The organism is Tardiphaga robiniae, from assembly GCF_001618955.1.
GTDB classification, from domain to species: domain Bacteria; phylum Pseudomonadota; class Alphaproteobacteria; order Rhizobiales; family Xanthobacteraceae; genus Tardiphaga; species Tardiphaga robiniae_A.
The window spans coordinates 1-111287 of sequence record NZ_LVYV01000008.1 but is presented as its reverse complement, the minus strand read 5'-3'; the positions used below and the strand labels follow the sequence as shown (position 1 = coordinate 111287).

Annotated in this window: 115 protein-coding genes and 3 tRNA genes; 49 read left to right on the top strand and 69 right to left on the bottom strand. The window is 61.2% G+C overall.

Translation table 11 applies throughout. The features are described 5' to 3' along the window. Positions 1–430: 430 nt before the first annotated feature. Positions 431–592 carry a hypothetical protein gene (locus tag A4A58_RS30780; RefSeq protein ID WP_158005672.1) on the top strand — a complete coding sequence of 54 codons (162 nt, stop codon included), beginning with the start codon at positions 431–433 and terminating at the stop codon, positions 590–592. Positions 593–773: 181 nt separating this feature from the next. On the opposite strand, the gene A4A58_RS11660 is transcribed toward A4A58_RS30780, so the two are convergent. The 4 genes from A4A58_RS11660 to A4A58_RS11645 form a co-directional block, all read right to left on the bottom strand. Further along, on the bottom strand, positions 774–12302 hold the full coding sequence (locus tag A4A58_RS11660) for a filamentous haemagglutinin family protein (RefSeq protein WP_081421829.1): 11529 nt from the start codon (positions 12300–12302) through the stop codon (positions 774–776). Positions 12303–12452: 150 nt separating this feature from the next. Beyond that, positions 12453–13460, bottom strand: a complete 1008-nt coding sequence (locus tag A4A58_RS11655; RefSeq protein ID WP_081421828.1) for a FecR family protein — start codon at positions 13458–13460, stop codon at positions 12453–12455. 95 nt (positions 13461–13555) lie between these two features. Continuing rightward, on the bottom strand, positions 13556–14068 hold the full coding sequence (locus A4A58_RS11650; RefSeq protein ID WP_068732072.1) for an RNA polymerase sigma factor: 513 nt from the start codon (positions 14066–14068) through the stop codon (positions 13556–13558). Continuing rightward, entirely contained in the window at positions 14065–14811 is a 747-nt protein-coding gene (locus A4A58_RS11645; RefSeq protein ID WP_139069839.1) for an STN domain-containing protein, read from the bottom strand. The genes A4A58_RS11650 and A4A58_RS11645 overlap by 4 nt, the downstream gene beginning before the upstream one ends. A gap of 763 nt (positions 14812–15574) precedes the next feature. Between A4A58_RS11645 and A4A58_RS11635 the strand changes: the two genes are divergently transcribed. The 3 genes from A4A58_RS11635 to A4A58_RS31475 all read left to right on the top strand — a co-directional run bounded on the left by A4A58_RS11635 (position 15575) and on the right by A4A58_RS31475 (position 16999). After that, positions 15575–15760, top strand: coding sequence for a hypothetical protein (locus A4A58_RS11635; protein WP_068732066.1), 186 nt, complete (start codon positions 15575–15577; stop codon positions 15758–15760). After that, a complete protein-coding gene (locus A4A58_RS31480) occupies positions 15757–16203 on the top strand; it encodes a hypothetical protein (RefSeq protein WP_244499741.1) in 447 nt (148 codons plus the stop codon). The genes A4A58_RS11635 and A4A58_RS31480 overlap by 4 nt, the downstream gene beginning before the upstream one ends. Before the next feature lie 73 nt (positions 16204–16276). Beyond that, the gene (locus A4A58_RS31475) at positions 16277–16999 is read left to right on the top strand and encodes a hypothetical protein (RefSeq protein ID WP_244499740.1); all 723 of its coding nucleotides are present in this window, start codon (positions 16277–16279) and stop codon (positions 16997–16999) included. Between the two features lie 72 nt (positions 17000–17071). Here the strand turns inward: A4A58_RS31475 and A4A58_RS11625 are convergent. From A4A58_RS11625 to A4A58_RS11600, 5 genes are all read right to left on the bottom strand, one after another. Beyond that, positions 17072–17145: transfer RNA gene (locus A4A58_RS11625), tRNA-Gly, on the bottom strand. 1245 nt (positions 17146–18390) lie between these two features. Beyond that, on the bottom strand, positions 18391–19185 hold the full coding sequence (locus A4A58_RS11615; protein WP_081421827.1) for a MetQ/NlpA family ABC transporter substrate-binding protein: 795 nt from the start codon (positions 19183–19185) through the stop codon (positions 18391–18393). A 46-nt stretch (positions 19186–19231) separates the two neighbouring features. Further along, positions 19232–19897 (bottom strand): methionine ABC transporter permease, encoded by a 666-nt coding sequence (locus A4A58_RS11610; protein ID WP_068732062.1) that lies wholly within the window; start codon positions 19895–19897, stop codon positions 19232–19234. Next, positions 19887–21008: a methionine ABC transporter ATP-binding protein gene (locus A4A58_RS11605; RefSeq protein WP_081421826.1), complete on the bottom strand. Its 1122-nt coding sequence runs from the start codon at positions 21006–21008 to the stop codon at positions 19887–19889. Before A4A58_RS11605 ends, A4A58_RS11610 begins: the two co-directional genes overlap by 11 nt. A gap of 207 nt (positions 21009–21215) precedes the next feature. Beyond that, on the bottom strand, positions 21216–22178 hold the full coding sequence (locus A4A58_RS11600) for an aliphatic sulfonate ABC transporter substrate-binding protein (RefSeq protein WP_068732060.1): 963 nt from the start codon (positions 22176–22178) through the stop codon (positions 21216–21218). Between the two features lie 423 nt (positions 22179–22601). Between A4A58_RS11600 and A4A58_RS11595 the strand changes: the two genes are divergently transcribed. From A4A58_RS11595 to A4A58_RS11585, 3 genes are all read left to right on the top strand, one after another. Continuing rightward, positions 22602–23510 (top strand): aliphatic sulfonate ABC transporter substrate-binding protein, encoded by a 909-nt coding sequence (locus A4A58_RS11595; RefSeq protein WP_068732124.1) that lies wholly within the window; start codon positions 22602–22604, stop codon positions 23508–23510. Positions 23511–23543: 33 nt separating this feature from the next. Then, a complete protein-coding gene (locus A4A58_RS11590) occupies positions 23544–24359 on the top strand; it encodes a MetQ/NlpA family ABC transporter substrate-binding protein (RefSeq protein ID WP_068732058.1) in 816 nt (271 codons plus the stop codon). Between the two features lie 122 nt (positions 24360–24481). Next, complete coding sequence (locus A4A58_RS11585) at positions 24482–25156, top strand: peptidoglycan recognition protein family protein (RefSeq protein ID WP_068732056.1); 675 nt, start codon at positions 24482–24484, stop codon at positions 25154–25156. A 3-nt stretch (positions 25157–25159) separates the two neighbouring features. On the opposite strand, the gene A4A58_RS11580 is transcribed toward A4A58_RS11585, so the two are convergent. After that, the gene (locus tag A4A58_RS11580) at positions 25160–25981 is read right to left on the bottom strand and encodes an aspartate dehydrogenase (protein ID WP_068732122.1); all 822 of its coding nucleotides are present in this window, start codon (positions 25979–25981) and stop codon (positions 25160–25162) included. Between the two features lie 314 nt (positions 25982–26295). Between A4A58_RS11580 and A4A58_RS11575 the strand changes: the two genes are divergently transcribed. Both A4A58_RS11575 and A4A58_RS11570 read left to right on the top strand, forming a co-directional pair. Then, complete coding sequence (locus A4A58_RS11575) at positions 26296–27132, top strand: siderophore-interacting protein (protein ID WP_068732054.1); 837 nt, start codon at positions 26296–26298, stop codon at positions 27130–27132. Between the two features lie 31 nt (positions 27133–27163). Continuing rightward, a complete protein-coding gene (locus A4A58_RS11570) occupies positions 27164–28642 on the top strand; it encodes a GH1 family beta-glucosidase (protein ID WP_068732052.1) in 1479 nt (492 codons plus the stop codon). Positions 28643–28806: 164 nt separating this feature from the next. Here the strand turns inward: A4A58_RS11570 and A4A58_RS11565 are convergent, their stop codons facing one another. Genes A4A58_RS11565 through A4A58_RS11545 form a run of 5 tightly spaced genes read right to left on the bottom strand, consistent with a single transcriptional unit; the run spans position 28807 to position 33365 of the window. Further along, positions 28807–29652: a phosphodiesterase gene (locus A4A58_RS11565; protein WP_068732050.1), complete on the bottom strand. Its 846-nt coding sequence runs from the start codon at positions 29650–29652 to the stop codon at positions 28807–28809. Then, positions 29652–30713: an ABC transporter ATP-binding protein gene (locus A4A58_RS11560; protein WP_068732048.1), complete on the bottom strand. Its 1062-nt coding sequence runs from the start codon at positions 30711–30713 to the stop codon at positions 29652–29654. The genes A4A58_RS11565 and A4A58_RS11560 overlap by 1 nt, the downstream gene beginning before the upstream one ends. Next, on the bottom strand, positions 30710–31495 hold the full coding sequence (locus tag A4A58_RS11555) for an ABC transporter permease (RefSeq protein WP_068732046.1): 786 nt from the start codon (positions 31493–31495) through the stop codon (positions 30710–30712). Before A4A58_RS11555 ends, A4A58_RS11560 begins: the two co-directional genes overlap by 4 nt. Before the next feature lie 4 nt (positions 31496–31499). After that, positions 31500–32315 carry an ABC transporter permease gene (locus tag A4A58_RS11550; RefSeq protein WP_068732044.1) on the bottom strand — a complete coding sequence of 272 codons (816 nt, stop codon included), beginning with the start codon at positions 32313–32315 and terminating at the stop codon, positions 31500–31502. A 42-nt stretch (positions 32316–32357) separates the two neighbouring features. Further along, the gene (locus A4A58_RS11545; protein ID WP_068732120.1) at positions 32358–33365 is read right to left on the bottom strand and encodes an ABC transporter substrate-binding protein; all 1008 of its coding nucleotides are present in this window, start codon (positions 33363–33365) and stop codon (positions 32358–32360) included. Between the two features lie 210 nt (positions 33366–33575). On the opposite strand from A4A58_RS11545, the gene A4A58_RS11540 reads away from it, so the two are divergent. Then, positions 33576–33989, top strand: coding sequence for a hypothetical protein (locus A4A58_RS11540; protein WP_068732042.1), 414 nt, complete (start codon positions 33576–33578; stop codon positions 33987–33989). Positions 33990–33998: 9 nt separating this feature from the next. On the opposite strand, the gene A4A58_RS11535 is transcribed toward A4A58_RS11540, so the two are convergent. Further along, entirely contained in the window at positions 33999–34322 is a 324-nt protein-coding gene (locus A4A58_RS11535) for a GrlR family regulatory protein (protein ID WP_068732040.1), read from the bottom strand. A 117-nt stretch (positions 34323–34439) separates the two neighbouring features. Continuing rightward, positions 34440–34688 carry a hypothetical protein gene (locus tag A4A58_RS11530; protein ID WP_068732038.1) on the bottom strand — a complete coding sequence of 83 codons (249 nt, stop codon included), beginning with the start codon at positions 34686–34688 and terminating at the stop codon, positions 34440–34442. A 219-nt stretch (positions 34689–34907) separates the two neighbouring features. Here A4A58_RS11530 and A4A58_RS11525 point away from each other — a divergent pair, with 219 nt between their 5' ends. Continuing rightward, entirely contained in the window at positions 34908–36053 is a 1146-nt protein-coding gene (locus tag A4A58_RS11525) for a GGDEF domain-containing protein (RefSeq protein WP_068732036.1), read from the top strand. Then, entirely contained in the window at positions 35980–36399 is a 420-nt protein-coding gene (locus A4A58_RS11520; RefSeq protein ID WP_139069838.1) for a hypothetical protein, read from the top strand. The genes A4A58_RS11525 and A4A58_RS11520 overlap by 74 nt, the downstream gene beginning before the upstream one ends. Before the next feature lie 8 nt (positions 36400–36407). On the opposite strand, the gene A4A58_RS11515 is transcribed toward A4A58_RS11520, so the two are convergent. Genes A4A58_RS11515 through argE form a run of 4 tightly spaced genes read right to left on the bottom strand, consistent with a single transcriptional unit; the run spans position 36408 to position 39684 of the window. After that, the gene (locus tag A4A58_RS11515; RefSeq protein ID WP_068732118.1) at positions 36408–37016 is read right to left on the bottom strand and encodes a glutathione S-transferase family protein; all 609 of its coding nucleotides are present in this window, start codon (positions 37014–37016) and stop codon (positions 36408–36410) included. Between the two features lie 8 nt (positions 37017–37024). After that, positions 37025–37450 (bottom strand): GlcG/HbpS family heme-binding protein, encoded by a 426-nt coding sequence (locus tag A4A58_RS11510; protein WP_068732032.1) that lies wholly within the window; start codon positions 37448–37450, stop codon positions 37025–37027. Between the two features lie 51 nt (positions 37451–37501). After that, entirely contained in the window at positions 37502–38509 is a 1008-nt protein-coding gene (locus A4A58_RS11505) for an NAD(P)H-quinone oxidoreductase (protein WP_433993620.1), read from the bottom strand. Next, positions 38506–39684, bottom strand: coding sequence for an acetylornithine deacetylase (argE, locus tag A4A58_RS11500; RefSeq protein ID WP_081421825.1), 1179 nt, complete (start codon positions 39682–39684; stop codon positions 38506–38508). Before argE ends, A4A58_RS11505 begins: the two co-directional genes overlap by 4 nt. A 39-nt stretch (positions 39685–39723) precedes the next feature. Between argE and A4A58_RS11495 the strand changes: the two genes are divergently transcribed. Next, on the top strand, positions 39724–40377 hold the full coding sequence (locus tag A4A58_RS11495; protein WP_068732028.1) for a DUF1028 domain-containing protein: 654 nt from the start codon (positions 39724–39726) through the stop codon (positions 40375–40377). An 11-nt stretch (positions 40378–40388) separates the two neighbouring features. Here the strand turns inward: A4A58_RS11495 and A4A58_RS11490 are convergent, their stop codons facing one another. The 7 genes from A4A58_RS11490 to A4A58_RS11460 form a co-directional block, all read right to left on the bottom strand. Next, positions 40389–41537, bottom strand: a complete 1149-nt coding sequence (locus A4A58_RS11490; protein WP_081421824.1) for an ABC transporter ATP-binding protein — start codon at positions 41535–41537, stop codon at positions 40389–40391. Then, complete coding sequence (locus A4A58_RS11485; protein WP_068732026.1) at positions 41521–42336, bottom strand: ABC transporter permease; 816 nt, start codon at positions 42334–42336, stop codon at positions 41521–41523. Before A4A58_RS11485 ends, A4A58_RS11490 begins: the two co-directional genes overlap by 17 nt. After that, positions 42333–43187, bottom strand: coding sequence for an ABC transporter permease (locus tag A4A58_RS11480; RefSeq protein ID WP_068732024.1), 855 nt, complete (start codon positions 43185–43187; stop codon positions 42333–42335). Before A4A58_RS11480 ends, A4A58_RS11485 begins: the two co-directional genes overlap by 4 nt. Positions 43188–43265: 78 nt before the next feature. Continuing rightward, a complete protein-coding gene (locus A4A58_RS11475; protein ID WP_081421823.1) occupies positions 43266–44303 on the bottom strand; it encodes an ABC transporter substrate-binding protein in 1038 nt (345 codons plus the stop codon). Between the two features lie 176 nt (positions 44304–44479). Beyond that, on the bottom strand, positions 44480–44890 hold the full coding sequence (locus A4A58_RS11470; protein WP_068732022.1) for a RidA family protein: 411 nt from the start codon (positions 44888–44890) through the stop codon (positions 44480–44482). Between the two features lie 11 nt (positions 44891–44901). Further along, positions 44902–45405, bottom strand: a complete 504-nt coding sequence (locus tag A4A58_RS11465) for a flavin reductase family protein (RefSeq protein WP_244499739.1) — start codon at positions 45403–45405, stop codon at positions 44902–44904. Beyond that, on the bottom strand, positions 45402–46862 hold the full coding sequence (locus A4A58_RS11460; protein WP_068732020.1) for a 4-hydroxyphenylacetate 3-hydroxylase family protein: 1461 nt from the start codon (positions 46860–46862) through the stop codon (positions 45402–45404). Before A4A58_RS11460 ends, A4A58_RS11465 begins: the two co-directional genes overlap by 4 nt. Before the next feature lie 91 nt (positions 46863–46953). On the opposite strand from A4A58_RS11460, the gene A4A58_RS11455 reads away from it, so the two are divergent. Continuing rightward, positions 46954–47901 (top strand): LysR family transcriptional regulator, encoded by a 948-nt coding sequence (locus A4A58_RS11455; RefSeq protein WP_068732018.1) that lies wholly within the window; start codon positions 46954–46956, stop codon positions 47899–47901. On the opposite strand, the gene A4A58_RS11450 is transcribed toward A4A58_RS11455, so the two are convergent. The 8 genes from A4A58_RS11450 to soxY all read right to left on the bottom strand — a co-directional run bounded on the left by A4A58_RS11450 (position 47869) and on the right by soxY (position 55176). Then, positions 47869–48798, bottom strand: coding sequence for a 2-hydroxyacid dehydrogenase (locus tag A4A58_RS11450; RefSeq protein ID WP_068732016.1), 930 nt, complete (start codon positions 48796–48798; stop codon positions 47869–47871). The genes A4A58_RS11455 and A4A58_RS11450 overlap by 33 nt on opposite strands. Continuing rightward, the gene (locus A4A58_RS11445) at positions 48795–49250 is read right to left on the bottom strand and encodes a type II 3-dehydroquinate dehydratase (protein WP_068732014.1); all 456 of its coding nucleotides are present in this window, start codon (positions 49248–49250) and stop codon (positions 48795–48797) included. The genes A4A58_RS11450 and A4A58_RS11445 overlap by 4 nt, the downstream gene beginning before the upstream one ends. An 831-nt stretch (positions 49251–50081) precedes the next feature. Next, positions 50082–50471: a c-type cytochrome gene (locus tag A4A58_RS11440; protein WP_068732012.1), complete on the bottom strand. Its 390-nt coding sequence runs from the start codon at positions 50469–50471 to the stop codon at positions 50082–50084. 71 nt (positions 50472–50542) lie between these two features. Then, positions 50543–51244, bottom strand: a complete 702-nt coding sequence (locus A4A58_RS11435; RefSeq protein ID WP_068732010.1) for a c-type cytochrome — start codon at positions 51242–51244, stop codon at positions 50543–50545. Further along, positions 51228–52508, bottom strand: a complete 1281-nt coding sequence (soxC, locus tag A4A58_RS11430; protein WP_068732008.1) for a sulfite dehydrogenase — start codon at positions 52506–52508, stop codon at positions 51228–51230. The genes A4A58_RS11435 and soxC overlap by 17 nt, the downstream gene beginning before the upstream one ends. A gap of 40 nt (positions 52509–52548) precedes the next feature. Then, the gene (gene soxB, locus A4A58_RS11425) at positions 52549–54246 is read right to left on the bottom strand and encodes a thiosulfohydrolase SoxB (RefSeq protein ID WP_068732006.1); all 1698 of its coding nucleotides are present in this window, start codon (positions 54244–54246) and stop codon (positions 52549–52551) included. Positions 54247–54333: 87 nt separating this feature from the next. Continuing rightward, positions 54334–54663 (bottom strand): thiosulfate oxidation carrier complex protein SoxZ, encoded by a 330-nt coding sequence (gene soxZ / locus A4A58_RS11420; RefSeq protein ID WP_068732004.1) that lies wholly within the window; start codon positions 54661–54663, stop codon positions 54334–54336. A gap of 48 nt (positions 54664–54711) precedes the next feature. Then, positions 54712–55176: a thiosulfate oxidation carrier protein SoxY gene (soxY, locus tag A4A58_RS11415; protein WP_068732003.1), complete on the bottom strand. Its 465-nt coding sequence runs from the start codon at positions 55174–55176 to the stop codon at positions 54712–54714. A 166-nt stretch (positions 55177–55342) separates the two neighbouring features. Here soxY and soxA point away from each other — a divergent pair, with 166 nt between their 5' ends. From soxA to A4A58_RS11400, 3 genes are read left to right on the top strand one after another with little or no spacing between them, the layout of a single operon-like run. After that, positions 55343–56167 (top strand): sulfur oxidation c-type cytochrome SoxA, encoded by an 825-nt coding sequence (soxA, locus tag A4A58_RS11410; protein WP_068732001.1) that lies wholly within the window; start codon positions 55343–55345, stop codon positions 56165–56167. An 11-nt stretch (positions 56168–56178) separates the two neighbouring features. After that, positions 56179–56805, top strand: a complete 627-nt coding sequence (gene soxX / locus A4A58_RS11405) for a sulfur oxidation c-type cytochrome SoxX (protein WP_068731999.1) — start codon at positions 56179–56181, stop codon at positions 56803–56805. A gap of 22 nt (positions 56806–56827) precedes the next feature. Continuing rightward, on the top strand, positions 56828–57328 hold the full coding sequence (locus tag A4A58_RS11400; RefSeq protein ID WP_068731997.1) for a GlcG/HbpS family heme-binding protein: 501 nt from the start codon (positions 56828–56830) through the stop codon (positions 57326–57328). An 8-nt stretch (positions 57329–57336) separates the two neighbouring features. Here A4A58_RS11400 and A4A58_RS11395 read toward each other — a convergent pair whose 3' ends face one another. After that, entirely contained in the window at positions 57337–57933 is a 597-nt protein-coding gene (locus A4A58_RS11395) for a SoxW family protein (RefSeq protein WP_068731996.1), read from the bottom strand. A gap of 20 nt (positions 57934–57953) precedes the next feature. Next, positions 57954–58697, bottom strand: a complete 744-nt coding sequence (locus A4A58_RS11390; protein WP_068732108.1) for a cytochrome c biogenesis CcdA family protein — start codon at positions 58695–58697, stop codon at positions 57954–57956. A 49-nt stretch (positions 58698–58746) separates the two neighbouring features. Here A4A58_RS11390 and A4A58_RS11385 point away from each other — a divergent pair, with 49 nt between their 5' ends. The 3 genes from A4A58_RS11385 (at position 58747) to A4A58_RS11375 (ending at position 60737) form a co-directional block, all read left to right on the top strand. After that, entirely contained in the window at positions 58747–59145 is a 399-nt protein-coding gene (locus A4A58_RS11385) for a thioredoxin fold domain-containing protein (protein WP_068731994.1), read from the top strand. Positions 59146–59180: 35 nt separating this feature from the next. Then, positions 59181–59558, top strand: coding sequence for an ArsR/SmtB family transcription factor (locus tag A4A58_RS11380; RefSeq protein WP_068731992.1), 378 nt, complete (start codon positions 59181–59183; stop codon positions 59556–59558). A 69-nt stretch (positions 59559–59627) separates the two neighbouring features. Beyond that, a complete protein-coding gene (locus A4A58_RS11375) occupies positions 59628–60737 on the top strand; it encodes a YeeE/YedE family protein (protein ID WP_068731990.1) in 1110 nt (369 codons plus the stop codon). Between the two features lie 108 nt (positions 60738–60845). Here the strand turns inward: A4A58_RS11375 and A4A58_RS11370 are convergent, their stop codons facing one another. The 3 genes from A4A58_RS11370 to A4A58_RS11360 all read right to left on the bottom strand — a co-directional run bounded on the left by A4A58_RS11370 (position 60846) and on the right by A4A58_RS11360 (position 62940). Continuing rightward, positions 60846–61298, bottom strand: coding sequence for a DsrE family protein (locus A4A58_RS11370; RefSeq protein WP_068731987.1), 453 nt, complete (start codon positions 61296–61298; stop codon positions 60846–60848). 30 nt (positions 61299–61328) lie between these two features. Next, positions 61329–61757, bottom strand: a complete 429-nt coding sequence (locus tag A4A58_RS11365) for a hypothetical protein (protein ID WP_086937028.1) — start codon at positions 61755–61757, stop codon at positions 61329–61331. A 133-nt stretch (positions 61758–61890) separates the two neighbouring features. Then, positions 61891–62940: a YeeE/YedE family protein gene (locus tag A4A58_RS11360; protein WP_068731983.1), complete on the bottom strand. Its 1050-nt coding sequence runs from the start codon at positions 62938–62940 to the stop codon at positions 61891–61893. Positions 62941–63412: 472 nt separating this feature from the next. Between A4A58_RS11360 and A4A58_RS11355 the strand changes: the two genes are divergently transcribed. The 5 genes from A4A58_RS11355 to A4A58_RS11330 all read left to right on the top strand — a co-directional run bounded on the left by A4A58_RS11355 (position 63413) and on the right by A4A58_RS11330 (position 68119). Continuing rightward, positions 63413–63778, top strand: a complete 366-nt coding sequence (locus A4A58_RS11355; protein WP_068731981.1) for a hypothetical protein — start codon at positions 63413–63415, stop codon at positions 63776–63778. 407 nt (positions 63779–64185) lie between these two features. Further along, positions 64186–64527, top strand: a complete 342-nt coding sequence (locus A4A58_RS11345) for a DUF952 domain-containing protein (RefSeq protein ID WP_068732106.1) — start codon at positions 64186–64188, stop codon at positions 64525–64527. A 133-nt stretch (positions 64528–64660) separates the two neighbouring features. Then, a complete protein-coding gene (locus A4A58_RS11340) occupies positions 64661–66121 on the top strand; it encodes a hypothetical protein (RefSeq protein ID WP_068731977.1) in 1461 nt (486 codons plus the stop codon). A 476-nt stretch (positions 66122–66597) separates the two neighbouring features. Next, positions 66598–67038 carry a hypothetical protein gene (locus tag A4A58_RS30270; protein ID WP_139069837.1) on the top strand — a complete coding sequence of 147 codons (441 nt, stop codon included), beginning with the start codon at positions 66598–66600 and terminating at the stop codon, positions 67036–67038. An 817-nt stretch (positions 67039–67855) separates the two neighbouring features. Continuing rightward, positions 67856–68119 (top strand): PepSY domain-containing protein, encoded by a 264-nt coding sequence (locus A4A58_RS11330; RefSeq protein ID WP_068731974.1) that lies wholly within the window; start codon positions 67856–67858, stop codon positions 68117–68119. 52 nt (positions 68120–68171) lie between these two features. Here the strand turns inward: A4A58_RS11330 and A4A58_RS11325 are convergent. Next, positions 68172–68257: transfer RNA gene (locus A4A58_RS11325), tRNA-Tyr, on the bottom strand. Between the two features lie 237 nt (positions 68258–68494). On the opposite strand from A4A58_RS11325, the gene rlmB reads away from it, so the two are divergent. Then, positions 68495–69361, top strand: coding sequence for a 23S rRNA (guanosine(2251)-2'-O)-methyltransferase RlmB (gene rlmB / locus A4A58_RS11320; RefSeq protein WP_068731972.1), 867 nt, complete (start codon positions 68495–68497; stop codon positions 69359–69361). Between the two features lie 63 nt (positions 69362–69424). Here rlmB and A4A58_RS11315 read toward each other — a convergent pair whose 3' ends face one another. Then, complete coding sequence (locus A4A58_RS11315; RefSeq protein WP_068731969.1) at positions 69425–70087, bottom strand: hypothetical protein; 663 nt, start codon at positions 70085–70087, stop codon at positions 69425–69427. Positions 70088–70137: 50 nt separating this feature from the next. Beyond that, on the bottom strand, positions 70138–70563 hold the full coding sequence (locus A4A58_RS11310) for a hypothetical protein (RefSeq protein WP_068732104.1): 426 nt from the start codon (positions 70561–70563) through the stop codon (positions 70138–70140). 287 nt (positions 70564–70850) lie between these two features. Between A4A58_RS11310 and A4A58_RS11305 the strand changes: the two genes are divergently transcribed. Next, entirely contained in the window at positions 70851–71114 is a 264-nt protein-coding gene (locus A4A58_RS11305; RefSeq protein WP_068731967.1) for a hypothetical protein, read from the top strand. A 230-nt stretch (positions 71115–71344) separates the two neighbouring features. On the opposite strand, the gene A4A58_RS30265 is transcribed toward A4A58_RS11305, so the two are convergent. Further along, positions 71345–71566, bottom strand: a complete 222-nt coding sequence (locus A4A58_RS30265) for a hypothetical protein (protein WP_139069836.1) — start codon at positions 71564–71566, stop codon at positions 71345–71347. A gap of 468 nt (positions 71567–72034) precedes the next feature. On the opposite strand from A4A58_RS30265, the gene A4A58_RS11295 reads away from it, so the two are divergent. Beyond that, positions 72035–72346, top strand: a complete 312-nt coding sequence (locus A4A58_RS11295) for a hypothetical protein (protein ID WP_068731962.1) — start codon at positions 72035–72037, stop codon at positions 72344–72346. Between the two features lie 61 nt (positions 72347–72407). On the opposite strand, the gene A4A58_RS11290 is transcribed toward A4A58_RS11295, so the two are convergent. The 4 genes from A4A58_RS11290 to A4A58_RS11275 form a co-directional block, all read right to left on the bottom strand. Then, positions 72408–72482: transfer RNA gene (locus tag A4A58_RS11290), tRNA-Thr, on the bottom strand. Between the two features lie 1395 nt (positions 72483–73877). Further along, positions 73878–74597 (bottom strand): outer membrane protein, encoded by a 720-nt coding sequence (locus A4A58_RS11285; protein ID WP_068731961.1) that lies wholly within the window; start codon positions 74595–74597, stop codon positions 73878–73880. Between the two features lie 311 nt (positions 74598–74908). Continuing rightward, positions 74909–75340 (bottom strand): hypothetical protein, encoded by a 432-nt coding sequence (locus A4A58_RS11280; protein WP_244499738.1) that lies wholly within the window; start codon positions 75338–75340, stop codon positions 74909–74911. 221 nt (positions 75341–75561) lie between these two features. Beyond that, positions 75562–75849, bottom strand: coding sequence for a His-rich protein BRANT (locus A4A58_RS11275; RefSeq protein ID WP_081421834.1), 288 nt, complete (start codon positions 75847–75849; stop codon positions 75562–75564). 293 nt (positions 75850–76142) lie between these two features. On the opposite strand from A4A58_RS11275, the gene A4A58_RS11270 reads away from it, so the two are divergent. Both A4A58_RS11270 and A4A58_RS11265 read left to right on the top strand, forming a co-directional pair. Further along, positions 76143–76703: a tetratricopeptide repeat protein gene (locus tag A4A58_RS11270; RefSeq protein WP_068731957.1), complete on the top strand. Its 561-nt coding sequence runs from the start codon at positions 76143–76145 to the stop codon at positions 76701–76703. A 192-nt stretch (positions 76704–76895) separates the two neighbouring features. Then, positions 76896–77675, top strand: coding sequence for an NAD kinase (locus A4A58_RS11265; RefSeq protein ID WP_068731955.1), 780 nt, complete (start codon positions 76896–76898; stop codon positions 77673–77675). 28 nt (positions 77676–77703) lie between these two features. Here A4A58_RS11265 and A4A58_RS11260 read toward each other — a convergent pair whose 3' ends face one another. Both A4A58_RS11260 and A4A58_RS11255 read right to left on the bottom strand, forming a co-directional pair. Beyond that, positions 77704–77988, bottom strand: a complete 285-nt coding sequence (locus A4A58_RS11260) for a hypothetical protein (protein WP_139069835.1) — start codon at positions 77986–77988, stop codon at positions 77704–77706. A gap of 93 nt (positions 77989–78081) precedes the next feature. Then, the gene (locus A4A58_RS11255; RefSeq protein WP_244499737.1) at positions 78082–80970 is read right to left on the bottom strand and encodes a type ISP restriction/modification enzyme; all 2889 of its coding nucleotides are present in this window, start codon (positions 80968–80970) and stop codon (positions 78082–78084) included. A gap of 54 nt (positions 80971–81024) precedes the next feature. On the opposite strand from A4A58_RS11255, the gene A4A58_RS31470 reads away from it, so the two are divergent. From A4A58_RS31470 to A4A58_RS11245, 3 genes are all read left to right on the top strand, one after another. Continuing rightward, entirely contained in the window at positions 81025–81387 is a 363-nt protein-coding gene (locus A4A58_RS31470; RefSeq protein ID WP_244499736.1) for a hypothetical protein, read from the top strand. A 298-nt stretch (positions 81388–81685) separates the two neighbouring features. Beyond that, on the top strand, positions 81686–82231 hold the full coding sequence (locus A4A58_RS11250; protein ID WP_068731951.1) for a response regulator: 546 nt from the start codon (positions 81686–81688) through the stop codon (positions 82229–82231). 22 nt (positions 82232–82253) lie between these two features. Then, positions 82254–82835: an Hpt domain-containing protein gene (locus A4A58_RS11245; protein WP_068731949.1), complete on the top strand. Its 582-nt coding sequence runs from the start codon at positions 82254–82256 to the stop codon at positions 82833–82835. Positions 82836–82983: 148 nt separating this feature from the next. Here A4A58_RS11245 and A4A58_RS11240 read toward each other — a convergent pair whose 3' ends face one another. Beyond that, entirely contained in the window at positions 82984–84156 is a 1173-nt protein-coding gene (locus tag A4A58_RS11240) for a DUF2336 domain-containing protein (protein ID WP_068731948.1), read from the bottom strand. 300 nt (positions 84157–84456) lie between these two features. Beyond that, on the bottom strand, positions 84457–85446 hold the full coding sequence (locus A4A58_RS11235) for a transglycosylase SLT domain-containing protein (RefSeq protein WP_068731946.1): 990 nt from the start codon (positions 85444–85446) through the stop codon (positions 84457–84459). A gap of 228 nt (positions 85447–85674) precedes the next feature. On the opposite strand from A4A58_RS11235, the gene A4A58_RS11230 reads away from it, so the two are divergent. Further along, positions 85675–86361, top strand: a complete 687-nt coding sequence (locus A4A58_RS11230) for a hypothetical protein (protein ID WP_068732102.1) — start codon at positions 85675–85677, stop codon at positions 86359–86361. Positions 86362–86379: 18 nt separating this feature from the next. Here A4A58_RS11230 and hisI read toward each other — a convergent pair whose 3' ends face one another. Together hisI and folE are read right to left on the bottom strand one after the other, a co-directional pair. Continuing rightward, positions 86380–86820 (bottom strand): phosphoribosyl-AMP cyclohydrolase, encoded by a 441-nt coding sequence (gene hisI / locus A4A58_RS11225; protein WP_068731944.1) that lies wholly within the window; start codon positions 86818–86820, stop codon positions 86380–86382. Between the two features lie 87 nt (positions 86821–86907). Beyond that, the gene (gene folE, locus A4A58_RS11220) at positions 86908–87630 is read right to left on the bottom strand and encodes a GTP cyclohydrolase I FolE (RefSeq protein WP_068731942.1); all 723 of its coding nucleotides are present in this window, start codon (positions 87628–87630) and stop codon (positions 86908–86910) included. A 263-nt stretch (positions 87631–87893) separates the two neighbouring features. On the opposite strand from folE, the gene A4A58_RS11215 reads away from it, so the two are divergent. Continuing rightward, positions 87894–88358: an iron-sulfur cluster assembly scaffold protein gene (locus A4A58_RS11215; protein ID WP_068731940.1), complete on the top strand. Its 465-nt coding sequence runs from the start codon at positions 87894–87896 to the stop codon at positions 88356–88358. Between the two features lie 11 nt (positions 88359–88369). Here the strand turns inward: A4A58_RS11215 and A4A58_RS11210 are convergent, their stop codons facing one another. Beyond that, on the bottom strand, positions 88370–89308 hold the full coding sequence (locus A4A58_RS11210) for a hypothetical protein (protein WP_068731939.1): 939 nt from the start codon (positions 89306–89308) through the stop codon (positions 88370–88372). A gap of 238 nt (positions 89309–89546) precedes the next feature. Between A4A58_RS11210 and yidD the strand changes: the two genes are divergently transcribed. After that, positions 89547–89885, top strand: a complete 339-nt coding sequence (gene yidD, locus A4A58_RS11205) for a membrane protein insertion efficiency factor YidD (RefSeq protein WP_068731937.1) — start codon at positions 89547–89549, stop codon at positions 89883–89885. Here yidD and A4A58_RS11200 read toward each other — a convergent pair. Next, a complete protein-coding gene (locus tag A4A58_RS11200; protein ID WP_244499734.1) occupies positions 89882–90409 on the bottom strand; it encodes a DUF3574 domain-containing protein in 528 nt (175 codons plus the stop codon). The two genes, yidD and A4A58_RS11200, sit on opposite strands and share 4 nt — an antisense overlap. 45 nt (positions 90410–90454) lie before the next feature. On the opposite strand from A4A58_RS11200, the gene A4A58_RS11195 reads away from it, so the two are divergent. After that, positions 90455–90781 (top strand): GrlR family regulatory protein, encoded by a 327-nt coding sequence (locus tag A4A58_RS11195; RefSeq protein ID WP_068732098.1) that lies wholly within the window; start codon positions 90455–90457, stop codon positions 90779–90781. Here A4A58_RS11195 and A4A58_RS11190 read toward each other — a convergent pair. From A4A58_RS11190 to A4A58_RS11180, 3 genes are all read right to left on the bottom strand, one after another. After that, complete coding sequence (locus tag A4A58_RS11190; RefSeq protein WP_068731935.1) at positions 90778–91902, bottom strand: MFS transporter; 1125 nt, start codon at positions 91900–91902, stop codon at positions 90778–90780. The two genes, A4A58_RS11195 and A4A58_RS11190, sit on opposite strands and share 4 nt — an antisense overlap. A 108-nt stretch (positions 91903–92010) precedes the next feature. After that, the gene (locus A4A58_RS11185; protein ID WP_139069834.1) at positions 92011–92715 is read right to left on the bottom strand and encodes a hypothetical protein; all 705 of its coding nucleotides are present in this window, start codon (positions 92713–92715) and stop codon (positions 92011–92013) included. An 8-nt stretch (positions 92716–92723) separates the two neighbouring features. Then, a complete protein-coding gene (locus A4A58_RS11180; RefSeq protein ID WP_068731931.1) occupies positions 92724–93320 on the bottom strand; it encodes an ATP-dependent Clp protease proteolytic subunit in 597 nt (198 codons plus the stop codon). A 195-nt stretch (positions 93321–93515) separates the two neighbouring features. Here A4A58_RS11180 and thrS point away from each other — a divergent pair, with 195 nt between their 5' ends. The 3 genes from thrS to A4A58_RS11165 all read left to right on the top strand — a co-directional run bounded on the left by thrS (position 93516) and on the right by A4A58_RS11165 (position 96457). After that, positions 93516–95549 (top strand): threonine--tRNA ligase, encoded by a 2034-nt coding sequence (gene thrS, locus A4A58_RS11175; RefSeq protein WP_068731929.1) that lies wholly within the window; start codon positions 93516–93518, stop codon positions 95547–95549. Positions 95550–95553: 4 nt separating this feature from the next. Next, the gene (locus A4A58_RS11170) at positions 95554–95766 is read left to right on the top strand and encodes a hypothetical protein (RefSeq protein WP_068731927.1); all 213 of its coding nucleotides are present in this window, start codon (positions 95554–95556) and stop codon (positions 95764–95766) included. 124 nt (positions 95767–95890) lie between these two features. Next, complete coding sequence (locus tag A4A58_RS11165; RefSeq protein WP_068731925.1) at positions 95891–96457, top strand: nitroreductase family protein; 567 nt, start codon at positions 95891–95893, stop codon at positions 96455–96457. A 7-nt stretch (positions 96458–96464) separates the two neighbouring features. On the opposite strand, the gene A4A58_RS11160 is transcribed toward A4A58_RS11165, so the two are convergent. Next, positions 96465–98933, bottom strand: coding sequence for a putative bifunctional diguanylate cyclase/phosphodiesterase (locus tag A4A58_RS11160; RefSeq protein WP_068731923.1), 2469 nt, complete (start codon positions 98931–98933; stop codon positions 96465–96467). A gap of 239 nt (positions 98934–99172) precedes the next feature. Next, entirely contained in the window at positions 99173–100234 is a 1062-nt protein-coding gene (locus A4A58_RS11155; RefSeq protein WP_068732097.1) for a hypothetical protein, read from the bottom strand. Positions 100235–100464: 230 nt separating this feature from the next. Between A4A58_RS11155 and A4A58_RS11150 the strand changes: the two genes are divergently transcribed. After that, a complete protein-coding gene (locus A4A58_RS11150) occupies positions 100465–101517 on the top strand; it encodes a patatin-like phospholipase family protein (protein WP_068731921.1) in 1053 nt (350 codons plus the stop codon). A gap of 11 nt (positions 101518–101528) precedes the next feature. Here A4A58_RS11150 and A4A58_RS11145 read toward each other — a convergent pair whose 3' ends face one another. Continuing rightward, positions 101529–101957 (bottom strand): CBS domain-containing protein, encoded by a 429-nt coding sequence (locus A4A58_RS11145; RefSeq protein ID WP_068731919.1) that lies wholly within the window; start codon positions 101955–101957, stop codon positions 101529–101531. A gap of 239 nt (positions 101958–102196) precedes the next feature. After that, a complete protein-coding gene (locus A4A58_RS11140; protein WP_244499733.1) occupies positions 102197–102979 on the bottom strand; it encodes a rhomboid family intramembrane serine protease in 783 nt (260 codons plus the stop codon). A gap of 579 nt (positions 102980–103558) precedes the next feature. Here A4A58_RS11140 and A4A58_RS11135 point away from each other — a divergent pair. From A4A58_RS11135 to A4A58_RS11120, 4 genes are all read left to right on the top strand, one after another. Continuing rightward, on the top strand, positions 103559–104116 hold the full coding sequence (locus A4A58_RS11135; protein WP_068731915.1) for a PAS domain-containing protein: 558 nt from the start codon (positions 103559–103561) through the stop codon (positions 104114–104116). Between the two features lie 149 nt (positions 104117–104265). Continuing rightward, positions 104266–104880, top strand: a complete 615-nt coding sequence (locus tag A4A58_RS11130) for a PilZ domain-containing protein (protein ID WP_068731912.1) — start codon at positions 104266–104268, stop codon at positions 104878–104880. A 331-nt stretch (positions 104881–105211) separates the two neighbouring features. Next, positions 105212–105835: a transglutaminase-like cysteine peptidase gene (locus A4A58_RS11125; protein WP_068731911.1), complete on the top strand. Its 624-nt coding sequence runs from the start codon at positions 105212–105214 to the stop codon at positions 105833–105835. Between the two features lie 289 nt (positions 105836–106124). Next, positions 106125–106937 (top strand): dienelactone hydrolase family protein, encoded by an 813-nt coding sequence (locus A4A58_RS11120; protein WP_086937024.1) that lies wholly within the window; start codon positions 106125–106127, stop codon positions 106935–106937. A gap of 45 nt (positions 106938–106982) precedes the next feature. Here the strand turns inward: A4A58_RS11120 and A4A58_RS11115 are convergent, their stop codons facing one another. The 3 genes from A4A58_RS11115 to A4A58_RS11110 all read right to left on the bottom strand — a co-directional run bounded on the left by A4A58_RS11115 (position 106983) and on the right by A4A58_RS11110 (position 108111). Then, entirely contained in the window at positions 106983–107177 is a 195-nt protein-coding gene (locus A4A58_RS11115; RefSeq protein ID WP_068731907.1) for a hypothetical protein, read from the bottom strand. Between the two features lie 110 nt (positions 107178–107287). Further along, on the bottom strand, positions 107288–107659 hold the full coding sequence (locus tag A4A58_RS29640; RefSeq protein ID WP_081421821.1) for a hypothetical protein: 372 nt from the start codon (positions 107657–107659) through the stop codon (positions 107288–107290). A gap of 155 nt (positions 107660–107814) precedes the next feature. Next, positions 107815–108111, bottom strand: coding sequence for a hypothetical protein (locus tag A4A58_RS11110; protein WP_068731905.1), 297 nt, complete (start codon positions 108109–108111; stop codon positions 107815–107817). 108 nt (positions 108112–108219) lie between these two features. On the opposite strand from A4A58_RS11110, the gene A4A58_RS11105 reads away from it, so the two are divergent. Genes A4A58_RS11105 through A4A58_RS31135 form a run of 3 tightly spaced genes read left to right on the top strand, consistent with a single transcriptional unit; the run spans position 108220 to position 108933 of the window. Further along, positions 108220–108501 (top strand): hypothetical protein, encoded by a 282-nt coding sequence (locus A4A58_RS11105; protein ID WP_068731903.1) that lies wholly within the window; start codon positions 108220–108222, stop codon positions 108499–108501. Positions 108502–108512: 11 nt separating this feature from the next. Then, a complete protein-coding gene (locus tag A4A58_RS11100) occupies positions 108513–108791 on the top strand; it encodes a hypothetical protein (RefSeq protein ID WP_068731901.1) in 279 nt (92 codons plus the stop codon). Continuing rightward, positions 108760–108933: a hypothetical protein gene (locus tag A4A58_RS31135; RefSeq protein WP_192855904.1), complete on the top strand. Its 174-nt coding sequence runs from the start codon at positions 108760–108762 to the stop codon at positions 108931–108933. Before A4A58_RS11100 ends, A4A58_RS31135 begins: the two co-directional genes overlap by 32 nt. Positions 108934–109057: 124 nt before the next feature. On the opposite strand, the gene A4A58_RS11095 is transcribed toward A4A58_RS31135, so the two are convergent. Both A4A58_RS11095 and A4A58_RS11090 read right to left on the bottom strand, forming a co-directional pair. Further along, a complete protein-coding gene (locus A4A58_RS11095) occupies positions 109058–109588 on the bottom strand; it encodes a gamma carbonic anhydrase family protein (protein ID WP_068731899.1) in 531 nt (176 codons plus the stop codon). A 48-nt stretch (positions 109589–109636) separates the two neighbouring features. Beyond that, positions 109637–109966: a DUF6949 family protein gene (locus tag A4A58_RS11090; protein ID WP_068731897.1), complete on the bottom strand. Its 330-nt coding sequence runs from the start codon at positions 109964–109966 to the stop codon at positions 109637–109639. Between the two features lie 230 nt (positions 109967–110196). Between A4A58_RS11090 and A4A58_RS11085 the strand changes: the two genes are divergently transcribed. Further along, complete coding sequence (locus tag A4A58_RS11085; RefSeq protein WP_068731895.1) at positions 110197–110904, top strand: hypothetical protein; 708 nt, start codon at positions 110197–110199, stop codon at positions 110902–110904. The last annotated feature ends 383 nt before the right edge of the window (positions 110905–111287 follow it).

Sequence of the window (111287 nt, the reverse complement as noted above, 5' to 3'; positions counted from 1 at the left end):
CGCAACATACGATCAAATACACGAAAGTATCGTGACACGAGCCAGCACGCCTGATTTCGCGCTAAGGTGATGTTATTCTCAAAACTCTCATCGGTCGTACGGAGAGCTTCCAGCCGAGGCCAAGAGCAGCACCATTCGTCTTGTCTGCGGTCGGGGCAGATGCCGAGGACTTCGAAGCACTCGGCTCGCAGATGAGGCAGAGGCGTTCGGACAGATCGGCCTTTCATCCCAGCCAGCAATTTCGATTGCCGGCATCATCAAGCGTTTCGGGCAAGCAAGTGTTTCGAGCAAATATGTGACACGCCTATCGAAAGCCTCTGGCGTAAGTGGCACAATTCTCACATCATAAATCTGTCACTTTTATTGTTGACTGGCTAACATGGTTCTAGTGTCGGTAGTAAGCATTTAGGTCAGTGAGCAGGAGTAAACCATGACTCCAAGGACGAAGGTCGCCGCATCGTCGCGCGAGCACTTCACGCAGATCGCGCAAGAAGAGATGGCGAAATTCGAACGCGAGGAGCGTGATTTACGTAGCAGCGAGCGTATCGCTAGAGCAACGCAGCTGGGACTTCCTGTCCAGCATAGTCAATAAAGGCATCCCCTCTGCTCGACAAAGCATCGGGGCTGCCAATCTTCACGCCGCCCCCATAGACTTTGGCTGGACGCCGAGGCCGCCAACGTACTTGAGCAAGTGCAGACGGCGATCGATAAAAGCAAGAACGAGACCGTGCGTTCGGCGGTGCGCTCCACTCCGCTGATGCCGATTGCGGCTATCACATTCTCCGCGCCTCCGCTTGCTCGTCGAGATCCTTCCGCTCCTGGTTGGTTATCATGCGAGACTCCTGTGCCGTCATGGGACCATTGCCGAGGATTCTCACCGGATTGGTCGGATCATAGTTCTGGCTATCTTGTTGCCCGCGATTGGATCGCTCGTCTGGCTTTTTCTCGTCCCCCTCACCGCCTCCGCCGTAACCGAGCACCTCGACGATGATCACCGAAGGTTGTTCGCCCGCACGCGATTGGGCTGGCAGGGTTGTCACCTGCGCGGCGGAGCCGGCCATGTTGGAGGCTTCCGTCAGGCCGCCGATATTCGGTGCCTGAACCGTCGGAATCCCCGTGGCCGTTCCGGATACCGTGATATTGGCCGCGTTGACGATGCGAAGCGCCGCGAGGTTCAGGTCACCCACCACCCGTATGCCGGCATCGCCGGCATTGATCTCCCCCCTGAAAGCCAGCAGATCCATCCGGCTTTTCTTGCGCTGCTCCTTGCCTGGATACTCGGAGCGCGTGTCGCCGAGCGCCCAGGGCGGCGGCACCGTATCGGAACTGGCATCGGATGTTCTGTTTGCATCGAGCACACCGATGCCGGCGCCGGTCGAGAGGCCGAACGCATCGATAGAGATACGCGCGTCATTATCCATCCTGAACTTCAGCGGAACGTTGAAGACCGATGTCTTGGCACCGGCGCCGGCGCTGATATTGCCGTTCGAGGTCCACATCGTCAGATCGCCGCCCTGCAGAGTAAACACGCGGGAGACGTAAAGATCGATGCTGCCGTCGGCCATGATGCGAACGTCACCGCCGCGACGGCTGACGACGCCGCCTAATCCGAAATTCTTGGCGATCTCGCTGTCATAGCCGGCAGTGACTTTGCCATAAGGCGCCATGATGCTGATATTGCCGTCAGACTGGGTCTGCACGACGCCGCCGCGCAACATCACGTCGCCCCACCCGCCGCTCACCGCCTCGGGCGAGGACGGGAACAACCTTTCGATCGCCGAATAGCCGCGGGTGTACTGCTTGAAGCGGAGGCTGTCGGCGGTGTTGTAGTCGATTCCGGTCTCCTTCATCTCGGTGAACAGCACCTTTTGCAGGAAGGCCTGCTGGGCGAGCTTGGGCAGCGAGGCGAACAGCACCCGCTGTTCGCCGGCCGACCGACCGCCGTAACCGAGCCCCGCCAGGAAGTTGGCCAGCTCCTTTTCATAGGTCCGCACCACCTTGCTCGCATTGCCTGGATAGGACAGCGGAAATGCGGGATCGGAAGCATTGCGCGGGTCGAGATAGACAGCGGCGAAGCCGGCATAATCAGCACCGCCGGCCGTACCGGCGATGATGTTGATGTCGCCGCCTTTGTCCGGAAGCGCCAGATTGGGAATGTCGATATCGATACCAGCGCGGACTTCGCCGAATCCGGCGACCGCGACATTGCCCGTGCTCATGATGCTACCACGCAACCCGATGGTATCGCTGGCATTAAAGGCCAGGTCGCGGCCGGCTTCGACCCACAGGGCGCCCCGGCCGAGGAACGCGATCTGCGGGCGGACGATGTCCCTGCCCGCAATGACGCTCGATACCTGCGATGGATTGTTGTTCTGCGCGATGATCGATCCGTAGAGGATGTCCTTGCCGGCATAGATATCGACCGGCTTCGGTGCGGTGAGACTCCAGGAGGATATGGTGCCGATCGTGCCATTCAATGCGAACAACCGCACGGGATCAGGGTCGTTGGCATGGAGAAGATCGAAGCCCCGCTCCCAATTGCTGCTTGCGCCGATCGGCACCGGAAGATTGTTTCCAAGTCCGGCAAAGATGACGGAATTTCTGTCGGTGCCAAAGGGCGCGAGCGGACCGCGACGATATTGCGGAGCGATATCCTCCATCCGGATCTGCTGTGCCGGATGGAACAGAATGTCATTGCCAGCCAGCAGCTCCAGCGCTCCCGATGCGCTGGCGGCGAGTAGTGTTGGGGTGTAGCCGTATATCGTCGGCAGTTTGGACGCGATTGAGACATCGGACTGAAGCGAGGCCAGTCGTAGCGTCGACGGCAGGAGAGCAGCTCTGGACAGAACCGCTGGCAGTCTCAGATCGCTTAAGGGATTGATCCTCAGTTGCACCTCGTAGGAGCCGCCTAGGCTCAGATCCGCTGCTCGCAAGGATGTATTCTGGTAGATGACCTTGCCGGAGGTCGACACCGCGTCGACCGCCGCGCGATCGGAGTAGCTGACGAAGCCCGATCCACGATTCACGTTGAGATTACCGGCCACCTGGCCGATCAGCATGGGATCGTAGATGCCTTCGATCGTAACATCGCCAACCGCATTGAGGCTGGCGGTCGCGTCCATCAACCCGATGAGCATATTGACCGGGCTCGTCGTGTAGACGGGCGAACTGGACCAGTTCCCGATTCGCTGGGCTCCGGTCGCACCGCTCGCGATGATGCGGTTGCCGGCATTCAGTTCGGCATGGCCGCGGCCCAGCATGTACACGCCGCCGAGAAGATCGCGTCCCGTCGTGAACTCCAGGTTGCCGCCACCGCGGACGATGAGGTCTTCAGCGCGCGCGATCGGGCCGGCCTGGCCCTGCGGCGTCGTGGGCGTCACCAGATGGCCGGTGCTCGGGATCGCGACCGATAGATCCCTGCTGTCGCGTCCCGCGCGCACCCGCACATCACCGCCGCCGAGCGCCCCGACGCCGGATTCGAAGTTGCCGAATACGATCGACCAGCTCGTCTGGTCTCTGACCGTCGACGATGTCGGATCGCCGGTCCAGTTGGCCTCGCCGTAATGGTAGAGCCAGGCCGCCGTGCTCTGCTTGACGACCGGAGCAAGGATGTCTCGGCCTGCGTCGATCACGATATCGCCACCCGCGATTGGATAGTCACCGAGCTTGCTGCCGACGACGAAGCCCGCCGCGGTCGACGTCTTCATCCCGGCGGTATAGATCACCGAACCCGTGTCGGTGAGCTTGAGATCGCGGCCAGCCTCCACCCGGATCTCGCCGGTGCCGGTGCGGATGATCCGGCCGGCCCCGACAACGATGTCGTGGCCGCTGTTGAAATTGAGGCTGAACGATGGCGTCGTGGATTTGAGCGCTGCACCTTTCGCGGCGCTAACGAAACCATCGCTGATCGTGCCGTTGACCAAGATGTCCTGCTGGGCCTCGAAGCCCATCCAGCTCGGCCGGTTCAGTCCGCCGCCGCCGAGATCGATATTGGCAGCAATGTTCAGATCGCCAGCATTGTTATGGAACAGCGCGCCGCCCATCGAGGAGAAGCCCGCGATCGCATTGCCGGGCATCGATTGCAGGTCGACCAGCACCTGGCTCACCAGGGCCGCATCAACCGTCGCGACCTCATAGTTCTGGACGCCGACTAGCACCTGCTCCTGCGCACCGACATAGGTCGACGTGTTGCCAGCGGCGATACGGAAGACGCCGCGAACATCCTCGCCCGAGGCCGGCACATAGTTCGCCCGCATCAGGATCCGCCCGCCGCCGACACGGCCGCCTGACACGTCGATCACGGCGCCCCCGGCGACCTCGATCCCTTTCTCGTCACCGACACCGCTGCGTGTTCCGGTCGAGGCCAGCTCGACATAGCCGCTCGCCGGCGCATAGCCCTCCGCCGAAACCGTCCCGGCCTGTGCCTCGATCCGGGCACCAGCATACAGCCTGACACCCTCCGCGCCGATCAGGCGCACATCGCCGCCATCGGCCATGACCGAATCTCCCGCCGCGGCGATCGTGCCGCGAATATCCACCCAGCCGCTATCCGAACGCAACATCACCCGGTGCGCGTCGAGCCGCTGCCCGGCATCCAGTGAAATATCCTGTGCGCGTAGTCGCACACCGATATCACGGTCGAACCGGCCGGCGACGAGCGTCCCCGCGAGGCTGGAAAATGAGCCGGCAAGCCGATCGGCATTGAGCGTGAAGGATCCGCCGACATAGCCGCTTGTCGCATTCGCGCGCAGCGTCGCATCGATCTGCGCGGTATCCGCGACGATGTCGATTCGTCCTGCATCGCCGCCGCGAACCGATCCCGAGACGTCGATCAGCGAACCGTTGTGGAGCGACACCTGCCCTGAGGCTTCGAGCCTGATGCCGCCGCCGGGTGCAAACCGCACTACGTCACGGAAATCGACCGCCTGTCCGGACACGTCGAGCACCGCGGTGTTTCCGATGACGAGATCGCCGGATGTCGCACGAATATCGATCACGCCTGCCGGCAGCAGCGCCTGCGTGCCGACGTAAACGCTCGCCCCCTGCAGTGTCAGCCGGCCGCCGAACGGCACCTCCGCCGGATCGCCTGCGAACGAGCCCTTGTTGAGCTGCAAACCGCCGCTCGCCGTGACCGCGTAATCCGAAGCCGCTGCGGCGGTGACCCGACCCACGTCGAGAGAGACGTAGCCCGCTCCGCCGGTGCTGGCATTGACGACGCTGAACACGCCCGTCCCGGACGTGCGCAATTCGCCGACCCGACCCTGAAGTGCGTAGAAGCCGCCGAGCGAGACATTGCCCGGTCCGAGCAGCAGGCGATCGACGTCGAGGTTCAGGACGGCTGCCGTATCGGAGCCGGCATAGGTCCCGGCCGCGCCGCTGTTGCGGAACGTCAGGGCCGCTGCGGTGATGTTCGGCTGGCGCATGGATATGCCGACGCCCTGCAGCAGCCCGGTATCCAAGGTCAGCGCCTTCAGCGTCGGAATCCCGTCCGCACCGCGCCGGCCCAGCTGGAACGTGCCATAGAGATTGATCGACTGATGGCCGCGGATCAAAAGGTCGGATGCCGCTGCGAAGCGCTCCAGCATACTCTCTGTGAAGGTTGTACCCGTGGTGCCCGCCGGCACGTCGCCGAGATTGACGATGACGGAGGCGAGATCGAGTTGCGCCGCCTCGATGATCGTTCGCGCCGACAGGTTGATGGCGTTGCTGCCGTCGAACGAGATCGACCCCGAGGTCCGCAGCGCGGCATTGTCGGAGACGGAGAGCGCGCCGGCGGCGCCATTGCTGTCGATGCGGACAATTCCGACACGCGGTCCGGTGGACAGCCGCAGCAGCGCGCCATTGCCGCTGATCAGAAGCGGATTGGTATCGACCGTTGCCGGCCCCTCCGCTGTCAGCGAAGCGCCGCCGCGAACGTCGACCAGGCTAGATGCGGCGATGATGATCTCCGGAGCGGCGAACTTCGCATTCTCATAGACCGTAACCTCGCTCGCGCCGACCGTGACGATGGTCCCGGTCGCGCCGTAGCTGCGCGTTCCGCCGATCAACACGCTGCCGGCACCGAAGTTCTTCAATTGTTGCGTATCAATACGCAGCACACCGGCTGGCGTCGCGGCGCCGCCGCTGACGAGCGCGATCTTCGCCGCCGACACGTCGAGATTGCCGAGAAACCCGCCATTGTCCGCGCCCAGGCGCCCCGTACCATCGAGATTCAGGCTGCGAGTCGCGGCCAAGACGATAGTGCCAGCGTCAATGGGGGTGCGAACCGTCGAAAGCCCCGCGGCCATCGCCAGCTCACGAGCGGACTGGTTGAAGGAAACCGTCTTGAACTCGCTGTACTGTTTCCAGGTGGTGCTGTTCATCACCTTGAACTGGCTGTAGCCGGTGTCGCGGATAGCGCCGCCCAGGGTCGCCCGGTAGCCGCTGGCGATCACCGAACCGTCGGGCAGTGTCACGGTCCTGTTGGCCGCGGCTGCGCCGCCGCCGAGAGGCTCAACCAGCATGCCGCCATCGAGCAGCGCGTAGTGAGCGGGAAGCAGTGTATAATAGCCCGCCGCGAGACCCGGAACGCCTTGGAGGTAGACCGTGTCGCCAACCTTCAGCCGGCTGTCCTGCAACGGCGCGCCGATGCTGCCGACTGCGACTGGCGCATTGTTGCTGATCGGGGCCGGCGCCGTGCCGAGGCTCGGCAGGATCGCGTAGCGCGCAACGGAGGTGTTGGCGAGGATGTTCACCGTCCCGCCAATGCCGCCGACGAATGACCAGCCGAGGAGATCGCCGCCGCCGGAGACATCGACCACGGCACCGTTCTGCAGATCCACGTCGGGGCCAGCGAGCTTGACCGACTTAGTCGGGACCCGGCCCGCCAATTGGTAGCCTCCGAACAGACCGGCCGAGTCGAGATAGCCGAACGGAACGGTCAAGCCCTCAAGCGAGGCCGAGGTCAGACTGCCCGGCCGCAGCGTCAGTGTCTGGCTCGCTTCGAGGCGGATCTGCCCCTGCGGCGCGCGGATGACACCGCCCTGGTCGATCACCGGCGCGCGCAGGGTCAGCCGCTGACCGTAGGACAGCGGCACCGGCGCGGCGCGACCGTTCGATCTCACCGCGATCGAAACGCCAGCATTGACCAGGAAGCCCGGATTGGACTCCGGAAGCTCACGGGAATCTTGTGAGTAAGGGGCGGTGCCGGGCGCGATATAAAGCTGGGCCGCATCGAACAGAAGGGAGCCGGCCGTCGTCAGCGTGCCCGCCGTGCCGTCATTGCCCGCAAGGCGGATGTCGCCTGTCGCGATGAACGTGGTCTTGCCAAAGCCGCCTATCTTGGTGCCGCCGCTGATGTCGATGAGATCGGCGCGAATGGTCAATCGTCCATCGGTACCCGCGGGAGCGGACGTCCCGGCGTTATCGCTGAATCTGAATCCTTGGAGGTTCACGTAGGACGACGTCAGCTCCACCAAGCCTGCCTTCGCCGATACGCCGGCACCGGTGCTGAGATTGTAGCTGGCGAGCGTAATCGAGCGGCGTGTTGCGAGCGTGACGTCGCCATCGAAAACGATACCGCGGTTGTTCGGTGTCTCGCCTGGCAGCAGGAACAGATCGTCTGCCCCGGACCGATTGATGATGTCGGCAGAGACCCTCAGCGACGAATAGCCGGATGTCAGCGAGCTTTGCGTCACCTCACCAAATCCGACCGGCGCTGTCTGCGCGATGACGATGCCGGAGATCTGGGGATAGGTGTACGCCGTGCCGATCGTCAGCGCGCCGCCATAGCCACTGACGCCGCCGGGAGACAGACGGAGATCACCGGCGATTACACCATACCTGGCGTAGATCGCGATCGAGCCCGCCGCACCATCGACCTCGACCGGCGTGTACCGGTCGCGAGAGTTCAGTACGGGCGCACCACCCCGATCCAGATCGGCGACACCGCGGACGCCCGAGACGTCGATCACTGCCTCCCTGTCGATCAGCACCGTACCCACCACCACGCCACTGCCGCTCGCAGCCGGGACGTTGATCTGAACCAGGCCGCCGGCCGCAACCGAACGGCTCTCGCCGTAGAGACCGGGAACGATGTTCTGATAGCCGCCCGCGAGCAGGCGGGCATTGGCGCCCAGACGCACACTCCCGTTTTCGACGTAGGACTCGCCGCCATTCGGCTGGATCTGAATCGTGCCTCCCGGCGTGGCGATCGTGCCGTCGACAAACACATCGACCAGCGAGTCGAGCCGCACGGTGGACTCAGCATCCATGCGGATTTCGGCTCCGGTCTCGACGACGAGCTTGCCCAGATGTCGCGCCTTGGTGACGCGGACGGTGGTGCCAGCCTGTGCGCCGGTGACGCGGATCGGGCGCGTTGTTCCATTGGGCGAGAATGGAGCCGTACCGAGGGTGAGCTCCATCGGCCCGCGCAGCCCCTCGGGCAGATCGGACGAGTTGCGCAGCGAAACGCCGGTCTGCTGGCGGAGCAGATCATACAGCCGTGCCCCGTTCGCTGCCTGGAATATGCCGCTGTCCAGCACCATCGTATCGACGCTGGGCGCGATGACCGTGCCTGATGCTACCGTCATGCCACGCGCGCCGCTCAGCGCGTAGCTCGCAAAGCCGCCTTTGGTGAAGAAGTCCGGAGCCACGGTCACGGGTGGCACGATATTGACCGACTGCTCCAAAAACCCGCGTTTCGGGATTACGGTGCCGGCCCGAAGCGTGACATCTTGCGACCATGGCCCCGGCGGTACGGTCAGCGCAACCGGGTTGATCTTCACGCCTTGCGGAAATGCGTTGGCCGGGATGACGTAACCCGCGTTAAAGCTGCCCCAGATCTCGACCAGCGTGGTACCCGCCGGGACACGCATGCCCGGACCATAATAATCGAAGGTATCGGCATCGTATGCTTCGGTAAAGCTGTCCGGCACGATCCAGTCCGCTGCGACGAACAGGGCCTCGTTGGGCACGTCCACCGCGACCGGAACGACTTGGCCCGCCGCCAAACGATTGAGCGTGACATTATGAGCCACCGGCACGTTGGATCCGGCCGGGATCACGATATCCGACACGAGCAGAAAATCTCTGGCGGCCCGCGTGTTTGCCGGCAGAATGCCGTCCTCGAATATCCGATCGCCGCCGATGAGGACGTCGTCACCCGTGTCGATGGTGAGCGAGCCGCCTTTACCCAGCGCGTAGGCGACGATGTCGCCATTCATCACGAGCCGCCCGGTCGCAAGGCCTGCAGGCGTCGTGGTGTTGATATAGGGGGTGGCCGTATCGATCAGGATCGCGCCGCCATTGCCGACTTTGATCTTGCCGTTGGCCGATAGATGTCCCCCACCGCTGGCGTCAATGAACGATCCTTTGTCCAGCACGATGGTGCGGCTGATCAGCTCGACCTTTCCACCGTTCACGACCGGAAACACGCCAGCGCCGCCCGCGCGATCGCTGGTCCAGCGACCGGCGACGTCGATCACGCCTGTTTCTCCGAGATGAATGCTCGGGCGGTCCGCTTCGGGGATCAGGTCCCATGCAATACTCGTCGACGTCTGCCCGCCCGCCACCGCTGTCGACCGCAATGCTTCAATGTGCACTTTGCCGCCTGCCGCGCTGATCGTCCCATCGATCTCGGCCTGGCGCCCGATAAAGGTGAAGGAGCCGAACGCGCCGACATCGACGGTCTTGCCCTCACCGATCGTCAGCACACCGTTCTTGCCGCCACCGGAAACGAGCGTGACGTTGCCGAATGTCGAGCCGTCAAACCAGTTCGAGGGCAGCAAGTGCTGATAAGCCTCGACCGCCCCGTAGAGCGGCGCGAGATTGTGCGTGTAATCGACAAGCGCCGTACCGGCGCCGAAATCCTTGCCGAGTCGCGAACCATCACCGCCGATCACGATGTTGCCGCCGATCGGATTGGCATCGTAGATGGTCGTGTAGATGTAGTTGGAGCCGAAGCTCAAGGTCGCAAGAGTTGGCCGCTCGTGCCAGATGCGCGTCACATCGGTCACGCCCGCGCCGGTCGAGGGATCGCGCTGGCGTTCGCCGGCGACGATGTCGGCGCGGACCTCGCCGTCGAAAATCCGGATGGCATCGCTCGAAACATTGCCGCCGCTACCGGTCCAGCTTGCCGGAAACACGTTGTTCAGCAGCAGTGCCCCCGCCGACCGGCCTTCGGTATATCCCTTTTCGAAGACAGATCCCGTCCTGTCGAAAATCGACCTGTATCGCTCGACGATACCCCACCGGGCATGGTTGCGGATGAAATAGCCCTCGACACCGAGATAAACCGCGCCGGCCTGCGCCTGCTCGATGGGGACCAACTGGCCGCCCGCCGTCATCAGGCGCGTGCTTCGCACATAACCGTCGAGATAGCGGACGCTGCCACCCGACAGATCGATGACGGAGCCCTGGCGGGCGATGATCTCCATGCCGGTCATGACGATTCTCCCGCCGATCGTCATGAATTGGGAAACGTCGCGTTCGATCAGATCGTAATAGCCCGAGAAGTTCGCGACGCCCGTCCCGTCGGTCAGTTTGGTGCCGTAGCGGGCGTCGAAATAGACAGTCGTCCCGCGCAGACTGCCGTCGCGCATCACCGGATTGTCGCTGAGCTCATTGGCCCGCAGCTCGGCCTTGATAGCGTTCTGCTCCATCGCGATCTCGACATCGCGAAGACCCGACACGTCGAGGGTAGCACCTTCAGCGAGATAGATCCGGCTGTCGTCGACGCTCGAGGAATTTGCTTCGTTCTTCCGCCGGGCGACGAAACGGATATCGCCCGCTGGAACGTACAAGGCTGCATCCTTCTGGACGACGATGCTGTTGCCGTAGACCTCGACGATCGACGGCTTGTAGGGGTTGCCGACGACCTTCTCGCCGCTAACGTCGGGAAGGATCCCCGTATAGCTGCCCTCGCCGAAATTGACCGCGCCGCGCTCGCCATCGACGTAGGGGAACATGCCGTCGGTCATGGTGGCACTAAGGTTCAGGACTTTTCCGGTCAGATCCCGGGTGTGATTGGTTCCCTTCATGCCCGACTCGGCCTGGATCAGGACCGAGCCAGCGGTTTCTCCCGCCGTGGTTGAGATCAGCACACCGCTCTGGCCGACGTTTTTGCCCGTGAGGGTGATATTGCCGCGCTCTGTGACGATCAGGCCGGCATTCTCGACTAGGCCGCCGCGGTCGACGCCGGCGAGAAAGCCGCGGATCGGCGCGCCGCCGAGGTCTGCGCCAGCACTGTCCTTGACCGCATTGCGCTTGGTACCATCGAGCAGCAGCACGCCGCGACCCGCCGCCATCAGCACCTGACCATCCGGCGCGTCGATCCGGCCACGATTGACGACATTATGGCCGAGCAGAACGGCTTGGCCATAACCACCGACGGCGATCCGCGCACCTGCCTCCACCGTTACGCCGTCATAGGCGGCAAACGTCTCACCCGGGCGGACCCGATCGGCGGTCGCGTTCATGTTGGTGCCGTCGAAGAAAGTCAGCGGCACATTGGTATTGGACGCCGGATTGGCGGCGAGGATGCCGTCCATGAAGCGCTGGTTGCGCGCAGCGAGCTTCTGCTGCTCGGTAGCCCCAGCCTGATATTCGATCGCACCGCCGTGAATATCGAGTGCCGACGCAATCAGGCTCCCGACATTCACCTGACTGGCGCCGCCAAAGATGATGCCGCTCTGGTTGATCACATAGACCTGGCCGTCGGCCTTGATATTGCCGAGGATCTGGCTCGGTGCCGTCGCGCCGTTCACACGATTCAGCACCACCCAATTGGCGTTGCCCTGCTGATCAAATGTAAGGGTCGTGCGCGCGCCGACATTGAACGACGTCCAGTTCAGGATCGCCTGTTGCGAGGTTTGCCGGATGCCGACCTGGGTCTGGCCTGCGCCATCAACGCCCTGCGCCGGCGCATTCGCGCCGCTCCAGCCCGTCGGCATATTCGGCAACAATCCTCCGGCGCCCAGGCCGTCGGGAACTGCAACCGGCGCTGCGAGCGAGGTCTGCCGGGTCGCTGCTGCCGCACGTGCGGCAGCCTGCACCGCCTGCATGTCCTGGATAGTACGCGCCGCTCGCGCCAGCGAGTTCTGCGTCTGCCGTGCCATCGCAGCCGCCTGCTGCGCCGCATAGGCCGCTGCATCCGACGCAATGTTGGGCGCTGACGGCGTTGTGGAGCCGCCATTGAGAGACCGCGCATGAAGGGGTTGCTGTGCGTTCCATGCCAATGCGAGCGCGCTGACGCCGGCCAAGAGAGCTATGCGGTGGCCCGGACGGCGTACAAAGACCATAGAAGCGGCAACGCGCTGATTCATCGGAGAATTCCTTCGGGCAACAACAGACCTTCGACAGGCAGCGGGGAGTAGCCGCCATCCCGGAAGGTCCTTTTCAATTGCAAGACGAAATCTCGGGAGCCGTTGAGCCACGTTCCGGAAGATATTTTAACTTTTTTGGGACGAGCCAGATCAGCTCAAGAGGACCAGACCGCCTGGTAGATACCGGATGTTGGCGTCAACGGCCTGCTGCAACTGCAGCAGAACCTCCTCCATTTCCCCGATCCGGAAGCGCCCGTTGATCTGCTTCTGGGCCAAAATCGAACTCATCAGAAGAATTCGACCCGGGCGATATCGATTAATCTCCTCGACAACTTCGACGATCGGAGTGTTTCGGAACTCGACGATGCCACGTTGCCAATTGGACTCCGCGATGGGATCGACCATGGCGATCCCACTCATCCCTGCCACCGTGTAACGAATACGTTGCCCACTCCGTAGTTCGGCAGTTGCGCCGCCCTGTTCGACGCGAACACAACCATCGAAACACGTCACAGTTACCGGGGAGCGATCCCCATCCATCGTATACCGAATATCAAAACGGCCTGCATCGGTATCCGCTCTTCCCCCCGCAGCCAACACGACAAGGGTTCGTGCGCCACGCGCCGACGACTTGAACGCCGCCTCTCCCGTGATCAGCTCGATCCGATCCGCGGCGGCCGTCGCTGGACGGATTGCAAGGCTCGTTTGAGTATTGAGGTTGATCGCGATATCGCCAGCGAAATTCACATTGCGCTGCTCACCCTTCGCGGTGCGGAAATCGGCGTTAAGTTGCGAAAGCGAAGGCCACAGTCCCAGCGGAGGATTAGCCACTCCATACGTTGCCACGACTGTCGCTGCCGCCGCCCCGCCCAATAAGAAACGACGGCTCACCGCCTTGCGCCGACGTCCAAGTGCATCAAGCGCAGTTGCGTAATCGATATCGGGATCGTGCAAGACCCTCCGCGCGGCGCCGATCTCGCGCCAGACCCGCTCTGCCTCGACAAACGCAGCTTCGTGCGCCGGACCTTGCTTCCGCCAGCGACTTGCAGCGTCGATTTCATCGGGCGCAGCCTCTCCCGACGCGAGCCTCTGCGCCCACTCGACGGCTTGGCTCTCCACATGGCTTAGACCCACTCCGCGAGAATTTTCCTTTGTCATTTAGTGTTCAGCCCCAAGCGAAATCGCCGGGACGCCGCCGGCCATTTCAATCGCTTCCGATACCAAGACGTTTCTCGGCGAGCAAAAATGCAACTTCATTCTCTAAATTCTTTACGACGGGCCATACAATGCATGTGGGCCAACATGATCTCCCGGGCGACGGAGCGCCGCGAAATGCCAACGCGATCGGCGATTTCCTGCCGGGGAATGTTGCCGAACCGGGCTGCGAGAAAGATGGTGCGACGGCGTTCCGGAAGCTCCGCAATGATCTTTCGGAACGCTTCCAAGTCCGACTGCGCCAGCAGCGCTTCTTCCGGGGTGGCCGATTCGTCCGACACATCCAAGGCGGCATCGATATCGACGATGTTACGGTGACGCCAGTCTCGTCGGCGGCGATCCTCTGCAACATTCAGAATGACGCGAAACAGGTAACTGTCGGGGTTGTGGACGGGACTCACAGTTTCGGCGCCGGCGAGACGCAGCCAGGCATCCTGCATCGCATCACCGGCCAGATCAATCGAGCCCAAACGCCGCGTGACGCGAGCTTTCAGATTGTCATAACGTTCGATAAACAGCGTACGGATCGCCGCCAACGGATTGTCACTCATCGCGGCTCACCACTGGCCGCATGTCGTGCGTCCGCCCTCGCGCAGGCAGCCCCCCCTCCGGGTGCGTCAGGTGAGAGCAATATGCGGATGGGTTGCATGAAATCGGCAGGCGGTGGCTCGCTAAACCGGACGCCGCGCAGCGCCCCATCCATCTGCTGATCCGCCTCCGCCGCGCCAACTGTGCCAATGCGATTGACGCGCTCAATGCCGCCGGTCGGCGCAATGCGGAGGGCAACGATGACACGGTAATGCCCCGGCCGTACGCTGGGCAGCCGGCACAACGTGTCGAGCACCCCCTGCTGGACAAGACCATAGTAGCGTCGATGCGCTGGCGGCAATGTGATCTCGTTCGCCCGGTTAGGCACCGACGGAGATGCTGCGACCACAAATCTCCGCTCTGAAACAAACCTTGCGGATAGACCCGTGCCGATCAAAAGCCTTTCCAGTCCCTCGGCAGGCGTCATCATCCCCTGCACGTTATTTGAGAAGCGTCCAGTCGCGAGGCCCGCGTCGTATAGTGCCTCGCTGCCAGTCGCATCGCCATAACGGCTGATGGCGGAGACCAGCGGCTGCGCTGGAATGGAAAATGCTATCCTGGTGTCGATTTCCGCGAGCTCCGCAGCCTCAGATACGCAAACAAGCCCCATGAAAACAACACCGAACGTCCACGCTGCGTTGCCGGGATATCGATGCCGACGGACCTTCTTAAGTCGCGAAGCGGATTCAGATAGCTGAAGCGACATCCCCGCCCGTTTCAAAGCAGAAGCAGCTTCGCGAGGCACCGGGCGACCTATCTACTGGCAGTCAACTATTGCGCGTCGAGGCCAGTCCTCCTGGCAATGACAATGCAACGCATATTGGTCGAAGATTACGATTTTAAGACAAAGACCGCGGATTGAATCCAAGCAGGTTCAACGACCGCCATGAATCCACCGGATTGGAAACGTGCCGGAGCGAACGCGGAATTTCATGGCAAAGCATGGCCAGGCGCTAACGGCGCCGCATCCTTAGGGGTGCCGCCCATGCCGATTGCGTTGGCCGCTGCTTGAGACGGATGGTCCAGATCGCTCCTCGCATCTGCCCACGGCTCACTCGGGCCTACTTTTCGGTTGGCCTGGGCAACGTCAAAGAATCTTTGGAAGGCTTATAAAACGGTGCTTAAAGGCGGCCCGCAGATGGTCGCTTCCCAACAGGGTCGTCACCAAAGACATGGTGCGCGCCATCGAGCCGCAGCGCTGTAGACGGATTATCGGCTCGATTGCTTGCGCCAGATCGACATATCTACACCCGATCCCCACAAATTGCCGCATACGGAAATAAGGGCTCTTTCCATAAACAGACTCAGCGGATTTGATGGTGCAGCACCTCATTGACACGGGAGGCATTCTTTGAACGCACGGGCCTCAACCTCAGAATTTCGGTTGGCGCGATCCGCAAAGACGCGGCAGACGGTCAGCCAAAAACTGAGTCACCGGTCGTAGAGACTTCATCTTTTGCGCTACAATAATGTCTAAAGCCAAATTCACAGAAGCTGATGTTAAGCGCGCCGTGAAAGGCATCATCGATGGCGGCGGCAGGGTCGCGAGCGTTGATATCTGGCCTGACGGACGCATATCGGTTACAGTCAAAGAGGACAAACACCGCTCGATCGACCCGGAAGATGATCCGGAGGTGTCGCGGAGGCTTCTGTGAAAATTGGCCGATCTGCCCTGCCCCTGCCGCGCTACACGAGGCGCAAACGTCTCAAGAAGGGCGGAATTGGATATTTTTTCGACATGCCGACGTGGGCACGCAAGAGCGGTTGCCCGATCAAGAATGAACCGCTGAGTACCGATTACGACTTGGCCGTGCAACGCGCCGAAAGGATATTGCTACCCGCGTTCGATAGCTGGCTAAGCGGCGGCGAAGATGCAAATCCGAACGGCATCGGCGTGGTGATCGGAACGCTGGACTGGATGTTTCACGAGTACCGACGGACGTGGAAACAGAAAACTGCGAAGCGTTTGCAGCCGTTGAGCCCCGGACAATGCCGCGTCCATGAAACCGGCATCAAGATGATCTGCGAATATCTATTGCAGGACGGCAGGCGGCTTGGCACGCGGCGGGTGTCGAGCATCGATACGGCCTTCGGATAATCTGTTTGAGAAGCTGCTATACAAAAATGTCGATGACGAGAAAGTCGAGCGCCGAACTACCGTGAACCACGCCATGAAAACCGCGCGCGGTGCGTGGAACACAATCTCACGGGCGCACCCTCACATGTTTCCGCCGCGAAACCCGTTTGAGAAGATGGGCCTGAAATCGACATCGCGCGAGACACCGCACGCGAACTTCGATGAACTGATGGCTTTCCGCGCCAAGGCATTCGAAATGGAATTCGCGTCGCTGGCAACTGGCGTTCTGATCGGCTGGGAATGGCTCCAGCGCAAAGCGCATATCTTCATCCGGTTTATGGCCGAGCACTATCGCCCGGACAGCCACCCGAACCACGTCTACGTCATCAACTACAAGACTAGCACCGGCTCATGGGAACCGTTGTTCGATAAGAAGGGCAAGCCGCTATATCCCCTGCTGATGGCTGAGCTGGATGCCATGAAGGCGCTGCGACCAACAGGCGGCATGATGCTGCGGCGGGACGGCAGCAGCCTGCCGTGGAGCGGCAAGGGCGAGATGCTGACGCAAGTGGAGCGCATCTCGAAAAAGATCATCATCGCTGCGGGCTTGCGACCTGAGCTAACCTTCACATCGTTCGGTCGGCACGGCGGGGCCACCGAATCGAAATCGTCGGGACTGACCACATTGCAATTGATGAACAAGGGTCAGTGGTCGTCGGTGGCGGCAATGGCGAACTACCTGCACGACGACGACAAAGGCAAGCAGCAAGCTCAGATCAAGCGCATTAAACGGCGCAAGCAGGTGGCCAAAAAGTGAACGTTTGTCGGAATGAATTCGTTGAGCTTGTCGGAATGGAAAGGTCTTGACGTACTAAGCCATTGAAAACATTGGAGCGGGTAGAGGGAATCGAACCCTCGTATTCAGCTTGGAAGGCTGCTGCTCTACCATTGAGCTATACCCGCGCGCGGCATCAGGTAACACGTCACGCGGCGGGTCTCAACCTCATCCGGCGTCGCATCCCCTGCCCCGTGGCACCGCGAGTTGTGTATGGATTTCAAGGGGATGGCGTGCGGAAATGCGATTTGCGACTGGGGGCCAAGCCACCCCTCCTCGTCATTCCGCGGCAAGCCAATTGGTTTGCCTGAGGGCAGGACGGGCCGCGTAGCGGACCGGACTGGACCCGGAATCTCGGAGTGTTTTGCGCTGAACATGTCGGGATTCCGGGCTCGGTCCCGTCGCCTGCGGCGCCGGTCCCGCCCCGGAATGACAGTGTGGGGCGGGTACAAACGCACCAAACATTTTTTCCTATTCACCGTTGACAACATCCCTATATGGACTATTTTCCTTTTCATTCGGCCCCGATGAGAGGGGCGAGCGCGATCGTCACGTTCGCGGGGCTGGATGCGGTGGACGCCGGAGATGCGGCGTTACGCGGTTCATGGGTGACGTCTGTCTTCGGGCAGGACGGATCTGCGCCAGCACTGCCACTGGCAAGGAGACGGCCGGCCTTGGGATGGAAAGACCCCCTGGACAGTGTGACGGACGACCAAGTCAAAACGCGTCCGGCCTACTCGCTTGAGGCACCCTGTCCCTTCGCCTTGGGACTGTAATTTTGGTGATCGGATCGTTCGCCATGGCGAAGCGCAAGCAACCGAAAAAACACCGCATGCGGAACGTCGGGCACTTGCTCGGCGCCTCCGAAAGTCCTGATGCACTCACCTGCGGAGTACCGCATTCGCATCAGGCCCAAGGGTGCAACGGGCACCCGGCGTTCCGCACGCCCTCTTGATTGAGGGTGGGAAGGAATGCTCATAGCTCGGACGCCATCGGCGCCGCGAGAATGCGAACGTGTGTTTTCAGGGATGATGGGGCTGTTTGAAATTCACATCTGAGATGGCGCGACGGCGGTCGCGTGATCCCTCCCCCAAGCGGCGAAGCCGCGCAGTGGGGTCTGGCGGACGAATTCGTCCGCCGTAGTCGACCTCCACCGTTGCAATGCGACGCATTGCAACGGTGGAGGTCGGGGTGGGGTCTCGCCCCACGTGAGAGCAGAGCATGTCGCACCACCCCACCCGTCTCGACCGCCCGTGCGAAGCGAAGCTTCGCTAGAGCGGTCGATCCACCCTCCCCACGTCGCGTGGCTGCGCCACGCTAGGGGGAGGGAGAAGAAAGCGCCTCGCCTGCTCAGCGAAGCGCTCTCCTCACCTTTACCAGGTCGCGAGGACCGAGCCCTTGAAGGTCTTCTCGATGAAGTCCTTCACTTCCGGCGACTGATAGCTTTCCACCAGCGTCTTCACCCAGGGCTTGTCCTTGTCCACCGCGCGCACGGCAATGATGTTCGCATAGGGGCCCTTCGGGTCCTCGCGCAGGATCGCGTCCTTGACGGGATCGAGGCCGGCCTGCGTGGCGTAATTGGTATTGATCCCTGCGACATCGACGTCAGGCAGCGTACGCGGCAGCTGCGCGGCGTCGACCTCGGTGATCTTCAGCTTCTTCGGATTCTCGGTGATGTCGAGCAAGGTCGGCTTGAAGCCGACGCCGTCCTTCAGCTTGATGATGCCCTTGTCGCGCAACAGGATCAGCACGCGGCCGCCATTGGTCGGATCGTTCGGGATCGCCAGCGTGGCACCCGACTTCACCTCGTCCCAGCTCTTCACCTTCTTCGAATAGATGCCCATCGGGAAGTTGATGGTGTTGCCCAGCGCAACGATCTTGTATTTGCGATCGGCCACCTGGTTGTCGAGGTAAGGCTGATGCTGAAATGAATTGGCCTGCAGGTCGCCGGCTTCCAGCGCCGCATTCGGCACCACATAGTCGGAGAATTCGATGATCTGGATGTCGAGGCCCTTCTTGGCGGCGACGGCCTTGGCGGCTTCCAGCACCTGCGCATGCGGACCCGGGGTCACGCCGACCTTGATGGTCTCGGCTGACGCGGCGCCGGTGAGCGCGGCGAAAGCGAGGATGGAGAGAAAAGTGCGACGAAGAGACATTGTGTTTTCCATTGTGAGTAAACGAGTGTGAGCGGGCCCGCTGACGCGAGCGAGATGCTCAGGAATGTCGCGTGCGCTTGTCGAGGCGGCGCGAGATGAAGTCGCCAAGGCTTTGCACGCCCTGCACGAGACAGATCAGCACGGCGACCACGGTTGCCATGACTTCCGGCATGAAGCGCTGATAGCCGTAGCGGATACCGAGATCGCCAAGCCCGCCGCCACCGACGGCGCCAACCATGGCGGAATAACCAATGAGGCTGACAGTCGCGAGCGTCAGCGCCAGCGTCACCGCGGGCATTGCTTCGGGCAGCAACACCTTCCAGACGATCTGCAGCGGACTGGCGCCAAAGGCACGCGCGGCCTCGACCAGGCCCTGATCGACTTCGCGGATCGCGCCTTCGATGACGCGCGCGATGAACGGCGTCGCGGCAATGGTGAGCGGCACCACAGCGGCGCTGGTGCCAATCGAGGTGCCGGCGATCAGCCGCGTCAGCGGCACGATGGCGACGACGAGAATGATGAAGGGCGTCGAGCGCGTGGCATTGACGACGAGGCCAAGCAGCCGATTGACGTTCGGCGCCGGGAACAGCTCACCCGCGCGGCTCGTCGCCAGGAAGATGCCGAGCGGCAATCCGGCCAGCGTGCCGAAGATGCCGGCCAGCGCCACCATGGTGAGCGTGTCCAGCGTCGACCACAGGATCATGTTGATCAGTTCAGGCGACATAGCCGAGATGCTCCACGGTGTTGCGGGTCGCGGTGAGATCGGCGATCAGCTTGGCCTGCAATTCCGGCTCGGCTGCGACGGAGGCGATCAGCGTGCCGAACGGATGGTCGGCGACATATTCGATCTGGCCATGCATGATGTTGAAATCGACGCCGTAAGCGCGGGTCAGCCTGGATAGCACCGGCTCGTCCGCATCGGCGCCGGTGAAGGCGATGCGGATCACGGCCTGACGGCCGGGTGCGTAGTCGGCCAGCAGCTTGCTTTGCAGCCATTCCGGCACATTGCCGCCGGTGACCTCGCCAACGAAACGCTTGGTCGTCGCGTGCGTAGGCTTCGAGAAGATCTCGTAGGTCGTGCCCTGCTCGATAATTTGCCCGCCTTCCATCACGGCGACGCGCTGCGCGAGCTTCTTCACCACGGACATTTCATGGGTGATGAAGAGAATGGTCAGGTTGAGATCGGCATTGATCTGCTTGAGCAGCGCGATGATCTGCGCCGTGGTCTCCGGGTCGAGCGCCGAGGTCGCCTCGTCCGACAGCAGCACCTTCGGCTTGGTCGCCAGCGCACGCGCGATGCCGACGCGTTGCTTCTGGCCGCCGGAAAGTTCGGCGGGATAACGGTCGCGCTTGTCGGCAAGGCCGACCATGTCGAGCAACGGCTCGACGATGCCCTTGATGTCTTTGCGCGGCGTGCCGGCGATCTCCAGCGGCAGCGCGATATTGTCGAAGGCGGTGCGTGACGACAGCAGATTGAAATGCTGGAAGATCATGCCAATCGAGCGGCGCGCCTGGCGCAGCGCCTTCTCATCCAGCGATCCGATGTCGAGGCCGTCGACGGTGACCTTGCCGTGGGTCGGCTGCTCAAGCCCGTTGATCAGGCGAATGAGGGTCGACTTGCCGGCGCCGCTCTTGCCGATCACACCGACAATGGCGCCTTCGGGCACCACGAGGTCGATGTTGTCGACCGCCTTCACCTCGGCGGAATCCTTCCGCGACGGGAAGATCTTGCTGACGCCATCGAAGGAGATGATGGCACGCCCTTGTTGGCCAGGATCTTGCGGATCGAGAACTGGCACGGGCGCTCCGGTCGGCTTGGACAGGGGAGCGTTCATTGAATGACGTTTCTGCGCAGTTGTGAAGCACGGGGCCGGCCTGCGTGTCGCGGGCGCCGTGGCGGCAACCTACTGATTTCGGGCATTATTTCAACCGCACTGCACAAATGAGGAAAATCCAGCGGTTTCAATGGCCTGCGGGAGTAAAAGAGTGCCGGGAGACGGCTGGTGACAGCGCTAATCGTCTCCCGGCGAGTTTTCGGGAGCTCAGGAGCCCGGGGTCCAGGTCCAGACGATGTCCTTCACATTGATCGCCTTGGGGATCAGGCCGAGCTTGTGGAAGCGATCCGCCGTTTCCTGCTGGGTGGCAATGATCCGGTCATTGATCGGCACCACCGTGTAGTTCGACCGTTCGACGGCGCGCGTGGTCGCCGCCTTGTCGACGCCGGTCGCCTCCTGAAGCTTCGTTGCGACCTCCGGCCGATTGGCCTCGGCCCACTTTCCTTCATCGGCAAAGGTCTTGTTGAACAGCGCGACGATATCCGGATGCCTGGTGGTAAAATCCTTGTTGGCGAGGAAGAACGAAATGGAATCCTGCACGTCCTTGGAGAAGGCAATCACCCGCGCCTGCTTGCCCTCGGCGAGCGCCAGATACGGATCCCAGATCGACCACGCGTCGATATTGCCACCGGCGAATGCCGCCACCGCGTCGGCGGGGCCGAGATAGACCGGCGTGATATCCGCATAGGTCAGTCCGGCCTTCTCCAGCGCAGCAATGATGGTGTTATGCGCGCTCGATCCCTTGCCGAAGCCGACCTTCTTGCCCTTGAGATCGGCGAGCGTCTTGATCGGCGAATTCTCGGGAACCACGATGCCCTGATTGTAGCCGCGCGACGGGATGGCGGCGATATAGACGAGATTGGCACGTGCGGCCTGCGCGAAAATCGGCGGCGCGTCGCCGGCATAGCCGAAGTCGACATTGCCGGTATTGATGGCTTCAAGGATCGGCGGCCCGAACTGGAATTCGACCCATCGGACGCTGATGCCCTTTTCCTTGAACACCTTCTCCAGCGTAGCGCGCTGTTTCACCGCCGGAAAGATGCCGGCCTTCTGGAAGCCGATGCGGATTTCCTTCAGCTCCTGCGCAGTCACCGGCGATGCGGCGGGCCCGGCGGACAGCAACAGTGCTGCGGAGAAACCTGCGACCACGGATCGTCGGGAATAGGACATGCGCTGTTGCTCCAGTTGCGCCCGGGGGATGCAAGGGCGTGATGGTCAAACGCTACGCGCGATTGCGAAGATTGTGCTTTCAAAGGTCGCGGGCAGCCTGCAAGTTTTGCAATCCGAAGGTCAGCTCCGGGAGCAGCTTCATCTCCGCCGCAGGGAAATAACCTGCTCTTCCGGAGCCAGCCAGAAGGCATGCGGAGAACGTTTCCGCTGCACAACAAGGCCATCGCAGCATGCCTGCATCGCCGCGCCCGGAACTACAGTTGGCCATTTCATTGACGGAAACGCGCTGCTCTCGCACCTTTGCTGCTCACGAAACATCATCAGCAAAGCAGTCCCAACATGCTTCCGATTCACATCGCCCGCTTCATCGAACGCTTCGTGTTCCGGCGTACCCGGGCGCTGCAACTGGCCGCCGTGGCCTCCATGCTGTCGGTCTCCTTCGCCTGTGCGCAGACGCCGGACACGGTGCGCATCGGCTATCAGAAGTCGTCGACGCTGATCGCCGTGCTGAAGACCAATGGCGAATTGGAGAAGGCGCTCGCGCCGCTCGGAGTGAAGATCAGCTGGCATGAATTCACCAGCGGCCTGCCGCTGCTCGAGGCCATCAACACCAACAATGTCGACTTCGGCGCTGATGTCGCCGACACCGTGCCGCTGTTCGCGCAGGCGGCCGGCGCCAAGCTCGCTTACATCGCCGAGGAAGCCGCCTCGCCTGCCGCGCAGGCGATTGTGGTGCCGGCGGAATCGCCGCTCAAGACGGTCGCCGATCTCAAGGGCAAGAAGGTCGCGGTGACCAAGGGTGCCGGCAGCCACTTCCTGCTGCTCGCTGCGCTGAGCAAGGCCGGCCTCACCTTCAAGGACATCCAGCCCGCCTATCTGCCGCCGGCCGACGGGCGCATCGCCTTTGTCGGCGGCAATGTCGATGCCTGGGTGGCATGGGACCCGTTCCTCACCAGCGCGCAGCGCCAGTCCAACGCCCGCGTGCTCGCGGACGGCAGTAACGGACTCGCCAGCTACAAGCGCTACTACCTGTCGTCGGCCGCCTATGCCGACAAGCGCGGCGATGTCCTGAACGTCATTTTCAAGAAGCTCGATGAAACCGGCAAATGGGCCAAGGCCGAGCCGAAGGAAGCCGCCAAGCTCCTCTCAAACCTGTGGGGCATCGACACCGCCACCGTCGAGGAAGCCAACAGCCACCGCTCCTACAAGGTCGGCGCCGTCACCAAAGCCGGCCTGTCCGAGCAGCAGATCATCGCCGATGCGTTCTTCAACGAAAAGCTGATCCCCGTGAAGGTCGACGCCAGCGACGTGAAGATCTGGGCGCCGAAATAATCCCATTCTGACATTCCCTGAAAGACAACGACAATGAAGACCGCCCTCTCCGTCATCGCCGCCGCGATGCTCGCACTCGTCTCCTTTGGTGATCATGCCGACGCGCAGTCCGCCACCAAACCCGAACTCAAGGTCGGTTTCGTACCCGGCCCCTATATCGACGGCTTCAAGAAGGGCGTCGAGCCCGAGCTGAAAAAGAAGGGCTACACCGTCAAATACTATGAGTTCTCGACGGGCCTGGAAGCCAACACCGCGGTGTTCAAGAATGATATCGACGCCAACGTGATGCAGCACACGGTGTTCCTCGACAGCTATAACCAGCGCCAGAAGACCGACCTGACCGGCATCATCACGGTGCCGACGCCGCCAATGGGGCTCTATTCGACCAAGCACAAGACATCCGATGCCGTGAAGGCCGGCGCTACCGTGGTCGTGCCGAATGATCCCGTGAACCTGCAACGCGCGCTGTGGATCCTGCGCGATCTCGGCTGGATCGAGATCAAGGACAACAACCCCGTCGATGTCACCGAGCTCGACGTGATCAAGAATCCAAAGAGCATCAAGATCGTGCCGCTCGAGAACGCGCAGGCGCCGCGCGCCCTCGGCGATGCCGATTTCGCCGCCGTGCAGGGCAATTTCGCGATCTATAGCGGGCTGAAGCTGACCGAGGCCTTCGCACTGGAAAAGATGACCAAGCCCTACACCAATGTCGTGGCCGTCCGCCGGGGCAATGCCGAAGCGCCGTGGGCGAAGGACATCGTTGCGGCCTATCAGTCGGACACGTTCAAGACCGCCATCCGCAACGACAAGTTCTACGCCGGCTTCACCCTGCCCGAATACTTCAACTGAGCGCAACCTACGCGCGCAGGCTGCCATAGCGCGACAATCATACCGAGCCGCGGATTTGACTCCCAGCGCGGCTCGGTTACGCTTTCCGGAGGCGTTATGAGACGCCTTCGGAAACGAGGGACATGAGAGATCGGATCGCCGTGGTATTGCTGGTTTTGTGCGCGATCGCCACACCGGCGACCGCCCAGACGCCTTCAAGCTTCGAGATCGCCGCCCGCTCCCGCGGCACCCCCGACATTCCCGGTCTCAACATGGTCTGGCTGAGGCCATGGACCGATCTCCGCCACGCCCGTGAATGGCGCAACATCGTCGTGCATCAGTCGGAAGGCGCGGTCGGCTCCGCCTGGCGTAACGCCGTCGCGCAGATGCAGAAACCCGATCGTCGCGGCGTCGCCATCTGGATCGAAACCGACGGCACGGTTTACTGGTCGACGCCCGAATGGGCGGTGCCGAACCATCTCAACCGCGGCAACCGCAACGACAACAAGTATATCGACAACAGCGGGACCTATCAGCAGATCGACAATGACTCATCGATCGGGGTTGAGTTCGTCGGCAACTACCCCAATGTCCGCAAGCCGCCCACCGATGCCCAGATCGCGGCGTGGCGCGTGTTGGTCCGCGTGCTGCAGGCCCGCTACGACATCCCGAATGAGCGCGTCTTCGCCCATAACTGGATCGACTACAAGGATCGCCGCTACTGCGAAGGCTGCGAGCTCGCCAGAATCGCCCGGACCCAGGGAATCGAGACTGCGCAGCAGATAGCCCCTGCGCATCAAGCCGAAAGCAGCAAATAGGCCTTACGTCCCGACGCGCAACGCCGCGCGCTGCTTGCGCAGATAGGCGATCACCGACAGCGCGGTGATGCGACCAGTCTTCGGATTTTCTGACGGGATATTCTCGATCTGCATCGAGAACCGTGCGGAATCCGAATCCACCTCAACACGATGGACGTTGCGGGTGAGCGCCGGATCGGCCCAGATTTCCAGCGTCGTGGCGTCGGGGCCCGCGCCTGCGAGCGACAGCGCGACGGCGACGTTGAGATTGGCGGGAAAGCCCTTGGCAGCCTCGCGTGCCGTGCCCTCGAAAATCTTCATCGGTTCGGTGATGCTCTCGATATCGATCTTGTTCTCGACGATATAGGGCGCGCCGGCGAGACCTTTCACCGGCTTGCGCGTTACCATCTTCACCGACGAGATCTTGCCCTCGGCGGCAGCGGTCACGGCATCGAGCCCGATCAACGCGCCGGTCGGCACCACGATCTGACCACCATTGGCCTTGGCCAGCGCGATGAGATCGTCATTGAACAACAGCGCTCCAGCGCTCAGCACGATCGCGGTCTTGCCCTTGCTGACGAACGGTTTGACGATTTCGGGGAGCAACGCTGCGGGCGCACATTCGATCACGATATCGGCGACATCCACGAGATCCGCGATCGGCAGCACCGGCGGCGCCTTGCTGAGACCGGACAGGAACGCCTGATGCTTCTCCGGATTCTGCACGGCGACCGCCGCCAGAACCAGGCCGTCTATGCCGCGGTCCAGTGCTTCGGCCACCTTGCGACCGATGGGGCCGAGGCCGACAATGGCCACACGGGTTGCGAACTTTGCTTCAATGCTCATCACGTCGATCTCGTCCAATGATTCAGGGGCCACACCGCCACATCCGGAAACAGTTCTCTCCCGGAAAGGCCGTAATGTCCATTCGGTGGCATCGCCCAGTTTAGAAGGCTTCCGGCCTCACGCCATCGTGCGGCGCGTGCGACAATCCCGGGCTTGCACGTAAAAGGACGTTTCGCTACCTCTGCCGTGATTGCTGTCTCGGCGAGGCCGCACGTAAGCGTTAACGTGAACCAACGCGCCGATCGAACCTGATCCAGGCTCGACCTGCGCGACTCCGTGTCAAACAGGCCGATCTGGATTCTCCGGGAATCCATATGACCGACACATCTTCAGACACCATTGCCACCGACCTTCATCGCATCGTGCGCGTCCGTCACGAGCTGAAGCGCCGTCTGCTGACCGTGAAGCGCGTGACGTCAGTGACGCCGCATATGAAGCGCATCACCCTCACCGGCGACGACCTCGAAGGCTTTGTCAGCGCGTCCTATGACAACCACGTCAAGGTGTTCTTCCCGCGCCCCGGCGAAGCCGAGCCCCTGATGCCCGTCTTCAGCGAAGGCCGCGTGCTGGTCGATGAGAGCGCGCGGCCAATCGCGCGGGACTACACGCCGCGGCGCTATGACGAAGCCGCGAAAGAGCTCGACATCGATTTCGCCATTCATGATGCGGGGCCTGCCACGACCTGGGCCACAGAAGCGAAGCCAGGCGATAAAGTCGGTATCGGCGGCCCGCGCGGCTCGTTCGTGGTGCCGGACGACTTCGACTGGTACCTGCTGATCGGCGACGAAACCGCCCTGCCCGCCATCGGCCGCCGGCTTGAGGAACTACGTCCTGCTACGCGGGCCATCGTGATCGCGGAAGTCGCCGATGCTGCCGAGGAGCAGACCTTCGCAGCGAAGGCCTCCGTCACCATCAACTGGCTGCATCGTGGCCAGCAGAGCGCCGGTTCGACCACCCTGATGGAAGATGCTCTGCGCAGCCTCAAACTTCCCGTTGGAGACGGCTACGCCTTCATCGCCGCGGAATCCGAAGTCGCCAAGCGCCTCCGCAAGATTCTCGTCGACGAGCGCCAGCATCCCAAGGCGTGGGTCAAGGCGTCAGGCTATTGGAAAGGCGGCGCAGAGAACTATCATGAGCCGCATGACGACTGATCGTCGCATCTGCAGATAGCAGGGAGTACCGGTGTCCCATCGTTTCACGCGCCGCGATTTTGCCGGAGCGGCCGGCACGCTCGCCGCCGGCCTCGCCATCCCGCTCGGGAAGGCCGAGGCGCAACCGGCCTCAACCAGGCCGGCAGCGCTTCCCAACGACCGGCGATTTCCGGCGGATTTCGTCTGGGGCACTGCAACGTCAGCCTATCAGATCGAGGGTGCCGTCTCTGCCGAAGGCCGCGGCCCCTCAATCTGGGACAGCTATTCGCACACGCCGAACAAGATCCGTGGCGGCGGCAACGGCGACCACGCGGTGGATCATTTCCATCGCTACAAGGAAGACGTCCAGTTGATAAAGGCGCTGGGCGCGAAGGCCTATCGCTTCTCCATCTCATGGTCGCGCGTGTTTCCGACCGGCGTGGGCACGCCCAATCCGCAAGGACTAGATTTCTACAATCGTCTCATCGACGAACTGCTCGCCAACGGGATCGAGCCATTCGCCACACTGTATCACTGGGATCTGCCGCAGGCGCTGCAGGATCGCGTTGGCGGCTGGGCGTCATCAGATACATCGAAGGCGTTCGGCGATTATGCCGCTTATGTGGCGCCACGCATCACCGACCGCGTCAAAAACATCTTCACTATCAATGAATGCGGAACCTTCGTGGATTTCGGCTATGGCCGCGGCCCGGTTGAGCTCGCGCCCGGCCTGAAGCTGCCACAGCCGCAGCTCAACCAAGTTCGCCATCACGTCGCACTGGGCCATGGCATGGCTGTGCAGGCGATCCGCGCCAATGGACGCGCCGACACCAGGGTTGGCGTTGCCGAGAATGTCGCATCCTGCGTTCCGGCCATTGAGACGCCTGCCAATATCCGCGCAGCCGAAATCGCAACGCGCGAGATGAATGGTGGCTACATGACCGTCATCCTCGAAGGCAGATACACCGATGCATTCCTGGCTTATGCGGGCAAGAATGCGCCGAGCTTCACGGCAGAAGAGTTGAAGACCATCTCCTCGCCCGTCGATTTCGTCGGCCTCAATGTCTACATGCCGCAATATTACGTGGTGGCGAGTGGCGATCAGCATGGCTTCGCATTGGTGCCATTCCCGACCTCGTTCCCGCGCATGGATTCAGACTGGTTGCGGATTGGGCCGGAAGCGCTGTATTGGGCGCCGCGCAATGTCGCCAAGGTCTGGAGCGTCAAGCAGATCTATATCAGCGAGAACGGTACATCGGCCGCCGATCGGCCGGCCGGCGACGGTAAGATTCACGATCTCGACCGCGTCATGTATCTCAGGAACTATCTCACGCATCTGCAGCGCGCGACGTCGGAAGGCGTCCCCGTAGGGGGGTATTTCCACTGGAGCCTGATGGATAATTTTGAGTGGTCGGATGGCTATGACAAACGCTTCGGCCTTTATCACGTCGACTTCGCGACGCAGAAACGAACGCCGAAGCTCAGCGCGGAGTTCTATCGCAGCCTGATCGCGGCGAATGCGCTCGTGTAACCCCCTCTGTCATTCCGGGGCGCGCGCATCTTCGCGCGCGAACCTCAGCCACTCCAATTGGAGTGGCGGGGAATCTCAAGATGGTTGAAACGCCGGTTGACTCACATATCTAGATTCCGGGTTCGCGTCGCGCTAACGCGCTGTGCGCCCGGAATGACAGAGTTTTACAATAACTTCCCATCCGCCCCGAAGAACGGATGCGGGCCGTCGAAGTCGCCGATCGGCACCTGATGCATGACCAGATGGCCGCCCTCCTCGCCATCCGGAAACCAGACATGCAGGTGGAATGCTGGCGGTTCGACGCGGAAGGACGGCGGACGCAATTCGGCGATGTCGAGATCGACCGCATGGTTCGGCGCCGGGCAAATGGTCGCAACCGTCCCGGCGAATGTCGTCAGCGTCGCACGATGGACGTGGCCGGCGGCGACGATCTGTATACGGGGATGTTTGCGGACGATGGTTGCGAGGTCATCCGCGTTGAACAGGTCCTGCACGTCCATGTGCTCGATGCCGGTGCGGAACGGCGGATGATGCAGGAATAACAATGCCGGCCGCTCGCGCGATGACGCCAGCGTGGCGTCCAGCCAATCGAGTGTCGATGCTGCCAGCGTGCCATGCGGCTTCTCCGGCACGTGCGAGTCCAGCAGGATGATATCGAGCGGGCCAACCGTCCGCGCCTGATCGAGCGGGCCCGACGACTTCGCATAAGCCCAGTCAGGGAATGCCGCGCGCATCATGTCGCGAGCATCGTGATTGCCGGGCACGCCGATGAACGGGATCTTGAGCGGCGCCAGCAGCCGCCACAGGTGCTCGTATTCGCCCGGCGTCGGCGTATCGACGAGATCGCCGGAGATGACAACGAGATCGGGCCGCGGATCGAGCGCGTTTAGCTCGGCGACACAACGCTCCAGCGCCTTGGCCGTGTCGACCTTGCCATAGGCCAGCTCGCCCGGCGCCTTGATATGCAGATCGGAGATCTGCGCGATGATGGTGGGCTTGGGCTTCGACATCAGTCTTCTTTCGGCAACACGCGAACCGCTTGAGGCGTGACCGACAGGCCGACGCGCTCCCCTGCACGCACATTGATGGTGTTCGGCGCGTCCACCGTCAACGGCTTGTTCGCCGCACCCGTCACCACGAGACGCTGGCGATCACCGATGAAGGCGACGCTTTCGACCATGCCGCGCAGGAAGGCGTCCGCCTCGGCGACAATTCCGATGGTCTCCGGCCGGATCATCGCCACTGCCGCAGCATTGTCGGCGGCATCATTGAGCGCCAGCCAGCCACCGGGCAGCGTCAGCCGACCACCGCTCACCGGCCCTTCTACGATATTGGCCGCACCGACGAATTCGGCGACGAAACGGTTCTGGGGAGCAAAGTAGATCTCCCGCGGCGTGCCGATCTGCGCGATGGCGCCCTTGCGCATGACAACGATACGGTCGCCGAGCTCCATCGCTTCCGCCTGATCGTGAGTCACATAGATCGCGGTGATCCCGAGCGAGCGCAGCAGGCTGTTGAGTTCACTGCGTAGCCGGTCGCGCAGCGACGCATCAAGCGCGGTCAACGGCTCATCCAGCAGCAGCACGCGTGGACGCACGGCCACCGCGCGCGCCAGCGCAACGCGCTGACGCTGGCCACCAGATAATTGATCGATACGGCGGTTCTCGAGCCCGCCGATATTGGTCAGCGCCACCATCTCGGCGACACGCGCCGCGCGTGCGGCCTTGTCGACGCCGCGAATCTTCAGCCCGTAGCCGATGTTCTCGGCCACGGTCATGTTGGGAAACAGCGCATAGGACTGGAACACCATGCCGACATGGCGCTGCTCGATCGGCACCGCGGTCATGTCGGTCCTGTCGAACAGCACACGGCCGCCCGCATCGGGCGTCTCCAGCCCGGCGATGATGCGCAACATGGTGGTCTTGCCGCAACCGGAAGGGCCGAGCAGCACCAGCGTCTCGCCTGACACGATATCCAGCGAGGCTGGCGCCAACGCCTGGGTGCCGTCCGGAAAGGTCTTCCCGCAGTTCTCAATATGGACGGCCGCACCGTGGCCCGCGATCCCGCTCATTTCTTTTCGCCCTTCTCGGCAAACATCTGCATCGCCACCAGAAGAGGTACAATCATGATGAAAAAGATCAGTGTGTAGGCCGATGCCACTTCGAGCCGCATCGACGCGTAACTATCGGCGAGGCCGACCGGCAGCGTCTTGGTGAGCGGTGTGTGCAGCATCCAGGTCAGATTGAATTCGCCGAGCGACAGCGTCACCACCATCAGCGATCCGGCGAGAATGCCGGGCATGGCGTTCGGAACGATGACGTTGCAAAAGCGCGTCCATGGCGAGGCGCCGAGCGACGCGGCGCCCTCGTCCAGCGTCTTGATGTCCACCGAAGCAAACACTGCCATCACGGATCGCACCATGAAGGGCATCGTGAAGACCACGTGGCCCGTCAGGATGAACAGCCACGACTGTCGGAAGCCACCGAAGCCGCCATAAGTCAGCAGCAGCGCCAGCGCGATGGCCAGACCGGGAATCGCCAGCGGCAGCGTGATGATCTCCTCGATCACCCGCGACAACCTCCCGCCCTTCACGTGCAATCCGTAAGCCGCGGGCACGCCGACAATCAGCGTCACCGCCAGGGTCGCGAAGGCGATCAGAAACGACAGCCCTATTTCACCGGCATAGAGGTTCCAGACCTGCACCACCCATTGCAGCGTAACGCCCGACTGGATGCCGCGAAAGTAATTGACGGTGACGCCGGCGGAAATCGACAACACAACGGGCACGACGAGGAACGCTGCGACGAGCAGTGTGAAGCCGAGCTGGCCAGCGAAGATCAGGCGATCGCGCATCGGCTCACCCCGCCGCCGCGACAGCGCCGCCGCTCATTGAGCGGGCCAGCGCGAGGATTGCCCAGGCGATCACACCGAGTCCGATCGACAGCGCCGCCGAGATCGCAAAATTCGCCGCCAATGTGAACTCGGTATAGATCAGCATCGGCAACACATCGATGTTGGTCGCAAGCGTGAAGGCTGTGCCGAACGCACCCATCGCTGTGGCAAAGGCGATTGCGCCCGAGGCCACGAAAGCCGGCCCGAGCGCCGGCAGTACCACATCGCGCTGGACCGCCCACGGGCTTGCACCGAGGGAACGCGCTGCCTCCTCCAGCCCGATATCGAGCTTCTGCACCGCGGCCATCACCGTGAGGATCACGCGCGGGATCGAGAAATAGAGATAGCCAAGAAACAGACCGAAAATCGAATAGGCGAACACGACTTTCTCGCCCGTCACCGCGGCGGTGATGGCACCGATCAGGCCCTGACGTCCGGCCAGCAGAATGATCAGGAAGCCGACCACGACCCCGGGAAATGCCAGCGGAAATGTCAGCATCGCGATCAGGACGGCGCGGCCGGGGAAGCGATGACGCTGCAGGAAAAGGCCGGCGATGGTGGCAATCACCAGCGTGGCGATGGTCGTCGCCGCAGCCAGCACGACCGTATTGATCAGCGTGGCGCGATAGCGCGGTTCTGTAATGATCGCGAGATAGGCGGACACGCCGCGCGATCCACCGGCACCGACGGCGAGCAATTGCGCCATCGGCAAGAGGAAGAAGGCTGCTGTCACCACCACGAGCGGCAGCAGGCAGATCCAGATGAAGTTACGATGCGACATGAAATGATGGTGCCCCTGCCCCCGCCGGGGCACCATTGTGCATCAACGGACTTCGGCGAGATAGCGGTCGCTGAAGCCTTTCTGCGCCAGCTCCATCTTGCCCCAGTCCACGCTCTTGGCGCGGGCATATTCGCTATCCGGCAGGAATTTGGCCTTCACAGCTTCCGGCAGTTCGATCTTGCGGGCCGGACGGAGGTACGCGTTGGTCCAGATCGCCTGACCCTTGTCGGACAGCAGATAATCCATGACCTTCTTGGCCTTGTCCTTGTGCGGCGCGTTCTTCACCAGACCGACCACATAGGGAAACACGACCGAGCCTTCGCAGGGAATGACGAATTCGAAACTGCCCTTCTCGGAATACTTGGCGCGATAGGCATTGAAATCATAATCCAACAGGATCGGCATCTCGCCGGAGACGACGCGGGCATAGGACGTCTGCTTCGGCACGATCGCGTCGTTCTTCTTCAACTCCTTGAAGAAGGCGATGGCCGGATCGAAGTTCTGGTCGGTGCCGCCGAGCGCGAGATTGACCGCAACAGCGCCGACATAGCCGACGGCGGCAGACGTCGGATCGAGATAGCCGACCATGCCCTTGTAGTCGGGCTTGGCGAGATCCTTCCAGCACTTCGGCACCGGCTTGCCAGCGAGGGCATCCTTGTTGACGAAGAAGCCGAGCGTACCGGAATGGATCGTGGTCCAGTAGCCTTCGGAGTCCTTCAGGCCGGCATCGACCTGATCCCAGCCAGCGGGCTTGTAGGGCTCAAGTGCATCCTGCGCCTTGGCCTTCATACCGAAGGTGACGCCAAAATAGCCGATGTCGCCGACCGGATTGGCCTTCTCGGCGAGGATCTGAGCCAGTGCCTGACCGGAGTTCTTGTTGTCATGCGGCATCTCGATCGAGAGGTCGGTCTTCACCGCCTTGATCATTGACGCCCAGTCGGCCCATTCCGGCGGACAATTGTAGCAGATGACGTCCGCAGCACGGGCGGGCTGCGATACGGCGGCGAGCGCCAGCGCGGACAGAGCAAATACCAAGCGGAACGGTTTCACGGCGATCGTCTCCATCCTGACGCAGGCTTTAAGGCCGGCGCATAGAAGTCTGAGGGGAATGCGTGACGCCCCACTATAGGCCGCGGATGAAACTTTTGCGACAAAGCCAACCCGCAGCGCATTTGTGCACCGCAATGACCGTGAAGCCCATCGACAACACCCCGCGGAGGATGTGAAATCGCCCGTCGCCGCTGATATTGGACTGTTGATGTGAAAGAGACGCCCGAACGCGATCGAGGCCTGCTCGGTCTGGTCGAACGACTCATGAGGAGGCCAGGCGATCCCGAACCGATCAGGCCTGAGCCAGACGCGGACACCAGAGACGGTTTCGATCCGGTCGTCGCAGAGGAGAATCCGGCGGCATCGCTGGAGCCGCAACTTGCGGTCGAAAGCACCCGCACGCTTGGCCGGTCGGAAATCGCGGATGTGATCCTGCGCGCGCTAAGGGGTATCGATGGCTGTCCGACAGCCGGCTTCGAGGTGGTCGTCTATGGCACGCGCCCGTGGAACGCCATGTTACGCATCACACCCGCAGCAGGACCGGTGCCTGACGCGCGTGCCTGGCGGCAGCGGGTCCAGGACATGGTTCAGCTGTTGCGACATCAATACGAGTTACGCGAATAGACCGGAGGCCTAGCCTTCCATGCGCACCAGCACGACCTCAAACGGCACGTCGGGGCGTTGCTTGACGACACCTCTGCAGGATGCCGTCGTGGTCTTGGATGTCCCGACCAGATCAATCTCGACCTCGTCGATGCCGAAGATCGTTGGCTGGCCGTCCGCATGCCGGCGGGTCGCAATCGTCGCCGTGAAAGCATCGCCGTTCTGGATATAGGAACCGCTATAGGCGATCACCGTATCGCCACCCGACAATCGACCGTCAGCCAACGTGATGATGCCCATGCCTTCCTTGTCGGGAATACGAAACCACGCCGAATAACGGCCATCCGGGAGCATGACAAACCTGAACTGTAAGTTGCGGTGCAGCCAATTACCACCAACTCATCAGAAAGACGTTAACCAGATCGGTCGCATTGAAACGATCGATCTCGCCTTCTCCAATGTAATGCCGCGCTACTTGCCACCCCCGATGTTGCCGCCCTTGATATGGCCGAGCGAGTTGCTGCCATAGGCAGAATTGCCGTGATTGCCGCTCATCGCCGCATTGCCACGAAAGATCGCCGGCCCTCGTATCTGGCCATAAGTCCCGTAATATCCGTGGTGCGCCTTGTAGCCACGATGGACTTTCTTCGCAGAAGCCGCCGTCGCCGTGAAACTCGCGACCATCAACACCGCCGCCGCCGTTGCCAGAATCTTTTTCATGTTCAACCCTCTGTGACGCCCTGCATGAAAACGCCGGTGGCTGCGTCTCGTTCCGGCACAAATCGTCGCAAAAACGGCCTTACGACGATCTCCGGACCTCCCGTCCATAGGCCTGGTAACGCTTTGCTCACCATACAAAATGGGTGGCCCCGACCGCGATCGGTGGTAAGTGGGTGCTGCTTATTGCGCATCAAATAAATTACACCGCGTTCGGACATCATGTTGCTAGATCAGTCCTCCATCTTCGCAGCGATCGGACTCTCGAGCGCAGCGCTCGCGCTCACATTGCTCGCCACCTGGCTCGTCGCGCGATCCGAGACCTATCTGCTAACTTGGTCGATCGGTCTCGCGACCACGGTCGTTGCCGTCATCATCTATGCAGGCTTCGAGCAGTATGATTCGAGGCTACAGCTCGCTGCATTCATATTGCTGCTTGTCGGCTTCGGAGTGATCTATGCGGGCACCACGCAATTCTGCTCGAATGAGGCCCACTGGATCCGCGCCGCCCTCGTCACCACTGCAGGGCTCGTCCCGATGATCATCGGCTTTGCGCTTGGTTACACCGGCACCGGCACGATGGCCGCGAATTTTGGCACGGGCCTTCTTGTTGCGCTGTCGGCCGCACAATATTGGCACGCGCGCGCCGAAGCACCGCTGCTGATGGTCGCAAATGCACTACTCTATCTCGTCACGGCCGCATCGTTCGTGGCTTGCGGTGCCGAACTCTTGCGTACCGGGCAATTCGTGCTGACCGATCGACCGATGAATTGGGCAGAACAGTTCAATTCACTGATGGTGATCGTCGGTCTGACCGGGATCGGTGCGCTGTCACTGACGATCAACCAGATCCGGACGTCGAACCGGCATAAATCCGATGCCCTGACCGATCCTCTGACCGGCCTGCTCAATCGGCGCGCACTGTTTGGCGAAAAGGTAACGGAGACAGCATCCAATACCGCCATTCTGGTGATGGATCTCGATCACTTCAAGACGATCAACGATCAGTTCGGCCACGCCGCCGGCGACCGCGTGCTGCGGGCCTTTGCTGAGATCATCTTCTCGAATATTCGCGCCGAAGATGTTGCCGCGCGTCTGGGCGGCGAGGAATTCTGCATTGTCCTATCCGCGTCGAGCCCAAAAGCAGCGGCCGCTGTCGCCGAGCGCATCCGATCGACGCTGGAAGCAAAGAGCTTCCCGATCTCCGCCGGTGTTATCCACGCCACGGTCAGCGTGGGGATCGCAATCCGGTCAACCGAGCCTGAAACGCTGCAGGCCTTGCTCAGCCGGGCAGATGCTGCGCTTTACCAAGCCAAGGCGGCAGGCCGAAATCGCGTACAGATTTCTGATTTTCATCTGGCCGCCTGAGCCGCGCGACGCCCGGTTCCACGAAAAATTAAGCACTGGCTGGCAGCGTAAGGTTTTTCGGCAGAATGCCCCGATGCCCGGTCAGAAAACCATTGCCATAGAGACGCTCAATCTGCTGCGCGCCTCAGAACCTCTCCCGAACGACAGCCACCTCAAGGCGGCGTCGATCGTCGCATTTCCACTCGGTCCCATTGAGGTCGAGCAAGTCACGCCGCGGTTCTTTGCCTCCTTTGCCATCGAAAGCCTGCTGCGCTCGATCTGCTATCGCGAAGAACAGTGGTTGATCGAAGCCCGGCACAGCCATGCGATGCGGATGACACTGAACTGGGTCGAGGCTGAAAGCTGACGACAGAATTATCCCTCGGCCGGAAACGTATCTCGCAGTGACGGCCGCTCCGACACGGTAGCGAACCAGTCGGTCAAGGCCGGCCGCGAGCTGCGCCAGTCGAAAGACGCAAAACGAAAATCCAGATAGCCGAGCGCGCAGGCGATGGTGAGGCTGCCGATGGTGATGCGGGCGCCGAACGCTGCGACGTCGTTTTCCATCTGGTCTAGGGCCGCAGCGATCTTGGTCATCTGACCATCGATCCACTCCACCGATCTGATCTCGTCGCTACGGCAGGTATTTTCATAACGCGTGAGCAGCGCCGCATCGAGCAAACCATCTCCGAGCGCCTGCTCGGTGAGCACCTGCCAACGCTCGGGCCCGCGCGGAAACAGCGAACCGTGTCCGAGGTCGTCGAGATATTCGCAAATCACCCGGCTGTCGAACAGCAGCGTGCCATCCACCAGCTTCGCCGCCGGCACTTTGGCGAGCGGGTTGAAACTTGCGATCCGCGCGTCCCGCTTCAACGGATGCGCGGCGCTGGGCAGCTTCACGATACGATCGGCGATCCCGAGCTCGATCGCACAGGCCATGACCTTGCGGACATAGGGCGATGTCGGCGCGTAGAACAGTTCGATCCTGTCGCTCATGGCTTCTGATCCTCCGCGTCGATGGCCGCCAGCGCGGCACGCGCGACTTCGACGTCCTGCGCGCCGGTGCCCGACCCGACACCGACCGCCCCGATACATTGACCGGCAATCACGATCGGCAATCCGCCTTCGAGATTGGTCAGGCGGCCGCCGCCTGCGATGGCCAGCTTGATCTCGTCGGCGGGATTGAGCCGAGAGGTCGGCTGCCTATGCGATGCGGCCGTAATGGCCTTGGACATCGATGTTTCCCGCGACAGCAATTTGGCGCCGTCCATCCGGACGAAAGCCAGGAGATTGCCGCCGTCGTCGACGATCGTGACGTTCTGTGCCACGCCAAGCTCCTCCGCCTTGGCGACGGCACCCGCCAGCGCTTTGAGCGCGCCTTCATGTGTCAGCTTGAGAGAGGGTTTAGTCGTCGCCATGGGACTGCTCCTGTATCGATAGGCGGCTTTTGCGCTCGACATCGCTGCTCATCAAGCGGTGGCGGTCGGCAGGAGCAGGACCTTGCCGATATTTTCATTGGCTTCCAGAATACGATGGGCCTGCGCTGCCTGACTGAGCGGCAGCGGCCGCCAGACCAGCGGCCTCACCTCGCCAGATGCCACCAGCGGCAGCACCTCGGCGCGGAGCGCGGCAGCGATTGCAGTCTTCTCCTCGTCGGACTTCGGCCGCAGCGTGGATGAGGTCAGATACAGCCCCTTCCGCATCACCAACCCGAGATCGATGGGCACCACCCCGCCTTCCATGAAGGACAGGCTGACATGCCGCCCGCCCGGCGCCAGCGCATCGAGATTGCGCGCCACATAGGAGCCACCCACGATGTCGAGCACCACATCGACGCCGCGCCCCGCAGTGGCGTCGCGCGTTGCGACAACGAAGTCGTCGGTACGATAGTTGATTGCGATGGCGCCGAGCGCTTCCACCGCCTTCTTCTTGGCATCGCTGCCCACGGTCGCGATCGCCGTCGCGCCGCGGGCGATGGCCATGCGGATCGCGACGGTGCCGATACCACTGGCACCGCCATGCACCAGCACGGTCTCACCCTTCGACAGCCGGCCACGTTCGAACAGATTGTGCCAGACGGTGAAGAGCGCTTCGGGCAATGCCGCCGCCTGCGCCATCGTCAGCCCCTCGGGCACCGCAAGACAATGCGATGCCTTGGCGATGCAATAGCGCGCGTAACCGCCGCCCTTCACCAGCGCCATCACCGCCTGCCCCTGCAACGCAGCGTCGCCTCCGACCACTCGGCCAGCGACTTCGAGACCGAGCACGTCAGTGACACCCGGCGGCAGCGGCACGGCACCGCTCCGCTGCATCAGATCCGGGCGATTGACGCCGGCCGCAGCGACCTCGATCAGCACTTCACCGGGACCGGGCACCGGCACCGGTCGTTCGACTAGCGTCAGAACCTCAGGACCGCCTGCTTGCGTTGCGATAATCGCCTGCATGGTCGACATGATCGTCGACACTTCGTTCTTCATGATACGCGTATCCACTCTTCACTCGGCCAACGCAGCAAATCCGCCAGCCTGTCCATCATCGCGTTCGCAGCCGCGAGTTCGTCGAAGCCGATCCACTCGTCGGCTTTGTGCCCGCGCGCCATATCGCCGGGTCCGCAGACCAGCGTCGGGATGCCCGCCTCTGCGTAGAGGCCGGCCTCGGTGCCGAAGGCGACTGTGGTTGCGGGTTGCGTATCGCCTGCCATTCCTGCGACCAGACGCGTCATGGAGGCATCGGCAGCAGTGTCGAGCCCGGGATAGGCCGACAGTTCCTCGGAGACGATGTCAGCCTCCGGCGCACTGGCGCGCAACCGATCGCGCTCGCGCGCAACCACCTCATCGATCCGCGCAAGAATCTCGCCGGCGTCACGGCCTGGCATGGTGCGGATCTCGTATTCCAGCACGGCCAATTCCGGCACCAGATTGACCATGGTGCCGCCATGCAGCGAGCCCACATGGATTGTGGTGAATGGCGGATCGAAAGCAGCATCGCCACCACGCGCGATTTCCTGATCGGCCAGACCGCGCAACGCATGCGCGATCGCAACGCCCGCATCGACCGCATTGGCCGCACGATGCGGCATCGCCGAATGACCGGTGCGGCCTGTTACTGTCAGGCGGCGCGCGACCTTGCCCTTGTGCGCGCGAACGACGCGCATCGTGGTGGGCTCGCCGATGATGGCGAGTGCTGGTGGTGCAACAGATTGCATCAGCGCGCGCACCAGATCGGGGGCGCCGCGGCATCCGACTTCCTCGTCATAGGAAAACGCAAGATGCACCGGCGCAGCAATGGCCGCCTCCTTCAAGCGCGGCACGGCAGCGAGAACGACGGCGAGAAAGCCCTTCATGTCGGTCGCACCGCGACCATAGATGCTCTCGTCACGGATGACGCCTGCGAATGGCGGCACGGTCCAGGCCTGCCCCTCCACCGGCACCACATCCGTATGCGCCGACAGCACGATGCCAGGCCGATCCACGGGACCGATAGTCGCGAGCAGCGAGGCCTTGCGGCCATCCGGCGATGGCACGCGGAGTGCGGACACGCCGGACGACGCAAGTACTCTCTCGATATATGCAATGATATCGAGATTTGAATTCGCGCTTATACTTTCAATACTGATCAGCTCGCAAAGTATTTGAGCTATTCTCTCGATCATCTATACTCCCAATACTTTTACGATTGCGGGAGCATCACGATGACCTATTCCATCTCGGCACGTTGTCCGGAGACCGGCGCGTTCGGCATTGCCATCACGTCGTCGAGCATTGCCGTGCCGGCCCGTTGCGCATGGGTGGGACCGCTCGGCCTCGTGGTGTCGCAGAATGTCACTGATCCGTCGCTCGGCCCGACCGGCCTTGCGCTGCTGCGTCAGGGCCTTGGCGCCGGAGCCGTCCTCAACAATCTCACGCTCGGCACACCGCAACCGGCGTGGCGGCAGGTCGGTGTGATCGATCGCTACGGTCAGGTGGCCTGGCATTCCGGCGAACAGGCATTGCCGATCGTCGGCATTGCGCAAGGCGCCGGCTGCCTCGCGCTCGGCAATCTGCTGGTCGATGAAAAAGTCCCGAGCATGATGATCGCAAAGTTCGAAGCTACGGCCGGACAACCGCTGGCGGAGCGATTGCTGTCGGCGCTGGAAGCCGGCCTCGATGCCGGCGGCGAAACCGACGACGAACATGCCGCGGGCCTGCATGTGGCGGATCGCTTCGACTGGCCGGTGGTCGACCTGCGTGTCGACTGGCACGACGCTCCGATCGGTGAACTCCGCGCGCTGTGGGAGCGCTATCGGCCGCAGCAGAAGGACTACACCGCGCGCGCGATGAATCCGGGCGCTGCGCCGTCGTTCTAAGGCAGAGCGCCTCACGCCGCCTCGCCCGGCGGAAACGCCACGATATCGTCGGAGCCGATGATCAATCCGATCTCAGCTCCGACCGGACAGGACGACAGCGCGGCAATGCCCGGTGAACGCAGCAGGATGCGCTCGCGCGCACTGCCGGACGCGTCGATATAGAGATCGACATGGCCGCCCTGAAACACCTGCGTCGTCACGGTACCGGGCAACGAGCCTGACGCGCCGCGCGCCGTCACCGACAGATGCTCCGGCCGCACGAAGACATCCACGGCGTCGCCAATCGAAAGCGCGGCAATCGGCGCCACAGGAACTTCGGCGCTGATATCGCCGACCGAGACGACAGCGACATCGCCGCGCTTCTCGACAAGACGCCCGTTGAGGATATTGGCATCACCAACAAAGGACGCGACGAAGCGATCGGCGGGCCGGCGATAGATATCGTCCGGTGCCGCGATCTGGCGAATACGGCCGGCCGACATCACGGCGATACGATCCGACATCGACAGCGCCTCGCCCTGATCATGCGTGACGAAGATCGTGGTGACGCCGAGCTCGCGCTGGATCTGCTTGAGCTCGACCTGCATCGAGCCGCGGAGATTCTTGTCGAGCGCCGAGAACGGCTCGTCGAGCAGCAGCACCTTCGGCCTGATCACCAGCGCCCGCGCGAGTGCCACGCGCTGCTGCTGGCCGCCAGACAACTGCCGCGGCTTGCGATCGGCAAAGCCTGACAGCTTGACCAGCGCCAGCGCCTCGTCGACGCGACGCGCGATCTCCTTCTTGTCGACGCCACGAGTCTTCAATCCGTAAGCGATATTCTTGGCGACGCTCATATGCGGGAACAGCGCGTAGTTCTGAAACACAATTCCGATTTCCCGCATATGCGCGGGCGTTTCCGTGACCAAATCGCCATCGATGAAGATTTCGCCATTGTCGGCTTCGAGGAAGCCGGCAACGAGATTGAGCAGCGTCGTCTTTCCGCAGCCGGACGGGCCCAGCAGGGTCATGAATTCGCTCGGCCGGATCTTCAGCCACGCTTCATGCAGCGCCATGGAGTCGCCAAAGCGCTTGGTGACGCCGTCGAGCTGCACCGCCGGACGGACTTTTTCGCTGGTCGCTTCCGGCGTGTGTGCCGTCATTGGATCAGTGCGCATCAACATTCAGGATTTTCCCGAGGCCCAGGAAGGAATTTGCAATCGTGAGCAAGGTTGCCGTCACGACGATGTAGATGACCGACAGTGCGGCCAATGTGGGATCCGCGAATTCTCGGACGTAATTATACATGGCGACCGGCAGCGTCTGCGTCGCCTGACTGCTGACGAACAGCGTCGCCGTGAATTCGTTGAACGACAGGATCGCCGCGAACAGCCAGCCGCTCAGGAGGCCCGGAATCAGCAGCGGGATCGTCACCGTGAACAGAATCCGCAGCGGCGTGGCGCCGAGACTGGACGCAGCCAGCTCCAGGCGCGTGTCGAGATTCTCCAGTGAGATGTAAGTGCTGCGCATCACGAAAGGCAGCACCATCACCACATGGGCGAAGATGACGAGCGGAAAGCCGCGTCCGATCCCGGTCTGCGAGGCGAGAATGAGAATGCCAAGACCGACGGTGTAATGCGGGATGATGAGCGGCGACAGCAGAATGCCTTCGAGAAAGTCCCTGAGCGCGAATTTGTAGCGATGAATGGCGAAAGCGAAGGCCGAACCGACCACCACCGCGATGCTCGACGCCCACACCGTCACGGTCAGGCCATTCCAGAAACCCTTGGCAAAATCAGAATAGGAAAACGCACGATAGAACCAGCGCAGTGACCAGGATTGCGGCGGGAATTGCAGGATCGCGCGGTCGTTGAAGGCCGAGATCGCCACGACAACGCCCGGCAGAAGCACGAACAGCAAGATGGCCGCAACGATAATGCGCCCGGACCAGCGCAGCGCAATGGTTGCAGGTGAGCGCTTCATGTGGTGCCCGCCATGCGTTCGAGCGGGCTCGCGGCCTTCTTCAGCAGCGCGATCACGGCCAGCGACAGCGCGAGGCCGATGATGGAGAGGCTGGCGGCAAAGGGAAAGTTGAATGACGAGAAGCCGAGCTGATAGATCAGCGTCGACACCGTGGCGACGCGGCCGCCGCCGATCAGCTGCGGCGTTGCAAAGGCGCTGAAGGTCCAGGCGAAGGCCGTCGAGAAGCCGGCAACGATGCCGGGCATCGACAGCGGCAGCGTGATGGTCATGAAGATGCGGATCGGACCCGCGCCGAGACTTTCGGCAGCTTTCTCGTAATTGCGGTCGATATGCGACAGCGCCGCGGCCAGCATGATGACCATAATCGGCATGGTCACATGCACCAGTGCCGCTATCACACCGCCCGAGGTAAACATCATGCGCAACGGGCGATCCACCAGGCCGAGCTTGAGCAGCAGCGTGTTCAGGAAACCGTTATTGCCGAGCACGATCATCCAGGAATAGGTCCGCACCACCTCGCCGAGAAACAGCGGCGTGACCGACACGATCAGGATGAAGGAACGTAGCGCGGAGCTGTTGGTGCGCGTCAACGTATAGGCCAGCGGATAGGCAAGAAGCAGCGTGAACACCGCCGTTTCAAAACAGATCAGTACCGTATTCCAGAATGCCAGGGCGTAAAGCGGCCGCAGCATGGCTTCGAAATTCGCCCAGGTGAATCCGCCGACTTCGAGCGTGCCGGGAATATAGGCTCGCACACTGTACTGAAAGACAGCCAGCATCGCCGCGATCAGGCCCGCAGCGACGAGGCCGGCCGGCGAGACAAACCATCCCAGAAATGGACGTGTGTTCATGGACAAACTCAAGGTGGGCGAACCTGACGTCATGGATCGCGACCCGACAGTAGCAGCCGGATCGCGACCCGAACTCTTTTACGGAGCCATGATGTTTTCGGTGAACCACTTACGCCAGGTACCAGTCTTCTCGGCACGCAGCTTGGCGTCGATCACCAGCGTCTGCTTCGCCCACTGATCCGCGGTCGTGAACACGCCCGGCAGTGCTGCGATCTCGGGCTTGACCTTGGCGTTGTCCACCACCGGGCTGCCCTTCTTCAGTTCGGCGATCTTCGCCTGCACGTCCGGATCGAGCGCGGTGTTGATGAACTTGTAGGCCAGCTCCGCCTTGGTCGAGCCCTTGGTGATGCCCATCGTGTCGACACCGAGCACGGCGCCTTCCTTCGGAATCGCCAGCTTGATCGGCACGCCCTGGGCCTGCATGTAATAGGCGTTCATTGACAGCACGACCTGCACCGGGGTTTCGCCGGTGGCGAACAGCTGCTGACTGTTGGCGTCATTGGTGTAGAACGCCTTGTAGTTCGGCTTCAGCGCCTTCATCTTGGCTTCGCCAACTTCCCAATTCGATGCGTCGCCGCCAGAGAGCTTGGCTGCAACGACCATCACATGGCTCGGATCGAAATCGGGCGACGAGATCATGCCCTTGAGCGCGGGATTCCACAGGCCTTCCCAACTCTCGAAGCTGACGCCCTTCGGCAACTGATCGGGCAGATAGCCGATCGTGTAGACATAGGCCCAGGAGCCGATGTGATACGGGCTGATCTTGGCCTGCTCGACCAGATGACTGGCATTCGGGATCTTCGCCATGTCGAGCTTCTCGAACAGATTGTCGTTGGCATAGAGCCAGCCGACATGGGCCGTCGTGAAGGTAACGTCGCTCTCCGGCTTCGCAGCAGCGAGCTTGGCCTGATTGAGACGATCGATCGTGCCGCCGGTGATGTATTCAACCTTCACGCCGGTGTCGGCGGTGAATTTCTTGGCGATCGCTTCATCGATTAGATCGCGGAAACTTCCACCCCAGGTGCTGACTACCAGCTTCTCCTGGGCGGATGCCTGCCCGCCAATCGCGAGCGTCGACAGCAACATTAATGCAGTAAACTTCAAGGCGCGCTTCATCTCGAAACCTCACAAGGATTATGACGTAGTAAAGAAAAGCAAACATCGTGCCAGACGATTGATAAATCTCAAGAATTTCCGCCGAACAGCCGCGTGCAACCGCACTCATCGATCATGCGAAAGATGAAGTCGCAAACGTCCGATTGATCTCTGTAGTGCCGGCGAAAAACGCGTCGTTACGCCGGAATTTCCGCGATGATGTCGATTTCCATCAGGTATTCAGGCTTGGCGAGGCCCTGAACGATAATCCCCGTCGAAACCGGATAGACGCCCTTCAGCCATTTGCCGACGACCCGATAGACCGGCTCGCGATAGGCGCGATCGGTGATGTAGATGACGATCTTCACCACGTCCTCGAGCGTGGAGCCTGCCTCTTCAAGCAGCACCTTGGCGCATGTCATGGCATTCTCCGTCTGCGCAGCGGCATCGCCGATGCCGACGATCTTGCCGTCGAGATCCATCGCCGTCTGGCCGCGCACATAAACGGTGTTGTTAGCGCGAACGACCATGCAAACGTCGTTGTCGAGCGACTGCTCGGGATAGGCTTCCTTGGTGTTGAACTTGCGAAAACGCTGATGGGTGGTCATGAAGCAGATCCTCAGGCGGCGAGACGACGGAATGTGCGATCGGAGAAGATCAGGGGCAGCGCAGCTTGGTTGCGAACGTTCAGCACCTCGCCCGCGACGATGCGATGCGAGCCGAAATCGAACACGCTGGCGACGCGGCAATCGAAATTGCACAACGCGCCATCGAGCGCAGGCGCGCCGGTGAGCAGTTCCGACCAGTCACCGGCAAGAAAACGGTTGCCGCGCAGTTCAGGGATCAACCCGGCGAAGCTGTTGGCAACACGCTCCTGCGTATCAGACAGAATGTTGGCGACGAACACGCCATTGGCCAGCAACTTTTCGAGATGGCGATTGTCGCGGTGAACGCTGAACACCACCGACGGCGGTTCCATCGATAGCGAGCACAGCGACGACACCGTGACGCCCGCGCGCCCCGCTTCGCCATCCGTTGTCACCACCGCCACGCCCGAAGCCGTCATCCGCATGGCGTCGCGGAAGATATCGACCTCGACCAGCGGATGCGTCGCTGCGCTCACGACTTCGCTCCGTCGATACGATCGGACAGCCCCGCCGACTTCTTGACGAAATCCAGCGGCCCAGCGAAATCGAAGCTGTTATAGACCGCCGCCAGATGATTGAAGTGCGGCGCCTGCGCGAATTGCACGAAGGTCAGGCGGTGACCGGCATAGTCTGAATTGAGCAGGTCGCGCGCGAAGGCGAGCAGTTTGCGGCGATCGTCGGCCTGCCACTGGTCGTTCAGCGAATAGAACTTGTTGAGCCACTTGCCTGATCCCTCGGCCTCGAAGGCGTCGGCATTCGGTGTGATGCAGATCTGGCCGCCGCACAGTTCGCGGGCGATGTGCATCATCGCCGGGAGCTGCGAACAGGCGAACACGCGGCCGGCATAGAGCATCGACTGTTGTGGCATCAGAAGGCCACCCGGGCTCTTCTCCGCCATGGCGATGGAGGCGGTGAGATGCGCATTGATGCCTTCGCGGTAGCAGACGAGATCGGCGAGCTTCTCGCGCACCGACTGCAGCTTGTCGAGGCCGGTCTGCTTGGCGTTCCACATCGCCGCGCCGATCATCATGTCGGCGGTGTAGAGCAGACGCAGCACATAAGGGAATGCCGAGTAGCGATGCAGCGTCGAACGCACGAACTGCGCAGCGCGGGTATGGCGATAGAAGAACACGTCTTCCCACGGGATCAGTACGTCGTCGAACACCACCAGCGCCTCGACCTCGTCGAAGCGATTGGCGAGCGGATAGTCCTTGGCGTTGGCACTGCTGCGATTGGCGAAGCCGCCGCGGCAGATATGTTTCACGCCCGGCGTGCCCATCTTGACGATGCAGCCCACCGCATAGTCTGAGAGTTTTTCATTGGCCCAGGCGCCGACGGTTGGCTTCAGATAGGCCTGATCGGCATAGGCCGCGGCGGTCTCGTATTTCGCTCCGCGAATGATGATGCCCGCATCGGTCTCGCGGGTGACGTGGACCATCAGGTCCGGATCCTGCTGCTGCGGCGGCAGCGAGCGGTCGCCCTTCGGATCGGTATTGGCCGAGACGTGGAAAATGTCCTTCTCGATCACGGCCTGGATATGCCGATCAATATTGGCGGCGAAGCGCGGATCGATCTCGGCCAGCACGTCGCGCCCATCGGTCAGCGACCACATCTCGCCGATGGTCTCGTCGCCGACGCGGGTGACCACGCCGCCGATGTCCTTCATCACGTGATCGACGGCCTTGATCTTGTCGTGCCAGTCCTTCTGTTCCGTCGGCGGCTTGTAGAAGACCGAATGTGTCTCGTTGTCTTCAACGTAAGTGAGGTCGGCGGCGTAACGCTCTTCACGCGCCATGTCATACATGCGGGCCTTAACGTCGATGATCGGCTTCAGCGCCGGGTGCGTGGTCACATCCTTGACGCGCTCGCCATCGATCCAGACCTCGCGGCCATCGCGAATGCCCTGTTTGTATTCTTCACCCGTGCGGATCATTGATCGGCTCCTGTTCGACTGGACGACAGGGTGCCGAAGGGCCTATCATAAGGAAAATATTTTTATGTTTGGAGATGCATAGGAAAACACGATGAGGTTCTCGCTCCGGGCCCTGCGCTATGTGGTTGAGACGGCCGATGCGGGCAGCGTGACGGAAGCCGCCAAGCGCCTGAACGTCTCGCAGCCCTCGATTTCGGCCGCACTCAGCCAGCTGGAGGCGGAACTCGGCGTCCAGATCTTCATCCGCCATCTCGCCAAGGGCGTGACGCTCTCCCCGGCCGGTCAGCGGCTGGTCAACGACGCCAGGCTGCTGCTCGCACACGCACGTGATTTTGCCCAAAGTGCCCAATCACTTGGCAGCACATTGCACGGCGAGATCGTAGTCGGCAGCTTCTCGACCCTCGCCACGCGATTCATGCCGGGGCTCCTCTCCGGCTTTCGCGAGCGCCAGCCGGGCATTTCGGTAAAGCTGGAAGAAGGCGACCAGCAGGAAATCATCGACGGTCTGGTCTCCGGACGGACCGAACTCGCGCTGTCCTACTCCTTCGCTGTTCCCGACGAGATCGTCGGTGAGAAATTTTGCGAGCTACCGCCCTATATCGTACTGTCGGCGGATCACCCTTTGGCAAATCGGTCGTCGATCAGCCTGACCGAAATGCGCGACGAGCCGTTCATCCTGCTGGACCTGCCGCATTCGCGCGACTACTTCGCCAGCCTGTTTACGGCCTCCGGTATCGAGCCGCGCATTTCCTTCCGGACCCGGTCATTCGAGCTGATCCGCGGACTGATTGGAAATGGCCAGGGATATTCGATCCACAATGCCGTGCCGCGCACCACCATCGGCTATGACGGCAGCCGCGTCGCCGTGGTGCCCATCACCGAAAAGCTTCCGGCCACGCATGTGATGGCGCTACGCCTGAAGCGCCACGCGCTACGGCCGGCGGTGCAGACATTCGCCGACTACGCGCGCGACGCCTTTGCCGTTGGCGGCCAGTTTGCGCCGGGCTCAATAGCCCCGGCGAGGATCGACGCAGCTTAGCAGCTCCTGCCCGGCACGCAGCCGGCGCACGTTCTCGCCGATTTGCCGCGCAGCCGAACCCGGCAGCGCCACCGATGCGAGATGCGGGGTGATCAGCACATTGTCCATCGCCCAGAGCGCGCTGTCCGGCGACAGTGGCTCGGAGGCAAACACATCCAGCGTGGCCTCCGCGATATGCCCGGAGCGTAGCGCCTCGATCAAGGCCAACTCATCGACGATACTCCCGCGCGAGACATTGACGAAGACCGCACCCGGCTTCATCTGCGCGAGACGCTCGGCATTCAGCAGTCCGCCCGTTTGCGGCGTCTGGGGCAACATGCAGACGAGAATGTCGCTATCGCCCAGGATATCCGGCAACGCAGACAGACCGGCAGATGTCTCGATGCCCTCCACCGACTTCAGCGTGTTGGACCAGCCACGCACGCGATAGCCTTGCCGGGCGCATTCGAGCGCCGCGGTCAGGCCGAGTTCGCCAAGGCCGAGAATGCCGACCGTGATAGTCTCGGGATCGCGCGGATGAATATAGTGCCAGCGGCGCTCGCGCTGGGCGCGCTCGAAGGCCGGAATGTCGCGTGCGTGCCGCATCACCGCGAACAACACATAGCCAGCCATCATCCGCGCCATCTTCGGATCGGACAGGCGCGTGATCGGAACCTCCGGCAGGTCGTCACGCCCGACCAGCGCGTCTACGCCGGCGCCCAGATTGACAACGAGCCCGAGATTGGGAAAGCGCGCAAAGAAGCCATGCGGCGGCTTCCAGACAAGTGCCTGCCGCATGCTGGCGGGGTCAGCGATATCGTCAGCCTGACGCAGATCGATCCCCTCCGCGGCCAGCGCCGCACGCCACGTTTTGAAGTCATCGAGGACGCTGTAGAATGCCATCACCTCCGACGTCATTGCGCGGCCTTTTCGGCGATCAGACGCGACACTGCAGTCAGCGCCAGTTCATAGCCGAGTGCGCCGAGCCCTGCGATCACACCCGTTGCGGCACGCGACACATAGGAGTGATGGCGAAACGGCTCGCGCTTCCAGATATTGCTCATATGCGCCTCGATGATCGGACCGTCGAAAGCGAGCAATGCATCGAGAATGGGTACCGACGAGTAAGTGAGACCGGCGGCATTGATGACGATCCCCTCGGCCTTCTCCCGCGCCTCCTGAATCCAGTCAACCAGAATGCCTTCGTGATTGGACTGGCGGAAGTCGACCGTCAAGCCGAGCGAAGCTGCGTGGTCTTCACAGCGCTTCTTGATCGAGACGAAACTCTCGCGGCCATAGGTGCCGCTTTTGTCCAGCCCATAAAGATTGGCATTGGGACCATTGAGGAAATAGACAACTGGAGACGTCATGGCCGCGCTTTCATGTGTCTGGAGGGCAATCGGGTATTCTCGAGAGGCAAGACCGAACCGGGAGAAAATACCAACGAACGAGTGACGTCGGATGATCCCAGATGCTCAACCCTTCGCCAACAGGGCGCATGCAGCTACGCATCGACGCAGCGCATCCGGAAATTGAACCTTAGAGAGACCTGCCTCATTGCAGAAATCAAAAGAACCTATGCGGTTCGACGGATTTCAGTATGGTTCAGAGGTTGCTCTTGCCGTAGGTGAAAAGCCCGGAGGCGGCGTCGTCCGTCGCTGGGTAAAATGTGCGAGGCGACCAATCGAAGGAAACCGGCCGAAAAAGTCGGTCGGGTTACATGCGGCGCACGGTCGGCATCCGGCTAGAGCGTTTTCGAGCGAAGTGGGGACCGGTCCGCGTCAAGAAAACGCGCCTAGACAAAAAGCTAGGGCCTCGGTTCTGATTCTATCAGAATCGAAAAGGCTCTAGTGCATTGGCACGTGTTTCAAGGAATCCCTGATTTCGCGCCAGATGTTCACACACCAATTTCTCGCTCTTTGGGTCAACACGTTTCTCAAGATTCACTCTCGCTATCGCCCTATCTCCTTTTTACGATCAGCAAGAGTCGTGCCAACAATTGAATGGCTGGATCATCCACTCATTGGATGCCCGGCGTACCGTGGGCTAATCATCCAACATTCTGAGCATGGTTATCGGATGACCGGGACGCCACCCTTGATGCAATCTCCAGTCTGCCGATCAGCAGCATCTGGCGAAAACTGCAACGATTTCGTCCGGATCATATCAAGCGAGCTGCTCACCTGAAAAACGACAGCGCTTTAGCCGCCCTTCTTGCCGTCCGCCGCGAACTGCTTCAGGAACGCGGTGAGATCCTTGATCTCCTGCTCGTTCTTGATGCCGGCAAAGCTCATCTTGGTGCCGGGGATCTTGCCCTTCGGATCCTTGATGTAGTCGGTGAACACTGCATCGTCCCAGGTCAGGCCGGAATTCTTGTTGGCGTCGGAATAATTATAGCCCGCGACAGTGCCGGATTTGCGCCCGAACAGACCGTTCAGGATCGGCCCCACGGTGTTCTTCGCGGTCTCGCCCACCTGATGGCAGGCGCGACACTTGTTGAAGGACTTCTCCCCGGCTGCAACATCCTGCGCCATGGCATCGGTTGTCATCAGTACGAGCGACAGAGCGAGCAGCGAAAAGCGGAAGGTCATCCTGATCAAACCTCAAATGTAGTGATTGTTATGGCGTGCGAGCCATCGCGAAAGACGAATGCCCTCGCCTGCTACTCGACCTTGGGGCCGGACTTGCCGTCAGGCGTGACGTCGATGGCCATGGCCCGCCCGGTCACCTTCGGCGCCGGCCGGCAATCCTTCATGCAGGGGCTCTTGTTCCAGAAATGCTTCTCGGACGTCTCGCGGTCGTCCTCGAAAAATGCTGCAGCGTTCGGCATCTTGATCGACGTGAAGTTCTTCTCGTTGAGTTCGAATGTCTCGTCCTTGACGATATCGTTCATGCTGAGAATGTAGGCCGTCAGCGCATAGACCTCGTCATTGGTCAGCGACTGCGCGTTACCATAGGGCATCGCGCGCTTGATGTAGTCGAACACGGTGGAAAGATCGGGCCAGAACGAACCGACGGTCTTGTCCGGCCGATCCGCCTTCAATGTCCCCGCGCCGCCGGCAAGCACCGGCCATCGACCGACGCCCTGTCCGAATTCGCCGTGACAGGACGCGCACTTCTCCTGAAACAGATCGTCGCCCTGCTTCACGGTGCCCTTGCCGACCGGAAGACCTCGCCCATCCGGCCGCACGTCGGTATCCCATGCGGTGATTTCTTCCGGCGTGGCTGCACGGCCGAGCCCGAGTTTCGCGGAGGGCCTGGTTGCGTCGCGGCCCGCCATCTGCTGGGCCGCGCTTGGCGCACTCGTGCCGCCGAGCAGACATATCGTCAGCACCAGCATCAGGGCATTAGCCGATTTCGACATTTTCAGTCTCCCCGCCCGAACGCACCAGCCAGGTCTGAATGCCGTTATTGTGGTAGATCGAATTGACGCCGCGCACCTTGCGCAGATCGTCCTTCGACGGCTGCACGTAGCCGGTGGAGTCGATGGCCCGGGACTGGATCATCAGCTCCTGTCCGTTCCAGTCGAAATCCACATAGAAGCGCACCACGGACTTGTCGAAGACCGGACCATCGATGCGCGCGGTCTGCCAGTTGCGCCCGCCATCCATCGAGACATCGACGCGCTTCACGGTGCCGCGGCCGGACCAGGCCAGCCCGCTCAGCACATTGCGTCCCTTGTGTTTCAGCGGCGCCTGCGGCGATGGATTGGTCACCACCGACTTTGCGTCCATCACGAATGTATGCTTGCGGGAATTTCCGTCGGCTAAAAGGTCCGTGTATTTCGACGTCTCCTCGCGGGTCTGCCACGGCTGGTCGCCGGCTTCGATGCGGCGCAGCCACTTGACCCACAGATTGCCTTCCCAGCCGGGAATGACCACGCGCAACGGATAGCCCTGCTCAGGACGCAACGCCTCACCATTCATGGCGAAAGCGATCATGACATCGTTCAGCGCCTTCTCGATCGGCAGCGAGCGGTTCATGCCGGCGGAATCGGCGCCCTCCAGCATCAGCCATTTGGCATTCGGCTTCAGTCCGGCCTCATCCAACAACACTTTCAAAGGCACGCCGGTATACATTACGTTGTGAATCATGCCGTGGGTGAACTGGCAGCCATTGAGCTGGCTACCGCGCCATTCCATGCCTGAATTGGCCGCGCATTCGAGGAAGTACACCTTATTGACACGCGGCATCCGCTTGATGTCGTCCATGGTGAAAACCAGCGGCTTGTCCACCAGCCCGTTGATCATCAGCCGGTGATCGGCCGGATTGATCTCGGCGACACCGCCATGATGCCGCTCGAAGCACAGGCCGGACGGCGTGATGATCCCATCGAGCTCGTGCAGTGGCGTGAAGTTGACCGAAGACTCCGCCGACGCGGTAAGCCACGGCACATCGCGACGGATCACATTCTTCTCGAATTTCGAGGGCACGCCGTAGGGATGCTTGTCGACGCCATCGCCGAGATAGCGCTGCCAGTCCTGCACATCGGTGATGAGTGCTTCGGATTTTGCCGTCTCACCCGCGAGCGCCGGAATCGCCGAAAGTGCTGCACCGGCACCGGTCAGACCCGCTGCGCCGAGAAAGCGGCGGCGATTGAGCATTTCCACTGAGGTTCGATCAGTCATGCGACAAGCTTTCGTGTCTCTGCAATGCGACAGCCAGCGATTAAGTACCGGTCACCTTGACCGCGGTGTTCGGTTCGATCTTCACGGTCGACACCTTCGCCACATGAGCCGCAACCACGTCCCAGATCGGTGGCCCCTGCGTGTTCTCGTTGATGCTGGCCCAGCCCGACACCGTGTAGGTCTTGCTGGCCTCGATCGGCTTGCCCGACTTCAGATGAGTCATCGCGGAAATGCGCGATCCCATCGGTTTGGAAATATCGATCGCGTAGCCCATGCCGCCCATGCGGACCATATCGCCACCACCCTGGAAATACGGATCGGGATGGAAGATATTGTCGGCGACGTCTTCCAGCACTTCCTTGATCTGGGTGCCGGTCATCTGGTTGCGATAGCAGTTCGGATAGGTGATCGCGGTGGCGTTGGTGATCTGCTCCCAGGTGATCGCATCGCCGGGGATCAGCGTGCCGCCCCAGCGGAAGCCGGGCGACAGCACGATCTCCGCATCGCGCTCCGCCATCATGGCGTTGCAGATCAGATCGTCGAAGGTGCCGTTGAAATTGCCGCGGCGATACAGCAGCGAATCCGTCTTGCCGATTTCGCGTGCCAGATCCCTAGCGAACGGCGCCCTCACCTTCTCCACCAGCGCGGTCATCGCCGGATCGGGTTTGATCGCATCGGAGAAGACCGGCATCAGCTTGAAGCGGATATCCGCAACTTTCTTGTCCTTCACCTCGATATCGAGGCGCGACACGAACTTGCCGTGCGAACCGGTTGCGACCAGCACCGTATTGCCGACCTTGATCAGGCCGGGCATGGCGTCATGGGTGTGCGCCGTCAGGATGACATCGAGCCCCTTCACGCGGCCGGCCAGCTTGCGATCAACGTCGAAGCCGTTATGCGACAGCAAGACCACGATGGAGGCTCCGGCAGCGCGGGCTTCATCCACCTGCTTCTGGATGTCTTCCTCGCGAATACCGAACTCCCAGTTCGGGAACATCCAGCGCGGATTGGCGACGGCCGTGCGCGGCAGTGCCTGACCGATCACGGCGATGGTAGCGCCGCCGCGCTCGAACATCTTGCGCGCCTCGAACACCGGCTCCTGCCATTCGTTGTCGCGAATGTTCTGTGCGAGGAAGGCAAAGGGCGCGCTGTCGGCGATCTGCTTGACGCGCTCGGCGCCGTAGGTGAATTCCCAGTGCCCGACCATTGCATCGAGCTTCAGGGCCGACATCACGTCGACCATGTCCTGCGCCTTGGTCTGCAACGACGTCCAGCTGCCCTGCCAGCTATCGCCACCATCCAGCAGCAGCACCTTGTCGTCGCCGCGCTCGGCACGCACGGCCCCGATCAGTGTGGCGATGCGGTCCATGCCGCCCATGCGGCCATAGTTCTTCGCAAGCGCGACGAAGTCATCGGCGGTGAGCGAGAAGGCATCTGCGGAGCCGGCTGCAATCTTGAAGTAGTTGCGAAACTCGGCATCCGTGAGATGTGGCGGCATGCCCTTCACTTCGCCGACGCCGAGATTCACCGACGGTTCGCGGAAGTGCAGCGGCATCAGTTGCGCGTGCGTGTCAGCGACATAGAGGATCGTCACCGTGCCCAGCGGATCGAACCGCAGGATATCGGCCTGTGTGATGCGTTGCTGTGCCGCCGCGCGGCCGAGCGGGCCAAGGCCGCTTCCGATCGTCAGCGCAGACGCAGCCGCCGTCGCTCGCAGGAAATCCCGCCTCGATATCATGATCCACCTATGATCCCTTCCGGTATGGAAGGGTGAATGTTCAGAAGAACGTCAGATCAACATCTGCAATTCAAAGTCTGCAATCCGTCAGGCCACGGTCAGCTTGTTGGACGCGACATAGTCGGAGCCGTCGTCATCCTTCCAGGTGAAGGTGAATTCGCCGGACTCGGCAGCCTTGTAGAAAAACGACTGATAGGGATTAGCCGAAATGGCAGGATTCCAGTCGGCCTCGAACACCGTCTTGCCGTTGAAGGCTGCGGTGAACTTGTTGATGATCTTGCGCGGCACGACCTTGCCGGCCGCATCCTTGCGCTGGCCCGATTCCATTTCGTGAGAGATCAGCGTCTTGATCTCGATCAGCTCGCCCGGCTTGGCCTGGGTCGGAACGCGAACGCGCGGGGTTGGTTTGGTTGCCATGGGAAAATCCTCGCCTGATAAATCTGTTCTGTGAACGAAGCCGCGCGACTAGCCGCCGCAGCCGCCGATCGTGACCTTCACATTGGCCTTGGCCATGTGCAGCTTGCCGTTGGACATTTCGGCGATGCAAACGATGTTCTGGGTTTCCGCAAGGCGCATGCGCGTCGACGCCGAGGCTTTGCCGCAAGCGGGCGTGAACCGGTAGCTGACGACGGCCGGCAACGGATTGCCCTCGGCGAACACATGCACCGACTTGACGTAGTCGGCGTCGGTCATCGGGCTTTCGATATCGACATTGACCGGGACCACGAGACCGTTCTCGGCAATCTCGGGAACGTCGAGCTTGATCTTGCCGCTTTCGAATTTCTTGTCGCCGTACAGCTTCTTGATTTCGGCGGCGACGGCCTGCTCATCGGCTAGCGATAGTCTGGGAGCAAGGATTGCTGCGAGACCGGCGATCGCGGCCATGGCCAGCGTTTCGCGACGGGTCTTCTCGACCGACTTCAAAATCATGAGTGCTTCCTCCTGCGGGATTTGAGCAATCCCCTTTACAATAGTATCGCTTGACGATTCCAAGTCTGATCTATCTTATCTGGGACATATCATTATATTCTTTTTCTTGAATGTAAAGATCTGAAATGCACAAGTGCCGCACAGACGGCGATGTGGGAGGGGACAGATGAGGAAGACCGTCATTCGGTCAGCGGCAGCGGCCATTCTGGTACTCTGCGCGGGGAGCTTCGGCATTCATGCGCAGGATGCCAGCGAAAAAGAGATCGAACGCTATCGCGAGATGATCTCGGATCCGATGTCCAACCCCGGCTATCTCGCTGTCGACCGCGGTGAAGCGCTGTGGGGCGAAGCCCGCGGCACCAAGAACGTCTCGCTTGAAACCTGCAATCTCGGTCTCGGCGCGGGGAAGCTCGAAGGCGCCTTCGCGCAATTGCCGCGCTACTTCGCCGATGCCGACAAGGTCATGGATCTCGAACAGCGCCTGTTGTGGTGCATGCAGAACATTCAGGGACTTGATACCAAGGACGTCATCGCGCGGCGCTTTTCCGGCCCGGGCCGCGCGTCCGACATGGAAGACCTCGTCGCCTACATCGCCAACAAGTCGAACGGTATGAAGATCGACATTCCGCTGAGCCATCCCAAGGAGCAGGAGATGGCGGCGGTCGGCGAAGCGCTGTTCTATCGCCGCGGCGGCGTCAACGATTTCTCCTGCGCCACCTGCCATGCCGACGAAGGCAAGCGCATCCGGCTGCAGGGACTGCCGAACTTCTCCAAGCCCGGCAAGCCGGCGCAGGAAACCATGGGCGGCTGGCCGACCTACCGCGTCTCGCAGGGCGCGCTGCGCACCATGCAGCATCGTCTGTGGGATTGCTTCCGTCAGCAACGCTGGCCCGTGCCGGAATACGGCTCGGACGTACTGACCGCCCTCACCTCCTTCCTGCAGAAACAAGCGGTGGCCGGGGAACTCAACGTTCCGTCGATCAAGCGATAAGGAGCTCCGAGATGAAACGCGTTTTGACACTCGCCGCGCTCGTTCTCGCAGCAGGCTCATTCACGTCAGCCGCATCGGCGCAGATCGCCGCCAAGGCGCCGGATCCTGCTCTCGTCGATGCCTATATGAAATCCACCTTCGGCAAGGCGCCGGCGGAGTGGCAGGCCCGGATCGAGCCCGACGAGACGCTGAAAACCTGCAATGCCTATCACAACGAGGTGCCCAGCGCAGAGGCCGACAAGATCACCGCGCGCGAGCTGGCGCGGGTGGTGTATCCCGGAGATGGCAAATTCCTCGGCAACTGGAAGGAAGGCGCGAAGATTGCCAATAACGGCCGCGGCGGCCAGTTCTCGGATCCGCCCGACACCGTTGCCGGCGGCAACTGCTATGCCTGTCACCAGATGGAGCAGAAGGAAGTCAGCTACGGCACGCTCGGGCCGAGCCTGACCAATTACGGCAAGGACCGTAAATACGATCCGCAGGAAATCAAGAACGCCTTCACCAAGGTCTATGATTCCCAGGCCGTGTTCGCCTGCTCCAACATGCCGCGGTTCGGCGTCAACAAGGTGCTGAGCGAACAGCAGATCAAGGATATCGTGGCTTTCCTGTTCGATCCGGAATCGCCGATCAACAAGTAACCGAAGCTGAGAGTGGATTGCCATGACGATGCGAAACGCATGGATTGCCATCGTCCTGTCGATGCTCTCGTCGACGGCGGTACGGGCGGAAGAAGCCGTCGTCAGCTACAAGTCCCTCGGGCTCGAGCTGGCGCTCGACGCCGCGCGTGCGGCGCTAAAGGAGTGCCAGAAGCGCGGCTATCAGGTGGCGGTTGCCGTGGTCGACCGCTTCGGTACACCGCAAGTCCTGCTGCGCGATCGCTTTGCCGGGCCGCACACGCCACCGACCGCGACCGGCAAGGCATGGACTTCCGCGAGTTTCCGCAACAGCACCACCGAGCTCAATGCGATCAGCCAGCCCGGCATGATGCAGGCCGGGCTGCGTAACCTGCCGAATGTCGTGATCATCGGTGGCGGCGTCATGATTGAAGGCGGCGGCGCAATGCTGGGCGCTATCGGCGTTTCCGGCGCACCGGGCGGCGACGCGGACGAGGCCTGCGCCAAGGCCGGTATTGCGGCTATTCAGGACAAGCTCGATTTCTGAGCTGCCGGCTAAGCCTGCTTCTTCAGCCACTCCGGAAACGTCGCCGTCTCGTAACCCTTCTGTCGCACGTAACGGAACATCGCCAGAAATTCCACGGGCTCCAGCAGCCCCGGCATCCGCGCCACTTCCCGCGCCTGCCCGCTTTTCGCAGCCAGTCCCGTTGTCGTCTCCGGAAAGAACTGGATCGTCGGCGTAAAGCGAATGCCGTAGGATTCGCCGAAAGGTTTCTCGCCGCGCTTGCGGCCGTCGAAATCTGTCACCTCGCGCGCGCCGATGTGATTGAGATGCAGGATCTCGAAATTGTCGCGAATATAGCTCTCGATCTTCGGATCGGTCATGTAGCTCTCATGCATGCGCTTGCACGCCGGACAGCCCTTGAGCCCCCACATCACAGCGAAGCGCTTGCCCTTGGCGGTCGCGCCTGCGAGATCCTCGGAGAGATCGAGGAAGCTCTCCAGATACCAGTCCATCTGATAGAGCCCGTCATCACCGAGCGTCGCCTCTGCCGACGCCGGTGCAGCGTGTAACCCGACCACGCCGAGGCCGATGGCCGCGAGCGCATGCCGTCTGGTGATCACGCCAGTTATGGACTCTCGCTTGGACATTCGATCCTCCCGATCCCGCATCATCCGATGGTGCCGAAGGCTGGAAAGGTCTCCAGCATCCAACCTGAAATCCGCGGCATGGCGCCAGTCAAAAACAGAACACCGGTCAGGACAAGGCCGGCGCCGATCACCTTCTCGATAGCCAGCATATGCCGACGCAGCCGCGCCATCAGCCGCATGAAAGGTCCCGAAAACAGCGAGGCCAGCATAAAGGGAGTGCCGATGCCGAGCGCATAGGCGGCGAGCAAAAGCGCGCCCTGCGCCGGCGCACCTTCGGCGCCTGCGACCATCAGAATGGCAGCCAGCACCGGACCGACGCAGGGCGTCCATCCGAAAGCGAAGGCAAGCCCGACCAGATAGGCGCCGAGAAATCCGGCCGGCTTGCGGACCACCTGAAAGCGCGCTTCACGAAACAACAGCCCGATCCGGAACACGCCGAGAAAGTGCAGTCCGAGAATGACGATCAGCAGACCGGCGATGATGCCCAATGTCTCGAAATGCGCCGTGATCGTCTTGCCGATGAGCGATGCCGATGCACCGAGCGCGACGAAGACCGTCGCAAACCCCAATACGAACGCAAAGGACAACGCGACCACGCGTCCGTTCGGGCGCCAGCCGGCCTGACCACTGCGATCGTCGAGTTTGTCCAGGCTGACGCCTGCCAGAAAGCAGAGATAGGGCGGCACCAGCGGCAGAACGCACGGCGACAGGAACGACAACAGCCCTGCGCCCAGCGCACCAAGGAACGAGATTGAGGACACCACGGCGGATCCGGTTCTGGCATAAATATTCAAATTCGTGTATGTGTAACACATGACGTGGAAATTGCCTCTGAAAACCTCGTTGATCGCGACTTTGTTGGTGATGACTGCGGCGCTGTCGCCGCGCATCGCTGATGCGTCCGAACTACTGATGTTCGAGCGCGATGGCTGCGTCTGGTGCGCGCGCTGGAATCGCGAGATCGCGCCGGTCTATGACAAGACCGACGAAGCCAAGCTCCTTCCGCTGCGCCGCATCGATATGGATCGCGACAAATCGCCCGGCATCGCATTGGCGTCGCCGGTGCGTTTCACACCGACCTTTCTGATCGTCGACAACGGCCGCGAGATCGGCCGCATCACCGGCTATATGAACGACGAATCCTTCTGGAGCCTGCTCGGGAAGTATGCTGCCAGACTGAGCAATTCACAGCCCAACGCCAATCGTTCCTGATCCTCTTCAAACATTCGCGGGACACGCACGCTGCCATGGCTTCTATCATCCCATCCGAACTCGAAGACGAACTGCGGGACGGCGCGGAATATTCGCCCGAACTCGATCAGTTGATGCGCAAGGCCCGCAAGGCCAGCAATTTCCTGAAAGCGATCTCGCACGAAAACCGCCTGCTGCTGTTGTGTCTGCTGGCGGAGCGGGAGCGGTCGGTGTCCGAACTGGAAAACATCCTGTCGCTGCGCCAGTCGGCCGTATCGCAGCAACTCGCGCGTCTGCGCTACGACGGCATGGTGGAGACCCGCCGCGACGGCAAGACGATCTATTACAGCCTGGCCAATGACGACGTGCGAAGCGTCATCTCGGTCATCTACGATATTTTCTGCGCCACACCGGCGCCGACCAAGAAAAAATAACGCCGCCGATCCGGCAGGCGGAGGAGCGCGGCCCGTAAGGCCAGCGCACCTCACATCGGGAGGAAACCCATGCAGAACATGTCTGCCTGGTTATCGGCGCTGGCTGGCTTTGCCATCGGCGTTGCTGCGGGATTTGCCGTGCGACGCGCGCGCCTTTGCACATTTGGCGCGATTGAAGATGCGTTGATGGGCAGTGACAACCGTCGCCTCAAGATTTTCGGTCTGGCGCTTGGCGTTGCGATGCTCGGCACCCAGGCGCTGATCCTGTCCGGCTTTCTTGCACCGGAACACACCACTTACGTTCCCACCGCATTGCCCCTCGTTGCTATCATCATCGGCAGCATCATGTTCGGCACCGGCATGGCGATGGTCGGCACCTGCGGCTTCGGCTCGCTGGTCCGGCTCGGCACCGGCGATCTCAGGAGCCTGATCGTGATCCTCGTGTTGGGTGCGACGGCCTATGCGACCTTGCGCGGACTGTTCGCCGATCTTCGCATTGGCGTGCTTGAGCAGCTATCGATCCGGATGCCGGACGGCATACGCTCCGACTTTGCATCGCTGCTGACGCAAGCGACCGGCCGCGATCTGCGCGTGCCGCTCGCCATCATTGTCGGCAGCGGCCTCTGTTGGCTGGCGCTCAGCGACAGGCGCCTGCGCCGCGCGCCGCGCCTGCTCACTGCCGGTGTCGCACTCGGACTGCTCACGATTGCCGGCTGGATCGTCACGGTAGGATTGAACGACGATTTCGCGGGTCCGCCCCACCCGCAAAGCCTGACATTCGTATCGACGATCGGAAAAGCACTGTATGCCGGGGTTCTGAATGTCGCGAACTTCGCCGATTTCGGCGTCGGCAGCGTGTTCGGCGTCATTGCCGGTGCATGGGCTGCAGCGTGGTTCGCGGCCGAACTGCGCTGGGAAGCCTTCGACGACGATCACGAAATGCGCCGTCATCTGATCGGCGCCTGCCTGATGGGTATCGGCGGCATTCTGGCTGGCGGCTGCACCATCGGTCAGGGCATCACCGCGGGATCGATGCTGGCGCTATCCTGGCCAATTGCCGTTGGCGGCATGGTGCTCGGCGCGCGCATCGGCATTGCGATCCTGGTCGACGGCTCCCCGCGCGACCTCATTCAGCGCAACTGGATGCTGCTGGCGCGGAAAGCGCCGCCGTCCAAGTAGTCATAGCGTTTTCGAGCGAAGTGGAGACCGGTTCGCGTCAAGAAAACGCGTCAAAACAAAAAGCTAGAGCCTAGTTCTGATTCAATCAGAACCAATAAGGCTCTAGCGTCAGGGCTTGAGATAGCTCCAGCCGGCTTCCTGCAGCTCAATCAGCCTGACAGCGCCCGATGGCACCACCGTCGCCTCGGATACGACACTGATCGCCTTGCCCTCACGCTTCTCCATGCCCTCTTTGGTATTTCCGCAAGCGATGAATTTGACACTGGACGGGAAGCTCGCAGCGACAATCTGCTTGATACGGTCCTTCACCGGCGACGTGTCGTCGCGCAGCATGTGCAGACCTGGCCCATAAGTGACGATCTCGATCTGAACGTCCTCGCCCTTGGCCTTGTAAAACTCCATGACGTTTGTCGCGTTATTCAAAGCCAGATTCATCAGGGCTGGATCGTTCTGATTGACCTGAATGGCGACACGATGCTCCTTCGCGCCCGCCGCATGGGCGGACGACGCGATCAGCGCAAACAGGACGGCTCCGGCAATCGATCTCAACAATGATCGCATCTCAAAACTCCTTTTCAGGGACGTGCAATTTCAGGGACGCACGATCGTGAAACCGCGCTCTGTCAAATCCAGCAAATGGCCGACGCCGACCTGCACTTCCACCGCATGCGGATTGAGCGCCGGGCGCTTGCCGGTCTCCCGCTCGATGGTATCCAGCGTGTTGCCGCAGACGCTGAAACGTACGCCCTGGACCACCAGACTATCGACCAGCGCACGATGCTCGTTGGTGTCGCGCAGCAGATCGATGCCGGGGCCGAAAGTGACCACCTCGACGGCCACCTTGTCCGGCCCATAGGCTTTCAGGAGATTGCTGGCGACGCTGAGAACGAGACGTTCTTTCTTCGGATCGGAATCGGACAGCTGCAAGGCGATGAAATGCTCGGCGAACGGCTTGTCCGGCGCGGCGTCCTGCTTCGCGGGCCGTGTCTGCGCAGTGACCAGGCCTGTTGCAAATGACATCAGCGCAAGGACCGACAAAAAGAAAAACAGCCCTCGCCTATTCATCGCGCGCAAAACCTCTGACGATCAGGGGATTGATTAGCAATCGCCCTGCGCCAGCGCAATCAAACTAACGAAGCGGACTTGGGAGGGGTTATTGCGCCGCAAACGCAGGACGCAGCGCCAGGCCGCGGATCGCTATTGCAGCGCCCACAAAGATACCCGCAGCCGCAACGAAGGATGGCAGTGCGAGCGTGGACACACCTGTCAGCCCCTGCCCGATCGAACAGCCATAAGCCATCGCACCACCGATCCCCATCAGCGCGGCACCTGCCATCGAACGGCCGGTATGACGTGCCGACGTATAGCCCTCGAACTCGAAGCGTCCGGTCAGCAGGGCTGTCAGCAGGCTGCCGATGAACACACCCGCCACCAACGCAATTCCGAAATTCAGCGTCATGCCGGTCGACAGCATGATGAATTGCAGCGTATCGGCAGCCGGCGACACGAATGTCAGCGACGCCACCGGGATCGGATCGAACTCATCGGCGCCAAGCCAACCGGTCGTCAGCCAGCCCGCGACCACCAGCAGGCCCATCAACAACCCCGCCACGAGCTGCCCCGGCGAACGACGAAGCTCACGATGCGATAATGCAAAGACGAGGAGCGCGCCGCCGACGATCAGCGTTGCCGCGATACGCGCGGTCGTGTCCTGCAGGCCGAGTGTCCCCAGCAGCGACGGCACCGAATTCGCGCCCGGCGTCATCTGAGTCCATTGCAGGATCGACAGACGCATCGGCGCGAGCAACCCCTTCAAGGTCATCTGCGCCGTGACGCCGATAATCGCGATGACGACCAGCGAGCGCAGATTTCCCTTGCCGAGCAACACCAGCGCACGCGACGCGCAGCCGTTCGACAGCACCATGCCGAGGCCGAACAACAGCCCTCCGACGAAGATCAGCGGAGCAGAGAATGACGGCTGCAAATAGAGCGACTTGGCGATCTCGACGATCCCGGCGCCGGCGATGAATTGAGTGCCGACAATCGCCACGGCAACCGCCAGTGCATAGCTCCGGATCTTTCGTCCGTCGTCATGCGCCCACCAGTCGCGCAGGCTGCTCATGAGGCAGAACCCGCTCAGCAGGCCGACCACGCCGAAAACGGCGCCAATCGCAAAACCCACGACAACCGGGAGCGCAAACATCGAATGTCCGAACGTGATTTTGAGGTGATGACGCTGGATTACTACTGGCAGTTTCAGAAGCGGTCCAGTTGAAGCCTGATTTAAAGGAGGAAGTTCTACGGACGCTGAAAAACAGGAAACATAATTCCATCATATCCCGGAACACGATGCAGAATAACTATCGCTCTTAGAGCGATAAAGATCGCCGCACTGGTGTTTCGCACCCAATTTTCGAAACGGCATTTTCGATCTTGCCCGGCTCAACACGGGGCATAGCGCTCAGTTCTTTGGAGGGCGCAGCAGGCGGATCTGAAGCTTCATCGATCAAAGCAACACCAAGGGCTAGTCTCCCGCGCTCCCGAATGAGGACGGCGGGGCTCGGCGAAGGGTGTACACCGCCGGCCGCACGGCCGTGCAACCCTGAGTTCATGCGACTTAGAAAGTTGAACGAAAACCTCTTCAAGTCAGACCAATGAATCTTGGAGATGGTTTTATGAAGCGAATACTCATTTTCACGTTGCTGTTTCCGCCACTCGTGCTGTTCGTCTACATCGCCGCCGATCAGTTGTTGAGCGATGGTTTCCCCGGCATCGGGTTCCTGGCGTGGCTGGTGGGAATTGCGTATGTGCTCGCCATCATTCCTGCTTGGTTGACGGCAGGAGTGGACTGGGCACTTTCTGGCCAACCGCTTTACGTGCGGCTCATCGCGACGATGCCGGTGGCGGCTATCCTGGCCGAGCTTGTCGCTCGCTATATGGGCCAGCCATATTTCGATGTGCCCGTTGCGATAGCCGGAGCAGTTCCAGCCGCGGTGTGTTCGTGGCTGTCAGATAAACCAATGAGAAGCGTGCATGCGTGAACAAGCTTAGCACCACCCGGTCATGACCAATCTGCGCAAGTCTTGGCGGCCACAAGTGTTGACGCAGTCCACCACAAAGTTGTCTATTTTTATAGACAACATGCCAATGACTGCGGTAGCGTTTGCAAATCTTTCGCAGCAATCACGGGGGGTGCTTCAGTCGTGGCCTACAGTATCTACGGGACCCCTCACGGGCAGCCGGAGAAGGTCTGCTACGGAACCGTACAGACCCTCGATCAGACGGCGAGCGAGCTAAGGAAGCTGCGTGAAGCTGGCGTCTTAGACGTCTACGCTATTGGCTTCGATCCCGAGACCGCCAACCTGCAGAAGCCGCCGTCGGACCCCAAATCGAATTAGGCTGGCGCGTTCGGAACGAGGCAAATACGCGCAGCTTGAAGCGAGAGCAGATGAACGAAAAACCGCTTCTTCACATAGTATTGCGATCAGTGTGGATCGCCGCAGAACAACAAGGCCAGCCCTACAAGGGCAACACCTTTGAGACTGAGGGGTTCATCCATTGCTCTACACCTGAGCAAGTCATTGAGGTCGCGAACTACTTGTATCACGGTATTGACGGATTGATCCTCCTTAAGATTGATCCAAGCAAGGTGACCTCACCAATCCGATATGAAGATGCCGGCAACGGAAAACTTTACCCCCACATTTACGGTCCGCTCGATCTGGAAGCTATCGTTGGGACGATTGACTTTACGCCTCGGGCGGACGGGACATTCGCGGTCTTGAAATAGCCGCCCGCCGTTGCCTGCAGCAGCGCGGCATATCCGCGGTCGACGTGGTGGCCGGGGGAGCGTTAATGCGGGTTGTCTATTGCACGCGCCCCCAGGTTGCGATCCAATCGCAAACGGTGGCGGGGAACACAAGATGGCACTCAGGTTACAATTGCTGGGCTGCGCCCTGATCGCGGTGCTGTGTGCAGGCATCTTCTACAATGAGTTTCACGCTTACAGCAGTGACGCTGGGCAGCACTATGCGCTAGTGCGCGCGATTATGGACGCTGGCGGTTGGCGCGGCATCACCGCCCCGCACCTCTCAGCAAGTCTTACAAGCTACCCGCCCCTCTCCCACTGGCTGGCGGCGCAGGTTGGCCTGATCACCGGATCCGGCCTTTTCGGCATGACCATTTTCACCGCGATGTCGGTCGGCATTTTCTACTTCGTCGTATTCCGGATAATGTACGCCATAGATTGGCGCGCTCCGCTGATAGCCTGCGTGATAATTGTAATCTACGCCATGATGCGGGGCCCTCTGTTCGGCCGGCAGGTTGTGAACAATTACTTTTATGCCCAAGTCGTTGGATCATCCATCGCAGCCATGACGATGCTCGTCGTTGCAGCAAAGCTGAGGCAATGGCACGCAGTAGCACTCGATCTTTTCGTCATCGCCGCCGTTCAATTAATCGTCGCCACGCATTTGCTGCCTGCGGCCCAGTTGGCAGCTTCATATTGTTTCGTCTTGCTCATTTTAGCGATCAATCGCCCCAGCCTCTCGGCAATTTGCAGACTGGTGATATTTGCGGCGATTACCATCGTTACAACCTTATGCAGTCCGTTCGCCGCAGAAGTATATAAGATAGCCCAGAGCGAAGGTGGTGCGCACATCAATCTGTTCGGCAACCGAGGCCCGCAGATCCTGTTAATCGGTTGCGGAATATGGGCCGCGATTAAACTTCTGCGATCAACTCGAATGGACGAAGGCGCGGGCCTCGTTTTGGCTTCCATGGGTCTCGGAACGAGCTGCTATACGCTCTTGCAAATATTTACTTTCTGGCTCGGCATGGGATCGGACTATGCCATCGCCAAAAACATGTTCGTTTTGCTGTCAGTCTTTCTATGCATCTTCGCTGTCAATGTTTCATTAGAATTAAAGCCGGCTGCAAATCTCAAATGGCGCAGGATAGATTTGGCTCTCGTCGCCTGTTTGACGCTGGCTCTCGTGACGACACGCGCCGACCTGTCACCTTCATTACTTAGAACTAGCGATGTGGTAAAATTTCAGAACGCAGCAAGGGAAGTCACCGCAACAATCAAAGACAAGGACAAGCGCCCCGTCGTTATCAGCACCCTTTGGCCGCGAAATTTAAGCTACGGTATGACCATCGGCGACATGAAGGTACCAATGATCGAAGGAGAACGGATCCTAACTGATACGTTGCCGAACCAGGATCACATCAATTTCGTATTAATGCCAAAGAAGGATCTAGCAACAATAGCGGCATGCGAACGCTCTTCACCGAAGTCAGACGTCGCAGTGCTTGAAGTTGCTTGCTACAACAAGTTGAAAACTGCGCGTTTCCCTGATGCTCATATTCAAGATCTCGATTGAAACTCTAAAGTCGATAATCCATCACCCGCTACGCAACCGCATGCGTCGGATACTCAATCTTCCGATTGAAGTTGCTGACCGCGACATATGCGCCGCCTTCCGCCCCCGAGAAACACAGCGCCACAGCATCGCCTTCATCCGGTGACGACACACCGCGGCGGCACATGTATCCAGACGAGAGCCCAGCAGGTGCTGGCAAGGCCTGTTCCAATAACGATTTCGGGAACTTTGATAGTCATTGTCGCGCCTACAAACGGCCGTGCCGGGTGATGATGACCAGCCACTAGGCCTTAGGCTTACCACGCTTCCTCATTCGTAAACCGGCCCAGGTAAGCTCTCCCGTATACTAGGAATAGCGCGCAAGATTGCGTGGGGCACCTGAGCGTGGATGGAATAGCAGCGCCGAACCTGCCAAGATAACCAGCAGTAGCAACGGGCACGTCGTTGCAGCCGAAACAGATAGATCGCGAGATACGATGATTGCCAAGGCACCAAATCAGGAATCAAGCGCTCAGGAGGCAGCTGATCGCTTATGGGCGCAGGGCTATTCTATTGGGGAGCTATGGGGAAGGACTGAGCCAGTTTCGCGAGGAGGACCGTCGCTCGAAAAAACGCATTTGATCATGTGGGGGATTCTCAGCATCGTTGATGATCAGGTTCGAACCGGTGCTGGTCATGAATATCTGCGAGATCGCCTTTGGCAAAAAGACTGGGTTGCAGTAGGCAAGCTTGACGGACGGATGACAATAATCCCTCCGACAAGAGACGCAAAATTCGGTCGTAAACCATCGGCCATCGGACACGGTGACATCGTCTACGCGGACGTGCGCGTGGTACATTCACGACATTTAGATGTCGCTGCAGCATTCATCAATGGCCCAAAGGATGATCCTAAGAAAGATCGGCAGGCCCTGTGACTTACGATGACAAATTCTGGATTGTTGCGCTTGTTGGATTCATGGCCATCTGCGCAGCGTATTGGTTCGAAGCGATCCACCGGCTTGCCTCAGGGTCGCCAAAATGAACGAGACCGCCCACTGGCGCGATTCAATGAAAGCAGATAGCAGGCTAGCTCTGTTTTGACTTGTCGATCTCGCCATCATCCTTGCGGGGAGGCTGTAGTATCAGCGGACGAACCGTGGTCCTTCGCTCCCGTACAACGACGAAGTGCGTTGCCGATTTCACGGCATCCCGATATCCGTTGGCTATGCGCCAGCTCCTAATCATAGCGACAACCTTCCCGCTCCTTGGCTGCTCCATTGACCCAGGCGCAACGTGGGCACCGGATGCGTTAAAGGCCCCGGCACGAGTGGCACTGCCCCCGGAGACGCCGCCAGATATTCGGATGATGCTCCAAACGAGGCTAGGAGAATTTTTTCTGCCCTCCGCAGGAGCTTCCAATATCAGCTACTCAACGCCGCGCCCGGCCGCTCGAGGCTGGTCCGTATGTGTCAGGGCAACAATTAACGGCGCTGCAGGCGGATCGATTGGCGAACAGACTTTCCTCATCAGCATTGAGAAAAATAATCCAGCTCGGAACGAAAATGTGCCGACCTCGCATTTTTGCCATCACGAAAAATACGAGCGCCTGTAGCGCTGCGGCAGGTTAAAATCTCCGCTCAAACCCACCGTCTGTCTGGTGGCCTGGAGAGCGGTGAAGCTGACCGAAGGTCTTCTTGTGCCGCAGGAACGATCTGCTGGTTTTTCGATTTAACTACAAACAGGGAGGTTGCAATGAAAAGACTAGCTGCAGCTACTCTATGTGGATCGTTGCTGATCGGTACATTGACCATGGCGCAAGCCGACCAGCCTGGACCGGACTGGATGCCGATGGAGCAAGTAAAGGCGAAGGTGCTCCAGTCCGGCTACTCACAGGTTACCAAGCTTGAAGCCGACGATGGCCACTGGGAAGGTGAAGGCATCAAGAACGGTCAGAAGATGGACTTTCACGCAGATCCGAAGACTGGCGTGATTGTCTCCGAGAAACTGGATGACTGACCTTCGCGGCAACCCGCCGCCCCGCAGGGCCAATTCGTCAGCGATTTGAAAATGGTGGGGGAAGAAGGACTCGAACCTTCGAAGTCATAAGACGGCTGATTTACAGTCAGCTCCCTTTGCCACTCGGGACACTCCCCCGCCTGACGCCATCAGACCCAAAGACCTTGGCCCAACACGGCAGTCCCACCAAATCAGTGGCTGGACGGCCATGGATGACGTTAAAACGCGCGCCCGTAAACGGGCTCCCGGTTGGCGCGTTTATGACGGAAGCCATGGGGCAAAGTCAACCGACCAGGACCGGAATATCCGCCCTCTCCGAACCTCATTCGGAGGCTCCAAATTGCCATTATTCCGGCCCCGTGAGACAAGCCCTGCATGAGCGATCGAGAGCGAAAACAGCGATTCCAGCGCGGCCCTGACAAGGGGCGCGACGGTCAGAGTGGCCAAGGCCGCGATAACCCCCGCGATCAGGGCCGAGATCACGGACGGCGCCAGCCCCGGCGGGGCCGGGAATCCGGCGGCGGCGACGGCCCGGCCATCCTCTATGGCTGGCATACCGTCATCATGGCGCTGGCCAATCCACAGCGGAAAATCCTCAAGCTGATTCTGACCGAGAACGCCGCCCGGCGCCTCGCCGAGGAGAAGATCGACACCCGCGTGGCGCCGATCATGGTCCGTCCGGACGAGATCGACCGCCGGCTGGGGCCTGACGCCGTCCATCAGGGTCTGTTGGCCGAGGTCGAGCCGCTGGAATCGCCGGATCTGGACAGCCTGCCCCAGGACGGCATCGTGCTGGTGCTCGACCAGATCACCGATCCGCACAATGTCGGCGCCATCCTGCGTTCCGCCGCGGCCTTTGCGGTCAAAGCGATCATCACCACGGCGCGGCACAGCCCGGAGGCCACCGGCGTTCTCGCGAAATCCGCGTCCGGCGCACTGGAACTGGTGCCGATGATCACGGTGCCCAATCTGGCGCGGGCGCTGAACGAATTGAACGACCTCGGGTTCATGACCGTCGGCCTCGACAGCGAAGGAGCTGAGAACATCAGCGCGATCCCGCTGCAGCAGCCGCTGGCATTGGTGCTCGGCGCCGAGGGCAGCGGGTTGCGGCGGCTCACGCGCGAGACCTGCAGCGTTGTCGCGCGGCTCGATATGCCCGGCGAGATCAAGAGCCTCAACGTGTCGAACGCTGCCGTGCTTGCGCTCTATGTCGGCGCCAGCAAGCTCGGCCTGATGGGCTAGCCTCTATCCAAACGAAAACGCCCGCCCGCATTGCTGCGAGCGGGCGTTCGTCGTTCGATCAGATCAGTACGGGCGGCGATGCTGCTGCGGCTGATGATAACCACGCTGCGGGGCTGCGGCGCGCGGCGCATACATCACCTTCGGCGCGCCGTAGCGACGCGCCTGATGATAGCCGGTGCGCGACGCGTAGCTGCGCTGCGCATAGCCGTAACGCGTGCGCGGCTGCATGCTGTAGCCGTAGCGATAGCTCGGACGCGCGCGGTACTGCGAACGCTGCGGATAGCTGTAGATCGCGGGCGAACGATAGGCCGGGCCATAGGAGTAGTTCACCGGATTGGCATAGGGGCCACCGTGATAACCGCGACGATAGCCGGAGCCGTAACCCTGACCGTAACCTTGGCCATAGCCGCGCCAGCCAATCGCAGTCTCCTGATAGGTCGGGACCGGAGCGAACATGCCCGGGCCGCTGAAGGTCGGGCCCTGGTTGGCGTAATAGTACTGACGCGTCACCGGCGTCGGATCGGGCAGCCGCTCATAGGCGGCAACACCGGCGTAACCGTAACCAGCGCCATAGCTCTGGCCGCAAGGGCTGACATAGGCCTGACCGCAAGGCGAGCAGCCGCCTGAGGTGAACAGGCCGCCTCCACAAGCCATCGCAGGCGCAGCGCCGGCAGTGGCGGTGATAACGGCAAATGCCGCAACCCATTTTGAAATCACGTTACGCATGAATACTCTCTCCTGTCGGGTGTCTTTTTTTGGTGTTGGTGATTGATCGGTCAGCGCCGGAACTCCGGCGGTGCGACGATGACTTCGGGTGGATTGAACGGCACTTCATTTTGCCGCTCCATCGGCGCAGATCTCGCCGACCAGCTTTCGTGGAAACTCTCGGCCGGCTGCGGCAATTTGCGATTGGCCGGCGGCTCGATCTCCAGACGCCCGTAGCCGGGCTTGTGGCCGAGGCTCGGATAGTAGTGGCCGACATTCGGCACCGGATCGACGTAACGACCGCCATAGACTGTCGGTTGAATATGAATGCCGCGCTGCAAGCCCCAGTCGCCTTCGATCACGCGATAGGACGCATCGACGCCGTTGATGATGATCGGCACGCCGGGACGACCGGGCACGACGATGTTGAAACCATCGGCGGCTGCGGCCGGAAGCGTGGTCGCAATCACGAAAAGCACTGCTGAAAGGATTCGCATGGCCATGTCCTGCATCTCGGCGGTACGATATTCGAACGCCTGGCAGGATGGGTTAAGGGCGCGGTCTAAACTGCCGGTAAGCCTAACGCGCAAGCATCAGGCGAAGTTCAAATGCGCTGGACTGCAGCGTGGATTCGTTAACGCAACGGGCCCGCATTGCGATCTGATCGCGGTTGAACGCCGCCGCACGCGCGCCGCGCACATCTTGCGCATCGCCGTCGCAACGTGATCTGATCCCTTCAGCCGTTGTCGCAGACATCTGCAATCGTCATGTCCGGAGAGCCCCGATGAAGTTCCTCAGTGCAGCCATCATCCTGTCGACGCTGGTCGCGACCCCTGCTTTCGCGCGGCACTGGAAGCATCATCACGGCGCCGAAACCTTCGTCTTTGCCGCACCCGGCCAGCCCTACCGGATCCAGTTCGGGCACAATTACGGTCCGGGTCTGCAGCCGGGCACCTTCGCCTATTACGACGGTTCCCTCGCCGCCCGCTGCAAGCAATCGGCCGCGGCCTATCGCGGCCAGGACGGCCGGGCGTATCCCTGCTTCTGATTAAGGCTCTGCGGGGTGATGCGGTCTGGCTCCGCGAAGACGACCAGAAGCTCAGCGGGGAATTCCCGACCGAGGAAGACGTCTGGCAACATGCCGACGAAGCCGGACTCGTTGACGTTGTGGACGGCAAGACGGTGCTGGAGGACGGCTACACTATTCAGCCGTGCAGCACCGAAGAGGACACGGGCAAGCCGATCGCGGTACCGCCGGCAGTGACCTAGGAACGACTTTCACTGGGTTTGGTTGGAAGACTGAGCGTCCTGAGCGCAGGATGGACGTTCCGAAAGTCCTGCCACCTCTCTAAGGGTGGTGGGGCTTTTGCTGTCGTAGCCATTGGTATGCAGTAGCCGCACAAACTCATCCATGGACGCGTTCAGTCGCCTGGCGCGCTCTTCAGATTCGGGCGTTGAGGTGCTGCCGAAAAGCCGGGTGATGGATTCGCGAAAGGTCATGCGATCCCCCTTACTCATTGAGAAGCGCTTAGGTCGCGCGAACGGCAAAATGGTTCAATTCGCCGCGGGGCTTATTTAACACCGTAACACACACTCCGCTTGACGGCGAATCACATGAAGGATTCTCTATCCCCGTTCAGGGAGGCGGAGATGGAAGACCACTTCACTCACCAGTATTTCAGCCGGCAGTGCTTCGAGCGACATCACGCACGCGAGGTTTTGGAGCGCGCCCTCTGCGCAGGCGCCCTACTCTTCGGCCTGACGGCCTCGTTCGCAGCCTGTCTGTTTATTTGACGCCCGTTCGCCTTCGGCGAACCTCCCACAGCCAGCCGCCCAAAGGCGTCAGCAGGCCGCTTGGAGACGCATTGGCGCGGACACAACGACGGAGCCAGATTCTGCACTGTGCCCCGTTAGGCTTAACCCGCTGACGCGCTTGCACTAACGTCGCTCAATCTAAATGATGACGCCATGAGTTGGGTTGAAGAGCGCGATCGTTTAATCGCGGAGACATTGGCATTTGTAAAAGAGGTCTCGGGCAACCAGCCCGAGCTGGCCGCGAAATTGACCGTTGCGGTAGACGCCGAGATGAAAGCTGCTGAAAATCCGAAGCAGATCGTCCCGGAACCTGCGCAGCCGATGAAGCTGACTGATCTCCGGGAAGACATCCGGAATCGCGTGGCATCATTCAAGGCACGGCAGCAGGAAATGCAGGACAAGCGGGAGGCCGATTATCGGGAGGTCATCGCAAAAGTCCGGGCTACCTTGGAACAACGTTCATAGGTTGAACCCACCAATGGCGAGCCAGTGCGAAAAGACCGTTTTGGCCAAGTTATTGAAATGGTGGTGCCGGTTGAGAGGATTGAACTCCCGACCTTCGGTTTACAAAACCGCTGCTCTACCGCTGAGCTAAACCGGCAACAAAATCAATGGGTTAGTTGATTTCCCAGGATCGAAATGGGACGTCCGGATCAGTCGCCTGCCCGCGTCGCGCAGTCAGATATCAGAGTTGTCCGGCAAGGGCTACTCCCGCACGCGCCAAACCGGCGCATGCGCTTACAGCCACGCGTAAAGCAGCAGCAGATTGACCGCACAGGCGGCCATCAGGGCGACCGTGAGTGCCACCTGCACCCCGTCGCTGCGGATATTGTCGATCATTCTCATCGCCCGATAACCATCAAGCGATTCTGGCAAGGGAGTCTCGCACCTTATTTTCCGGCGGATTCAGGACTCGTTTACTTTCGATTCCTGGGTCTGCCGGGCAGCGGAGAGCTAGACTGTCTACTGCCCCGCGCTCGTCATTCCGGGGCGCGGTCTCAGCGAAGCTGAGAGCGCGAGCCCGGAATCTCGGAGTGTTTTGCGCTGAACATGTCGAGATTCCGGTTCGCGTCCGGCAAGTGCCGGCCACGCCCCGGAATGACAGCTCCGGACGGCACAACCACGCAAAACATTTTTTCCTATCTCCAGTTGACAGTATCCCTTTCAGGTTTATATTCCCTTCCGTCCTGCCCCACCGAGAGGGGCGAGCGCGATCGTCACGTTCGCGGGGCAGGATGCGGTGGACGCCGGAGATGCGGCGTCACGCGGTTCATGGGTGACGTCTGTCTTCGGGCAGGACGGATCTGCGCCAGCACTGCCACTGGCAAGGACACGGCCGACCTTGAGATGGAAAGATCCCTGGACAGTGTGACGGACGACCAAATCGAAACGCGTTCGGCCTACTCGCTTGAGGCTCCCTTCCCATCGCCTTGGGACTTTAATTCGGTGATCGGATCGTTCGCTGAGGCAAAGTGCAAGCAACCGAAAAACACCGCATGCGGAACGCTGGGCACTTGCTCGGCGCCTCCGAAAGTCCTGATGCATTACCCCATGCGGAAGACCGCATTCGCATCAGGCCCAAGGGTGCAACGGGCACCTGGCGTTCCGCACGCCCTCTCAAGGGAGGGTGGGAATGCTCATAGCTCGGACGCCATTGGCGCCGCGAGATCGCGAATGCTTGTGTTCAGAGCAGCGGCTGTTTGAAATTCAAATCGGCAACGACGCACAGGCGCCGGAGGCATCCCTCCCTCAAGCGGCGCAGCCGCGCAGTGGGGAGGGTCGGCCGATAGGCCGGGGTGGGGTGTTTCCCCGCGTGAGAGCGGCTTTCGCGGCACCACCCCACCCGTCTCGACCGCTCCGCGGTCGATCCACCCTCCCCACTGCGCGCGGCTACGCCACGCTTGAGGGAGGGAGAAGCAAGACAACGCCCCGCAAACAAGAAAGGCCGGCGGGATGCCGGCCTTTCCGTCAAAGATTGAATCGGTTTCGTACTTGCTCAGTACTTGGCGACCACCGGTCCACCCCAGCCGAAGCGATAGTTCAGGCCGGCCTTGATGGTGTGCTCGTCGTTGTTAAAGCTCGTCGAGCCGCCGGGAATGGCCGTCGAGGTGACCGTGGTGTTGCCGAAGTTGTAGTACTGATACTCGACCTTGCCCGACCAGTTCGGCGAGAACATGTATTCGAGACCGCCACCGACCGTGTAGCCGTCCTTCTTGTTGCCATCGATGACAGCAACCGCGGGAGCCACGGCGGCGATGGTCAGGTTGTTGTTATCCTTCCAGGCGTAACCGCCCTTGGCGTAGAGCAGTGCCGGACCCCAAGTGTAACCGAGACGACCTGTGACCGAACCGAGCTGATCGTTACCGCCGCCCGTGATGGTCGTGCCGTTCGGGAAGACGAGGCTGGTATTGCTGCTCGCCAGCCAGCTGTACTGGGCTTCGACACCGACTACCCAGTTGGTGGCGAACTGATAGTCGAAGCCGCCCTGCACACCGCCCATGAACCGGCCACTATCGCCGACGAGGCTGTTGCCGTCACCGAAGGCGCCGCCGAGATGGCCGCCGATGTAGAAACCGGTCCAGTTGTAGACCAGAGCCGGCGCCGTATAGGCCGGGGCCTTGGTATAGGTCCGCGCCGGAAGGTCGGCAGCGAAGGCTGAAGACGAGATCGCGGCCACGGCAACGATGGCCGACGCGCTGAGCAAAAGCTTCTTCATGGTTGTTCCCCTGTGTTGCGTAATGACCATCGAAAAACAACGTGGCGGCAGTTTGGTTGCTTCACGGCAGGCGTTGCCACATCGATGTTTGCCGACTGCGACAAAGCAGCAACACTTTTGGATTTATTCATTTTCAGACGACGCAAAATGGCTTTTGGTTCAGCGCTCACGCGAACTTGATCGCGTTGTTCAGTGTCCAGATACCCACGTCGGGCTGCGGCAATCTTGTGGCGACGTTGCGGTCAGTTGAGGGCGACAACGCCTGCATCGAGCACCGACAGCAGATTTGAAGAGCTCAGACCAACAACGCGCTACCGCGTCATCTTTTCCATTTCGGGGAACGGCGCGTAGGTGGCGCCGGCGCAGGCCTCAGTGACATTCTCGACAATGCGATCGAGGCGCTTGTCGACATAGGATACCGCCCGCTCCTGCGGCGCTGTGTAGCGGCCGTCAAAATCCTTCGCCGTGTAGCGCACGCAACTGACATAGCGCAGGCGACCGCCAACGGTGCGTTGCACCGGTTCAGCCATCATGGCGTCGCGGACACCGACGGGATTGTTCAGATAGGTCTTAAAGAACGCCAGCAGATCGACGCGATAATTGGTCGGAAATGGCTGCGCGGCAACGCCCTGATCATCCGTGAAGCTGATGCCGCCACCGGCGCCGCCTCCGCATGCTGCGAGCCACAGCGGCAACAGCACCGCTGCTGCCCGTTTCGCCGATATCCCCAAATGTCGTCTCATCCGTCGTGCCGTCTCAATTACGCAGGCGTGTCCCCGTCATGCCTGTCCTAGACGGTTCGCTCCGGAATTGGAATTCGCATCTCGGTGACGGACCAGCACAGACGAACCGGCCTGCTGCACCTCAGGGATGTTATGCATCCCAAGGGATAGGTGCAGCAGGCCGGCCGTTGAAACTCCGCGATCGCGGCTGGGCAATATGAGGCCGCGACCGCGGAGCCCCCTCAGCCGCGCTTGTGCACGACTGTGGTCTGGATCGCGGTGTGCTTGTGCGTGTGGCTCACGCCCAGCTTCTTGTGGAAGTGGAAATGCGGGCGCACATGGCGCTGGTGATGCCGATAGTCGTGATGACGATGGATCATCTTCGCATTGGCATTCAGCGCACCCGGCTGCACGTGATGCTCGGTCGTCACCACCTTGTGCGTCGTCACGGTGCGGCCCGGCCCGGCCGCCATCGCTGGCGCCGCGAGGATGGATGCGGCAATCACAGCAGCGGAAAACATCTTCAACATGGTCGTCTCCTGTCGGTCTCGATCACGAAGTTGACCGGTCGGTTGGCCGGGCTTGTCGATCAATGCAGTCAGGCTAGCGACACCGCGCTGAACCCACTCTGACGGCGCCGGACAGACTTCGTTCATCTCGGTGACATCCTCGTCATGATCGGCTGGGTCAGGCGTCCTGCCCCAAGTCTGCCGCCCCACGTCTGCTCCCCATGTCGGCACAAGCGGGAATGAACACCCACGTCCGGTGTTCACAACCTGAGACTTCCGTGTCAGATTATTACTGTTGCAAACAGGAGCGCTGCATGACCCACCTCGCGATCAGGCTGACGACACTGGCAATGTTTTCCGTGGCCGTTGCCGCCACGCCCTCGTTGACCCCCGCCTATGCCGCGGGCGGCGATACGCCTTCCGCACCGCCGGCGTCCGACACCAAGGGCACCAAGGACAAGAAGAAGAAAACCGAGACCAGGAATCCGAACAGCGAGAATACCGCGTTCCTCGCCAACTATCGCGCGGCCTATGCCACGGTCTATGACAAGCAGGACTACACGGCCGCCATCGCGCAGCTCAAGGCGCTTGGACAGGACGACCGCGCCGATGTCGCCAACCTGATCGGCTACTCCTATCGCAAGCTCGGCGACTACAAGGTCTCGCAGATCTGGTACGAGCGCGCGCTGAAGGCCGACCCCGCCCATGTCCGCACCTGGCAGTATTACGGATTATGGCAAGTCGAACAGGGCAACCGCGATCAGGCGCAGTATCATCTCAACAAGATCGCGATGCTGAGCGGCAAGGACTCCGCCGAATATAAATCGCTCGCTGCTGCGCTGGACAAGGCGCCCGGCTCCGGTCCCACCTACTGATCCCGTTCGCGGATCAGTCAGCCGGCGCAGTCCTTCGGATTGTGCCGGCTTCTGCATGGCGCGGTAACCATCCAGCTTCCCTGCCCTCGACATATCGGCGAAAACTGCCCTTAGTGTTGCCTCGACAACCCCTGGGAAGGCCGATACAGACCTCGCCCGACATGCATCGAGCCGAAGGCCCGCAATTTCCCGATGACCACGTCCAAGCGCTATGACCGGATCGCCTTCGTGGCCAGCACCAGTGCGGAAGCGCAAGCAGCGCTCGACCAGCTGACGCAGCTCTATGGCAATGCAGATCCGGCCACTGCCGATATCATCGTAGCCCTCGGCGGCGACGGATTGATGCTGAAGACGCTGCATGACTTCATGCGCACTGGCAAACCGATCTACGGCATGCATCGCGGCACCGTCGGTTTCCTGATGAACGAGTTCTCAACGCTTGATCTGCATGCGCGCCTCGCCGCGGCGCGCGAGACGTTGATCAATCCGCTGCTGATGCGCGCCACGGATGTCCATGGCGGCGTGCACATCCATCACGCCATCAACGAGGTCTCGCTGTTTCGCCAGACGCATCAACTGGCGCGCCTGCGCATCCTCATCGATGAACGCGAACGGATGGCCGAACTTGCCGCCGATGGCATCCTCGTGGCTACGCCGGCCGGCTCCACGGCCTATAACCTGTCGGCGCAGGGACCGATCCTGCCGATCAATGCCGCGCTGCTGGCGCTGACGCCGATCAGCGCGTTCCGCCCGCGGCGCTGGCGCGGTGCGCTGCTTCCCAATACGGCGATCGTCGCAATCGAGGTGCTGGAAGGCGAAAAGCGCCCGGTGGCCGCCGTCGCCGACAACGAGGAAGCCCGCGACGTCCGGCGGGTCGAAATCATCTCCGACAGGTCGATCTCGATGCGCATGATGTTCGACCCCGGCCACAGCCTGGAAGAACGCATCCTGAGCGAACAGTTCGGGTATTGAGGTCGGCGGCGATTGCGCAGACGCCGTCTCAGGCGGCGTCCAGCCTGGCGAGTTCGGTCGCAAAATCGAACCGCAGCTGATTGGCCTCGTCGTCCGGCAGCCAGTTTGCCATCTGCGGAAACACGGTGCGATAGAACGCAACCTTGGATGGCTCCCACGGCAGCGTCCGTGCAGCGCGCGCCTCGGCGAGAATCTGGAGCAACTCCGCGCGCACCTCGTCGGGATCGGCACGATACACCGGCGTCGGCGCATCCTCGTCGAACAGATCGGATTGCGGATCGGGACCGAAAAGGTCACCTTGTCTGGACGTCATGGTAGGGTCGCTCATCTTACGAATCGCGCGCATCCTGAGCGAAGAAGTTGGCCGATGCGAGGGCTTCGTCGGACTTGTCCCCGTTGCACAAGGTCATGCCGATGAGGCTTTTTTGCTCTTGCCTTTGCCGATGGAATGTCCCGCGTCGTCGTCCGGCCCCTTGAACGCGCCGGCTTCGCGGAACTCGTCGGCGGTGATGAGCTTGCTGGAGCAGATGCGCTCCAACAGATCGGCCTGCTTGGGCTCCAGTGCGATAAGACGACCGAGCACGTTCAACAGATCAAGCAAGTCGGTGGTGTATTCGGCGAGCCAGCCCTCAGGCTGGATGCTATCGAGCGGCGACGGCGGGCGACGATCGCCGATGATCGGCCGGGTGCGATCTCGGCGGCGATAGCTGAACCACTGCCACAGCACCTGCTTGCCCGAGACTTCATAGACCCACATCTGCGGCGTGACGTTATCGACAAAGCCCTTGCCGATACTAAGTCGCTGCGTCGCGGGATCGTAGTCCATCGTGTCGGGCAGCGGTTCTGGCGCCGACGGAATCGTGCCGTCCTCCGGAATAGTCGGGGAGCTTCCTTTCGGCAGACGCGGCGGAGATTTCGGCCGCCCGGCTTTTGGATCAGCGAAACGCTCGCCGTAGCAATGCAGCCAGATCACTTCGCTGCCGAGCGCAACAGCCTCGGCGAAAAGCGATGCATCGGCGGTGAACGGCACGCGCAGGCCTGGCCGAACCAGATCAGGCGCAAATCGCGTCGTGAACGCAGGATGCGCCATCAGGGCAGCAATATAGGCCAGCACGTCTTCGGCTTTGACCGCTTGCCCGAAGATCTTCGCCAAATGCGCAAGAAGCGCAGGATTGACGTTGGGCTGGGTGGCAGCTCGATCACTCCAGAGCGGATGCACGCGCCCACCGCGACCATTGTAGTGATGAAGGTCGGGAATGAGATCCGTGAACGTCAAAGCTGGCCCATTCGACGGTGACCGATCCTCCGGTGCCGTCAAATAGACTTGCTTAAGCGAGTACGCATTCCAGAGTGTCGGATTTGGCCGATTGATTAACCGTCCGTCGGGAATAATCCACTGACGATCAAATGATCGAACGCCATATCGAGTTGGAGAAACAGAAGGCGCGTTATCATTCTTCACAGCATCCGAGCGATTTTCGTGACCAGCTAATCCCTTCGTTGAGCCTTTCGAAACGGTTTTGTCGCCGCCCTCATGCGGATGCAACTCCTTTCTGGTCAGATCCTTCTCTACGACGAGGTGCGACCATCGGTCATTCAACGTCTCTACATCCGGCGCGATGATCCATGTGCGGCCTGGCATCACACCTGAACCGTCATAGTTGAACAAATCGGCGAGAGCAGGAAGCGTAGCCCACAATCCCGTCGCATCTGGTAGGAACGGTGCTCGCCAATCAGGCGAACAATCTAACCAGTCCTTGTTGGCGAGACTGACATTTCCCAATGCAGCGAACTTCGTTTCCCTCCGCCCCTCCGGCAATGCGAGAAAACGCACGCGCGCCGGTGCTTCGCTGTCCTTTTCCAACTTGCGCGCCGCTAGCACGATGCAGACCGGTTGTTGCACCCCCTGAAAAACCCGGGTCGCGACTTCGGGTTGATGACCCTCCGGGGAACAGTCGATAATCCAGATGGCGGAACAGGTGCGCCGCAGATCGTCCCGCATCTTCTCGAAACCGGGTCCGTTGAGAAAGCCAGCCACCGTGATGAAGCAGACGATTCCTTCCTGGTCCTTGTCCGGGAAGCCAGTCGCCGCATAGTTGCCGGTGCCAAACACCTTCCATGTCGCCCACCGCCAGAAATAAACGTAGAGGTTCTTCAGGTGCTTGGTGTGCGCTCCGACGCCCCACACAGGAGGCGGTCGCCAACGGTCGAGGGGGGCAACCAGTTTCCCACCTGCGCCCGCCTCAACCCAGCCCCCACGCCCTTCTGCTTTTTCCTTGTATGGCGGATTGCCGATCACGACTGTGATTGGCTTGCTCTTCTTTACGATGTTCGCATCACGGCGCGACTTCGCGATCGGCTCATAAACCTGCCCAAGCGACTCTTCTTCGATGAACGGATTGCCGAGCGTATCGGTGATGAACAGATTCAATTCTGGAATCGCCGGCAGCGGATTCTTCTTCGTCGCGATCAACGCCTGCATCTCGGCGATGAGGCGAAGCTGCGCCACGGCGAACGGGCCGAATTGCAGTTCGAACCCGAACAATCGCTTCGCCGCCGCTTCGATCGCGCCGCGCACCGCACCCTCGCCCTCATCGTCCGCGACTGTCTCTGCGATGTGGCGCAGCACGCCGAGCAGGAACGTGCCGGTGCCGACCGCGGGATCGGCGACCGTCACATCATTTGACGCAAAGCCCTTGGGGCGCTCGAACAGCGATCCGCGCAGCGCCTCGTCGGCGAGGCGTACCATCGCAGCTACGACCTCAGGCGGCGTGTAGTAGGAGCCGGTTCGCTTGCGCAGCGTGTTGTCATAGACCTCGAGGAAATCTTCGTAGAAATAGAGCCATGCCTCGGGCTTGTCCTTGCTGATGACATGCCAGTTGACCTCGTCGAGCACGCGGGTCAGCGTGCCAATCGAGGTCTTCAGCGCCTCTTGATTGGTGGCGTCGTCGGTGAGCAGCCGCAGCGCGGTGCCGATCAGCGAATTGGACTTGCGCAGTTCCTGCGCCGCCTTGTCGATGCCACCGGACAAGGAGATGTCCTTGGCGCGCGCCACCAGCAGGCCGAACGTCACCGCCTGTGCGTAACCATCGGCGAATTGCGCATCGTCGGCCTGCGGGAACAACAGCTTGCGCCAGTCGGTCGCAAGCGCGGTAAGGCCGGGATTGCCGAGCGTCATTTGCTCGATGACTTCGTCCCGCAACAGCCGACACAGCCGGGCGCTGACGGCGGCGAGCGCTTTCGCGGTCTTCGGAGCGATCGGCGTCCAGCGCAGGAAGTCACTGATCAGCGGCACCAGCGTCGCGGGTGCGGCCAGCTTGGTGCCCGCGGTCTCGACATTGCCGCCGAGATGAACCACCGCACCTTCGATCTTGCCGTCGCGCCACAGGCTGAAGGCGTTGCCGTCGGTGTAGAGCAGATTGGGCAGCGACTTCAGCTTGTCCCACTGCTCCTTGTCGTGCGGGTCGGAGAACTTGCGCGGATCGGCGCCCTTGCCGGGCGCCTTGACCTCGATGAAGCCGACGAGTGCATTGCCGACCGTGACCGCGTAGTCGGGCCGGGTCTTGAGATGGGCCAGCGTCGTCTCGCCGACGAAATTGACGGTCTTGGCCGGCAGCCCGCCGAGTTCAGCCAGCGCGTGCAACAGCGATTCAAGCGGTGCACGAAGTTGATCTTCCGGAGCGCCGATGATCGCGGGGTTGGACAACTTTGATTTGACGCTCACGCCGAAATCCGCAACGGCGCTCTCGATCGATTTCCCCGCCAATTTATTCCCCAACGCCCCGTATTGTGAGTCTATGGCTACTTGAAATGCGTTGCCGGAACAACCTCTCCGCGCCTATCCCGACAACGCTCGCTGTATGAACGTGCAGGTGCGCCTGCCGCTGGACGTAGCCCCACCTACCCTGAGAAGCTTCGCTTCGCCCACCGGCCCGCCTCAACCATTCGTTAAGACGCAGCGCGGTATGGTTAACATCGGGTAACCGCCCCTGCCCGGTTCGAGCCGCATCATGTTCCGTATCGACTTCAACAAGCTGCGTTTTCTGGTTTGCGACGATAATCCGCACATGCGGCGCATCCTGCGCACGCTGCTGCATTCGTTCGGCGCCCGCGAAGTCTATGAAGCGGAAGACGGCGCCACGGCGCTGGAAATGTACAGCCACTACGTGCCGGACATCGTGATCGCCGACTGGGCGATGCCGATTTTCGACGGGCTGGAACTGGCGCAGATGATCCGACAGCCGGATTCCAAGGGCAACCCCTACGCGCCGATCATCATGCTGACCGGCCACTCCGAAAAGCGCCGCATCACCATGGCGCGCGACGCCGGCGTCACCGAATTTCTGGCCAAGCCGATCTCGGCCAAGGGCCTCTATCTGCGTATCATGAGCGTGGTCGCGCATCCCCGCCCCTTCATCAAGACGAAGAACTATTTCGGGCCCGACCGCCGCCGCAACACCACCGTCGCCTATATCGGACCGGAACGCCGCAATGGCGGTGAGGCCGAGGTTCTGCAGCAGCCGTCGCTGCTGGATAAAGCCCGTGTCACTGGCTAGCGCAATGTTCGGAGAAACGACCATGGCCAAGAACAAAGCGCCGGCGCAGCCGAAGGTACAGGCTTTCGCCGATCACCACGTCATCACGCCGCCGAACACGCTGAAGCACGCGATCCGCCGCGTCATCGATCGCGAGCTCGACGATCCCGTGGCGCGCGCCGAACAGGCCTTGGCCAATCTCTCCGGCGAGTTCAAGACCTGGATGCGCAGCGAATGCGATCGCCTCTCTGCGGCGCATACCGTTACCCTGAAAAAAGGTTTCGACACGCAAACCCGCGGCGAGCTGTTTCGTGCGGCGCACGACATCAAGGGCGACGCCTCGACCTTCGGCTTTCCCGCCGCCGGTGCGGCCGCCGAAAGCCTGTGCCGGATTCTCGAACACGCCCCCGATCTCGACGCAGTGCCGCCGGATCTGATCCAGCATCACATCGATGCGATCCAGGCGATCGTGCGCGAGCACAACACCATCGAGAAGGCCGGCGTGGCCAACGAACTCAGCGCCCGCCTGCGTGCCGTCGCGGATGATTATCTGACGGTCGTCAATCGCGATCGGCCGGACCATCTCGAGATGATCTCGGCGCCAAGCATCGCGCCGAAGGAATAGCGTCGCTCCGCAATTTCGTTTGATGCGATCGAAACACTCTCCACGTCATGGCCGGGCTTGACCCGGCCGTCCATCTATTGAAATGCGCTGATGTCGAACGATGGATGCCCGGCTCAAGGCCGGGCATGACGACTGAGATATTCGATGCTTACGCCGCGATCAGCTGATACTCGTCACGCGCATTCGCCTGCTCAGCCAACTCGTCGCAGAACAGCCGCGCTTCCTCGCGAGCCGACTCCGTTGCGAAACGCCGCAGCAGGATCAACAGCGGCTCGGACGCCGCCTCGTCGGTTTCGCAAACCGTCAGCACGCGCTCAACCATGCGACGACGCAGCCGCACGGCGCCGCCGACGGAGCCGATGAAACCGATTTCATTGCGCGCAGCCAGCGCGGCGCGGAAGGCAGGGAATGTCGACTCCGGCAGGCCTGCGCGGATCAGCAGTGCATTGAGCCCGGTACCGACGCCGTCATAGACCAGCGCGGCCACGCGGCTCTGCGGCAGGCCGGACAGCTCCACCAGCGCCTGGTCGAACAGGTCGAGATTGCCCGACAGCAGGGCACGGAGGATCAGGCCGACGGTCAATTGCCCGGCTTCGCGCAGGTGATGCACGAGATCACGCATCTCATCGCCGCGCGAACGCGAGGCAATGTTGACCGTGGAGCGCGCCATCGCCTCGTCGGCAATGCGCTCGGCACGATCCGGCGACAGCCAGTTCCGCGCAACGACGAAGCGGGTCAGCGTTTCGGAGAGCTTGGCCACCAGCGCGAGGCGCGTCGTGGCTGGCAGGTTGTCGAGGGCCAGCATCGCTTCGCGGATGGCGGCGAGATGGCCGTGACGCTCGACGATACGGTCCCAGGAGAATTGCGCCAGTTCGGCATACGGATTTTCAATCAGTTCGAGCGCCGCAGCGGCCGAGCCGACTTCGGCAACGGCGGCGCAGATCGAGATCGGAAGATTGATGCGGCGCGCGACGGCGCATTGCAGCTCGCTGTTGCCGGTGGCGACAATGTCGACCAGATCGGCATCGATCAGCAGCGGCGAATGTTCGAGCACCGGAAGCGACACGCAGGGCTGATCCACCGACAGCGCCTGCACGATGGCCGGGGGCGCCGACGGCGCGCGGGCGAAAACCTGCGCCATGGCCTGGCGCACCAGCGGCGATGCATCATCGAGCAGCATCAGTAGCGCGCCTTCGGCGGCAGCGCGATCATCGTCCGAAAGGTCCGAAAAAATCCAGGCCCGCGCCAAAGAGCGCGTTGCCTCTGCCCGCTCGCCGGCCGGAGCGGTCCGTACCCAACTAATGAACTGCCGAACAATCATGGTTCTGCCAGCCTACGCAACCAGATCAACACCGTAACGCGATGCCACTGTCAGAGAAAATAAACCATGCCGCTTAACAAACGGTTCACCATAAGCTTATGGATTTATTGAGGTTTTGTTAAGGGATCGGACATGCGGGGAAATGTGCCGCCTGCCCCGGAAATCTGCACGCGGATAAAACGCAGCGCAATCCGACATATGGTCGTCGGAAGATAGTAGTGTATTTGAAAGTGTAGTTCAGGCCTGCGGGATCAAATTCGGACTGCACCACGCTTCGTCCGAACTACGTCAGCGCACTACTTAACTACTGAAAGTCCCGGCGCGATCGCTGAACAGATCGAGCGGCTTGGGCACGCCGACTTCAGGCGCCTTCGGCAGCGACGTGGATGTCAGTGACGTGCGGTTGCCCCACAATTCCTGCACGGCCGGCGACACAGGTTGCGTACGATCGCCGCCCTGGAACAGCGATCGGAAAATCGGCTGTTCCTGCACGGCCGTCGATGACTGATCGGATGCAAAGCTTGCGACCTGCGCCGTGCTCAGATCCGGGAAGCGCGACAGGAATGTGGCATTGCTGGAAGGCGTCAGTGGCGAGACCGCCTGCGCCGTCACAACGCCCGCGGATGCCATTGCCGTCCGCGTCGCCGTGGAATTCGCAGCACTGTCATAGCGCGACGACAATACCGAATAGACCTGCGACACGCTGCGCGCGCTGCCGCTCTGATCGTAGAAGATCGAACGGTTGGCTGCGGCGGCATTCGGAAACAGCGCAGCACCCGATGCGTTCGGATTGCTTGCCGCATTGTTAATCAGCTTCGAAGCTCCGCTGACGCCCATGAAGTGCGCCATGTAAAGCTCGGAGTCGTTCGGCCTGCGACCGATCTCGCCCGTGAGCTTGAAACCATTGGATTGCGTCAGCACGCCGGCCATCGCCGAGCTCGCAACCGGATCGTCACGCAACTTCAGGATCTCGGCCTTTGCCGCGGGATCGCTCACCGAATAACTTCCCGACGGCGACTTGGTGATAGCGTCGGCGTATTTGCCGTAGCCGAGCTGCGTGCCGGCTTCCTTCACGGTGCCGAGCCAGGTCTGCTCGATGAACTGGAACAGTCCCTTGGCCGATGATGTCGAAGCCGTGGCCGAGGGATTGAAATTGGATTCCATCTTGGCGGTGGCGAGCAGATATTCGAAGCTCGTGCCCGTAGTGCCGGCAGCATTCTTGATCGCGCCAGTCACCTGACTGCGCGTTGCCGAGAGTGCTGATGCGAGGTTGGTCGCGTCGACCGCCATAGTGTGGTGCCCCGCTGCCGCGAAATGACTACCGGGAATCGTGCCCTGCCAGCCGTGCGGAAGCCGCGGACACAGTGGGACATTCATGGTTAACGCAATGCTAAGATGGCGCGGTGCGCCCTATGGCTCCATCCCTGGTTGAATATTTCACAGAGCATTAACGCGAGGGTGTTTCTGTATGTGTCTGACGGAGATTCGCTCCCGTCGGCAGCGGGAATGGAGCTCACGATGGTTGCGGTCGCAAACGCGAATTCGACGTCGACCCAACCGTGGGACAAAGCGGCCCCCGCCTCCGTTGCACCCGCCAAGCCGTCCATCTCACCCGACAAGGCTGCATCTGCGCCGATAGCCCCTGCTGCATTCGTATCGCTGTCAGACCGCGCCAAGGCGATCGTCGAAAAGGCCAAAGCCGATCAGGCCGCGACCGAGACCCTGACCGATACGTTCGACGAAATGCTGATGAAGCGCACCGACGCCCTGGCCGACCGCCTTTCGAAAGCATTCGAAAAAATGAACATCCCGCCGGAATATGCGACGCATATGAAGGTCGACAAATTCGGCAACGTGACTGCCGAAGGCCCCTGGAAGGCCAAGATCGAGAAAATGTTCAGCGACGATCCTGCGCTCGCCAAGGAGATGAAGGAAGTGTCGGGCCTGAATGCGCTGAAAGCGGCGCAAGCTTCGCTCGATCTCTACAACGAGCAGAAAAAATCGACCAATAGCGAAGCGAAACAGGCGGAAGCCTGGAAGAACTACAATATCCGTTCGATGAACATCCAGACCCTGTCCGGTGTCATGACCATGAAGGACGGCAAGCTCAGGTCGGCGGCCGTCGATTACATGGACATGATCGCCGATCCGACCGGCATCAGCGCCGCCAAATCCCGGCAGGATTTCGCCAGCCGGCTGGCATGAATCGAGCCCGGAGTCGGTTCAGCTCTTGTAGACCGACGCCGGATCGAACACTTTGTCAGCATCGATGAACGACACCTTCGCTGCGCCAGCCTCGCCCTTGGTGATCGCGCGGTAGAAGCACGAGCGACGGCCAGTGTGGCAGGCAGCTCCGCCGACCTGCTCGACCTTGATCCAGATCGCATCCTGATCGCAATCCATCCGCATCTCGACCACGCGCTGGGTCTTGCCCGAGCTCTCGCCCTTGCGCCATAGCGCCTTGCGCGAACGGCTATAATACCAGGCATCGCCGGTTTCGATGGTGTTGCGCAGCGCCTCTTCATTCATGTGCGCCACCATCAACACGTCGCCATTCGCCACGTCGGTGGTCACGACGGTGACGAGACCGGCGGCGTCGAATTTCGGCGTGAGCGCAAGGCCTTCTTCGAGATCATGGCTGTGCGCGTGCGATGTGTTGGACACGGAAAATCTCTCGCTGTGGTCGTCAAACGAAAATCGGGCGCATGATGCGCCCGATACTCTAGCAGCAAATCGAAACGCTATGTGCGTTTAACGAGACATGGACTGGATCATCGACATGAACCGCGCCTGCTCGGCAGGATTGTCGCGGAAATTGCCGGTGAAACGGGTCGTGAAAGTGCGCGAGCCTTCCTTGCGGATGCCCCGGGCCGACATGCAGGTGTGCTCGGCTTCAACCATGACAGCAACGCCGCGCGGCTTCAGCACTTCATCGACCGCAGCAGCAAGCTGCGCGGTCAGATGCTCCTGGGTCTGCAGCCGATGGCCGAATATATCCACGAGACGCGCCAGCTTGGAGAGACCCACGACGCGCTCCACCGGCGTATAGGCAATATGCGCCTTGCCGTAGAACGGCATCATGTGATGCTCGCAATGGGAGACGAAGGCCATGTCGCGGATCAGCACGAAATCGTCATAGCCGGCGGTCTCGCCGAAGGTCCGGTTCAGAACCTCGGCCGGGCACTGATGATAGCCCTGGAACAACTCGTCATAGGCTTCGACCACGCGCCGCGGGGTGTCCATGAGGCCTTCGCGCTGCGGATTCTCGCCGATATAGGCGAGCAACGTCTGCACGGCCTGCTCTGCCTCGGCGCGCGAGGGCCGCAACTGGTCGGGATTTACCGCAGCAGCCAGAAACTCGGCGGGGTCTAGTTCCGCCGGCCGAAATTCCTGCACTTTGTTGTCGGCAGATCTGATTTCAGAAGATTTGCCATCCGGGGATTTGCCGCGAAGCGGCTTGATCACTGCGTCCATCTTTACTCCGTTCGACCGGCCCCACGGGAGGCCGGAGTGTCACCGGGCAGACGGGGCGGCCGGGCCGCCGGACGCCTGAGTCCGTCAATAAATTCGTCGAGCGACAATAACACCAAGCGCGCCGAACTGAATTCTCAAATTCCGGCGATCTGGGGAATGCCCGGCATTCTCTTGGCCAGGCGTTCACCCTATATAGGGTCCAGTTCCACGAGCGCCAAGGGCATGATCCGGGCGCTTGAGGGCACAGTTAAGGTCCGAATCAGATGCTGAACGACATCTATAACAAGCGCATCATCGAGCTCGCCGGTAACATTCCCCGGCTGGGCCGCCTCCCTGCCCCCGATGCGTCAGCCACCGCCCACTCCAAGCTCTGCGGATCGACCGTCAAGATCGACCTCGTGATGGATGCCGATGTGGTCACCGACTTCGCCCATGACGTGAAGGCCTGCGCCCTTGGCCAGGCCTCGTCGTCGATCATGGCGAGCCACGTGGTCGGATCGACTGCCGAAGAATTGCGTGCGCTGCGCGAGACCGTGCGCAAGATGCTGAAGGAAAACGGCGCACCGCCATCAGACGGAAAGTGGGCAGATATCGCCCTGCTCGAACCGGTGCGCGACTACAAGGCGCGCCACGCCTCGACGCTTCTCACATTCGATGCAGTCGTGGACGCCATCGGGCAGATTGAAGCCAAGTCAAACACCGGAGCTAGCCAGCCGACGCCAGCGTAACGCCAGCGCGGCTATTTCCCTGACGGTGCCGATACGACGCCGCCAGTCGGCACCGAGGCCTCGGCCGTCTTGGTCGACTTCGTCGAAGACACGACCGGCGCCGAAGCGACCGGGGTCTTTTCATTCTCCGGCCCGCTCACGAAACGATCCTGTACCGACTTCGGCACCACTGATGCGACCGGCGCCTCCTGCTCGCGAGGCTCGGGCAACACATCATCGACACTATGGCTAGTGACCAGATTGGTCAGCTTCAATTCGGCTTCCGTAAGCCGATGCAGATCGTCCCACGGCGGCACGCTGAGCGACAATGACAAGAGATCGCCAGTGCCTCCCATGTCGAAGGTGTATTTGGCGAGACGGCCGATATCCCGCTCGACGATCATCAGATCGTTTGCCGTATAGCTCGCAGCCTTCGGGTCGTCGGCGCGGTCGCCCATCCAGATCTGATGGACGCGCACAAGGGATTCTTCGGCCACATAGCGGGTCTTGCCCGCCAGCAGCAGGAACACGCACATGGATTCGCAATAGGCCTGCGGCACGACCGCCGGCTTCATGACACCCGAGGATGATTGCAGGTCGACCGTGATACCGACTGTGGTGCGCAGACCAAGCTTGCGCCAGCGCCGGCCCATGGTGATGGCGTCATTGACCGAGCCACCGCTGGAATCCAGCACCACTGTCGCGTCTGTCAAATCGCGGCCTTTGGAAAACTCGTCGAAATCCCTGACGGTGTCGCCGGTGACGATCCCCACCGCACCGATCCAGCCACGGCAATTCGGCTCGCAGGCGACCCAGGTGAAGCGCATCGGGAGTTTGCGTTCTTCGAGAACCGCTGCAGCCTGGGCAGAGGTCGCGACCGAAGCCAGCAGGCCGGTCGCAAGTCCGGGAAGAACGATGCAAAAGGCCGCGGCGCGAAACAGCGCCGAACTACCTGATCGAAGCGACCTCATACGTCCCAAGTCGGTTCCTTCCCCGCACTCTCATGAGCAATGGCAACGGCCCCCAAACAACGCTCATGATTCTGTCACACGGGCGTTAAGTGAAAACCTAACGGGCTTCACCGCAGCGTCCAGTTACTTTTGCTGCACTGCATGCGATAAATTGGCAGGTGTGTCTCCAATGCATAAGTAGATGGGTTCCATGCAAAGGAACCGGGCAAAACCCGGCTGATCTGATAGCAATCCGACCATGAAACATTCATCCATGTGCCCGAACTGCGCCGGTACTATTCAACGGCTGCCGCGCAATGCCGGTCGCGGCATGATCTGGATATACCGCCACACGCTGTCTCCGCTCGTCGGATACAATTGCCGTCACCTTCCGACTTGCTCGGTCTATGGCGACGAAGCGATCGAGCGCCACGGATTGTGGGCTGGCGGCTGGATGACACTGGCGCGGCTGCTCCGCTGCCAGCCATGGGGCACTTCGGGTATCGACAACGTGCCGGCCAAGCTGTCGCCCGATGCCCGTTGGTATACACCGTGGCGCTACGCGCGCTGGCGCGGTGTCAACGACAGCCCAAACTAGAAGCTTACGCAGACATTGCCGACCTTCGTGAGCACGGACTGCTGACTGAACTGCCGCTTATAGCTTTCCGCGATGGCAACGAGGTCGGCATGTTTCTGAGCGTCGTCGGCGAAGGTGATCAGAACGACCTTTGCCCTTTCGCGGACATCAACATTGCGAGCGCTGTCGCGCCACTGCCCGTCTCCATCGATGACGGTGAGACCATCGGGAAAGCGGGGTGTGATTTCCCTTGCGACGAAATTTGCAAATGCAGATTCGCTGATACCAGGCCGATCGCCAATGTTGCGGCCGAAGATCATCTCCGCAGACACCATGATGCGCGACGGCGGCAGACACGCTTGCGGCGGCAGCCATGCACAGCCGCTCATCAGCACACTGACTGTTAATGTAGCAATGCATGCGGAGAACAGTTGGCGGATATGTCGCGGCACGCCGAACCTCAAATTATCAAAGCTATTTTTACGAAATGTCTGCCGGCGGGATTGTTGAACAACATTTGATACCATAGGGTGCGGCCACTTCATCTCGCCAATTCATCTTCACTCAACATCATTGCCCGGGGCACGCAGGTGGAAGACGGCCTATACGAAGTACATTTTCACACCATTCATGGCACCGGGACCGGCGTCGTCTATGCAATCGGCGGAAAGCTGCGCGGCGGCAACTCCGCTTTCGCCTTCATGGGCAACTATCAAAACAGAGGCGAGACGATCTCTGTCAAGGTATCATCGAAACGCTTCAACCCGGATCAGAGCTTCAAGTCGGTGTTCGGCTTTGAAGGTGTCACACTGGCATTGACCGGTCGCGTCAATGGCGACCTGCTCGATTTCGAAGGCAGTGCGCTGCAATTGCCCGGTGTGCCGTTCAAGGCGCAACTGACCCGCATCTGCGACTAGGCGACACGTCCCGACATTTTACGGCTGAACACGATCGCCGCCAGCGCCGTCGCCAAAAATCCCATCGCGACAAATCCCGAGGCGTGGAAGTATCCGCCGGCGAACAGCGCGCCACCGATCCCCGATCCGATCGCCTGGCCGACATAGAGCATCGACGTATTGAGCGACACCGATGCTGCTCCGGCCGATGGTGCAGCTCCAATCAGCCGCACCTGCTGCATCGAGGTGATGGCGCCGAAACCGAGCCCCCAGACCGCAACACCAAGCGCCATTGCCGGCAGCAGGCCTGCACCGAACGTCCAAACCGACATTCCCGCCAGCACCAGCGACGTGGACAGAATGGATGTGTTGAGCGCGCCCCAGCCATCGACGATCCGGGTCGCAGTCATGATGCCGAGGAAGCCGCAGAAACCGTAGATCGCGAAGACGGATGCTGCCGCATCGTGCCCTGCCCCCGCCAGCCGTTCGAGCAGCGGCGCCATGAAGGTGAAGATCGCAAACTGCCCGGAGATCTGCAGCGTCGTGATAACCAGCAGCAGCACGACCAGACGATTGCGCGCCAGCGAAGACCAAGTGCTGAGATCGACCGGCATGCCGAACAGCCCGCGGGGCAACCGCCACGCCAGCAGCACGAAGCTCAGACAGCTCATCACACCGACGCATGCGTAAACCTCGCGCCAGCCGTAGCGACTGGCAATAAAGGTCACCAGCGGCAGACCGACCGCAGCCGCCAGCGTCCAGCCGAGAAACACATAAGCGACGCTGCTGCCGCGCTTGTCCGGGGGCACCAGCATCCCGACTGTGCCCGCAGCCTGCGGCGTGTAAGGCGCGGCGGCAACGCACATCACCAGGCGGATCGCCAGCAACACCACGTAATTCGCCGCAAAGGTCGAAGCGAGATTGGCCGCTGCCACCACCGCAATGATGCCCAGCAGCAGTGGTTTTCGCTCGACCCGGCTGGTCAGCCACGACATCAAGGGCGAGCAGATGCAGAGCATCACCGCGCCGAAGGTGATCAAAAGCCCCGCTTCGCGGATCGTGACGCCAAGGCCCGCCGACAGCTCGCCGAGCATCGCCGTCGGCCCCAGCAGGCCAATGCCGGTGACGAAATTGCCGATCATGAGTGCGGTGGGGGCGTAAGGGCGGGTCACGCGGACTTGTTAACAGACAGCCTCTTGAGCGCAACCACGGCGAGACCATCACATCCGCATGGATGGGTCCCACACTTGCTACTTCGGGACAAAAGCGCCCCACCCGGGACTCGGTGCAGCGAAGCTTTCGGAAGGCGGGACAATATGCGGGATCGGGCCGGATGCAGCTGATGCGGCGGCGCGCGCAGCGACACCCGGCGCCGTCGCACAGGTCGCAGCAAGCTGCATCCACGCCGTCTCAAGACCGCCGGTCTCGATTTCAAACATCGATTGACTGGGAGGGCCCTCGACGACCGATGCGCTTTCACCGATCTGCAGGCGCGGCACCGCGAACAGTGCTTTCACCTCATTGGCCGTCATCACGGCGGTCCATGCTTCGAAAGCTCCCAGCCGGGCCGGGTAGCGGCCGAATGCCGGAGGTTTGTCTGATCCTGCGGTCATGGCGATGGTGCTCGTGACTGCCGCGTCGGCTTCGAATTCGCGCAAGAACATGAGGCGGGCACGATCCCTGCTCTCGCAATACAAGCGCCATTCCATGGCTCGAAACGAACGACCATCGCCCTGCTTCATCATGGCAAACTTGCGGATGACGGCCCGCTGCGCCGTCTCAACGTTCCATCCGGTTTCGATCATCGACCGCGTATCGATACCAAAGCGGTAGATTTCAGACCGCGTGAGAATGTGCTTGCTCTCGAATTTGACGGTCTTGATGAGATCGACGAGCTCGCGGTCGATACCCATCTCCCGTACAAAGGCCGCCCGGTCGCGATCAGCCTGACTCATGAGGCGGCTCACGGCCTGCTGACGCTGCGCGGCGGTTGGATGTCCGTGAAATTCCGTAAACAGCTTGCTGTCATGAACGGCGATTGCTGAATCGAGCGGGACTTCACGCGTAGCCGCGCCCCCATAAAGAGATAGCCGCAGGACGAGTTGCACATCGCGTTGCGCATCACGATACGGGCCTCGATCTCGCCGCCTCCCGCCTTGATCTTCAGGCACGCACCGTCGCTCTGCGCTCCCGCACATCCGGAAACCACGGTCTGGCCGATGCGGCCGATCGCCTTGCGCGCACGGAGCATGCGGCCAATCGCAAAAGCCTGCCGAACCTCGCCGCCTGGCGAGTTGAAATAGAACGGCAGGCCGGTGTCCTTCACGCCGCGCAGGAACTTACGGATCCGGGCCGCCGCCTCCGTATCGACCGCGCCTTCGACCGCAATCCAGCGATCGCAGCCGGGCCCGCATGCATGGGGAGCCCCCTTGGCAACGTAGATGAGCAGCTTCGGCGAATGGCCCGGCGAGGCCGGCATCACGGGTGCGGCAGACAAGCCTCTTGGCAACGCAGCAAGGCTGGCTGCGAAGGCAATAAAGATCAAAGTGCGGAGAATCATCAAAGCCAGCCGAACGTGCATGATCCGGAAAACACAATTCAGCCTAGCAAGGCCAATGCAGGTGGTAAACGGCTGACTTCAGACGAGGTTTTCCGCTGCAGACGATGGCTGTTGCGCAAGGACCTCGCTCTATTATATCCCTCCGATCCTGCTTACCTGCGCCCGTGTGCAGGAGTGAGCCACAGGAGAGAAGACATGACTGAGAATGAAGGCTCGGGATTCAAGTTCGGCCTCGCCAACCTCACCCCCGCCGAAACCAACAACATCACCGTTACTTTCCCGGACGGCGCCAAGCGCGAATTCGCCAGGGGCACGACCGGCTTCGAGATCGCCAAGGGCATCTCGCCGTCGCTGGCCAAGCGCACCGTCGCCATGGCGCTGGACGGCACCGTCTCGGATCTCTCCGATCCGATTGATGCCGACTCCAGGATCGATTTCATCAATCGCGACGACCCCCGCGCGCTGGAGCTGATCCGGCATGACGCGGCGCACGTGCTCGCCGAAGCCGTGCAGACGCTATGGCCGGGCACCCAGGTGACCATCGGTCCGGTGATCGAGAACGGTTTCTATTACGACTTCTTCCGCAACGAGCCGTTCACGCCCGAGGACTTCGGCGCGATCGAGAAGAAAATGCGCGAGATCATCGCGCGCGACAAACCGTTCACCAAGGACGTCTGGGATCGCGAGAAGACCAAGCAGGTGTTCCGCGACAAGGGCGAAGCTTTCAAGGTCGAGCTGGTCGATACCATTCCCGGCAACGAGCCGATCAAGATCTACTACCAGGGCGACTGGTTCGACCTCTGCCGCGGCCCGCATATGACGTCAGTCGGAAAGGTCGGCAACGCCTTCAAACTGATGAAGGTGGCGGGCGCCTATTGGCGTGGCGACAGCAACAATCCGATGCTCACGCGCATCTACGGCACGGCCTTCGCCAAGCAGGAAGACCTCGACGCTTATCTCAAGCAGATCGAGGAAGCCGAGAAGCGCGACCACCGCAAACTGGGCCGCGAGCTCGACCTCTTCCACTTCCAGGAAGAAGGCCCGGGCGTCGTGTTCTGGCACCCCAAGGGCTGGACCATCTTCCAGGCGCTGATTGCCTACATGCGCCGCCGTCTCAATGGCGATTATAGCGAGGTCAACGCGCCGCAGATCCTCGACAAGGTGCTGTGGGAGACCTCCGGTCACTGGGAGTGGTACCGCGAAAACATGTTCGCCGCGCAGTCCGCCGGCGACGAAGCCGAGGACAAGCGCTGGTTTGCGCTGAAGCCGATGAACTGCCCCGGCCATGTGCAGATCTTCAAGCATGGCCTCAAGAGCTATCGCGACCTGCCGCTGCGCCTCGCCGAGTTCGGCGTCGTGCATCGCTATGAGCCGTCGGGCGCCATGCACGGGCTGATGCGCGTGCGCGGCTTCACGCAGGACGACGCCCATGTGTTCTGCACGGAAGCTCAGCTCGCCGATGAATGCCTCAAGATCAACGATCTGATCCTGTCGACCTATTCCGACTTCGACTTCGGCGACATCGTGGTCAAGCTGTCGACGCGGCCAGAGAAGCGCGTCGGCACCGACGAGATGTGGGATCACGCCGAACGCGTGATGGCCACCGTGCTGTCGGTAATCGAGAGCCAGTCCGGCGGCCGGATCAAGACCGAGATCAGCCCGGGCGAAGGCGCGTTCTACGGACCGAAGTTCGAATACGTGCTGCGCGACGCCATTGGCCGCGACTGGCAGTGCGGCACCACGCAGGTCGACTTCAACCTGCCGGAACGTTTCGGTGCGTTCTATATCGACGCCGACGGCTCGAAGAAGGCACCGGTCATGGTGCATCGCGCGATCTGCGGTTCGATGGAGCGTTTCATCGGTATCCTGATCGAGCACTTCGCCGGCAACTTCCCGCTCTGGCTGTCGCCGGTGCAGGTGGTGGTCACCACGATCACCTCGGAAGGCGATGAATACGCCAAGGTCGTCGCCGCGGCCGCGCGCAAGGCTGGCCTCCGCGTCGAGATCGATCTGCGCAACGAAAAAATCAACTACAAGGTCCGCGAGCACTCGCTGGCCAAGATCCCTGCTCTGCTCGTCGTCGGCAAGAAGGAAGCCGAAACCGGCCAGGTCTCGGTGCGTCGTCTCGGCAGCGATGGCCAGAAGGTGAGTTCGCTCGAGGAAGCACTTGCCGCACTGGTCGATGAGGCGACACCGCCCGACGTGAAGCGCACACTGGCAGAGGGCTGAGCCGATGAGCGACGATGAAGAGATCGAGATCGAAGCCTATCCGCTTCGGTCCTATCAGCTGATCGCCGATCCCAACCGGCCGGACGTGGTCGCGCTGGCATTCGAGACGGAGCGTGGCCATAGCCTCTATCTGGCCTCGCGGGCCGTCCTGGAGGATCTGGGCCGTGATCTGCTGGACCGTGCCTCCAAGATGCCGGAGCACAAAACGGTCAGCTAAGCGGATACGCGCGGTCACAATCCGTCTAAATCAGCAGGGCCCGCCTCGTGGCGGGCCTTTTCGCGTGGTAAGCGGTCATTCAATTCCTGCAAATTCTTTGCATCCTCATCTGTGAGAACTGCCCGTGCCCGACATCATCGACTTCCTGAAGACCCGCCGCTCCGTCAAGCCGCGCGAAATGACCGGCTCCGGCCCCTCATCCGCCGAACTCGAAACCATCCTGACCATTGGGGCACGCGTGCCGGACCACGGCAAGTTGGCGCCATGGCGCTTCATCATTTTCGAGGGCGACGCCCGCAAACGCGCAGGCAACGTCATCGCTACCGTGTTCGCTCGGAAGAATCCCGACGCACCGGTCGAAGATATCGAGGCGCAGAAACACAAGCTGACGGAAGCGCCGCTGGTGATCGGCGTAGTGAGCATCATCAAGCCGCATCCGAAGATTCCGTCATGGGAGCAGGAACTGTCCGCAGGTGCGAGCTGCATGAATATTGTATCGGCCGCCACAGCCATGGGTTATGGCGCCAACTGGCTGACCGGTTGGATGGTCTATGACCGTGACGTGCTCGAAGGTCTCGGCCTCGCCGCCAATGAAAAACTGGCGGGCTTCATCCATATTGGCGGCAAGCCTGACAAGGTGATCGAGGACCGGCCGCGGCCAGAACTCAAGGACGTCGTGACCCGGTTCTGAACCGGGTTTACGCGGCCTGGGACGCCTGGCTGCCAAACCGGCGCAGCAGGTTCTCGATTTCCGATGCTGGCTTCGCAGGGCTGAACAGAAAGCCCTGCACCTCGTTGCAGCCTTCCGCGCGCAGCCAGTCCAGCTGATCGATCGTCTCGACGCCCTCAGCCGTTGTGGTGATGTTCATGCTGCGACCGAGCCCGGAGATCGCGCGCACGATGGCAACGCAATCCGGCCGCTCGATCAGATCCTTCACGAATGACCGATCGATCTTGATCTTGTCGAACGGAAAACTCCGGAGATAGCTCAGGCTGGAATAGCCGGTGCCGAAATCGTCCATCGAGATGCGGACGCCCAGCGCGCGCAACTGATGCAGGATGGCCAGGTTGGCTTCGGTTTCCGCAAGAAAAACCGACTCGGTGATCTCCAGCTCAAGGCGATGCGGCGACAGGCCGGAATAAGCCAGCGCGGCAACCACGACCTGCACCAGATTGCGGCTGCGGAACTGTACCGGCGAGAGATTGACCGCAACCTTGATGTCGTCCGGCCACTTGGCGGCTTCAGCGCAGGCCTTGCGCAGCACCCACTCGCCGAGCGTGACGATGAGGCCGATATCCTCGGCGACCGGGATGAAATCCGCCGGCGAGATCATGCCCTTCTCGGGATGTTTCCAGCGTAGCAGCGCTTCGAAGCCGGTGATGCGGTCTGCGGCCAGATCGACCAATGGCTGGTAGTGCAATTCAAAGTCGCCGTCAGCGAAAGCGCTACGCAGATCGAGCTCCATATCGCGACGCTTCTGCGCCTGGCGATCCATCTCGCGCTCGAAGAAGCGATGCACACCGCCGCCTTCGGACTTGGCCCGGTACAATGCCATATCGGCATTGCGCATCAGCTCTTCGCTGGTATCGCCATCGCCCGGCGACATGGCGATACCGATGCTGGCGCCGATCACGACCTCGACGCCGTTCATGTCATAGCGCGCGCTGATGATCTCGATCAGCCGCGCGGCAAAATCGTTGGCTTCGTTCGGTGTGATATCGGCTGCCAGCACCACGGCAAATTCGTCGCCGCCGAGCCGGGCTGCGAGATTGTTGCCGCGGACCTCGGCGCGCATTCGTGTGGCGACCATTTTCAGTAACCGGTCACCCATGGGATGACCGAAGGAATCATTTACATTCTTGAACAGGTCGAGGTCGATGCACAGCACCGCGACATGCTTGCTCTGATCGTCGTGATCGAGCGCCTGAGCCAGACGCTCCTGATAAAAAACACGATTCGGCAAATCCGTCAGCGCATCGTGATGCGCCATATGCGCCACGCGCGCCTCAGCCTTGCGACGCTCGGTGATGTCGACGACAGCCACGAGGAATCCGTCGCGGCCTTCGAACATCAGGCGGCGGCCATAGGTCAGCACCTCGATTTCGCTTCCGTCGGCCTTCAGGTGACGCCAGTTGCGATCCGACTGATAGATATCTCCGAGTTGCATCAACGCGCGCGTGTGAAGCTCCCATTCATCGCGCGGCCAGATTTCCTTGAGCTGCATGCGGAGGAAAGTGGAGCGATCGTATCCGTAATGCGCGACAGCCGCGTCATTGACGCTGAGAAAGTCCATCGTCTCGGCATCGAACACCCACATCGGCATCGGATTGCTGTCGAACAGCAGCCGGAACGAAGCTTCGCGGCGCTTGATGTCGGTGACGTCGGAGACCGTGAGGGACACGAGATCGCCGAAGGCTGTCGCGCTGAGCCGAAGGTTGCGATCATCACTGTCGATTTCGAGCTGACCGCTCTGGCCATTGGCGATCATGGACAGCAGCCATTTCGTCACGCTCGGCAGCGACAATGCGTGGCCGCCTGCACTCAGCTTGCGCCACTGAAGGTCGGTGGGTGATACTTTCAGCAGGCGCGAAGCGCCCTGATTATGATGCACGATCTGGAAGTCAAAAGCCTGGCTTGCGGAATCCCGGATTGCCGCAAGCGACACGATGCCTTCGTCCGTCGACGAGAAGATCGCATCGACCAGATTGTAACGGGTGCCCTGCTCGTTGACATAGACGCCGACCAACCGGCCACCCCAACGCGACGCTGTCGGCAGCGCCAGAATGTCATAGGTGTGGACGAGACCGTCACGCACACAATGCGCCACCATCAGATGCGGCCTGTTGGCCTGCAACGCGCAGTTCGCGGCTTCCGTTAGCGCACGCACGCAATCAGGCGCCAGCACGTCGAGCGGAATGCCCCAGCGATCGTCGCCCAGCCACTGTTGCACATAGCGGCCGCTGCGTGACACTTCGAGCGTCTCACCTTCGACCTTCAGCAGGACGATGTGATCGGCCATCCGCCCAAGACTGCCGAGCATCACTTCTTCATAGCCGGGCAGAATTTGGCCGGGACGAACGGCCGCCCGCCATTTGCGTTGCAAGGCGGGAATGTCGTCGAACAACTTGACGTCCGGGCTTCCGGATAACTGTCTGGCCGCGGTCACGACATCCCCTTCGGAACACTTGTAGCGATACGTGCTATTCGGGCCATGGGGATTAACGTCATGTAAACGTTCCGCGGCCGCGGACGGCAACGACCTGTTATAACGCGACAAACTGGCACGATGGTTAGTTGGCGATTCAGGACCATGACACGCGCATGACAATTCATTCGCGTTTGAAGCGTGTTGTCTGCAACGAAATCTTTGTTCTGGAAGATTGTTGGGTAGCTTGCGAGCAGCAGTTAGCGCGCGACGACTTCGATCTCGCCATCGACGCCGTTCACGACGTTGAAGGGGCGCTCGAACACCTTGCCTTCATTCTTTGCGATAGCGCGATATTCGCCTTCCGCAAGCGTGACGCGCGGGAATGCGCCGATCGATTCCTTGATGACGTCGCCTGCCGGCGTGATCACCGACCATGCGGTGTTGGCCAGGGCCTCGCCGCCCTTGTCGCTCACCAGCTTCATGGTGATGACAGCCGCACGATGCGTGATGGTCACGTCGGTGAGCTTGCTCGCCTGCACGCGAATATCCGAGCGCACTACCGAATTGGCGTCGCCGTAATTCGAGATGATGTAGTAGGTGCCCTCCTGCAGCAGCACGACATCGCCGGCGGGAACGCTCGGCAGTAGCGGCGTGCGCTCGCCGCCTTCGAACTGGCTGCCCTTGTAGATCGAGAACGATATCTGGTTCTGCGGAATCTTCGAGGTGCCGACGCGGCCCTCGATCCGCAATCCGCCCGCAGGGAGCACGAACGCTTCACGATCGGTCTCGGACTTGATGGTCACCGGACGAACGGCGCTCACAAGGCCCAGCGCCACATGGACCACATAGCTGCCCGGCGGCAGCACGATGTTGGGCGTCGCGCCGCGATCCTCGCGGATCAGCTTGAAGGCCCCCGTCTCGTCCGGTCGATCCGAATAGACTCGCCAGACCAGCCCACTATTGATGACCGGCATATCCTTGCCATAGCGCGCCGTCAGCGCCAGCACGCCCTGTGCGGCCCCCGTTGGAGCCTGGACCGGCGATGGCACGGGCGGTGCGACATTGGCGACCGGCGGTTGCGTCAGCGGCGCCGGCAACAGGGGGGTGGAAGCAGGACCGGACGGCGGCGCGAGGCTGATGGCCGGACCCGATGGGACATCCGGGATCGAGCCCGGCGGAACCGGTGCCGGGCGGTCCGAAAAGAACTGCGCGGATGCGGTTTGGGGCAAGGCAACAGCCTGCAGCAGAGCGAGGGCCAGCATCATAGCCAGCCGTCCGCTCCGGCCGGATGTTCGCAAATCATGGCCCCATGCAGTCATGGTCATGCTTTTCACCGAAAACGTGACAAATTCAAGCCTTGACGGCTGTCTCGCGGCCAGACCCACAATCGCGTGAGGCCCCATGAACAGGTGTACCATGCGGTAACGGGTCGCTCTGCAGTCACATTTGGTGCCTAAACCTCGCAAACGCGACATAAATCATGAATTAGCTACCGTCTGGAATGATGGCGCCGCTGCATTTAATATCGGCTGCGTCGAGGAGGCTTTGTGTGCTGGAGATTTTGATGGGGCGCGGCCAGAATGGCGCGAACGGTCGCGACAAGCCTGGTTTGGGCAGCGTTCGACGTCCGATCATCGGTCTGGCGCTCGGCGGCGGTGCGGCGCGCGGTTTCGCCCATATCGGCATCCTCCGCACTTTGCTTGCTCATGGCATCGTCCCGAACGTCGTGGTGGGCACGTCGATCGGTGCCGTAGTTGGTGGATCCTACGCCGCTGGCCACCTCGATACGCTCGAGGAATGGGCCCGCAGTCTGCAGCCCCGCAATATTCTCAGCTATCTCGACATCCGCCTGAACGGTTCTGGCCTGATCGGCGGCAACAAGCTGGCCGCGCAGCTCGAAGCATCGCTGGGCCATACACTGATCGAAGATCTCCCGCTGAAATTCGCCAGCGTCGCCACCGAAGTTCGCACCGGTCATGAAATCTGGCTGACTCATGGTCGCCTGGTCGATGCGATGCGCGCGTCCTATGCGCTGCCGGGCATCTTCTCTCCGGTTCTGGTCGGCGATCGCTGGCTGGTCGACGGCGCGCTGGTCAATCCGGTGCCGGTATCGGCGGCGCGCGCGCTGGGTGCGGAGATTGTCATCGCAGCTAATCTCAGCAATGACGTGTTTGGCCACTCGACCACGATTTTCGACCATGGCACGGGACCGGAAGTGGCCGAGCCCATCATCGAAGTCGAAGAGCCCAAGCGCGGTTTCAGCAAGTTCTTCTCGGCCGAGCGCACCATGAAGCGCGAATTCTTCGGCGGCGGCGGACGGCCGGGCATCTCTACCGTAATGGTCGATGCCTTCAACATCATGCAGGATCGCATCACCCGCGCGCGCCTTGCCGGCGATCCGCCGGATCTCCTGATCGCACCGCGCGTTGGCCGCATCGGCTGGTTCGATTTCCACCGCGCCGAAGAAATGATCACGCTCGGCGCGCGTGCCGCAGAACGCGCCGTCGAGTCCATTCAAGAAGCGATCGAAATCCTCGCCCCCGAAGTGGCAAACTCGCCTGCGCCCGTCGTTGCGCAGAAGCCGACCACTTCGCAGAGCTGAGCACGGCGGCCTCAGGCCGTCGCGATATATTCGCGCAGCGCTTCCTGTTCACGTTCGAATTCGCGCAAGCGAAATTTGACGACGTCACCGATCGAGATCAGGCCAACGATCTTCTCGTCCTCGATAACGGGCAGATGCCTGAATTTTCCGGTCGTCATCTTTTCCATGATTGCACCAACCGTATCAGCTGGTTTGCAGCCAATGACCTTGCGCGTCATCACGGCGCTCACGTCTTCATCCAGCGCCGCGGCGCCGCGCTCTCCGATCACCCGCACGATATCACGCTCAGACAGGATACCATCGATGTGGTGATGGCTCATCACCAGCACAGCACCTATTTTTCGCTGTGACAGCATCTGCACCACCGACGAGACCTTATCGTTCGGCGAAACGCTGATGATCTGGTGGCCTTTGGAATCGAGAATTGCACGTACCGTCATTGTCGCCTCCTAAGTCGAACCATGCCCTTTGTCGGGCGCGGTCTTTCATTCTTGGGTCGTCAGACAGATGCAGTGTGACAGCGCCAGTTCAACAGTCGTTCAGATGTGGTGATCGAACTGACACACCATTCGCGCCGGGAACGGGATCGACCTCAAGGGCCGAACCTGCCAACGTGAGTCACCTGTCGAATACTTGATGATGGATCAAATGCGTCGGCCTCGCAAGAAGCCGGTAGCGCTCAATGCAGGTCGGACATGTCCCGAGACGACGTCTGCGAACCCGTGCGCTGCAACCTCGGAATGGGATCGAACAGCGAAAACAGCAGCAGCCCGGCGAAGAAGCCGCCGATATGCGCCTGCCACGCGACGCTTGCCCCTTCCGCGCCGATCGCAATCGAGCCGACGCCGAAGATGATATTGACGCCGAACCAGACCGCCAGAAATCCGATCACGCGCGGATCGCGCAATGCACGCAGCAGCGGAAGCGCCGGCACACGTGCCGCCTCATCGGCATCGCCGCGGTTGAACGACAGGAAGCTGCCGCGCACGAAGGCAAACCGGATGGCCGCCGCCATCGCGCCGGAGACCGAAGCCGATGCGCCGATCATCGGGGCGAGTGCGTGTTCATGGGTAACCAGATGCGCAGCGGCGCCAGCCACAGCCGTCACCGCCATGAAGATGAAGAAGCGGACCGCGCCGAAGCGCCGTGCCAGCGCGCTGCCGAACGGCAGCAGCCACAACACATTGAAGCCGATATGGCTGAGATTGGCGTGCAGCAGCGAATAGGTGACGAAGGTCCAAACCTTGGCGCCATTGCCGCCGGGAAACGGCATCGACAGCAGCGTTTGGTCGTAGCGCTTCGGAATGAAGCCGAAGACCTCGATGGTCCAGTATTCCAGATCCACCGGCAGCAGCATGCGGATGATATGGATCGCGGCGAGCAACCCGACATAGGCCGTCAGCGCCCCCGGCAGGGTCAGGATCGGTTCACGCGGAGGAGCGGGGGAAGCCAATGTGTCCAAGGGAATAACGGCCTGTCAGCAGCTCTGGCGAGCGATGCCCCAGATAGTCGGCTTTGGCGGTGCGGTGCAAGCTCAGGATCGCCGCAGGACAGCAAACCCGCTTGAAAAGAAAAAGGGAGAGCCTCTGAGAAAGGCTCTCCCGGGTCCCTCTTGATCTTTTCCCGCGGATGGATGTCCCGGTGTGCCGGACAAGCCGACATCCCCACCCCTCCTCGCGTGACGACCAATTCTGTTTTCAGCCACCTGTTTATCGAAGCGCGTCACGAACTGCTGGAGACAGTCCGTTCCGCTCTGGAGTGAGCAGGAGACTACCGGCAATCCCGGCGTTGCCAAGCGCATGCTTAACTTAAAGTTAACGGCGAACCTGCCCACCCACGACGAAACCGGACGGTTAATGAAATCCTAAAAATCATAGTAAACTTAACCTTAACGGCGGATACCCGCCCGAACGCGGTGGAAAACGCGCCTTCGGCATGGACGCTGCAATGACTGATCTGCACAACATGTAGCGGCGAGCGGTGGATGGATTCGGGACAGAAATGTCCCCGATCCACTGCAAGCCGGGTCAGGATCAGGCGAATGAAACATCCATCCAGCCGCGCGTTCTTCGCCTATTGGGACGACAAACGCGGTTTTGCGCGCGCTCCCGATCGGAGCGAGCTGGAACCCGGCCCCGTCCGCGAGTTGCTCGGCGACATCTTCGTGCTGTCCTATGACAAGCCCGTCGAATTCCCGTTCCGCGTGGCGGGCACAAGAGTTTGTGCCCTGCTCGGCCGGGACCTGAAGAACCAGCCGTTTCCGTTGCTGTTCGCGCCCGAGTGTCGCGAAGAGATCCGGGACATGATCACCGTCGTATCCGAGGAGCAGCTCGTCGCCGTCGCAGGCGTGACCGCAATGACCGAATTCGGCCAGAAGGCGCATCTGGAACTGCTGTTGCTGCCATTCGCGACGCGCGCGCATTCCCCTATCAGCCTGACCGGGCTGCTGGCACCCATGTATGAAGTCCGCGGTCGGCTCGGCGCATTCCAGCTGACGTCGTTTCGCTATCTCGCCCACCAGCCGCAGCGCTTTGCGCCGCGCGCCCTGCGCAAACTGCAGGTTGCCCGTGGCCTGATGGTCTATGAAGGGCTGCGCTGAGTAGCTTTCTGCGCGCCTCGCACATTCTAAGTGTCGCGCAGAACAATCACGCCAACTGGTTGCGCCACGTCGGTATTTGCTAACGCGGCGTTAACCCTGCGGGCCGTAGGGTCGGTCGAAACTCGACCCGCATCACCGGCACGGCACTGATGGCGTTCGCGCAAACAAAATCGATTCTTCCGTCTGCAGAAGAACGCCGTCGCTTTCAGCGGGTGAAAGTGCACCTGCTTGGCCGCTATATGCTGCCGGATCGCCGCGAATTTCCGTGCCAGGTCATCAATATGTCGCCCGGCGGCCTCGCGCTGCTCGGTCCCGGCATCGGCAATGTGGGCGACCGCGTCATCGCCTATCTCGACCATATCGGCCGCGTCGAAGGTAAAGTCACCCGGATCATCGACAACGGTTTCGCCATGACTGTGGGCGCGACGCCGCGCAAGCGCGACAAGCTGGCGGCCCAGCTCACCTGGCTTGCCAACCGCGACATTCTCAATCTGCCGGAGGACCGCCGCCACGACCGTATCGTGCCGCGCAATCCGATGGTGCTCCTCACCCTCGAGGATGGCGTCCAGATGAACGGCCGCATTATCGACCTGTCGCTGTCCGGCGCCGCCATTGCGGCAGAGAAGCGTCCGCCGCTGAACTCGATTGTCATGCTTGGCCGAATCCAGTCCCGCGTGGTCCGCCATCTCGAGGAAGGCTTCGCTCTGGAGTTCTTCCACGAGCAGTTGGCAGAGACGCTCGAAGACAGCGTCAACGCCCGGTAAACGGCCGAACGGCCCCGATCCTCGTTTTTCAATGTCCTGAAGGCGCTATCCGCGTCAGCGGATACCGTTGCGCGTCATCTGCACTCTGTCGCGAGGGGTTAATTTCACGCCGCTTTGCACACGCAAGTTCCTGAATTGCAGCATTCAAGCCATTAACGCGTAAAATTTGAATCAAATACAATTAGCTAAAATTTGAATCGCATTCGATTCAAGTATAGTTCGAATTCGCCGCGCCTTTTACTTGTAATCGCTTCAATTGTACTTGAGCGATTTAGCGGCGACGAAAATCCTTTGTGCGAAACATGGTCCCAACAAGAAAACGGGGGCCACAATGTTTGGTAACAAGGGGCGATACTTCGGACTGGCCGTTTTAGCAGTCCTTCTTGGAGTGACTTCGTCGGCACGTGCCGGCAACGAAAAACTCTACGCAAGCCTGGGCGACAGCACGCGCGCACCGATCGGCTGGGTCGAATTCTGTTCAGACAATCCGACCGACTGCCGCGGCGGTACGACGCAAGCACGTGACATCGTCATCACGCAGACTGCGTGGAAGGATCTGGTGCGGGTCAATCGCTGGGTCAACGAGACCATCAAGCCAATGACCGACATGGATCATTGGGGCGTGATCGAAAAGTGGTCGCTGCCATCAGACGGTTACGGTGACTGCGAAGACTATGTGCTCCTGAAGCGCAAGATGCTGATCGAAGCAGGCTGGCCACGTGAGGCGCTGCTGATCACCGTGGTGCGTGACAAGAAGGGCGAAGGCCACGCCGTGCTCACGGTGAAGACGGACAAGGGCGAATACGTTCTGGACAACCAGAATGAGAACGTCCTCGCCTGGACCGAGACCGGCTACCGCTTCGTCAAACGTCAGTCACAGAGCGATCCGAATGTGTGGGTCTCGCTCGGCGACAACCGTCCTGCAGTGGCTACGGCCAGCGCGCGGGATCGCTAAACAACACGAATTCGAGACACGCGACCCGGTCACATCCCCACCCCTCCCCGTCCCAGACCGGATCGCGCGCGGCCAGCTCTCCCCCAAGAGCTGGCCGCAACTTTTTGGGGTGATGGTCAGGCGACTTCTCGCGCTCCAGTGATTTGCCCCTCGCCGAATTTCTCTGCTCAATGCGCGCACTTTTCACCGGAGAGAGTCCATGACTGCCGAGCCTATCCTCGACGCCCAGACGCTTGACGCTGACGTGATCGGCCTCACCAAAGTCGCACCATTGTCACGTCGCGGCTTCATGACCGCATCGGCCGCCGTCGCTGCCGGCTATACTCTGGCTGCCGGTCCCGTGCGTGCCGAGGTCATCAAGACCGACACGACGGGGCTCGACGCCGGCGACATCAAGATCAAGGTCGCCGACGGCGAGATGCCCGGCTACTTCGCCCGGCCCAAGGGCGTCGCAAACCCGCCCGTCGTGATCGTGGCGATGGAGATCTTTGGCCTCCACGAATACATCAAGGACGTCACCCGGCGCTTGGCCAAGCTCGGCACCTTCGCTATCGCGCCGGACTACTATTTCCGCAAGGGCACCGATCTGACCAAGATCACCGAGATGTCGCAGTTGCTGCCGCTGGTGAATTCCAAGCCGGATGCCGAGCTGATAACCGATCTCGATGCGACGGTCACCTTCGCCAAGGCGCAGGGCGGCAATACCGACAGGCTCGGCATGATCGGCTTCTGCCGCGGCGGCCGCAATGTCTGGGAATATGCCGCCTATAGTTCAGCGCTGAAGGCCGCCGTGGCCTTCTACGGCCCGCTGGTCGATGCGCCGAATCCGGTCTGGCCGAAGAGCCCGACGCAGCTTGCGCCCGACATGAAGGCACCGGTGCTCGGCCTCTATGGTGAAGCGGATACGGGCATCGCCGTGGCGCAGGTCGAAGCGATGAAGGCGGCGCTGACGGCGGCCGGCAAGACCGCCGAGTTCAAAATCTATCCCGGTGCGCCGCACGGCTTCCATGCCGACTACCGGCCAAGCTATCGGCAGGAAGCCGCTGACGACGCGTGGAAGCAGATGCAGGCCTGGCTGACAAAGTACAAAGTGCTGGGCTGATCTCAGACTGCCGTCTAAGAAAAACGAACTGACGAAATCGCCGCGCTAGTCGCGGCGATTTGCGTTTCGGTCGATGGTGCCGTCGGGCCGATAGCCGAAGCGCACGAGTGCAATCGCCGTCAACCGCTTCCCGAACCGGCGTTCGAACTCACAGAACATCCAGACGAAAGCCGTCGCCAGCGCAAAGACGGTCGCGACAAACAGCAGCGTCAGGTTTGAAATATCGAGGGTCATGGTCATCGTTTCGATTTAGCAAAACGCGTACCAGACAGTCTAACCAGCCATGATGTAGCTCCAGCACAGCCATGCTGGAGCCGACGAGGTAATCAGGTGGCGTCGCTCAAGGTCAATCAGTCACAAACCTCGACACGACGCACCCGATATCCAGCCGGTGTCCGTACGCGCTTACGCGTTATGTAACATCCGCCTTCGTCATCATAACCGCCATAAGCGTAGGGGTACCCACCGTAATACGCATAGGGGCCGTAGCCGTAGTAACCGCCATAAAGGCCGGCGCCGGCGAGGCCAAATCCCAATCCTATTCCAGCACCGCGAAATCCACGGCCGAAGCCACCGCCGTGAAATCCGCCGCCATGGAAGCCTCCTCCGCCGTGAAAACCTCCACCACCATGGCCGCCGCCACCGCGCGCCGATGCGGCTGTCGGGGCGATCAGTGCGACTGCGGCAACGGTCATCAGACCAAACACCAATTTGCGTAACATCAACTACACTCCGTCACGGGTCACTCACAGCGCGCCCCTGTCAGATAGGTAGCTCTTTCATTCATGAACCGCCACGGTGCGACGATCAATAGCCGTCACTTGTTCGCGACTGTCGGTTACGGTGTGTTGCTGAACGCCTGTCGCGCAACGTTGCGCTAGCACCCCTTGCAGATGCTCTTCACCTTGCGATCGACGGCACGATCCTGCGCATCGACCGCTGCATCGCCTGTCGCCGGCTTGCCATCGGGCGACGCCTGTCCGGTCCCGCTCGCGCCTGCCGTGATCCCGGTCGCGGCGCGTCCACCGCTCGCATTCGCCGTGCCTGCACTATTGGTGCCCGCAGCGCCACCTGTCGCGCCGCCGCCTGCGCCGCCCGATTGGGCGAACGCCGCGACTGACGACAACAGGACGGCAGCCGTTGCAGTCGCGATGAGTTTCGAGGAATACGCCATTGGAAATCTCCTTTGGCGTTCAACGAGACCAGCGGAAACGGGTTCCGTTGCGGGAACGAATTTGGCGCCGGCGGCTTGAATCCCTGACATTGCCGAGGAGAAGCCTGCGTGTCCTGGGACAAGCCGTTTCGCGAACCGATCGAATTGCCCGACGGCAACACGCTGGTGTCGCTGCGCGACGCCGGCGCTTACATCACACAGCTGTCACCATCTGAACACGATGCAAAGGAGTGGCAAACCGCGATGCATTGCCTGATCGAGGCGGCTGACTACGGCGGCCCTGTCAGTTTCGCGCGGCTCGGCGTTGCACAGGCGCTGCATCGCCATCAGGAGAAAGTATTCGACCCGACGCGCAAGCGATCGCGCTGGCGCAAGCCGGGCCTCAGTTAGCATATATCCTCATGCGCAAGCTGATCGACTTCGACGATGAGACCCTCGACAAGCTGACCCAGCTCGGTCGCGATCGCATGGCAACGACGCAAGAACTCGCCGATGAAGCCTTCGCCGACCTCCTGAAGAAGCACGGCGTTCCGATCGATCTCAAGGATGCGCTCCGCAAGAGCGTGAAAGCCGCCGGTCCATCATCCGCAGCAAGCCGCAACACTGCGATGCGCCGCGCCCCGTCACGTCCAGCAAGGAAGAAGGCCCATGCCAAACGATCCGCAAAAAGATCCATTTGAGGAAGGCGAGCGTGCCGCCAGCGAGGGTATTCCTGCCGAGGCCAATCCCTATCAGGATGGCAGCGAGGAGCATTCGCTATGGAGCGCCGGCCACGAGCGCGTGGCCTGCGAGACAGAAGCCAACGAGTCCGAAGGGACGTGATCGCGCTGCGTGCGATCGCAACGAGAGCCCTTTCGGTTCTGATAGAATCAGACCCGAGGCTCTGACTTTTTGTTGAGACGCGTTTTCTTGATGCGACCCGGTACCCACTTCGCTCGAGAACGCTCTAGCCGATCTTCTTGAGACCTTTCTGAAAGCGCGGGCCGTTCGCCGCATAGAATCGCGCGGCGCTGCCCATCGCCGTCACCTGCTCCGGCGACAGCGTGCGAATGACGCGCGCCGGCGATCCGATGATCAGCGAATTCTCCGGAAATTCCTTGCCCTCGGTGATCACCGAGCCGGCGCCCACGATGCTGTTCTTGCCGATCTTCGCACCGTTCATCACGATCGAGCCCATGCCGATCAGCGCACCGTCTTCAATCGTGCAGCCGTGCAGGATTACGTTGTGACCGACGGTGCAGTTCTTGCCGATGATCAGGGGAAAGCCCTTGTCGGTATGGCACGTGCAGTTGTCCTGCACATTGGAGCCTTCACCGATCTCGATCCATTCGTTGTCGCCGCGCAGCACCGCGCCGAACCAGACACTCGCCTGCTCCAGCAAACGAATCTTGCCGATCACATCGGCCGTGTCGGCGATAAAGTAATTTCCGCTGGCCGGAAGATCCGGTCCCTGCCCGTCGAGTTCGTAGATTGCCATGATTGAGTGGTCTCCCTTTGCGGAAGACACTGCCACGGATTCTTGCGCTTAGGCCAGTATGCCCAGCGCTTCCAGCGTCATCACGATGAAGGTGCCCGACATCAGGCTCCAGAGGCCGGCCAGCACTGTCGCGATCATCACGAACTGAACGCGATGCTGCTCAGCCGCGCCGTTGCGCAGGGTGTTGCGCATGATGATGAAAGGCGCTGTGAAGACGAGCAGCGGCACGGCTGCGAAGGCTTCAGGGGATGGCCCCTGCTGGAGCAGGCTGAAGCTCGGGGGACGTTTGGCGAAGGCCTGATAGGCGCTTGCAATAGCGCCTGCGAGCGCGAAGCCAATGCATAGCTGGAAAAATGAATTCAACGCATCCGGCGACATCGAAGCTCTTTCACGACACATACAAACACCGCCCCTGCATCGCAAAATGCGAAGCTCCGCGCCAGCATAACGTTAATAAAGGGTTAACGGCACGGTCGGGAACCGCGCGCGGTGCATGGCTCCCGGATACCGCCTGCGGCGAGGTGCGCGAGGCCGTTAACCATCGGCTGGCATATTCGCGGTTGATTCGCCCACCCGGTACACCGTCCCAGTTCCAATTTAGCGTGCGCATGTCTCTGCTGTTTCCGACCCACCCGACGACGCGGCCGCGGCGCCGCCACCGCCGCAACCACGTCGTGCCGATGCTGATCGGTGCAGCGCTTGCAGCCCCCGCTATCGCCGTGGTGGCGTATCTGTTGTGGCCCACCTGGCAGAGCCAGAAGCCCGGCGATCCCGACCGCATTCCGGTAAGCGTGGGCGCCACCCTGTTCAACGTCCCGACGCATGCCTTTCGCCGCAAGGTGCAGAAACATTCAGGGCCGCAGGAACGCGTCGATCTGAGCTATGTCTATCCGTCGCTCGAAGCGAGCAACCTGCCGAGGCATGTCAGCGTCGAGAATTTCGATGAGAACGCACAGCCGATCGATCGCATCTTCGTCTCGATCTCGGCGCATCACGATGCGACCTCGCCGGACACGCGCTTGCGCACGATCTATCCGCGCTATATCGACCGCGCGACATCAAGCGAAGACGGCCTGACCACGCAGCCATTCCGCGACAACTCGCCCTACAGCAATGAAGATCTGTTTCTCGGCACGACGCCGGCGCTGGTGGCGCGCTGCACGCGCGACGGCGCCACGCCCGGCATGTGCATGAGCGAACGCCGCATCGGCGGCGCCGATCTCATCTTTCGCTTTCCACGTAGCTGGGTTGAGCAATGGCGCGATGTCGGCAACGCCATGGATCGCCTGACCACGCAGCTCAGCGGGCTGCGCTGATCGCTCGCGGCGTCATTTGCGTCGATCATCGGATGTAATTGTCAAACAGCCACGCTTTCGCATTCTCGCGGCGCTTGCGCGTCCGAGGTATGAGCAGTGCCCCTCGGAAAGATGAGGGGCGGCGACGCGCCGTGAGGCGCAAAGGGTGGTTTTATCGCGATCCGCTCCACCGGAACGCCGGCAAGCTGCAACCGCGCAACGCCTCACGGCGCGCCACCGCGGCGATTTCTGTCCCCGGGACCGTTCTTCCGGGCAAAGGCGCAGAGCTCCGCACTCCGCTGATCCCGACGGTTTCCCGCCGTTCACCAATGCCACGTCCAGCCAGCATGAGTGGCAGACCCCCGTAGTGGGGCCGGACGGTGACCCAAGGCCTCCCGAGTGCG

Bases quoted from the DNA above. Each gene is read 5' to 3' on its own strand.
- A4A58_RS11120 (WP_086937024.1), top strand. From the start codon at position 106,125: ATGACCGCATCGGCCGCCGTCGCTGCCGGCTATACTCTGGCTGCCGGT.
- A4A58_RS11090 (WP_068731897.1), bottom strand. From the start codon at position 109,966: ATGTCGCCGGATGCGTTGAATTCATTTTTCCAGCTATGCATTGGCTTC.
- A4A58_RS11265 (WP_068731955.1), top strand. From the start codon at position 76,896: ATGACCACGTCCAAGCGCTATGACCGGATCGCCTTCGTGGCCAGCACC.
- A4A58_RS11360 (WP_068731983.1), bottom strand. From the start codon at position 62,940: ATGTTTGCGCTCCCGGTTGTCGTGGGTTTTGCGATTGGCGCCGTTTTC.
- A4A58_RS29640 (WP_081421821.1), bottom strand. From the start codon at position 107,659: ATGTTACGCAAATTGGTGTTTGGTCTGATGACCGTTGCCGCAGTCGCA.
- A4A58_RS11590 (WP_068732058.1), top strand. From the start codon at position 23,544: ATGAAGACCGCCCTCTCCGTCATCGCCGCCGCGATGCTCGCACTCGTC.
- thrS (WP_068731929.1), top strand. From the start codon at position 93,516: ATGACTGAGAATGAAGGCTCGGGATTCAAGTTCGGCCTCGCCAACCTC.
- A4A58_RS30265 (WP_139069836.1), bottom strand. From the start codon at position 71,566: ATGACCTTTCGCGAATCCATCACCCGGCTTTTCGGCAGCACCTCAACG.
- A4A58_RS11615 (WP_081421827.1), bottom strand. From the start codon at position 19,185: ATGGAAAACACAATGTCTCTTCGTCGCACTTTTCTCTCCATCCTCGCT.
- A4A58_RS11400 (WP_068731997.1), top strand. From the start codon at position 56,828: ATGACGATGCGAAACGCATGGATTGCCATCGTCCTGTCGATGCTCTCG.
- A4A58_RS11295 (WP_068731962.1), top strand. From the start codon at position 72,035: ATGAGTTGGGTTGAAGAGCGCGATCGTTTAATCGCGGAGACATTGGCA.
- folE (WP_068731942.1), bottom strand. From the start codon at position 87,630: ATGGACGCAGTGATCAAGCCGCTTCGCGGCAAATCCCCGGATGGCAAA.
- A4A58_RS11660 (WP_081421829.1), bottom strand. From the start codon at position 12,302: ATGAATCAGCGCGTTGCCGCTTCTATGGTCTTTGTACGCCGTCCGGGC.
- A4A58_RS11215 (WP_068731940.1), top strand. From the start codon at position 87,894: ATGCTGAACGACATCTATAACAAGCGCATCATCGAGCTCGCCGGTAAC.
- A4A58_RS11085 (WP_068731895.1), top strand. From the start codon at position 110,197: ATGTCTCTGCTGTTTCCGACCCACCCGACGACGCGGCCGCGGCGCCGC.
- A4A58_RS11435 (WP_068732010.1), bottom strand. From the start codon at position 51,244: ATGTCGAAATCGGCTAATGCCCTGATGCTGGTGCTGACGATATGTCTG.
- A4A58_RS11315 (WP_068731969.1), bottom strand. From the start codon at position 70,087: ATGCGTAACGTGATTTCAAAATGGGTTGCGGCATTTGCCGTTATCACC.
- soxX (WP_068731999.1), top strand. From the start codon at position 56,179: ATGAAACGCGTTTTGACACTCGCCGCGCTCGTTCTCGCAGCAGGCTCA.
- A4A58_RS31470 (WP_244499736.1), top strand. From the start codon at position 81,025: ATGAACCACCGCACCTTCGATCTTGCCGTCGCGCCACAGGCTGAAGGC.
- A4A58_RS11395 (WP_068731996.1), bottom strand. From the start codon at position 57,933: ATGTCCAAGCGAGAGTCCATAACTGGCGTGATCACCAGACGGCATGCG.
- A4A58_RS11330 (WP_068731974.1), top strand. From the start codon at position 67,856: ATGAAAAGACTAGCTGCAGCTACTCTATGTGGATCGTTGCTGATCGGT.
- A4A58_RS11510 (WP_068732032.1), bottom strand. From the start codon at position 37,450: ATGGCGACGACTAAACCCTCTCTCAAGCTGACACATGAAGGCGCGCTC.
- A4A58_RS11490 (WP_081421824.1), bottom strand. From the start codon at position 41,537: ATGTTGATGCGCACTGATCCAATGACGGCACACACGCCGGAAGCGACC.
- A4A58_RS11520 (WP_139069838.1), top strand. From the start codon at position 35,980: ATGCTGCGCTTTACCAAGCCAAGGCGGCAGGCCGAAATCGCGTACAGA.
- A4A58_RS11280 (WP_244499738.1), bottom strand. From the start codon at position 75,340: ATGAGACGACATTTGGGGATATCGGCGAAACGGGCAGCAGCGGTGCTG.
- A4A58_RS11560 (WP_068732048.1), bottom strand. From the start codon at position 30,713: ATGAGCGGGATCGCGGGCCACGGTGCGGCCGTCCATATTGAGAACTGC.
- A4A58_RS11370 (WP_068731987.1), bottom strand. From the start codon at position 61,298: ATGCGATCATTGTTGAGATCGATTGCCGGAGCCGTCCTGTTTGCGCTG.
- A4A58_RS11345 (WP_068732106.1), top strand. From the start codon at position 64,186: ATGAACGAAAAACCGCTTCTTCACATAGTATTGCGATCAGTGTGGATC.
- argE (WP_081421825.1), bottom strand. From the start codon at position 39,684: ATGATCGAGAGAATAGCTCAAATACTTTGCGAGCTGATCAGTATTGAA.
- A4A58_RS11385 (WP_068731994.1), top strand. From the start codon at position 58,747: ATGACGTGGAAATTGCCTCTGAAAACCTCGTTGATCGCGACTTTGTTG.
- A4A58_RS11260 (WP_139069835.1), bottom strand. From the start codon at position 77,988: ATGACGTCCAGACAAGGTGACCTTTTCGGTCCCGATCCGCAATCCGAT.
- A4A58_RS11635 (WP_068732066.1), top strand. From the start codon at position 15,575: ATGTCTAAAGCCAAATTCACAGAAGCTGATGTTAAGCGCGCCGTGAAA.
- A4A58_RS11115 (WP_068731907.1), bottom strand. From the start codon at position 107,177: ATGACCATGACCCTCGATATTTCAAACCTGACGCTGCTGTTTGTCGCG.
- A4A58_RS11455 (WP_068732018.1), top strand. From the start codon at position 46,954: ATGAGGTTCTCGCTCCGGGCCCTGCGCTATGTGGTTGAGACGGCCGAT.
- soxY (WP_068732003.1), bottom strand. From the start codon at position 55,176: ATGATTTTGAAGTCGGTCGAGAAGACCCGTCGCGAAACGCTGGCCATG.
- A4A58_RS11475 (WP_081421823.1), bottom strand. From the start codon at position 44,303: ATGAAGCGCGCCTTGAAGTTTACTGCATTAATGTTGCTGTCGACGCTC.
- yidD (WP_068731937.1), top strand. From the start codon at position 89,547: ATGAAACATTCATCCATGTGCCCGAACTGCGCCGGTACTATTCAACGG.
- A4A58_RS31475 (WP_244499740.1), top strand. From the start codon at position 16,277: ATGAAAACCGCGCGCGGTGCGTGGAACACAATCTCACGGGCGCACCCT.
- A4A58_RS11375 (WP_068731990.1), top strand. From the start codon at position 59,628: ATGCAGAACATGTCTGCCTGGTTATCGGCGCTGGCTGGCTTTGCCATC.
- soxA (WP_068732001.1), top strand. From the start codon at position 55,343: ATGAGGAAGACCGTCATTCGGTCAGCGGCAGCGGCCATTCTGGTACTC.
- A4A58_RS11095 (WP_068731899.1), bottom strand. From the start codon at position 109,588: ATGGCAATCTACGAACTCGACGGGCAGGGACCGGATCTTCCGGCCAGC.
- A4A58_RS11535 (WP_068732040.1), bottom strand. From the start codon at position 34,322: ATGCTCCCGGATGGCCGTTATTCGGCGTGGTTTCGTATTCCCGACAAG.
- A4A58_RS11575 (WP_068732054.1), top strand. From the start codon at position 26,296: ATGACCGACACATCTTCAGACACCATTGCCACCGACCTTCATCGCATC.
- A4A58_RS11355 (WP_068731981.1), top strand. From the start codon at position 63,413: ATGAAGCGAATACTCATTTTCACGTTGCTGTTTCCGCCACTCGTGCTG.
- A4A58_RS11595 (WP_068732124.1), top strand. From the start codon at position 22,602: ATGCTGTCGGTCTCCTTCGCCTGTGCGCAGACGCCGGACACGGTGCGC.
- A4A58_RS11460 (WP_068732020.1), bottom strand. From the start codon at position 46,862: ATGATCCGCACGGGTGAAGAATACAAACAGGGCATTCGCGATGGCCGC.
- A4A58_RS11550 (WP_068732044.1), bottom strand. From the start codon at position 32,315: ATGTCGCATCGTAACTTCATCTGGATCTGCCTGCTGCCGCTCGTGGTG.
- A4A58_RS11565 (WP_068732050.1), bottom strand. From the start codon at position 29,652: ATGTCGAAGCCCAAGCCCACCATCATCGCGCAGATCTCCGATCTGCAT.
- A4A58_RS11235 (WP_068731946.1), bottom strand. From the start codon at position 85,446: ATGGCGGTCGACGCGACCAACCTCGCATCAGCACTCTCGGCAACGCGC.
- soxZ (WP_068732004.1), bottom strand. From the start codon at position 54,663: ATGGCAACCAAACCAACCCCGCGCGTTCGCGTTCCGACCCAGGCCAAG.
- A4A58_RS11110 (WP_068731905.1), bottom strand. From the start codon at position 108,111: ATGGCGTATTCCTCGAAACTCATCGCGACTGCAACGGCTGCCGTCCTG.
- A4A58_RS11505 (WP_433993620.1), bottom strand. From the start codon at position 38,509: ATGAAGAACGAAGTGTCGACGATCATGTCGACCATGCAGGCGATTATC.
- A4A58_RS11230 (WP_068732102.1), top strand. From the start codon at position 85,675: ATGGTTGCGGTCGCAAACGCGAATTCGACGTCGACCCAACCGTGGGAC.
- A4A58_RS11170 (WP_068731927.1), top strand. From the start codon at position 95,554: ATGAGCGACGATGAAGAGATCGAGATCGAAGCCTATCCGCTTCGGTCC.
- A4A58_RS11185 (WP_139069834.1), bottom strand. From the start codon at position 92,715: ATGAGTCAGGCTGATCGCGACCGGGCGGCCTTTGTACGGGAGATGGGT.
- A4A58_RS11610 (WP_068732062.1), bottom strand. From the start codon at position 19,897: ATGTCGCCTGAACTGATCAACATGATCCTGTGGTCGACGCTGGACACG.
- A4A58_RS11470 (WP_068732022.1), bottom strand. From the start codon at position 44,890: ATGACCACCCATCAGCGTTTTCGCAAGTTCAACACCAAGGAAGCCTAT.
- soxB (WP_068732006.1), bottom strand. From the start codon at position 54,246: ATGATATCGAGGCGGGATTTCCTGCGAGCGACGGCGGCTGCGTCTGCG.
- A4A58_RS11650 (WP_068732072.1), bottom strand. From the start codon at position 14,068: ATGAGTGACAATCCGTTGGCGGCGATCCGTACGCTGTTTATCGAACGT.
- A4A58_RS11525 (WP_068732036.1), top strand. From the start codon at position 34,908: ATGTTGCTAGATCAGTCCTCCATCTTCGCAGCGATCGGACTCTCGAGC.
- A4A58_RS11245 (WP_068731949.1), top strand. From the start codon at position 82,254: ATGGCCAAGAACAAAGCGCCGGCGCAGCCGAAGGTACAGGCTTTCGCC.
- A4A58_RS11605 (WP_081421826.1), bottom strand. From the start codon at position 21,008: ATGAACGCTCCCCTGTCCAAGCCGACCGGAGCGCCCGTGCCAGTTCTC.
- A4A58_RS11130 (WP_068731912.1), top strand. From the start codon at position 104,266: ATGGCGTTCGCGCAAACAAAATCGATTCTTCCGTCTGCAGAAGAACGC.
- rlmB (WP_068731972.1), top strand. From the start codon at position 68,495: ATGAGCGATCGAGAGCGAAAACAGCGATTCCAGCGCGGCCCTGACAAG.
- A4A58_RS11180 (WP_068731931.1), bottom strand. From the start codon at position 93,320: ATGATTCTCCGCACTTTGATCTTTATTGCCTTCGCAGCCAGCCTTGCT.
- A4A58_RS11495 (WP_068732028.1), top strand. From the start codon at position 39,724: ATGACCTATTCCATCTCGGCACGTTGTCCGGAGACCGGCGCGTTCGGC.
- A4A58_RS11645 (WP_139069839.1), bottom strand. From the start codon at position 14,811: ATGTCGCTTCAGCTATCTGAATCCGCTTCGCGACTTAAGAAGGTCCGT.
- A4A58_RS30780 (WP_158005672.1), top strand. From the start codon at position 431: ATGACTCCAAGGACGAAGGTCGCCGCATCGTCGCGCGAGCACTTCACG.
- A4A58_RS11125 (WP_068731911.1), top strand. From the start codon at position 105,212: ATGTTTGGTAACAAGGGGCGATACTTCGGACTGGCCGTTTTAGCAGTC.
- A4A58_RS11655 (WP_081421828.1), bottom strand. From the start codon at position 13,460: ATGACAAAGGAAAATTCTCGCGGAGTGGGTCTAAGCCATGTGGAGAGC.
- A4A58_RS11135 (WP_068731915.1), top strand. From the start codon at position 103,559: ATGAAACATCCATCCAGCCGCGCGTTCTTCGCCTATTGGGACGACAAA.
- A4A58_RS11310 (WP_068732104.1), bottom strand. From the start codon at position 70,563: ATGCGAATCCTTTCAGCAGTGCTTTTCGTGATTGCGACCACGCTTCCG.
- A4A58_RS11580 (WP_068732122.1), bottom strand. From the start codon at position 25,981: ATGAGCATTGAAGCAAAGTTCGCAACCCGTGTGGCCATTGTCGGCCTC.
- A4A58_RS11275 (WP_081421834.1), bottom strand. From the start codon at position 75,849: ATGTTGAAGATGTTTTCCGCTGCTGTGATTGCCGCATCCATCCTCGCG.
- A4A58_RS11380 (WP_068731992.1), top strand. From the start codon at position 59,181: ATGGCTTCTATCATCCCATCCGAACTCGAAGACGAACTGCGGGACGGC.
- A4A58_RS11190 (WP_068731935.1), bottom strand. From the start codon at position 91,902: ATGATCGGCAATTTCGTCACCGGCATTGGCCTGCTGGGGCCGACGGCG.
- A4A58_RS11485 (WP_068732026.1), bottom strand. From the start codon at position 42,336: ATGAAGCGCTCACCTGCAACCATTGCGCTGCGCTGGTCCGGGCGCATT.
- A4A58_RS11440 (WP_068732012.1), bottom strand. From the start codon at position 50,471: ATGACCTTCCGCTTTTCGCTGCTCGCTCTGTCGCTCGTACTGATGACA.
- A4A58_RS11210 (WP_068731939.1), bottom strand. From the start codon at position 89,308: ATGAGGTCGCTTCGATCAGGTAGTTCGGCGCTGTTTCGCGCCGCGGCC.
- A4A58_RS30270 (WP_139069837.1), top strand. From the start codon at position 66,598: ATGATTGCCAAGGCACCAAATCAGGAATCAAGCGCTCAGGAGGCAGCT.
- A4A58_RS11200 (WP_244499734.1), bottom strand. From the start codon at position 90,409: ATGAAGTGGCCGCACCCTATGGTATCAAATGTTGTTCAACAATCCCGC.
- A4A58_RS11365 (WP_086937028.1), bottom strand. From the start codon at position 61,757: ATGTCATTTGCAACAGGCCTGGTCACTGCGCAGACACGGCCCGCGAAG.
- A4A58_RS11480 (WP_068732024.1), bottom strand. From the start codon at position 43,187: ATGAACACACGTCCATTTCTGGGATGGTTTGTCTCGCCGGCCGGCCTC.
- soxC (WP_068732008.1), bottom strand. From the start codon at position 52,508: ATGACTGATCGAACCTCAGTGGAAATGCTCAATCGCCGCCGCTTTCTC.
- A4A58_RS11270 (WP_068731957.1), top strand. From the start codon at position 76,143: ATGACCCACCTCGCGATCAGGCTGACGACACTGGCAATGTTTTCCGTG.
- A4A58_RS11555 (WP_068732046.1), bottom strand. From the start codon at position 31,495: ATGCGCGATCGCCTGATCTTCGCTGGCCAGCTCGGCTTCACACTGCTC.
- A4A58_RS11340 (WP_068731977.1), top strand. From the start codon at position 64,661: ATGGCACTCAGGTTACAATTGCTGGGCTGCGCCCTGATCGCGGTGCTG.
- A4A58_RS11450 (WP_068732016.1), bottom strand. From the start codon at position 48,798: ATGACGTCGGAGGTGATGGCATTCTACAGCGTCCTCGATGACTTCAAA.
- A4A58_RS11445 (WP_068732014.1), bottom strand. From the start codon at position 49,250: ATGACGTCTCCAGTTGTCTATTTCCTCAATGGTCCCAATGCCAATCTT.
- A4A58_RS11305 (WP_068731967.1), top strand. From the start codon at position 70,851: ATGAAGTTCCTCAGTGCAGCCATCATCCTGTCGACGCTGGTCGCGACC.
- A4A58_RS11530 (WP_068732038.1), bottom strand. From the start codon at position 34,688: ATGAAAAAGATTCTGGCAACGGCGGCGGCGGTGTTGATGGTCGCGAGT.
- A4A58_RS11155 (WP_068732097.1), bottom strand. From the start codon at position 100,234: ATGACTGCATGGGGCCATGATTTGCGAACATCCGGCCGGAGCGGACGG.
- A4A58_RS31135 (WP_192855904.1), top strand. From the start codon at position 108,760: ATGCCAAACGATCCGCAAAAAGATCCATTTGAGGAAGGCGAGCGTGCC.
- A4A58_RS11145 (WP_068731919.1), bottom strand. From the start codon at position 101,957: ATGACGGTACGTGCAATTCTCGATTCCAAAGGCCACCAGATCATCAGC.
- A4A58_RS11585 (WP_068732056.1), top strand. From the start codon at position 24,482: ATGAGAGATCGGATCGCCGTGGTATTGCTGGTTTTGTGCGCGATCGCC.
- A4A58_RS11600 (WP_068732060.1), bottom strand. From the start codon at position 22,178: ATGTCCTATTCCCGACGATCCGTGGTCGCAGGTTTCTCCGCAGCACTG.
- A4A58_RS11285 (WP_068731961.1), bottom strand. From the start codon at position 74,597: ATGAAGAAGCTTTTGCTCAGCGCGTCGGCCATCGTTGCCGTGGCCGCG.
- A4A58_RS11250 (WP_068731951.1), top strand. From the start codon at position 81,686: ATGTTCCGTATCGACTTCAACAAGCTGCGTTTTCTGGTTTGCGACGAT.
- A4A58_RS11100 (WP_068731901.1), top strand. From the start codon at position 108,513: ATGCGCAAGCTGATCGACTTCGACGATGAGACCCTCGACAAGCTGACC.
- A4A58_RS11240 (WP_068731948.1), bottom strand. From the start codon at position 84,156: ATGATTGTTCGGCAGTTCATTAGTTGGGTACGGACCGCTCCGGCCGGC.